This is a genomic window from Erythrobacter sp. 'gip.4 top 5' (assembly GCF_056495765.1).
This window is the reverse complement of record NZ_CP200270.1, coordinates 2,404,752-2,516,427: the sequence shown is the minus strand read 5'-3', so window position 1 is coordinate 2,516,427 and position 111,676 is coordinate 2,404,752. Positions and strand designations below refer to the sequence as shown.

The window sequence follows — 111,676 nt, the reverse complement described above, 5'->3', positions numbered from 1 at the left end:
TGATGCCAGCGGTGGAAGCGTGGGCTGGCGATGACCATGCGCAGGGGCCCATGATCCCAATCCAACGGCGAATGGACGTAAACCGCGTGTAGCGTCACTACCAGCGCACCAGCCCCGGCGGCGGCAGGCGGCAAACCCATCCAGCTGATCATCACAAGGGCGAACAGCTGCATCACCACGGTCTCCAGCACGTGGATGCGCCACAGGGTGAAGCCATTCACGTGGCTGTCGCTGTGGTGGATGGCGTGGATCGGCCAGCCCCAACGGCTGTGCAGCCAGCGATGCGACCAATAGAGCCAGAACTCGTTCGCAAGGAAGGCGACAAGGACCAGCAGCGGAAACGGCACGGCCTGCCAGGCCGACGGCGACAGGCGTGGCAGGCCAAGCGAGCCATAGGCCATGACAAAGCCTGCGCTGGCCAGCGCCAGCCCCGGCGTAAGCAGCAGGTTGCTGAACCAGAACAGCAGGCTGACCCGGCTGTTGGCCAGCGCATTGCCCGACACCAGCGCGCGATGCCCGCCGATGATTGCCACCAGCAGTGTAACAACCGCAATGGCGACGATCACCTTGACTGACCGCAGATCCCACAGGTGCATCAAAATGGCCGCAATATCCAAGCAACACCTCCGCTCGATTTCGAGATGTTGCTTAGGCCAGCGCTTCTCAACAAATCATTTACTGGCACCATGGCCAACGCTGGGCTGATGGTCATTGTGAGGTCAGTCGCGCCATTTGCCGATTGCAGCCTCAGCACATTGACAGTCGGCGGCCTGACCCGCGCATTATATCGCCGCGGCGCTGGCTTTGCCGTGATCGTGATCGACCGGGGCCCCGTCCCACACCGTCAGGTCATTGAATTAGCCGAAGGTCGATCGCCTTGACTGAAACGGCAGCGGCACCAAGTCCTGAGCTTTAGAACCAATGAGCCGCGCAACGGTGATCCGCTTGTTGCATGTGCGGCCACCTAACCGTCATTTCCGTCCTTGAGCAGGGCCGTGTGCGCTTCTGTCAAAGTCAGTCATTTAGCATACAGTGTAGGAACGACCGCAAAGTCCCAAACACACTCATCGTAGCTGATCGGCGGTTTACGGCCGTTGAGCGGGTACAATGCAGAGCCACGGTGCAAAACCTGTGCACTTGCCGGTAGAAAAGCCGCGCAAATCGGGCTGCCATATTGCACCCGGGATCCACTCGAATCATGGTTCCGGAATCAGGACCACAACGGGGTACCACGGCAAGGTACCACGGGGTTTTGACTCGAAGAGAAACTCGTTATTTTTCAGATATTTGGGTCTGAAGATATTGCTGGCTGGGGCGGAAGGATTCGAACCTTCGCATGCCGGTACCAAAAACCGGTGCCTTACCGCTTGGCTACGCCCCAACAGAAGCGCGCTGTATAGCGCCTGAAATGAGGATGTGAAGGGGGCGAAAACGCTTGCTGGCCCCCTTTTTCCACCCCGCGCTCACGCCGGAGGGCCAGCATGTAGCCGCTTGCCGTCAAAATCGGCTGCTGAGTGGCGCTCTTTCAATTGCGTGTCTTCGTCGCCCCAGACCTTGTTAACAATCCGTCCGCGCTGAACGGCCGGACGAGCCTGGATTTCGGAAACCCAGCGTGCGACGTTCTGATAGTCATCGATGCTCAGGAAGGTCTTGGCGTCATTGTAAATATTGCCTTCGGTAAAAGGCGCGAGCCAAGGGAAATTGGCAATGTCAGCCAGTGTGAAATCATCGCCAGCGAGAAACTGGCTTTCCGCCAGCCGCTTGTCCGCTACGTCAAAAATTCGTTTCGTTTCCATCGCGTAGCGGTTGATTGGGTATTCGTATTTCTCGGGTGCATAGGCGTAGAAGTGGCCAAAGCCGCCGCCGATGAACGGCCCGCTGGCGACCTGCCAGAACACCCAGCTCAACACCTCGGCGCGCGCGCCCGGATCGGTGGGGAGGAATATCCCGAACTTCTCTGCCAGATGGACAAGGATCGCCCCGCTTTCAAAGACGCGGAACGGCGTGGCTCCGCTGCGGTCAAGCAGGGCAGGGATTTTGGAATTGGGGTTCACGTCGACAAAACCGCTGGTGAACTGCTCGCCATCGCCGATATTGATCGTCCAGGCGTCATATTCTGCGCCGGTGTGGCCCGCTTCGTGCAATTCCTCCAACATGATGGTTGCCTTCACGCCATTGGGCGTGGCGAGCGAATAGAGCTGGAAGGGGTTCTGGCCAATCGGCAGTTCCTTGTCTTCCCGCGGGCCAGCAGAGGGGCGATTGATCGAGGCGAAGCGTCCGCCCGAGACGGTATCGGCGCTCCAGACAGCAGGCGGGGTGTAGGTGGCGTCGGGCATGATAGCAGCTCCTGTTGGGTATGCGCTGACACTTGGCGGGTCGCTTGCGGCGGCGCAAGAACAGTGCGCGCATCGACAGGCTTTGGTACCATAAACCAGGGCTTGGGAGCAGGGCCGTTGCGGCGATCCGCTAGGAACGGTTACAATAAGCCGCTACGGGTAAGAACCCAGTCCGTCGGAGCATACCACAAGCATCATGAGCGAGACATCGCATCCTTTCTTCGACATGCACGCCCACGGCTTTGTGCGCGTGGCCACCGCAACGCCGAATTGCCGCCCGGCCGATGTGCCCTACAACACCGCTGGCGTGCTGGCCGAGGCGAAGAAGGCCCATGACGCGAACGTCGATCTGGTGGTCTATCCCGAATTGACGTTGTCGTCCTATGCGATCGATGATCTGCTGCTTCAGCACGCGTTGATCGAGCGGGTGGAGGAGGCGCTGGCCGAAGTGGTTGCCGCGTCGGCCGAACTCGATCCGGTGCTGGTGGTTGGCGCTCCGCTTCGGCGGGCGGACAAGCTGTACAATTGTGCCGTGGTGATCGCGCGCGGGCAGATTTTGGGCGTGGTGCCCAAGAGCTTCCTGCCCAATTACCGCGAATTCTACGAGAAGCGTCATTTCGCGCATGGCCGCGGGTGCACCGATCTGTGGATCGGCGTGGCTGGCGAGGAAGTGCCCTTCGGCACCGATCTGGTCTTTGCCGCAGCAAACCTGCCGGGCTTCCGCTTCGGCGCGGAAATCTGTGAGGATTTCTGGGCGCCGGTCCCACCGGGAATGCAGGCTGCGATGGCGGGTGCGCTGATCCTGTGCAATCTTTCTGCCTCGCCGGTTACCATCGGCAGGGCGGATGACCGCCATCTGCACTGCCGTTCTCTGGCGAGCCGCGCTATCGCTTCCTATGTCTATTCTGCGAGCGGATATGGCGAAAGCACCACCGATCTGGCCTGGGACGGGCAGGGCGTGATCTACGAAATGGGCGATCTGCTGGCGCAGAGCGAACGGTTTGATCTGGTGGGCGAATTGTGCGTCGTCGATGTCGACACCGAGCGCCTGGCCGCTGAACGGATGCGCAACCAGACCTTTGCCGATGCCGCCGAATGGGCGGGCAACCCGGCGGACACCTATCGCCGGATCCTGTTCGATCACGCCTACGTGGAACGTGATATCGGATTGCGGCGCTCTGTGGCGCGCTTCCCCTTCGTGCCTGACCGGCCTGAAAAGCTCGATGAAGATTGCTACGAGGCGTTCAACATCCAGGTCGATGCGCTGATGCGGCGGATCGAGTCCACCGGCGCCAAATCCCTGATACTCGGCATTTCCGGTGGCCTCGACAGCACCCATGCACTGATCGTGGCGGCCAAGGCGTGTGACCGTCTGGGTCTGCCACGCACCACCATTCGCGGTTACACTATGCCCGGCTTCGGGACGTCGGAGGGCACCAAAAGCAACGCTCACCGCTTGATGGACGTGATGGAAATCACCGCAGACGAGATCGACATTCGCCCTGCGGCAAACAGGATGCTGGAGGATATCGGCCACGCCTTCGCTAATGGCGAGCCGGTGCATGACGTGACCTTCGAGAACGTGCAGGCGGGCCTGCGCACCGATTACCTGTTCCGCCTGGCCGGTCAGCATGGCGGGTTCGTGATCGGCACCGGCGATCTTTCGGAATTGGCGCTGGGCTGGTGCACCTATGGCGTGGGCGACCACATGAGCCATTACGGCGTCAATGCGGGCGTCCCCAAGACGCTGATCCAGTATTTGATCCGTTGGGTGATCCGTACCGGCCAGTTCACCGATGCCTGCGGCCACGTGCTGGAAGATGTGCTCGGCACCGAGATCAGCCCCGAACTGGTGCCGCCTGGCGCCGATGGCGCAATGCAATCGACCGAAAGCATGGTCGGGCCTTATGAGCTCAACGACTTCTTCCTGCATCACGTGATCCGCTTCGGCCAGCGCCCTTCGAAGGTCGCGTTTCTGGCTTGGCACGCCTGGAAGGATGGAGGCAGGGGAGTGTGGCCGTCGGGCTTCCCGGATGAAGGCCGCAACGCCTACGACCTTGCCACCATCGCGCGCTGGATGGACAAGTTCTGCGCGCGGTTCTTCGGCTTTTCGCAGTTCAAACGCTCGGCGCTGCCCAATGGGCCTAAGGTCTCCTCGGCTGGCGCGCTGTCTCCGCGCGGGGACTGGCGTGCGCCCTCCGATGCCGTGGCGACGGTGTGGCGCGAGGAGTTGCGCAACAACCTGCCGGGCGATGTCGTGGATGAGGTGTTCGGCAACGATTCGCGCTGATGCCCAAAAGCCTGCCTCTCTCGGCGCTGGGCATCATGCTGTTCTGCAATGTCGCCTGGGCGCTCAATGTCGTGGTCAGCAAGATCGCGGTGTCGACGCTGGGCCTGCCGCCTTTGTTCTACACCGTGCTGAGATCGGCAGTGGTGCTGGCGGTGCTGTTTCCGCTGTTGTTGCGCGCCCGGCCTGCGCGTCTGCCATTGGTGCTTTTGATCGGTTTTGCGGTTACCGGCGGTAGCTTCGGCCTGCAATTCATTCGCTTGCAGACCGCAACGCCGTCAGCGGTCGGCATTGTCAATCTGGCGGGCGCGCCGCTGACCGTGCTGTTTGCCGTCATCTTTCTGGGCGAGGAGGTGCGCTGGCGACGCAGGCTGGGGATGGCACTGGCGCTGGGCGGGGTGGGCCTTGCGATCGGCGCGCCATCGGAGGCCGGGGACCCGGTCGGGCTGGGATTCGCCTTTGCGGGCGTGTTGATGGGCGCCTTTGCGTCGGTTTTCGTCAAGCGGCTGGACGTGGGTGCCGTGGCCTTGCAGGCGTGGGCGGGGCTGGCATCGCTGGGCGTGATGCTGCCCGCGACGCTCGCATTGGAGACCGGGCAAATCGCCGCGGTCGAAGCCGCGCCGCTGGCGGTGGCGGGGTGCGTGCTGTTTGCAGGGCTGGTCGTCTCGGTCGGCGCGCATTCGGCCTATTTCCGGCTGTTTCAGGCGCATGATGCCAACCTGATCGTGCCGCTGACGCTGTTGACGCCGTTGCTTACCATCGCTTTTGGAACATGGCTGACGGGCGATACCATCGGCTGGTCGCTCATCATCGGCGGTGGCCTGGCGATCATCGGCGTTGCGATCATTGTGATCCGCCCAAGCCGCAACATCTTCAAACCGCTGCTGGTGCGGCCAAGGCTTTAGCGCCGCGTGTGTTTCACGTGGAACACCCCTCTAGCCGAAGCTAGAGGGGGTCTAAAGCCGTCAAGACAGTGTCTGGAACGTCAGGCCGCGATCTGATCGGCCTGCTGCTTGGCGGCAGCAATCTTCTCTTCTCCGCCCGCACCCATGATCCCGTCAGCCGCGACCATTTCGACATCGCTGATGCCGATAAAGCCGAGGAAGAAGGTCAGCCAGCGGGTCATGAAGTCATATTCGCTGCCGACCTGCGTACCGCCGCTGGCGATGGCGAGATAGGCCTTCTTGCCTTTCAGCAGGCCTTCGGGGCCGGTTTCAGTATAGCGGAAGGTGGTGCCCACACGGGCGACCAGATCGGCCCAGGCCTTCAGCGTGGCGGGGGCGGCGAAGTTGTAGACCGGTGCGGCAATGACGATGGTGTCGGAGGCCTGCAATTCGGCGATGAGGGTATCGGCGAAGGCGGCAAGCTCCGCCTGTTCGGGGCTGCGCTCGGCCACGGGCGTGCGTTCGGCGGCGAAGCTTTCTGCCGTCACATAGGGCACGTCATTGGCGGCCAGATCGCGGGTGGTGACACTGGCGCCCGGCTTGGCGGCGAGGCTATCGACAATCCGCTGACCCAGCCCACGCGAAACGGAATCGGCGTCCGAACGGATGCTGGCGGTGATGTAGAGAATGTTGCTCATGGGAAATGTCCTTTGATGAAATGGGGGGTGGAACCGGCCGGGAGGGGGAGGTGGGGGGCCGGCCGGCTCCGAGGGGGAAGGGTCAGGCGGCGTCAACCAACACCACTTCGCTGTCTTCCAGCGCGGTGATCGTCACGCTGGCGAGCTGCGTGATCGCCACGCCATCACGGGCCCCGGCTTCTACAGCTTCGACGCCTTCGACATCGCCGATCCGCACCTTTCCTGTGGCGGGGACGAGGTAGAGGTGACGGTCCGCGTCACGCGGCGTGTAGGTCACGCTCGTCCCCGCCTTGATCGTGGCGCCCAGCACGCGGGCATCGGCGCGGATTTGCAGCGCGTCATTGTCGTTGGCCACCCCGCTGGCGAGCGGTACGAAGGCACCGTCGCGGCTATCCTTGGGGAACTGGCGTGCGCCCCAGCTCGGCTCGCCGCCGCGTTGGTCCGGGATGATCCAGATCTGAAACAGCGTCGTGTCAGTGCCTTCGAGGTTATATTCCGAATGGCGCACACCGTTCCCGGCGCTCATCACCTGCACGTCACCCGCTTCGGTCCGGCCTTCGTTGCCTATCGAATCGCGGTGGGTGATCGCGCCGGTGCGGACGTAAGTGATGATTTCCATGTCGCTGTGCGGATGGGTGGGAAAGCCGGTGCCGGCTGCGATTTTGTCATCATTCCACACCCGCAGTGCACCCCAGTGAACGCGGGCGGGATCGTGGTAGTTGGCAAACGAAAAGTGGTGATGCGCGTCGAGCCAACCGTGGTTGGCGGCACCCAGCGTGTTGAAAGGTCGCAGTTCGATCATGGCGGTTCTCCTCGTATCGGAGTGGCCCAACGGCGGGCTCGCTCTGTTGGGATGGGAGATAGGCTAATGATGGAGTCACGAAAACTGCGATAAAACTTGCCAAGATGTTCGAATAATCCGAACATCACAGGCATGAAACTCGGCGAACCCAGTCTCGATCACCTGCGCACCTTCATCGCGGTGGCTGACCATGGCAGCTTTGGCGGGGCAGCCAAGGTGATGGGCCGTACGGTTTCGGCCATATCCTACGGCATCGCCCAGCTTGAAGCGCAGCTAGGCCTTTCGCTGTTCGACCGCGAAGGATCGCGCCGCCCGGTGCTGACCGCCAGCGGGGAAGGTCTGCTGGCTGAAGCGCGCAGCGTGGCTGACCGGGTAGACGCGCTGATGGCGAAATCCCGTTCGCTTCATGCAGGGCAGGAAGCGGCGCTGACACTGGTGGTCGATGTAATGGTGCCGGGCGATGTGACCGCTCATGTGCTGGGTGAGTTCCGGCGGATGTTTCCGACCTGCGCGCTCACCTTGCGGATCGAGGGACTGGGCGCTGTTGCGGCCTGCGTGATTGACGGCGGGGCGGATCTTGCGATCGGCGGTCCGGTGCTGGGCGATCATCCCGCGCTGGAACGCCAGGCAATCGGCGCGATCGATCTGATCCCGGTCGCGGCCCCCTCTCATCCGCTGGCACGATCGGGCATCGCGCCGGGGGAAAGCCGCCGGCACCTGCAACTAGTGCTCACCGACCGTTCGCCACTGACTGAGGGCCGCGAGTTTTCGGTGCTGTCCCCGCTGACCTGGCGGTTGGGCGATCTGGGCGCGAAGCATTCCTTGCTGAAAGAGGGGCTGGGCTGGGGCAACATGCCGCGCGCGATGGTGGCCGGTGATCTGGCGTCAGGCGCGCTGATAGAGCTGGATCTGCCGGAAAAGCCCGGCGCGCATTATGGCCTCAACGCCCTGTGGCGGCGCGACACGCGGCTGGGGCCTGCGGCAAGCTGGCTTGTCGATGCGTTTCGCGCAGGCTTGTCGCGGGGTTAGCGTGCGTCCGGCTCTGGCCCTCGCACGCCTTCCAGCAGTGCGGATTGGATCGGCGGTCCGTGCATCACGGAAATGTCGCCGGTGCTTTCCAGCACCACGGCGCGCACGGCGTTCAGATCGCTGACGTTGGCCCCTCTGAGTTTCGCCAAAACGTCTTCACGCGCAACCCGCGAACTTTGCATCGCGGCCTCGATGAATTGGCCATCGCGCATCAGCAAGAGCGGCGTATTTCCGAGCAGATCGCGCACCCGCTTGCTGGATTTTCGTAAGGTCGCCAATCCGGCCTGAACGCTCAGCAAAACGAGGATCGCGACAGCAATCTGGAAAAGCGCCGGCCAATCGGTCACCGTCGCGGCGCTGGCGAGCAACGAGCCGGTCGCAAGGGTGACGACAAAATCGAACGCGGTCATCTTGGAAAACGACCGAAGCCCGATGATCCGCACCAGCAGCACAATCCAGAACAAGGCGGCGATGGTCAGGCCGATCCCGCGTGCCAGGATCTCCCAATGCGTGGGCAGATCAAACATGATGGTTCACAGGTTCCTTATCGACATGGCCCGAACAGGATCGGCGCGTCACCGGCGGTCCATGGCGCGAACTTGGGCATGATCGCGGCGAAGATTTGCGCTTCAATATGGGTCGCCAGCCATCCCTGCAAGCGCGGCAGAGGCAATTGCGCAAACCAATCGGGCGCAATCGCGGCAAACTGGCGGACGAACGGAAACAGCGCAGCATCGGTCAGACTGCGTGTATTGCCACACAGATAGAGACTTTTGGTCAGCCGCGCCTCCAGCGGCAACAGCAGCGTCAGGGCAGCGGCGCGGTGATCAATGCCATCGGCCTCATACCGGCTCGGATATTTCGCGCGATCAAGAAGGTGTTTGAACGGCCCGTCATTGGCCGCAATCAGCGCTGTGTCATCGCCTGCAAGCCAGCCTTCGGGATCATTGCGCCCTAGCGCCCAGCGCATAATCTCGAGGCTCTGGTCGAGCACGCTGCCTGCCTCTGGCCCATCGCCGGTCACCAGCACCGGCACCGTCGCCTTGGGGCTGGCGGCGATCAGCGCAGGCGGCTTGGCGGTCAGCTTCACTTCGCGCAGTTCGACCGTAAGGCCCGCCACCCAAACGGCCATGCGCGCGCGCATCGCATAGGGGCAACGGCGAAAGGAATAGAAGATCGGCGGTGCGCTCACCCCTGTGTCACGGCCTCATCTGCGCACATCGCGCAGGCCTGGCCTTGGGGCACGGGGCGTCCGCAGGGACGGCAGCGGGTATGGGTGCCTTGTGCAAGGCCGTGGCCCAGACTGACGCGCGCGTCGAAGACGAAGCATTCGCCCTGCCACAGGCTTTGCTGTGCAGGCACGTCTTCCAGATATTTCAGAATGCCGCCCTTGAGATGGTAGACCTCATTGACACCTTCGCGGCGCAGAAGGCTGGTCGATTTCTCGCACCGGATGCCGCCGGTGCAGAACATGGCGACACGCTTTCTTCCGGCGAGCAGTTCCTCACGGTGGGTGCGGAACCAGGCAGGAAAATCGCTGAAACTTGTGGTGTGCGGATCGACTGCGCCCGCAAACGTGCCAATCGCCACTTCGAAATCATTGCGGGTGTCGATCAGCACCGTACCGGGATCAGCGATCAGCGCGTTCCAGTCATGCGGGTTGACATAGTGGCCTGCCGACAGCGCAGGGTCGATGTCCGGCTCACCCATGGTAACAATCTCGCGCTTCACCCGCACCTTGATCCGGCCAAAGGGCATGGCGGGCGCATCGGACAATTTCACGTCAAGGCCCGCGCAGCCGGGCAGAGCGCGGATCGTGTCCAGCACCGCTTCCAAGGCGTGCGGCGGGCCCGCAATCGTCCCGTTGATGCCTTCACGCGCCAGCAGCAGCGTGCCCTTCACGCCCGCAGCCTCGCACGCCGCCAGCAAGGGAGCACGCAAGGCGTCAGGATCGTCAAAAGCGGTAAACCGGTAGAGCGCCGCGACGCGGATCGGTTCAGGGATCAAACCTGCATCATCCAGCCATGCGTGTCGGCGATGTGGCCGTTTTGCACACCCACCAGCCGCTCGCGCATTCGGGCGGTGATCTGGCCGATGCCGCCCGCGCCGATGTGAAACTCGCCCTGCGGCGAGGCGACTGTGCCGACGGGCGTGACCACTGCCGCCGTGCCGCAAGCCATCGTTTCCAGCAGCGTGCCGTCTTCGGCTTCGGCACGCCACTGGTCGATGCTGTAAGGTTCTTCACGCACGGTGAGGCCTTCTTCGCGCAGCATCGCGATCAGACTGTCACGGGTGATGCCGGGCAGGATCGTGCCGGTCAGCGGCGGGGTGATGACGGTTCCGTCAGCGCGGACGAAGAACAGGTTCATGCCGCCCAGTTCCTCAACCCACTTGTGCTCGATTGCATCGAGGAACACCACCTGATCGCAGCCTTGTGCTGTCGCTTCGGCCTGAGGGACAAGGCTGGCGGCGTAATTGCCGCCGGTCTTGGCCGCGCCGGTTCCGCCGGGGGCAGCGCGGACATAGTCCTGGCTTACCCAGATCTTGACCGGGTTGACGCCCTTCTTGAAGTAATTGCCCGCCGCTGAAAGGATGACGATGAACTTGTATTGCCGCGCCGGTCGCACGCCGAGGAAGGCTTCGGACGCGAACATGAAGGGCCGGATATAAAGCGATCCGCCCGCGATGGGCGGAAGCCAGGCGGCATCGGCCCGCACAGCTTCGCGCACGGCGGCGATGAACAGGTCTTCCGGGATCGCGGGCATCGCCATGCGCCGGGCACTTTCATTGAAGCGCTGCGCATTGGCTTGCGGCCGGAACAGTGCCAAGCCGCCATCGGCTTGGGCATAGGCTTTCATGCCTTCGAAGATTTCCTGCGCGTAATGCAGCACACTTGCCGCCGGGTCGAGCGCGATCGGGCCGCGCGGGCCGATCGTGGGGGTCTGCCAGCCCCCGAGCGCCTCGTCATAGTCGATCACCACCATGTGATCGGTGAACACTGTCCCGAAGCCGGGATCGGCGATCCGGCTTTCACGAACATCATCGGGCGTGGGCGCAGGGTGGGGAAGGCGAGTGAACTGCATTCTGCGCGCCTAATCCTGCACGCGCCCGAGAGCAAGATGAGTGTTGCGGCGGGATCACCGGGCCTAAGGCCCGCAAGGGCGACCGCCCGCCTGCAGCGACGCGACCTTTGAGTTGCACCAGCGAGGATTATGCATCGCGGATGCGATGCGGAGCACACAAATGAAAAGGGCAGTCCCACCCTCAGGTTGAACTGCCCTTTGCATGGTCAGCGGCCGGAAGTGCCGCTCACGAAGCCTTACTTGGCAAGACGATTACCGAGTATGCTCCGTAGGGATCTTCACCGACCTCGCTACTGAACCATGAGACATCGGATCACCTCCTTTCAAGCTTGTGAGCAAGACCCGCCGCATCACCGGGGGCCGAGAGCCGCGTGCGTCGCTGGCCTCGAAAAACATTGTGAATCATGGGAGGGCGCAGGACAAGTCTTGAAAAAAACTTTTCCCACGTCATACTTTCTGCCCTTCCCAAGACGCGCGCAGATCGGACGCCTGAGCAATGCCTCGGGCGTTTTGCGTTTCGACGGCGGGTTGTGGACAGGCAGCGGACAAGCCTGTGCACGGGCCTGTGGATATTAATGTATAGAATCGGGTGAGATTCGTCATCGCGAGTTGAAGGCATGGCGATTGATGGGCCTGACCTTTTCGCCGCCGCGAGGTCTGAGCATGGATTGCCGCTTCGCCTTTGGCTCCACGCAATGATGATCAAGGGTCTTACCGACAATCCTCGATCACGCGGCTGACTTCGGCGTGTGTAGGAAGGTAAAGTGTACGCAAGCCTTCAGTCTCGACCGCGAAACGCCCCTTCGACAATGCCATTGCATCCAGCAATGGGTCACGCGGATCGATCCCGTAGACATAGACAGTCATTTGGCTGCTCACTTGTGCGCGGAAGGTGCGGGTGGCGGTCTCCGTCCTGATCGTAAGGGATGCAGACCCTTGCGGTGCTGCACCGAGACGCAGGAATTCGATTTGCGGCCCAGCGGTCGTTGACCGGCAGGACAGGATGAAATTGCCTGCGTCGAAATCGGCGCGGGATCCTCCGGCCGTCGCGGTGTAGCGCCATTCGCCCGCCGTCGCCGGGGCATCCATCCAGCTATCGAAGGCGGGAGCTTGTGGTACGGGTGCCGGCCGTGCGGCAATTGGGCGCTGAACGGGGGCGGACGCCGGAGTTGGTGCAGGTGCAGTGCTTGAAGGCACGCAGGCAGCGAGCATCAGCGATGTAGCGATGAGCGGGAGAGCAGCTTTCATCCCTCCATATTGCGCGCTAGTGCTTGCACTTGTCCATGCCTGACCAACCGTCCCGCCCCGCAAAAGCGCTCAAACGCCGTGTCGATCAGTTGCTGGTCGATCGCGGCCTTGCCGAAAGCCGTGCCCGCGCCCAGGCGCTGGTGATGGCGGGGCTGGTGTTCGTAGGCGAGACCAAGATCGACAAGCCCGGCCACCAGCTACCCGAAGACGCAAAGCTCGACGTGCGCGGGCGGGATCACCCGTGGGTCAGCCGGGGCGGGATCAAGCTCGCCCATGCGATCCAGCATTTCGGCCTCGATCCGGCGGGCGCGACTGCGATGGATATCGGATCGTCCACCGGCGGATTTACCGATGTGCTGCTGACCAACGGATCCGATCATGTCTTCGCTGTGGATAGCGGCACCAACCAGCTCGCGTGGCGCCTGCGCGAAGACCCGCGCGTCACCGTGCTCGAACAGACCAGTGCGCGCATCCTGACACCGGATCTGATCGACCGCCCGTGCAACTGGGTGGTGTGCGATGCGAGCTTCATCAGCCTCGCCAAAGTGCTCGACGTGCCGTTGCGGCTGGCGGCGCCAGCGTGCCAGCTGGTCGCGCTGATCAAGCCGCAATTCGAAGTCGGGCGTGAGGAGGTGGGCAAGGGCGGAGTGGTGCGCGATCCCGCGCTTCACACGCGGGTTTGCGAGGATGTGCGCGGCTGGATCGAAGGGCTGGGGTGGCAGGTGCAGGGCATCGCCACCAGTCCGATCACGGGGCCGCAAGGCAATGTTGAATTCCTGATCAGCGCACGGCGCGGCTGAGCCACTAAAATAGCTCTTAAACGAAAAGACCGGCAGCAACCCGAAGGTGCTGCCGGTCTGTTTCTTATCCGTGATCCGACGCGAAGTCGGAGCCCATAATCCCGAAGGATTACATGGCCGGAGTTTCGGTTGCAGCCGGGGTTTCGGCGGTCATGGCTTCGTCGGCCATCGGCGTTTCAGCAGCCATGGCATCTTCAGCCATCGGCGTTTCGACAGCCATCGGCTCTTCAGCGACGGCAGTGGTATCTGCTGCGGTTGCGGTTTCGTCAGCCGGCTGCGAGCAAGCGGCGGTGGCGAGGGCGAGAACGGCGACGAGTGCAAAGGTCTTCTTCATGGTCAATTTCCCTGTGGACCCTTGCGGGTCGGTAATGAGTGCAAGTGCGTTGATAAGTGATCCTGCCGCCAACGCACTTTTGAATGATGGCAGGCATAAGGCAGGCTATAGCAGCAAGTTTGGCAGACCCCAAAGCATTTCTGCCCGATTTTCACCACAATTCGTCATTTGGCCTCGGCAGAGGGGTGATCGCGCGTTCTGTAACCTCAAAACTTGAAACGTGTTTTCTGCCTATCGCCTCGCTGCTTGAGGCGTGTTTTCGCCCTATCGCTTCGCTGCTTGAGGCGTGTTTTCGCCCTATCGCTTCGCTGCTTGAGGCCGTAGGTTGTCGTGGTAGACGCGGGTCTGTTATCGCGCAGCGCCTGCGCGCCGAAGTCTGGAGAGACGATGAACATTCTTGCGTCCCCTGCCCAATTGCGAGCGAGCTTCATCCGCTGGGCGCTGTTCATGGTGCCATTGATTCTCTTGATCGGCTTTGCCGCAGGCCAGCTTGGCGGGCCGAACACGCCCTGGTTTGCTGGCTTGGTGAAGCCTGCCATCTATCCCCCGCCGGCTGTATTCGGGATCGTGTGGACGGCCTTGTTCGTGATGATTGGCCTGGCGCTGGCGCTTGTGGCAAGCGCGTGGGGCGCGCGCGGGCGCGGGTTGGCGCTGATCGCCTTTGTGGTTCACTTTATCGTCACGCAAAGCTGGACGGCGGTGTTTTTCGCGATGCAGGACATGACGGCGGCGCTGATGATTCTCGGCTTCGGTGTTGTGAGCCTGCTGATCGCACTGGCGCTGGTCTGGCGCGTGCGCCGCAACGCAGGCTTATTGCTGCTGCCCTATCTGGCGTGGCTGTGCTTTGCGAGCGCGCTCAATTACCAGTTCATCGCCGCCAACCCCGAAGGCGGCGACAAGGGTGCTGACGGCGCGGAAATCCGCGTCGATTTGTGACGCGACCGGACTGGACAAGCGCCGGGGGCATCTCCAAATAGCGTTCATGCAAAGCCAGAACCCGATCATCGCCGACCTCGTCAAACTCGCCAACAGCGCCGCCGGGACCATGGCCGGCATGAGCCGCGAAGCCCGCGAAAGCGCGCGTGAGCGGATGCGCGAAGCCTTTGGCGGGATCGATTTCGTCTCCAGAGAAGAATTCGAAACGGTCAAGGCGATGGCGCAAAAGGCCCGCGAACAGGCCGATGCGCTCGAAGCGCGTCTGGCCGCGCTGGAAGCCAAATCCACCACCCCGTAAGCCACCACCCCGTAAGATTGCAGGCGCGTAGGCGATGAACCTGCGCGCCACAGCCATACTGCTCGCATCGCGCCAGCAGGGCGAAACCGGCGCGCTGGCGCGGATGCTGACGGCTGAGCACGGTCTTGTCGCCGCCTATGTCGCAGGTGGGCGCGGGCGGCAGATGCGCGCGGTAATGGTGCCCGGCAATCGCATCGCAGTGGAACTTACCACGCGTTCTGGTGGCAGCCAGTTGCCATTCGCGCGATTGGAACTGGAACACTCGCGCGCGGCGCTGATGACCGAGCCATTGCCTGCCGCCGCAATCCAGTGGTCGTGTGGCCTTGCTGCCGCCGCCCTGCCTGAACGCCAGCCCTATCCCGCGCTCTATCAGGCGCTTGATGCCCTCCTGGGTGCGATTGCGGCCGCGCCGTCTGCCCGCGGGTGGGTAAGCGGGCTGATCGCCTATGAAACGCTGGTGCTGAGCGAGCTGGGTTATGGCGGCGCGCTGCCGCTGCCCGCGCCCGATCTAGCGGCGCAACTGGTTGTGCTTGATACGCTTGGTCGCCAGCTGTCGCACTACCTGCTTGCAGGGCATAACAGCAATGTTATGGGCGCGAGGCTTTTGCTGACCGAGCGGTTGGCGCGCATCGGCTAAGGGGACTATCGCGTGAAAATTGCAGTTCTGCCAGGCGACGGGATCGGCCCCGAGGTGACGGCCGAGGCGGTCGCCGTGCTGGAAATGCTGTACCTGCCGGGGTTGACGCTGTTCGAGGGCGATGTTGGCGGCATTGCCTACAAGCGCCACGGCGTTCCGCTGCCCGATGAGACATTGATTATGGCTCGCGCAGCCGATGCGATCCTGTTCGGCGCGGTGGGCGATCCGTCTTGCGATACGCTGGAGCGCCACCTGCGCCCGGAACAGGCGATCCTGGGCCTGCGCAAGCACCTTGGCCTGTTCGCCAACCTGCGCCCGGCGCGGGTGTTTGCGGGTCTTGAGCGCCTGTCGCCGCTGCGTGCCGATCTTGCCGCTGGCCTCGATATGCTGATCGTGCGCGAACTGACCGGCGATGTCTATTTCGGCGCCAAGGGGCAGCGCATCACGGATAGCGGCGAACGCGAGGGCTGGGACGCGATGTCCTATGCCGAACACGAGGTTCGTCGCATCGCCCATGTCGCCTTTCGCGCGGCCGCGGCTTCGGGCCTGCCGCTGACCAGCGTCGACAAGGCCAATGTGCTCGAAACCAGCCAGTTGTGGCGCGACGTGGTGGGGGAAGTCGCTGCCGAATACCCCGGCGTCGCGCTTGACCATATGTATGTCGATAACGCCGCGATGCAGGTGGTGAGCCACCCTGAACGCTTCGGCGTGGTGCTGACCGGCAATCTGTTCGGGGATATTCTTTCCGATCTGGCAAGCGCCGCTGTCGGCTCCATCGGCCTGCTACCCAGTGCCTCACTGGGCGAGCGAGAGACCGACCACGGCACCTTTGGCCTGTATGAGCCGATCCACGGCAGTGCGCCCGATATTGCCGGGCAGGGCAAGGCCAATCCGATGGCGACGATCCTGTCGGCGGCGATGATGCTGCGCCATTCCTTCGGGCGCGAGGCCGAGGCTGCGCGGATCGAGAACGCTGTATCCGCTACATTGGCAGACGGCATTCTGGGCGGCGATCTGGGCGGCAGCCACGGCACGGCGGCGATCGGCGAAGCGGTGCGGGCACGGCTCTGACAGCCATGCCGCTCGATCTTGCGATCATCCTGCCTACGCTCAACGAACGCGGCAATCTTGGTCCGCTGGTCGAACGGATTGATCGGGCCATGGCCGATGGCGTGCGCTGGGAAGTTATTATCGTTGATGATGACAGCCGCGACGGCACGGCGGACGAAGCGCGGGCGCTGGCGCTGATCGATCCGCGTGTGCGGGTGATTCAGCGCATTGGCCGGCGGGGCTTGGCCAGCGCTGCAATCGAAGGTTTCTGCGCAACGGCGGCGCCTTATGTGGCGGTCATGGACGCCGACCACCAGCACGATCCGGCTTTGCTGCCGGGGATGGTTGCCGCTCTGAAATCGGGCGGGGCCGACATCTGCGTCGCCAGCCGCTTTGCGCATGGGGCCAGCACGGCCGATTGGGCCGCGCCTGAACGCGAAAGGCTGTCCACATACGCCAATGCGCTGGCGCGGCGGATTACCGGGGTGGAACTTACCGATCCGATGAGCGGCTATTTCATGCTGTCCACTGCGACGGCGCGCGCACTGGTGCCCCGGCTTTCAGGCATCGGGTTCAAGATCCTGCTCGACCTGCTGGCGACGGCGCATACCCCGATGCGGGTCCAGGAGTTCCCGCTTAATTTCGCTGCGAGACGCGAAGGAGAAAGCAAGCTGGATCGCGCCATTCTGTTCGATTTCCTCGCCGGGCTGTATGACAAGACGCTGGGCAAAGTGATCCCGACCCGTTTCGCCCTGTTCGGCACCGTCGGCGCGCTGGGCGTGGTGGTGCACTTCGCGGTGCTTTCGGCGCTGCTGTTCGTCTTTGGCGAACGGTTCGCCATTGCCCAGACCGCCGCAGTGCTGGTGGCGATGAGTTTCAATTTCTGGCTCAACAACTGGCTGACCTACCGCGACAAACGCCTGAAGGGTGCAGGCGCTCTGCTGCGCGGCTGGCTGGGTTTTATTGCGACCTGTGCGATCGGCGCTTTCGCCAATGTCGCGATTGCAACCTTTCTGGAAGGGCGAGGGCTGTTCTGGGTGCTCGCCGCGCTGGCAGGTATCGTGGTCGGTTCGGTCTGGAATTACGCGCTGTCGAGCCGCTTTGTGTGGGGCAGATTTTAAAAGCCTAACGCCAGCCGGCGATCCAGGCCCAGGTCACGTAGCTGTCCACGCTCTTGAGCGGGAGGGCGGCGATGATCGGGAAAAACAACGCGAACACCGCCACTGATGCCGCAGGGATGCCCCATGCCAGCCACTTGCCCCATGGCAGGCGTCGCAAGTCGCTGCACGCCAGCGCCAGTGCGGCGAGCAGGAAGAAACTCGGCACGAAATAGTGGTAATAGAACTGCACGGGCTTGGGTGCGATCAGCCACAGGCCGAGGCTCACGCCGTAGCCGATAACCACGCCCAGCCGCGCCCAATCGCGCCGCCATGCGCCTGCGGCAAGGCACCACAGCAGCGCGGGCAGCCCCAGCCACATCGTCAGCGGATTTCCGATCAGCAGCACGCCGCGTTGCGCTCCGTCGATCGGTTCATACAGATACCAGATGCCGCGCAGGTTCAGCGCCCATTGCGGCCAGGTGCTCATGTAGCGGTGTGGGGTCATCAACTGGCTCTGAAGCGCGAAAATCTCCTGATGCAACCCGATCAGCCCCTTTTCCGCGAGCGGCGAGGGGTGGAGATATTCGGAGAGCCAGTAACCAGGCAGGAACGTAGCCGCATAGACCACCAGCGGGACGATCCCGAGCCACACGAACGCCTCAACCAGCGTGATCCCCGGCACCGGCGCGCCCCGGCGCGACAGAAACAAGCGGCGACGACCGGCCAGCGCGCGGGCGATGAAGAAGCTGATCCCCGGCACCATTGCCAACGGGATCGCATTCCATTTTGCGCCCAGCGCAGCGCCGATTGCAAGGCCGGTGAGCGCAAGCCTGCGCCGCCCCGTTTCAGGCTGGGCGCAGGCGCCGGTGAATTGCCACGCCGCGACCGAAAGCGCAGCGACCATCACGATATCGAGCATCGCGATTCGTGCATGGATGAACAGATGAAAGCCGGTGGCGAGCAGCACGGCAAAGGCCAGAGTCGCAAAGCGGTCCGCGCTGGCGTGCCACATTGCGCGCACAGCGGCAAAGAAGGCCACAACGCCGCATAGCCAGGGCATGATCCGCCAGCCCAGCGGATTATCACCGAAGACGCCGATGCCGATGGCAAACAGCGTCTTGGCCAGCAGCGGATGCTCGCGGTTGAGATAGGCGCCGTGTCCCTCGGTCACCAGCGCCAGCATTTCGCGCGCGGCGGGAAGGTAGTGGACCTCGTCGAAATAGGGGATTGAGGGGATCGCCAGTCGCCAACCGGTCAGCAGCGCAAAAATTCCGGTCAGGGCCGCAACCCACGCCAGCGGATCACGCGGACGCGGCGGCGGAAGGGACGCGGGGAGGGGGGACGCTTGCGCCTCGGCCATGGCGGCGCGCTTAGCAGCGCTTTGGCGCAGAGCAAGGCGGATTATGGCCTGCGGGAGTTCGATTGCCGCTCCAGCCAGAACAGCCGCGCACACATCGCCAGCAGGCCGATGCTGGCTGTGGTGCCGACAAACAGGCCCCACAGCGTCACATTCATGCCTTGGTAGCGTGCGCGCGGCGCGATCAGGAACAACGCGATCAGCGCACACATCAGCAGATCCCACCACACCTGCAGGCCGGTAAGATCCTGCGTGTGGTTGATGAAGAAGCCGATCACGCCTTCCTGCCCGATCTGCACGGCGGTGAACGCTCCGAACACGGCACACAAGATTGCAGCGGCGGCGGTGCTGCCCACCTCGCGCTTTGCGATCAGAATGGTAAGAAGGGCAATGCCGCCGCCAGCCAGCGCCGCAAGCCAGATCAGTTCAAAGGTGGTCATACGCATATCTCCTCGTCGATGTAGCGATTGCTACATAATGCATTAGGGGTATGTAGCGCCTGCTACAAGAGGAAAACGCCGCCCCCATGTCGCAACCGCCATTGTCCCGCGAAACCCTGTTGCCCAAACTCGCCGCGCATGTGCTCGAACACGGGCTGGGCGGGGCAAGTCTGCGTCCGCTCGCGAAGGCGGCAGGCACCAGCGACCGGATGCTGATCTATCATTTCGGCAACAAGGAAACGCTGATCACGCAGCTGCTCGGTCATATCGCCGCGATCTATTCCGGCGCGCTCGATGCGGCACTGGGCGGTGAACGGGCCAAGACGCGGCAGGAATGTGCCGAACGGATTCTCGCTGTGGGCAGCCAGCCGGCAATGCAGGCGTTTCTGGTGCTGTGGTGGGATATTGTCGCAGGTGCCGCCAGAGGCGTGCCGGGTTATCGCGCTGCGGCGCGGCAGATGATGACGCAGCAGATCGAATGGTTGGAACGGCAGATGCCGGAGGACGATCCGGACCCTGCGGGCGGCGCGCGTTACCTGATGACGGCAATCGAAGGCACCTTGATGCTTTCCGCTGTCGGCCATGAGAACACTGCCCGCGAAGGCCTGCTTGCGGGCGGACTGTTGCCGTCCTAGAGGCCGGGATATGAAGAAAACCACAGGCATGGACCGCGCCGCCACGGCCAATTGGCGCCCCGCAACCAAGGCGCTGCGCGGCGGCACCTGGCGCACCGAGCACGGAGAGACGAGTGAGGCTTTGTTCCTCACCTCGGGCTATACGTACGATGACGCGCAGACCGTTGCGGATCGCTTTGCCGGCACCGCCACCGGCATGACCTATTCGCGACTCCAGAACCCGACCGTCGCGATGCTGGAGGAACGCATCGCGCTGATGGAGGGGGCGGAAGGCTGCCGGGCGCAGGCAAGCGGAATGGCCGCGATGACGGCAGCGTTGCTGTGCCAACTGTCCGCAGGCGATCACGTGGTTGCCGCGCGCGCCGCCTTTGGCTCGTGCCGCTGGCTGACCGATACCCTGCTGCCCAAGTTCGGGATCGCCACTACGCTGGTCGACAGTGCGCAAAACGCCGAGTGGGAAGCCGCGATCCGGCCCAACACCAAGGTGTTCTTTTTCGAAAGCCCGGCCAATCCGACGCTCGATGTTGTCGATCTGGCGCATGTCTGTGGCCTCGCCCGTGCGCATGGAATCACCACGGTTGTCGATAACGCCTTCGCCTCGCCCGTGCTGCAGCGCCCGATGGAGTTTGGCGCGGATGTGGTCGCCTATTCCGCGACCAAGCTGATGGACGGGCAAGGCCGCGTGCTGGCGGGCGCGATCTGTGCGAGCCAGCAGTGGATTGACGAGGTATTGATGCCCTTCCAGCGCAACACCGGTCCGACGCTGTCAGCCTTCAATGCCTGGGTGGTCTTGAAGGGGCTGGAAACGCTCCCCTTGCGCGCCTTCAAGCAGTCTGAACAGGCGGTGGCGCTGGGCGAGTTCCTCGAACCGCGGATCACAGCGGCGGGCGGTCATCTGCGCCACCCCGGCCTGCCGAGCCATCCGCGCCACGATCTCGCCAAGGCGCAGATGGATGCGACGGGGCCGATCTTCGCGCTGGATGTAGGCAGCCGCGAACGCGCCTTCGCGCTTCTGGATGCGCTCAAGCTGGTCGATATCTCCAACAACATCGGTGATGCCCGCAGCTTGATGTGCCACCCCGCCTCCAGCACCCACGCCAACATGGGCGACGAAGCCCGCGCCGCGATGGGCGTGACCGAAGGCTTGCTGCGCATCAATGTGGGGCTGGAAGACATCGCTGATCTCACCGAAGATATGGACCAGGCGCTCAGCGCGGCGGGGATCTAGGAGTCAAAACAAATGGCCACCCGCATTGAACTCGTCTTCGATTTTGTCTCGCCCAATGCCTACCTGATCTGGTGGCCGCTGCGCGAGTTGGTGAACCGTTACGAAGCCGAGCTGGACGTGATCCCGGTGTTTCTGGGCGGAATGCACAAGCTGACCGGCAATGCCCCGCCGATGATCCGAGACGCCGAGGTGAAGGGCAAGAACGAATACGCCATGCTCGAGATGGACCGCTTCATCGCCCAGCATGATCTGGGCAAGTACCGCCTCCACCCGCAGTTCCCGTTCAATTCGATCACCTTGCAGCGGATGCTCTACGCCGCCGATCAGGATGGGCGCGGGGTGCAGTTCGTCGAAGGATTGCTGGGTCCGATCTGGGAAGAGGGGATCGACGTGACCGCGCCGCAAGCCGTGGGCGCAGCGATCACCGCCGCCGGGTTCGATGCGGCCGACCTGCTCGCCCGCGCACAGACGGACGCGGTAAAACAGGGTCTTGCCGCCAACACCGATGCCGTAGTGGCGCGCGGGGCGTTCGGTATTCCGACGATGTTTGTCGGGCCGAAGGGCGCGGGCGCAATGTTCTTCGGCAAGGAACGGCTCGGCCAGATCGAGGCGTTGCTGGCGCAGGGTTGAGGCCCCGCACCACGAAAAGCCGCATGGCAACGGGATACAGCGGGGATTACCTGCGTTGAGCCTCTTGTGACCCAGCGACAAATCGCTAGTTTGAGAGGCGACATGAAAGAATTTTTCCAGCACGCCGCCACCACCGATGGAGTGACCGTCCGCGTCGCCGTCAATTACCTGCCGGAACAGTCGCATCCGGAGGCGGGCAAGTGGTTCTGGGTCTATCACATCCGTATCGAGAACGCTTCGCATGAAGCCATGCGGCTGCTGACCCGGCACTGGCGCATCACCGACGGGCGCGGGATGGTGAACCATGTCGATGGCGAAGGCGTGGTGGGCGAGCAGCCCTTGCTCACCCCCGGCCAGAGCCACGATTACGTCTCGGGCTGCCCGCTGACGACACCGTTCGGTTCGATGGAAGGGTTTTACACCTTTGAACGCGCCGATGGCTCGCCTGCCGAAGTGCGCATCCCCTTCTTCCCGCTCGCCGCACCCGAAACGGCCGAGGGCCGCACGCCCCGCTAAGTCTTGCGGGACCGGGCAAGCGCGCTTAATCGCACGCCTGTGAAGCGCACCCACCTGCCCCTTAACGCCCTGCGCGTGTTCGATGCCGCCGCGCGGCACCTGTCGTTCACCCGCGCGGCTGACGAACTCGCCGTCACGCCTGCCGCGGTCGGCCAGCAGATCCGCGCGCTCGAAGATGTGCTCGGCGTCGTCCTGTTCCGCCGCACCTCCAAAGGCCTCGAGCTTACGCCCGAGGGCGCAGCGGGGCTTGATCCTTTGCGCGAAGGCTTCCTGCGGTTCGAGGAAAGCGTCGAGGCGATGCAGGCGGGCCAGGCGTCCGACCGCTACACCATCGCCGTCCCCCGCGAATTCTACGCCGAATGGCTCGCCCCCCGGCTGGCGACGTTCCAGGCGGGCACGCGCAAGGACTCAGGGGGGGTGCAATACATCCTCTCGCCCGACGAACACGCCGATTTCACCGAGGCGAACCTCGATCTTGCGATTCGGCTGGTCGACGGGCCGGGCGAGCTGCAGGGCGTGCAACTGGCGCCTGCAATGCGCGTCACCGTCGCCGCGCCGGACCACCGCGCCGATGACTCCGGGCCGTGGATTGACTGGCCGGGAATGCCGCTGGCCGATGGGATAAACCCCTGCATCAAGGCCGGCAGTCCAGGGCAAGCGCTCGCCTCCGCGCTGGCGGGGATGGGCCGCACGGTGTTGCCGCAAGCCCTGGCGGCCAGCGCGCTCGCACAAGGCCGCCTCATCGCGCTGACCGCGCCGGAGCCGGCCAACCGCGCCTACTGGCTGCTCGCCCCGGCCCCGCAATGGCGCAGCAAGAAGGTGCGCGCGCTGGTGCAGTACCTGACGGCGGCGTTGCCGACCTAGTCGGCCGCGTCGATCCTGATCCCGAACAATTCGGGCCGCTCCTCCGGCCAGCGCCCCTCGGCCCGCAGCGCATCGGCGCGGGCCTTGAACAGGGGGTCATCGAGGTCGATCCCCACCGCCGCCAGCCGCTCCTCCCACAGCCTGGCAAACCCCTTGTACCACTGCGCGACCATCCCATCGATGGCCCGCCGCTGCTGGGCCGCCGTGGCCGGATCGGCCGCTTTGCGCCGCTGTTCCTCGGCATAGGCGGCTGCCACCTTGCGATAGACCGGATGGTCCGGCCCGATGTCCTTTTGCTGATCATAGCGGTGGGGCAGACGGTTGCGCAGGAAGAACATCACCAACTGTTCATTATGCCGCCGCTCCGCCGCGACGACCTCGCCCGCGTGGAGGATCAGCCGCTCCTCGCCCTGAATCGCACGGGCGAGCGCAGAATCCTCCAGCCGCGCCACCCCCCGATCAATCGCCGCATCCCACGCCGCCCGGAACCCCTCGGCCCCCGGTCTCTGGCGCAGCTTGTAAAGCGACTCCATGCTCTTGCCGACATGCCGCGCAGCCTGCGTGACGATGCCGGTGGCGGCGAGCTGCGCGATAAAGGCGCGCTGCACATCGGGCGTGATCGAGTTGGACCGCGCCGCCACATGCGGCACGGGCATGAAATCGAGCAGCGGATCATCGGGCGCAGGCGGCGCCAGTTCGAACGCGACGGCGGAGGTCGCCTGCCGCGGGATCTTGCGCTTGTTGCGGACGATGGGGCGGTCGGCGGAGCGCGAGGCGCGCGCGGTGGGGGAGGGGCGCTTGGTCATGGCGCGGGGGGGGATTGCACAGGGGAGGGAAGTAGGAAAATCCAAAATCCCCTCCCGCTGGCGGGAGGGGTTGGGGTGGGCTCGGAGCCTCCAACCTGAGCGTGCGGCGCTGAACCGGCGCGCAGCCGCCGCAAGGCCGACCGGCCGCCGCGCCTTATGCGCGTAGCCAAGCAGCGCGGACGCGCTGCGCCCGGCGCCTGAGGGCGCCAACAAACAGACTCGGGAAGCCGAGAACGTCATCGTCCGCCCCCCCTTTTCGTCTCCCCGGGCTTGACCCGGGGCTAGGCTTGCTGCTGTTTCAATTGGCTACTTGTGGTAACCGGCCTGCACGTGAGGCGACGGGAGGGTTTTGAAGAGAAATGGCGAACCCGATAACTGTCTATCTGGATACGCAAGATTATTCACGGTTTGGCGATGTTGTTCGCGGTGTTGCTAATGAAGGCATGGTAAGTATATATCGGACACTTTTAGATTACAAACAATCGGGAAGAGTTATATTTCCATTTTCAATACCACTAATGAGTGAGCTTATTCAGTATAGAAAAGATACGAAAGATATATGTTTTGCCAAGGCTGAAGCGATCGAGGCGCTATGTGGGGAATATGCCTTGCCTTACCCAACACGATTGATGGCTATGGAGATTTCGACAGCACTTAGAGAGGTGATGGGCATTAAACTTAGCCAAGAGCCAGTATTTATTAATGTCAGTAGATATTGGTATCCGAATGTTGATGGTGTACTTATTGATTTTAAAAGAAAGATAATCGTCGAGATTGATGAGCAGTTTGGTGCCATGGTGCCCCAAACCTTCACTCAACGGCGAAAAATGAAAAGTGCCAGAAAGAAATTGAAGATAGCCAAAATCTTTAAACAAGGAGACTTTTCCGAGCTTGAAAGCCAAATGGGAATTCCTGAAAAATACCTTCGGTCTGCACTGATCCCACTCATCGAAAACAAAATTTCCTCACGAGAGGCTGCTCACCGCCTCTTTAAAGGTGTTGCTAAGCCCAAGACTTTCATTGATGTCTTTTTTGAACGATACACTGGCGATAGTTCAGCAATTCCAACTTGGATGTCGGGGATGGGGTGGCAGCTGAAAGAAAATATTGAAAACGCAATAGCCCCAGTGAAGCAGTTTCTTGGCCGGGAAGGGGCTGATAAAATGTTAGCAGAGGCTTTGAATATAGTTCATGATAGATATAAGACTTCAATCACAAAAATCGGATACGAAGATTTAGAAGAATTTGTTCCCAATTTCAAAATCAAAAATGAAGACGAGCTTCCGTATCAAGTTATTGAGCGGATAAAATCTGCGAATCTAATGGCTGCGGCCTTCGACTATTACATGAAACAGGTTCTAGGTCTAAAAGGTACACCATCTGAGTTTGAGCGGAGCGTGGCAGGGGATCTAGTCCACCTTCTTTATCTGCCACACGTGGATTTGTGGCGCGGAGATAGGAGGTTCTCGTCCGTTGTGGTTCAGGCTGCACCGGAATACAGAGGTTCAGTTGTTCATAAGCTTCTCGATTTGCCGAAGCGCATTGATGAGCGCCTTTTAGAGTCTTGTCGGTATGAGTGACGGACAAGAGGGCAGTTGCCTCGCGAGATTCTTTGTTTCGCCCCTCAAGCGCCGGGCGCATCGCGTCCGCGCTGCTTGGCTTACGCGCCAAAAGGCGCGGCGGCCTTGCAGGTGTGCTTCGCACGTCTGCGCCTTCGGCTTCGACTCCGGCCTTGCGGCGGCTGCGCCGCCGGTTTACCGCCACACGCGCCGTTGTTGGTTGCCGCTGGTGCCACACGCGAGGGTGTTGGATGCCTCGTCCCCTCCAACACCAACTCTTGACCCCCCACCCAATCCCGCCTAAGGGCGCGCATCTTCCGGGGTCATTCCCGGATTGAGCTGAACATTGGCGGCTCTGTCTCCCTCACGGGAGGCCGTCGTCAAAGTAACCCGGTGGCCGAAGGGCCGGATAGGCGGGTGGAGCGTTTCAGTCTCGTTCGTCGTCCCGGCATTGCTCGGGATTTCGCGGCCGCAGCATTGGTGCTGGTGGATCGCGGCTCCGGATCAGGTCCGGGGTGATAGGCTTGGCTTTTTCTCTCCTCCCACATTGTCCGGTTCCGGTGTCGCCCTCATCAGGTGAAGTGAGAACTAATGCCGACAATCAACCAGCTGGTCCGCAAGGGCCGCGTCCCGCAGAAGGCCAAGTCCAAGGTCCCTGCGATGGAGCAGAACCCGCAGAAGCGCGGCGTTTGCACCCGTGTTTACACGACGACTCCGAAGAAGCCGAACTCGGCGCTGCGCAAGGTGGCCAAGGTGCGCCTGACCAACCAGCGCGAAGTCATCAGCTACATCCCCGGTGAAGGCCACAACCTGCAGGAGCACTCCGTTGTGCTGATCCGCGGCGGGCGTGTGCGCGATCTTCCCGGTGTGCGTTACCACGTCCTGCGCGGCGTGCTCGACACACAGGGTGTGAAGGATCGCAAGAAGAGCCGCTCGAAGTACGGCGCCAAGCGTCCGAAGTGACCCGGGTGCCTGTGGTGCCGGGTCATCCTGAACTTGGTTCAGGATCCACGGTGCCTCGGGCGCAGGTCGATCCAGTTAAAGGGCTGAGCCCGCCGCCTGATGGATCCTGAAACGAGTTCAGGATGACGGAAGGCAGGGCAGGGGCCGCACTCCGAAGGAGTTTAAAAATATGTCACGTCGTCGTCGTCCCGAAAAGCGGGTCATCCTGCCCGATCCCCAGTATGGTGATCAGATCCTGTCGAAGTTCATGAACAACCTCATGTATGACGGCAAAAAAGCGGTTGCCGAAGGCATCGTTTACAGCGCGCTCTCCACGGTGGAAACGAAGGCCAAGGCCGATCCGATCCAGCTGTTTCATGATGCGCTGAACAATGTGAAGCCGCAGGTCGAAGTGCGCAGCCGCCGTGTGGGTGGTGCGACCTATCAGGTGCCTGTGGAGGTTCGCCCCGAGCGTGCCCAGGCGCTGGCCATTCGCTGGCTGATCACGGCCGCGCGCGGTCGTCCGGAAACCACGATGGCAGCGCGTCTGTCGGGTGAGTTGCTGGATGCGGCCAACAACCGTGGCAACGCGGTGAAGAAGCGCGAAGATACGCACCGGATGGCGGACGCCAACCGCGCCTTCTCGCACTACCGCTGGTAGGATTGCGATCAGCCGGAAGCGCCAAGTGATTTGGGGTCTTCCGGCTGTCACAATCATCACTATATGGAGCGTGCGACGGGTCTCTTGTTGGACCGGGCCGCTTCTCCAACTCCAAGGAATTCCTCATGGCACGCAGCCATCCGCTCGAACGCTATCGCAATATCGGCATCATGGCGCATATCGACGCCGGCAAGACCACCACGACCGAACGGATTTTGTTCTACACCGGCAAGTCGTACAAGATCGGCGAAGTGCATGATGGCGCTGCGACGATGGACTGGATGGAGCAGGAGCAGGAGCGCGGGATCACGATCACGTCCGCTGCGACAACCTGTTTCTGGAATGCCGAAGACGGCAAGGGTCCGGAACACCGAATCAACATCATCGACACCCCCGGCCACGTCGACTTCACGATCGAAGTTGAGCGTTCCTTGCGCGTGCTCGATGGCGCGGTCGCGTGCTTCGACGGCGTTGCGGGCGTGGAGCCGCAGTCCGAAACCGTATGGCGTCAGGCTGACAAGTACGGCGTGCCGCGCATGTGCTTCATCAACAAGCTTGATCGCACCGGCGCCAACTTCAAGTATTGCGTCCAGTCGATCATCGATCGTCTTGGTGCACGCCCGGCCGTTCTCTACATTCCGATCGGTCTCGAAGCTGATCTGAAGGGTCTGGTCGACCTCGTGCACAATCGTGCGATCATCTGGAAGGATGAATCGCTAGGGGCCGAGTTTGTCTATGAAGATATCCCGGCCGATCTGGCCGATGAAGCTGCGGTGTATCGCAGTGAGCTGATCGAACTTGCCGTCGAGCAAGACGACGAGGCGATGGAAGCCTACCTAGAAGGCAATGAGCCTGATGCGGCCACGCTGAAGGCGCTGATCCGCAAGGGCACGCTCAACCAGTCGTTCGTGCCTGTGTGCTGTGGCTCGGCGTTCAAGAACAAGGGCGTGCAGCCACTGCTCGATGCCGTGGTTGATTACCTGCCGTCGCCGCTCGACATTCCTGATGTTCAGGGCGTCAAGATGGACAGCGACGAAGTCGATAGCCGTCCTGCAACCGACGAAGCGCCGTTCAGTGCGCTGGCGTTCAAGGTGATGAACGATCCGTTCGTCGGAAGCCTGACCTTCATTCGCATTTATTCAGGCACTCTCGGCAAGGGCACTTACCTGAACTCGGTGAAGGATAAGAAGGAAAAGGTCGGTCGTATGCTCGAAATGCATGCGAACGAGCGCAAGGACGTGGATGAAGCGTTCGCAGGCGACATCATCGCGCTGGCTGGCATGAAGGAAACCACCACGGGTGACACCCTGTGCGCCAGCAACGCGCCGATCGTGCTAGAGCGGATGGAGTTCCCCGAGCCGGTGATCGAATTGTCGGTGGAGCCCAAGACCAAAGCTGACCAGGAAAAGATGGGCATCGCGCTCAATCGTCTGTCGGCTGAAGATCCGTCTTTCCGCGTTTCGACCGATCAGGAGAGTGGCCAGACCATCATCAAGGGCATGGGCGAACTGCACCTCGACATCATCGTCGATCGGATGCGCCGTGAATTCAAGGTCGAAGCCAATGTCGGTGCGCCGCAGGTGGCTTACCGAGAATATCTCGCTCGTGAAGTCGACGTCGATTACACGCACAAGAAGCAGTCGGGCGGCTCGGGCCAGTTCGGCCGCGTCAAGGTTACGGTCATCCCCGGTGAGCGCGGTCAAGGCGTGATCTTCGAAGACGTGATCAAGGGCGGCAACATCCCGCGCGAATACATCCCGGCGATCGAAAAGGGCTTCCGTGAACAGGCGGCCAGCGGTCACCTGGTCGGCTTCCCAATCATCGATTTCAGCATCAAGCTGACCGATGGTGCGTACCACGACGTCGACTCGAGCGCGATTGCGTTCGAAATCGCCGCGCGCGGTGCCATGCGTGAAGTCGCGCAGAAGGCCGGCATCAAGTTGCTTGAGCCGATCATGAAGGTGGAAGTCATTACCCCCGATGAATATCTGGGCGACGTGATCGGCGACTTGAACTCGCGGCGCGGGCAGATCCAGGGGACTGACACACGCGGCAATGCTCAGGCGGTTGATGCATTTGTGCCGCTCGCCAACATGTTCGGCTATGTCAACGAACTGCGCTCCTTCTCGCAAGGTCGCGCGAACTACTCGATGCAGTTCTCGCACTATGACGAGGTTCCGGCCAACGTCGCTGCCGAGGTCAAGGAGAAACTTGCCTAAGCTGCCTTAGCAGTCTAGGGGCGGCGCCTGATTCAGCGGGCGCTGCCGTTTTTCCCGCGAACACATCAATCATCCAAGAAGGTACATCAGAGAAATGGCTAAGGAAAAATTCCAGCGGAACAAGCCGCACTGCAACATCGGCACCATCGGTCACGTTGACCATGGCAAGACCACGCTGACTGCTGCAATCACCAAGGTGATGGCAGAAACATACGGCGGCGCAGCTGTCGACTTCGCCAACATCGACAAGGCCCCGGAAGAGCGTGAGCGCGGGATCACCATCTCGACCGCCCACGTCGAATACGAATCAGCTGCGCGTCACTACGCCCACGTCGACTGCCCGGGTCACGCTGACTACGTGAAGAACATGATCACCGGTGCCGCCCAAATGGACGGCGCGATTCTGGTCGTGAACGCCGCTGACGGCCCGATGCCCCAGACCCGTGAGCACATCCTGCTCGCCCGTCAGGTCGGCGTGCCCGCGCTGGTTGTTTACATGAACAAGGTCGATCAGGTTGATGACGAGGAAATCCTCGAACTGGTTGAACTCGAAGTGCGCGAACTGCTCTCGTCGTACGATTTCGATGGTGATAACATCCCCATCATCAAGGGTTCGGCACTTGCCGCTCTTGAAGGTCGCGATGACGCCATCGGCAAGGATTCGGTGATTGCACTGATCGAAGCTGTCGACAGCTTCATCCCACAGCCCGACCGTCCGGTCGACAAGCCGTTCCTGATGCCGATCGAAGACGTGTTCTCGATCTCGGGTCGTGGCACCGTGGTGACCGGCCGTATCGAAACCGGCATCGTCAACGTGGGCGAAGAAGTCGAAATTGTCGGCATCAAGGACACCCGCAAGACCACCGTCACCGGCGTGGAAATGTTCCGCAAGCTGCTCGATCGCGGTGAAGCTGGCGACAACGTCGGCGCCCTGATCCGCGGCGTTGCCCGTGAAGATGTCGAGCGCGGTCAGGTTCTCTGCAAGCCTGGTACGGTCAAGCCGCACACCGAGTTTGAAGCCGAAGTCTACGTGCTGTCGAAGGATGAAGGTGGCCGTCACACGCCGTTCTTCGCCAACTACCGCCCGCAGTTTTACTTCCGCACCACTGACGTGACCGGCGAAGTCGTTCTTCCCGAAGGCACCGAAATGGTGATGCCGGGTGACAATGTTTCGATCGGCGTGAAGCTGATCGCTCCGATCGCAATGGACGAAGGTCTGCGTTTCGCGATCCGCGAAGGCGGCCGCACCGTGGGTTCGGGCGTTGTTGCGAAGATCACCAAGTAAGAGTCTTCTTCCTTCGGGGAATTGACTGAACACTGAAAAGGCCCGGTTGCTCTGTTGAGTTGCCGGGCCTTTTTGGTTTAAGGCAGGAGGATAGGCAAAGTCAGCGCGGTCGTTTCACGGGCACGTAATTTCCTTGCTGACGCCTCTTGCCAGAATCCCTTGCGCTCCGTATAGGCTCGCATCCGCAGACGAGATTCGTCCCGTCTGCGATAAGTTTTCAATGAGGCCGCCCGCTCTCGGGAAACCGGAAATGAGTGGGGCCGGCCTTTGTTTTTTGGGAGAAGCCGGGTTGCCGGTGTCTCCTTGGCTCTTTCGCATCGGTAGTAGGACATGGAAGCTCAGAATATCCGTATTCGCCTCAAGGCGTTTGACCACCGCGTTCTCGACCAGGCAACTGGTGAGATCGCTGATACGGCCCGCCGCACTGGCGCGCTTATTCGCGGCCCCATTCCTTTGCCGACGCGAATTGAGAAGTTCACGGTGAACCGCGGTCCGCACGTTGACAAGAAGTCGCGTGAGCAGTTCGAAGTTCGTACCTACAAGCGGTTGCTCGATATCGTGCAGCCCAACGCCCAGACGGTCGATGCGCTGATGAAGCTCGATCTGGCTGCTGGCGTGAACGTCGAGATCAAGCTGGCTTAAGCCAGCCGAAATGCCCCTGCTTCGGCAGGGGCCTCTATCGTTGAGGCTGTAAGCGCCTCTTCTGACGATAGGGTGGATACCGCCGGATAGAATATCCGGGCTGCGTCCCCCGTCTCGCTCTTCCGGCCACCCGGCCAAAGAGAGCACTTAGCCCGGACGGGGCGATGCATGAAAATTTGGGCTGAACTGGGTTGCGACGCTTGTGTCGTGGCCTGCCATGCACCTTGCGGATGGTCCGCCGGGTGCCTCTGTTGAGGAGTAACTGACGATGCGCACCGGCGTGATCGCAAAGAAAGTCGGGATGACCCGCCTCTTCCAGGAGGATGGACGGCACGTGCCTGTGACCGTTCTGTCGCTGGAAGATTGCCAAGTGGTTTCCCACCGCACCACTGACCGTGACGGCTACTTCGCTGTCCAGCTCGGTGCAGGCGAAGCCAAGCAGAAGAACGTTGCCAAGCCGCAGCGTGAACATTTCGCCAAGGCCGATGTGGGCTTGAAGAAGCGCGTCGCGGAATTCCGCGTCGAAGATGCCGCTGGCCTTGTTGATGTCGGATCGACCATCAGCGCCGAGCATTTCATCGCTGGCCAGATGGTCGACATCACTGGCCATACGCAGGGCAAGGGCTTTGCCGGCGCCATGAAGCGCTGGGGCTTCGGCGGTATGCGCGCCACTCACGGCGTTTCGATCTCGCACCGTGCCCACGGTTCGACGGGTAACCGTCAGGATCCGGGCCGCGTGTTCAAGGGCAAGAAGATGGCCGGCCATATGGGCGATCGTCAGCGCACTCAGCAGAACCTCGAAATCGTTCGTACAGACGCCGAACGCGGGCTTCTCTTCGTCAAGGGATCGGTACCCGGTGCGAAGAATGGCTGGCTGCTCGTTCGCGACGCGGTGAAGCTGCCGCTTCCCGAAGGCGTGCCGTTCCCCGGTGCGGTGCTCGACAAGAAGGCTCTCAAGGCTGACGATGGCACCCCCTCGGTTGCAGAAACGGCTGCCGAAGATGTCGTGGTGACCGAAGGCGCTGAAAACGACGCTGCGGCCACTGAAGAAAACAAGGAAGGCTGAGCCATGAAGATTAAGGTTCAGAACATCGAGGGCAAGGCCTCGGGCGATATCGAACTTTCGGATGACGTGTTCGGCATTGAGCCGCGCGCTGACATCCTGCACCGGGTTGTAACCTGGCAGCTCGAAAATCGCCGTGGCACCGCCCGCCCGACGCGTGAGCGTTCGGACGTGGCCCGCACCGGCAAGAAGTTCGGCAAGCAGAAGGGTGGCGGTACAGCTCGCCACGGTGACCGCGCAGCCCCGATTTTCATCGGTGGCGGTAAGGCTCATGGTGCGCGCAAGCGTGACTTCGACCAATCGCTCAATAAGAAGATCCGTGCACTTGGCCTCAAAATGGCGCTTTCGAGCAAGGCCAAGGATGGGCTCGTCGTGGTTGACACGCTTGAGCTTGCCGAAATCAAGACCAAGACCCTCAAGGGCCAGCTCGCCAAGGGCGGTTTTTCGGGCAAGGTGCTGGTGATCGACGGCGAGCAGGTTGACGCAGGCTTCAAGAAGGCTGCCGGAAACCTTCCGGGCATCAACGTGATGCCGGCCATGGGCGCCAACGTGTATGACATCCTCAACCACGACACGCTGGTGCTGACCAAGGCCGCCGTGGAAAAGCTGGAGGCGCGTTTCAATGGCTAAAAAGCAAACCGTCGATGCGCGTCACTACGGCGTGATCATCGCACCGCACATCACCGAAAAGTCGACGCTGGCGTCGGAACACAACGCCGTGGTCTTCAAGGTTGCCGGCACCGCCACCAAGCCGCAGATCAAGGAAGCGATCGAGGCGATCTACGATAAGAAGGTCGTCGCCGTGAACACCCTGATCATGAAGGGTAAGGTCAAGCGTTGGAAGGGCAAGCCCTACACGCGCTGCGATGTGAAGAAGGCCATTGTCACCCTCGCTGAGGGTGAAATGATCGACATCACCAGCGGTATCTGAGGCCAAGGGACAGGATACGAACAATGGCACTCAAGAATTATAAGCCAACCAGTCCCGCGCGTCGCGGTTTGATCCTGGTTGACAAATCAGCTCTGTGGAAGGGCAAGCCAGTCAAGGCGCTTACCGAAGGTAAGCACAAGACCGGTGGCCGTAACAACAAGGGCCATGTCACCTCGCGTGGCATTGCCGGTGGTCACAAGCAGAAGTACCGCTTCATCGACTTTAAGCGTCGTAAGTGGGACATGCCGGCTACCGTCGAGCGTCTGGAATATGACCCGAACCGCACGGCCTTCATCGCCTTGGTGAAGTACGAAGATGGCGAGCAGACCTATATCATTGCACCCCAGCGTCTTGCTGTCGGTGATCAGGTTGTCGCTGGCGAAAAAGTCGACACCAAGCCGGGCAATGCGATGTTGCTGGGTCAGATGCCGGTCGGCACCATTTGCCACAATGTGGAAATGAAGCCGGGCAAGGGCGGTCAGATCGCGCGTTCGGCAGGCACTTATGTGCAGGTCGTGGGCCGTGATCGCGCAATGGTCATCGTGCGTCTGAACTCGGGCGAGCAACGTTACCTGCGAGCTGATTGCATGGGCACAGTGGGCGCCGTTTCGAACCCAGACAACGGCAACCAGAACTTTGCCAAGGCCGGTCGTAAGCGTTGGATGGGCGTTCGTCCGCTGACTCGCGGTGTTGCCAAGAACCCGGTCGATCACCCGCATGGTGGTGGTGAAGGTCGGACCTCGGGCGGTCGCCATCCGGTGACTCCATGGGGCAAGCCGACCAAGGGTGCCCGCACACGCAATAACAAGCAGACGGACAAATTGATCATCCGTTCGCGTCACGCGAAGAAGAAGAGGTAAAAGACGATGGCACGTTCCGTCTGGAAAGGTCCGTTTGTCGAGCTGAGCCTGTTGAAGAAGGCTGAGACCGCGCAGGAGGCGAGCAATACCAAGCCGATCAAAACTTGGTCGCGTCGCTCGACGATTCTGCCGCAGTTCGTTGGGCTGACCTTCAATGTTTATAATGGGCGCAAGTTCATTCCCGTTTCGGTTTCTGAGGAAATGGTCGGCCACAAGCTTGGTGAATTTGCGCCGACGCGCACCTTCCCCGGTCACGCTGCTGACAAGAAGGGCAAGCGCTGATGAGCAAGGCAAGGGCACCCCGCCGCGTGGGCGACAATGAGGCGCTGGCTGTCGGCACCACGATCCGTGGTTCTGCACAGAAGCTCAACCTCGTTGCAGCCCTGATCCGCGGCAAGAAGGTGGAGGATGCGTTGAACATTCTCACCTTCTCGAAGCGGGCGATGGCACGCGATGCGAGCAAGGTTCTCGCATCGGCGATCGCCAACGCTGAGAACAACCACAACCTCGACGTTGATGCTTTGATCGTGGCGGAAGCTTCGGTCGGCAAGTCGGTGACGATGAAGCGGTTTCATACCCGTGGACGCGGCAAGTCGACCCGGATCCTGAAGCCGTTCAGCCGGCTTCGGATTGTCGTTCGCGAAGCAGAAGAGGCGTAAGATGGGCCAGAAGAGCAATCCGATCGGTCTGCGCCTGCAGATCAACCGCACCTGGGACAGCCGCTGGTACGCCGAAGGGCGTGACTATGCGCAGCTGCTCAAAGAAGACGTGATGATCCGCAAGTACATCATGAAGAATCTGCCGCAGGCGGCAGTTTCCAAGGTGGTGATCGAGCGTCCGGCCAAGCTGTGCCGCGTTTCGATCTATGCGGCGCGTCCTGGCGTGATCATCGGCAAGAAGGGCGCAGACATTGAAAAGCTGCGCTCGAAGCTTGCGACGATGACGCCGAGCGACGTGAAGTTGAACATCGTTGAAATCCGTAAGCCGGAAATCGATGCTAAGCTTGTGGCGCAGGGCATTGCCGATCAGCTGGTGCGCCGCGTGGCGTTCCGCCGGGCGATGAAGCGCGCAATGCAGTCCGCTATTCGTTTGGGTGCAGAGGGCATCAAGATCACCTGCGGCGGACGTCTTGGCGGTGCGGAAATCGCACGCGTTGAGTCCTATCGCGAAGGTCGCGTGCCGGCTCACACGCTGCGTGCGAACATCGACTACGCCGATTGCGAGGCGCTGACCGCCTACGGGATCATCGGGATCAAGGTCTGGATCTTCAAGGGTGAGATCCTCGCCCATGATCCGACCGCACAGGACCGCCTGATGATGGAAGCGCAGACTTCCGGCGTCCGGCCGGCTCGCTAGAGGTAACAGACCATGTTGCAACCAAAAAAGCACAAGTTCCGCAAGCAGTTCAAGGGGCGGATCAAGGGTGAGGCCAAGGGTGGCACCACCTTGAACTTCGGTTCTTACGGCCTGAAGGCGCTGGAACCCGAGCGGATCACCGCGCGCCAGATCGAAGCGGCACGTCGTGCCATCACGCGGCACATCAAGCGTCAGGGTCGCCTGTGGATCCGCATCTTCCCCGATGTGCCCGTGACCAAGAAGCCTGCCGAAGTCCGTCAGGGTAAGGGCAAGGGTTCCGTGGAATACTGGGCTGCACGCGTGAAGCCGGGTAGGATCCTGTTTGAACTCGACGGCGTTGCAGGGCCCCTGGCCGCTGAGGCGTTCGAGCGTGCAGCCATGAAGCTGCCGATCAAGACCAAGGTTGTTGCCCGTATGGGTGACACCAGCCATCTGGGAGGCGAATAATGGCCGACTTTGCGGACCTTAGCACCAAGACCGATGATCAGCTGACCGCCGAGCTTACCGAGCTCAAGCGCGAACAGTACAATCTGCGGTTTCAGGCTGCGACCAACCAGCTCGAGGCTCCCTCGCGCATCCGTCAGGTGCGCCGGACCATCGCGCAGATCAAAACGCTGCAAAACGCGCGTGCGGCCAAAACCGCCGCCGCTAAAGCGTAAGGAGTAACACAATGCCCAAGCGCATCCTCGTCGGGACTGTGACCTCCGACAAGACAGACAAGACCGTGACCGTGTTGGTCGAACGCAAGGTGAAGCACCCGTTGTACGGGAAGATCATCCGGCGTTCGAAGAAGTATCATGCGCACGATGAGCAGAACGAATTCACCGTGGGTGATGTCGTGCGGATCGAAGAGACCCGTCCGATGTCCAAGACCAAGACCTGGATCGTCAAGGACCGGGTTGTGGCAGGTGGCGTTCAGGCGGTGGAAGCCGATCTGGACGTTGCAGCCGCGGGTAACTGAGCAACTGACGTAAACGGAACTCCCGGGCCCCGGTCGGATCGGGCGTCCCGGAAAGCCAATGAGAAGGAATCGGATCAATGATCCAGATGCAGTCCAATCTCGACGTCGCGGACAATAGCGGCGCAAAGCGCGTCCAGTGCATTAAAGTGCTGGGTGGCTCTAAGCGTCGTACCGCGGGCGTTGGCGATGTGATCGTCGTCTCCATCAAGGAGGCGCAGCCGCGCGCGAAGGTCAAGAAGGGCGATGTCCATCGCGCTGTGATCGTCCGCACCCGCAAGGACGTTCGCCGTCCCGACGGGACCGTGATCCGGTTCGACAGCAATGCTGCCGTGCTGGTCAACAAGAACGAGGAGCCGATTGGCACCCGTATCTTTGGCCCGGTGGTCCGCGAGCTGCGTTCGCGTGGTTTCATGAAGATCATCTCGCTCGCTCCGGAGGTGCTGTAATGGCGTCGGCAAGAATCAAGAAGGGTGACAGCGTTGTCGTGCTGTCGGGCAAGGACAAGGGGCGCACCGGTACGGTCGCTCAGGTCATGCCCAAGGACGGCAAGGTTGTTGTCGAAGGCGTGAATATCGCCGTCCGTCACCGCAAGCCCAGCCAGGCCAACCCGCAAGGTGGTATCGACCGGTTCCCGGCTCCGATGCATATCTCGAAGGTTGCCCTTGCTGATCCCAAGTCCGGCAAGGCCACGCGCGTCCGTTTCGAAATGAAGGACGGCAAGAAAGTGCGTGTCGCCGTGAAGAGTGGGGAGACCATCGATGGCTGATTACACCGCCCGGATGAAGGCCAAGTATGACGAGGAAATCGTGAAAGCGATGACCGAGAAGTTTGGCTACAAGAACCGTCTCGAAGTTCCCAAGATCGAGAAGATCACGCTCAACATGGGCGTTGGCGAAGCGAGCCAGGACAAGAAAAAGGTCCAGACCGCCGCTGAGGAAATGGCGCTGATTGCTGGTCAGAAGCCGGTCATCACGATCGCCAAGAAGTCGATCGCGCAGTTCAAGCTGCGTGAAGGCATGCCGATCGGTTGCAAGGTTACCTTGCGCCGTGAACGCATGTACGAGTTCCTTGATCGTCTGGTGACTGTTGCGATGCCACGCATCCGTGACTTTCGCGGCCTGAACGCCAAGTCGTTTGATGGCCGTGGCAATTACGCGATGGGGCTGAAGGAACAGATCGTGTTCCCCGAAATCAGCTACGACAAGATCGACAAGGTGCGTGGGATGGACATCATCGTCACCACCAGCGCGAAGTCCGACGAAGAGGCGCGTGAACTGTTGCGTCTGTTCGGCTTCCCCTTCCAGGGTGAAGCCCCGAGCGCAAACAAGACCGAGCAGAAAGAAGCGGCGTGAGCCGCTTCCCCCTAGAGACACGAGGCAAGAGAGCTTAAGTCCATGGCGAAACTGAGTTCCATTAATAAGAATGAGCGTCGCAAGAAGCTCGTCAAGCAGTACGCTGCGAAGTACGAGAAGCTGAAGGCGATTGCAGCCGATGAATCGCTCGATGAGACGGAACGTCTCGTTGCGCGCCTCAAGATGGCAGAGCTTCCGCGCAACGCGAACCCGACCCGGGTCCGCAATCGTTGCGCCACCACCGGCCGCCCGCGCGGCTATTACCGCAAGTTCGGCATTAACCGTATCGAACTGCGCCAGCTTGGTAACAGCGGGATGATTCCCGGCCTGACCAAGTCGAGCTGGTGAGGACTGAACAATGGCATTGACCGATCCCTTGGGTGACATGCTCACCCGTATCCGCAACGGCCAGCGCGCCAAGAAGGACTCCGTGCTCACGCCCGCGAGCAATCTTCGTGCAAGCGTGCTCGAAGTGCTCCAGCGTGAAGGCTACATTCGTGGCTACACTGAGGACAATTCGGGCAAGCACCCGGCACTGCGGATCGAACTGAAGTATTTCGAAGGCGAACCTGCGATCAAGCATGTGGCTCGTGTTTCGAAGCCTGGCCGCCGCGTCTATTCGGGTTCCAAGGAACTTCCGACGATCCGCAACGGCCTTGGCATCACCATCGTCTCGACGCCGCGTGGCGTGCTTTCGGATGCCGAAGCGCGGAACCACAACGTCGGTGGCGAAGTGCTGGCGGAGGTGTTCTGATGAGCCGCATCGGCAAAAAGCCGGTGGCCATCCCCGGCGGGGTGACTGCCACCATTGATAATGGTCTTCTGACTGTCAAGGGGCCCAAGGGCACTCTCGATCTTGGCCTCTCGGATCTCATTGACTACAAGGTTGAAGAGGGCGAGATTTCGGTCAAGCCGGCCAACGACAGCCGCCAGGCGCGGGCCTTCTGGGGCATGCAGCGCACTTTGGTCTCGAACCTCGTTGAAGGCGTCACCGACGGCTTCACCAAGATTCTTGTCATCAAGGGCGTCGGATACCGTGCCAACGCACAAGGCCGCAATCTGAAGTTGCAGCTTGGCTATAGCCACGATGTCGATCTTCCGGTTCCCGAGGGTCTTGAAGTCAAGACTCCGGATCAGACCACGATCGAGATCTCCGGTACGGACAAGCAGTCGGTTGGTCAGTTTGCTGCTGAAATCCGTCGCTGGCGCAAGCCCGAGCCGTACAAGGGTAAGGGGATCGCCTATCGCGGCGAATATATCTTCCGCAAGGAAGGGAAGAAGAGATAAGATGGCAAAGCTTTCCCTTTTTGAACGGCGCCGTCAGCGGGTTCGCACAGCACTGCGTGCGCGGGCCGGTGGCAAGCCTCGTCTGTCGGTGCACCGCACTGGCCGTCACATCTACGCGCAGATCATCGACGACGCTGCCGGCCGCACGGTCGCCGCGGCGTCGACCTTGGGCGTGAAGACCAGCGGTGCCAATGTCGATGCTGCTGCTGAGGTCGGCAAGTTGATTGCTGATGCTGCCAAGAAAGCGGGCGTGACCACGGTTGTGTTCGATCGTGGCGGTTTCCTGTTCCATGGCCGCGTCAAGGCGCTGGCCGATGCCGCCCGCGAAGGCGGGCTGGAGTTCTGATGATGGCTGACGAAAACACCGAAAACAAGGTTGAGGTGCCCGCGGTGGCAACCACCCCCTCGGAAGCGGCTGAGAACCAGTCGCCCGCGCAGGCTGATGATGGCAACGCCCGTCGTGGCCGTGGCCGTGGCGGCAATAGCGGTGGCGGCGGCGACCGTGGTCGTGGTCGCGGTGGTCGTGACAATAATCGCGGTGGCCGGCAGGAAGAAGATGATGGCATCATCGAAAAGCTGGTCCACATCAACCGCGTGTCCAAGACGGTCAAGGGTGGTAAGCGCTTTGGCTTTGCAGCGCTGGTCGTAGTTGGCGATGGTCAGGGTCGTGTTGGCTTTGGCCATGGCAAGGCACGCGAAGTGCCTGAAGCCATCACCAAGGCGACCGCCGCTGCACGCAAGAAGATGATCCGCGTCTCGCTCAAGGAAGGACGCACGCTGCACCATGACGGCAATGGCCGCTTTGGCGCTGGCAAGGTTACGCTTCGTACGGCGCCTCCGGGTACCGGTATCATCGCCGGTGGTCCGATGCGTGCCGTCTTCGAGAGCCTCGGCGTTGCCGATGTGGTGACCAAGTCGGTCGGCACGTCCAACCCGTACAACATGATCCGTGCGACCTTTGACGCTTTGTCTGAGCAGACTTCACCGAAGTCGGTTGCTCAGCGTCGCGGCAAAAAGGTTGCCGACCTTCTTGGTCGTGGCGGATCGAACGCAGCCGAGGCGGAAGCCGACGCTGCTGCGATCGTGGAGTAACCGATCATGGCTACCATCAAGATCAAGCAGGTCGGTTCACCGATCCGTCGTCCCGAAAGCCAGCGCAAGATCCTTATCGGTCTTGGGTTGAACAAGATGCACAAGGTTGTAGAGCGCCAAGACACCCCAGAGGTGCGTGGCGCGATTGCCAAGATCCCGCATCTGGTGCAGGTCGTCGACTAATCAATCCAGGCAAGGCCCCGCATCGTCGGGGCCTTCCTTTCTGTCAGCGCGACAAAAGCGAAAGCGAGTGCACACTATGAAACTGAATGACATCCGCGATAATGCGGGCGCCCGTAAGGTCCGCACCCGGGTCGGCCGTGGTATCGGCTCGGGCAAGGGCAAGACTTCGGGCCGCGGCCAAAAGGGTCAGAAGGCCCGTTCCGGTGTTGCGATCAAGGGCTTTGAAGGCGGCCAGATGCCGTTGCACATGCGTCTGCCAAAGCGCGGCTTCAACAATCCGTTTGCCAAGGATTATGCCGAAGTAAACATTGGCATGATCCAGAAGTTCATCGATGCTGAAAAGCTCGACGGCAATGCTACCATTACCGAAGATGTACTTCGGGCCGCTGGTCTGGTTCGTGATGGCAAGGACGGCGTTCGTCTGCTGGGCAAGGGCGTGATCACGTCCAAGGTGACATTCGCCGTGACCGGCGCCACCAAGGGCGCGATTGCCGCGGTCGAAGCTGCCGGCGGCAAGGTTGAGGTTGCGCCTGCACCGACGCCTGAGCACGAAAAGAAGCTTGCGCGCCGTGATGCCAACAAGGCCGCACGCGCGAAGTAATCGACAAAAGGTGAGGCGCGGGGGTTCGACAAGAGCCTCCGCGCTCCCTATTTACGCTCTCGTGCGCCGGGCGGCTCTTGTTATGCAGGGCCAGCTGTTGCAGCAAAGGCGCGCATTGGAAGGTTCGGGATGGCCGATGTTCGGCCAAGGGCTTCGGATCAAGAGCTAGGACTGACAAAACAACATGGCTTCACGCGCCGACAATATCGCGGGCAATTTGAACCTTGGCAATTTTGCCAAGGCGACCGAGCTCAAGCAGCGGATTTGGTTCACGATCGGTGCGCTGGTTGTCTTCCGCTTTCTGAGCTTTGTGCCGTTGCCCGGTGTGAACCCCCTTATCCTGAGCGAATTGTATGAGCAGACGCGGGGCGGAATCCTCGATCTGTTCAACGCCTTTTCGGGCGGTAGCCTTGAACGGATGAGCCTCATCGCGCTTGGCGTGATGCCCTATATCACGGCCTCGATTGTGGTGCAGATGGCGTCCGCTCTTCATCCGACGCTTTCTGCGCTGAAAAAGGAAGGCGCAAGTGGTCGGCAGAAGCTCAACCAGTACACCCGCTACGGCACTGTGCTTTTGTGCATGATACAGGGCTATGCGATTGCTGTGGGGCTCGAAAGCTTTGCCGCGCAAAGTGGCCTTGCTGCTGTGGTAAATCCTGGTCCGATGTTCCGCATTGTTGCGGTGATCAACCTGGTCGGCGGAACCATGTTCCTGCTGTGGCTTGGCGAGCAGATTACCAGTCGCGGTATCGGCAATGGCATTTCGCTGATCATCATGGCCGGCATTGTCGCGCAGTTTCCCAGTTTCGCGTCCAACCTGTTTGAAGGTGGGCGCACTGGCTCGATCAATCCGGGTGTTATCATCGCTTTTCTGGTGATGGTCGCGGTTCTGATCTTGCTGATCTCTTTCATGGAGCGCGCCCAGCGCCGTTTGACCATTCAATATCCCAAGCGCGCCACGCAGCGCGGGATGATGCAGGCGGAACGGTCCTATTTGCCGCTTAAGATCAACACCGCGGGCGTGATCCCTCCGATCTTCGCCAGCTCGTTGCTGTTGCTCCCCTTGACGATCACCCAGTTTGCTGGAACGTCGGTTCAGACAGACAGCCAGTTCTATTCGGTCTTGCAGGCCATGAACCAGTACCTTGCCCATGGTCAGCCGCTCTATATGGCGCTTTATGCCATCGGGATCATTTTCTTCTGCTTCTTCTACACCGCGGTCGTGTTCAATCCTGAAGAGACGGCCGACAATCTGAAGAAAAATGGCGGGTCAATTCCCGGCATTCGTCCGGGCAAGCGGACGGCGGATTACCTCGAATATGTGCTGACGCGCATCACGGTGGTTGGCGCGCTCTACCTCACGGTGGTCTGCGTGGTGCCGGAATACATGATTGCGCAGACTGGCATTCCGCTGTTCCTTGGTGGAACGAGCCTGCTGATTGTCGTAAACGTGACGGTCGATACGATCAGTCAGATCCAGTCGCATCTGCTCGCGCTTCAGTATGGCGATCTCATCAAGAAGGCGAAGCTCAAAGGGCGGACGCGCTGAATTTCGACAATAGTCGGCTTGACGCAAGTGTCTGCTTGGTTGAACCCACTAGCCTTAACAAATCCGCCGGGCGAAGACCCGTAGCGATATGGGGGACGGTTCGTGAACATCATTCTTCTTGGCCCGCCAGGTGCGGGCAAGGGAACGCAAAGCGCAACGCTGGTGGAACGGCGCGGGATGCGTCAGCTGTCTACGGGCGATATGCTCCGCGCTGCGGTCAAGGCGGGCACGCCTGTGGGTCTGCGCGCGAAGGAAGTAATGGAACGCGGTGAGCTTGTATCGGATGCGATCGTTTCCGATTTGATCGATGCAGAGCTTGCCGAAATGGCGCCGGAGACAGGCGCGATCTTCGATGGGTATCCGCGCACGGCCGCGCAGGCCGATGCGCTCGACGCCATCCTGGCGCGCAACGGACGGGTGCTTGATCATGTCATTGAGCTCGAGGTCAACGAAGACGCGCTGGTCGAGCGGATCACAGGGCGTTTTTCCTGTGGCAATTGCGGTGCGTTGTATCACGATACGGCCAATCCGCCCAAGCAACCGAACGTGTGCGACGCCTGCGGTAGTACCGAATTCAAGCGCCGGCCTGACGACAATGAAGAGACGGTCCGGATGCGGATGCAGGAATATCGGGCAAAGACTGCGCCGATCCTTCCTGGCTATGATGCGCGTGGAATTGTGACCCGGATCGATGGCATGGCAGCGATCGATACGGTTGCCGGCCAGATCGACGCAATTCTCGAAAGCTGAGGCGCGCTTGATTAATCTCATGCCGCCACGGGTTCCGGTCTTGCATGGTGGTCGTGGCAAGGTTGGCACGATCAAGCGTACTTCACCCATGAAGGCAATCGCCGCTTTGTTCGGAGCGCTTTCGATCAGCACACCGGCGGTCGCTGAGGTGGCTCGGGCTACGGATAACAGCTTTGTCTCGCGCCATGAGATTGTGGTTGAAGCCACCCCCAAGCAAGTCTGGCTCGCGTTGATCTCTCCGTCAGGATGGTGGCGGGCCGAGCATACGTGGTCGGGTGAGGCAAAGAACCTCTCTCTCGTCCCACAAGCCGGCGGATGCTTTTGCGAAACGATTCCTGAAGTGGATGAACCGGGCCGATTTACGCTCGAAGGCAGTGTCGAGCATATGCGCGTGGTGCAAGCCTATCCCGAACAAGCGCTTCGAATGGTCGGCGGCCTCGGCCCACTTCAAAGCGAACCGGTCATGGGCGTGTTGACGATTGTGCTCACCAAAGTCGACGCAGGCACGCGGATCGTGTGGGAATATAATGTGGGCGGCGCCATGCGGTATGAAGTGCCGGCCATATCCAAGGCGGTTGATGGCGTGATGAGCCAGCAGATCGCCGCATTGGCCAAGCCCTTGATCGTGGTGCCAGCATCAAAGTCTGTGGTCGCGCCATCTGCAACGCCCGGTACGGGTGCATCAGCGCCAGATCAGGCCAACCCATCATCTGTGCCTGCGCCGAAGGTGTCGCCCTCTGCATCGCCGAAAACAGAGGCGAAACCGGCGCTCAAAACCCCTTCGATCGAGGATACCTTCAGTGGTTTCTCTGACAAGCCGCCGGGCTCAATCTGATGATACGGCGTTGGTGACGCATTGCATGGTGGCAGAAGCCAACAGCGCGAGGCTGAACTACATGGACTTGACGCTGCGTCAACGCTGGCGGTTGACGCCCCACGCGAATCATTCTAAGCGCGCGGTTCATTCGACATGTTCGAAGAAAGTTCGGCAGGTCACGCCGCTGCGCGTGCCGACCGGACTTTTTGGTGTTTGTGATCCCATCATCGTGTGGGGGACCATATCACCCGACATGAAAATGATTTGAGCGTTGAGATAGGGGCGGGCGGTAATCGTCTGTTATCCCTGTGGAGCATGGAGAAATAAGTGGCTCGTATTGCCGGGGTAAATATCCCCACCAACAAGCGCGTGATTATCGCGCTGACCTATATTCACGGTATTGGTCGTACCACCGCCGTCCAGATCGCTGACAAGCTGGGCATTGCGCATTCTTCGCGTGTGCAGGACCTTTCCGACGAGGAAGTTCTGCGGATCCGCGAAACCATCGATGCCGATTTCACCGTGGAAGGCGATCTTCGTCGCGGCACTGCGATGAACATCAAGCGTCTGATGGATCTGCGCGCCTATCGCGGCTTGCGTCACCGTTCGGGCCTTCCGGTCCGCGGCCAGCGCACGCACACCAATGCCCGTACCCGCAAGGGCAAGGCGAAGCCCATCGCGGGCAAGAAGAAGTAAGCAGGCGCAGGGTCTCCCCCTGGCAGGCTTTTTCCTTCTGACGATCTAGAGGACTATTAACGATGGCACGCGAACCAGGCCGTATTCGGCGCCGTGACAAGAAGAATATCAGCAGCGGTGTTGCGCACATCAACGCCAGCTTCAACAACACCATGATCACCATCACCGACGCGCAGGGCAATTCGATCAGCTGGTCCAGCGCCGGCACGATGGGCTTCAAGGGGAGCCGCAAATCGACTCCCTACGCAGCTCAGGTTGCTGCCGATGATGCGGGCAAGAAGGCGGCCGAACACGGCGTCCGGACGCTCGAAGTCGAAGTGAAGGGCCCGGGCTCGGGTCGCGAAAGCGCGCTTCGCGGTCTTGCGGCTGTGGGTTTCAACATCACTTCAATCCGTGATGTTACGCCGATCCCGCACAACGGCGTCCGTCCGTCAAAGCGTCGTCGCGTCTGATTCGCCGGGATGGCGGGGGCGCAAAGCGCTACCGCCACCCGATCGGGTCGGGCGCCGTGTCTTATGCGATGCTGATCCGGCCCACCCAAGTTTGAACCGCCTACCAGGCGCATTAGGGGAAATCCATGTCCGTCAACACCAAGAACTGGCAGGAACTCAAGAAACCCAACACCCTCGAAATCAAGGACGGCGGCGATCGTCAGCGCAAGGTAACGTTTGTTGCCGAGCCGCTTGAGCGTGGTTTCGGCCTGACGCTCGGCAATGCGCTGCGCCGGGTCCTGTTGTCGAGCCTTCAGGGCGCGGCGATCACCTCGATCAAGATCGAAAACGTGCTTCATGAATTTTCGAGCCTTGCTGGCGTGCGCGAAGACGTCACTGACATTGTCCTCAACGTCAAGCAGATCGCGTTGCGCATGGAAGGCGAAGGCCCCAAGCGTTTGCAGCTTTCGGCCACCGGGCCGGGCGCCGTCAAGGCCGGTGACATTGCCGTTACCGGCGATATCGAGATCATGAACAAGGATCTCGTGATCTGCCAGCTCGACGAAGGTGCGACGCTCAACATGGAGCTGACCGCTGATACGGGCAAGGGCTATGCGCCGGCCGTGCAGAACCGTCCGGCCGATGCGCCGATCGGTCTGATCCCGGTCGATTCGCTCTACTCTCCGGTCCGGCAGGTCAGCTATAAGGTCGAGAACGCCCGCGTTGGGCAGGAACTCGATTACGACAAGCTTTCGCTGACGGTTGAAACCGACGGCACCGTCACCCCCGAAGACGCCGTGGCTTATGCCGCACGCATCCTTCAGGACCAGCTGACGCTGTTTGTCCACTTTGAAGACAGTATTCCGCAGCCTGTTGGCCAGATGATCGGCCATGCGGTGCAGCCGGAAGAAAGCGACGCCAACCAGCTTAACCGTTACCTCCTCAAGAAGGTTGACGAGCTGGAACTGTCGGTGCGTTCGGCCAACTGCCTCAAGAACGACAACATCATCTATATCGGTGATCTGGTTCAGAAGACCGAAGCCGAGATGCTGCGCACGCCGAACTTCGGCCGCAAGTCGCTCAACGAGATCAAGGAAGTGCTCTCCAGCATGGGCCTGCGCCTCGGCATGGACATTCCGGGCTGGCCGCCTGAGAATATCGAAGAAATGGCCAAGAAGCTCGAACAAGAACTGCTGGGCTAATTCGCTTGGCCCCCGTGGAAGCGGGGGCCTGGCTATCGGGCGAAGGTGGCGGCCTGCAACGGCCACCGGCACTGGGCTACCTCACACGGGCCCTTTACGAACGGAGTAATGAATATGCGTCACGGTATTTCGGGCCGCAAGCTTGGCCGCAAGACCGGTCATCGCAACGCCCTGTTCCGCAACATGGCGGCTGCGTTGATCAAGCACGAGCAGATCAAGACCACCTTGCCCAAGGCCAAGGAACTGCGTCCCTACATCGAAAAGCTGATTACGCTGGCAAAGCGCGGCGGGCTTTCGAACCGTCGTCTCGCCATGAGCCGTTTGGGTGACGAAGCGCAGCTGAAGAAGCTGTTTGAAGTTCTGGCTGAGCGTTACTCGGACCGCGAAGGTGGCTACACCCGTGTGCTGCGTGCTGGCGTGCGCGCCGGTGACGCGGTGCAGATGGCCATTATCGAATTCGTCGACCGTGACGAAGACGCGCGCGGCCAGGACAGCGGCCCGGTGCAGTCGGAAGAAGATTACGAAGACGCGTAAGGCGTTTTCCGATCACACGACCAAGGGCCGCGCGGAGCAATCCGGCGGCCCTTTTCTTTTGGGCGCTTTCCTTTTGGAAGAGGGCGGGTAGGCTGCGCGGCATGATCCGCACCGCTTTCGCAGCAGCGACGCTGCTTCTCGCCGTTCCTGTTGCAGCGCAAAGCCAGCAGGAACATCTTGATGCTCGCTATGATCGCGCTTTGGCGGCGGGTTACAAGGCGTTGATGTTGTGTAGCGCGATCGCTCATGCGGAGGCCAACGGTGCCAGCCGAACACCTGAGAGCGTGGGCGTCTGGGAGCTTGCCGGCATTCAGCCGCCGCTTGATGCGATCATAGGTTCGGTCGACCATGAAATCCTGCGTCATGACAATGGCACGGTCGATCGGGTCAACGTCATCTGGGACGCGGCGAGCGAACCGCGTTCTGCCCTTCATCTCGATGAGGAACGCGGTTGCGCGCTCAATCCCATCGGCGGGCCATCGTCGTTTTATGGGCGCCCGGCCAACCCGCCTGCCAACCGCCGTATGAACATGCCCGGCATCCGCATGGCTCCTGCGGCGCTTCAAGGCGCTTTCGGCTCGGCAATGTCAGGTCGATACGGTGAAGGGAGCCGCACCACGGCCGTTGTGATCCAGAAGACAGGCAAGGTCGTTGGTGAGGCGTATGTCGATGGCTTCGGCCCGGCGACGCCGCAGCGAACCTGGTCGGTTGCCAAGAGCATTGCCGCAACCTTGGTGGGCGCGGCTGTGCACCGGGGCGAGATCGACACCGGTGCGTCGGCAGGCCTCGGCTATAGCGAAGGCGATCCGCGCCGGGCGATCACGGTCGATCATCTGCTGCGCATGACATCGGGACGCTATTCCGACACCCCCGGCAACCGAACCGATCCGCTTTATTGGGGCGGAGCGAGTGTCAGGGAGGTTGCGCTGGATTGGCCGATGCTCGACAAGCCCGGAACAACCTATCGCTATGCCAATAATGACACGCTGGCTGCTATCGCTGCGATTGCGGGGACCTTCGAGGCTCATCCCCCTGCGGCGTTCTTTGCCGACGCGGGAATGACCCATACTGTTGCCGAGATCGATTGGCGCGGCAGCTATATCCTGTCGAGTCAGGTCTGGACCACCGCGCGGGATCTGGCCCGGTTCGGCCAGCTTTATCTCAACGATGGTAATTTGCCCGATGGCACCCGCATCCTCCCAGAAGGCTGGGTGCAATATGTTTCGTCGCCCAGTGGCCCGCAGCCTGAAGGACCGTTTGGCTATGGCGCAGGGTTCTGGTTGATGAACAGGTCCGAGGGCGTACCGCCCGACACCATCGCCGCCTTCGGCAATCGCGGCCAGTATGTCGTGATCGTCCCATCCAAGCAGGTAGTGATCGTGCGGCGGGGGGAGGATCCGGTGGGTTCCCGCTTCGATATCGCAGCGTTTACGCGTGATGTTCTGGCAGCACTTCTGCCGGAGTGAGCTGATAGCGCACGACGCAAAGGATGGCTTTTTGCCCGATTCCGTTCATCCTAATGGTATTTTGAATTAACAAATCCTGTCAAAGCGATTCAGCTTCGTCACACCCCGAATCGTGCAAAAGATCCTTGCCACCACCCGCAATCAAGCGCGCGGTGCCAGACGAGGATAGATCTGATGACCACCATGACCAACCGGCTGGCCTCCGGCAAATCGGCCCGGCTTGTTCTGGGCGCGGTCGCGGCGACGGCGCTGACGGCTGCTTCTATGACCCCGGCCCACGCACAGGGGCGTGATCGCGACCGCGACGGTATTGGTGCCGGCGAGATCATCGCAGGCGCTGTCGTAATCGGCGGTATCGCTGCGCTGGCTGGTGCGTTTGATGGCAACCGCAATGATCGCCGGTATGCCTACAATGATCGCAATTTTCGCGGTGATCGGTTTGATCGTGGCGGCTTTGCTGTCAATCCGCGCACGGCGGTGGACCGCTGCGTTCGCGCAGCCGAAAATCAGGCGCGGCGTTTTGGCGGCTACCGCTATGCTGACGTGATCGACATCCGCGATGTTGACCGGACCCGCAATGGGTACCGCGTCAAGGGCCGGATTGATGTTGGCGGAGGTTGGAACACCCGCAATGATCGCGGCAACTTCACCTGCCGCCTCGATGGTCGCGGTGCACCGCGGATCGACTTTAGCGGTGTGCGCGGATTGCGCTGACCCGATAACGATGTGGCCCTCATTCTTCATGGCACCGCACGCGTCGCCGCCCCGCCTCCTTTTGAAAGAGCGCGGGGCGGCTTTGCCTGGTCGGCGCGGTTCAGCATGGCGCAAGACTGCCTCGGTTAATCTTGCAACCATCAGGGCGATTGGTGGCCGCTCATTCAACAACAGGAGAGAGCAGACATGGCTCTGAAATTCCGCATTCTGGCTATGGCCGGTGCGCTTGCCGGCACCACCATGCTTGCCGCCCCCGCGGCGGCGGCACCCATTTCGCTGCAACCATCGCTTGCGCTGGAACCCGTGTCAGCCTTCGATTTCAGCCGTTATAATCCCGGCAGCGAAACCGCCGATTGGCGCAGGTGTCGCTGGAATTGCGGATTTGGCGGCTTTCGCGGATATCGGCGCAACCGGGTTGGCGCGGGCGACGTGTTGATCGGTGCTGCAATCCTTGGCGGCGTGGCGGCCATCGTCAATTCGAAAAATCGCCGCGTGCGTGACCGTGATGTTGTGATTATTGATCGCGACGTGCGCGACCGCGAATGGCGCAATGATCGTCCCCGTTACGATGATCGCCGCTATGATGATCGCCGTTATGATGACAGGCGCGTGGACCGGCCGGGCACCGCCACGCGCGGCACCGGCGCATCGGGCCTCGATAATGCCGTCAGCCAGTGCCTTGATCGGATCGAGCGTGATGTGCGCGTCGACACGGTCGAGAATGTTGAGCGCACGGGCGCCGGCTGGCTGGTCAGCGGTGTGCTGTTCAATGGCTCGTCGTTCCAGTGCCGCATTGGCAACAATGGGACCATCGATGGGATTGATTACGGAAGCGGCCTTGGTGATATCGGCTATTCGTCAGCGCCTTTGCGCAGCTCCGGATCACCCGATGATGCCCAGTGGGATGACCAGCGTTACACCAGCGCGCGCGCCGCTGTGGGCGGAACGGTGCGCCCTGACATTGCAGTGCAGGAGGCTTCGGTCCCGACCGGCGCGCGTTCGGTCCGAGCCACGACCTCGGCCGTGAATGCAGCCACTCCTGCAAACACGGCGGCGATGCCGGCCTATCCCGGCGGACCGCTTCCGGGTGAAGTCATCCCCGATACCATCGATGACGCGATCTAAGGCATAAGGCGGGGAGGGGGCCTAGGCTCCCTCCTTGTCACCATAGCTCGGCAGGCCCCATTCCCAGCGGATCGCGGCTGATCGCAGGGCAAAGCCGCACACGAAGCCTAGTGCCCAGGCCCATTGGTTACTGATCCCCAGCATTTGTGCGACCGACATTCCCGCGACGGTCAGCACAGCTGTCAGCGCGGCGGGTGTGACGTAGAGTTCGGGACTCATGATGATCGACGGGCGGCCCGCGACCACATCGCGGATGATGCCGCCCACACAGCCTGTAATAACGCCCATCAGCGCCGCCGGGATCGGCGGAATGCCATAGGCGAGCGCTTTGGCGCTGCCGATCGCGGCATAGGCCGCCAGGCCTGCGCCATCGGCATAGGCCATGCTTTTGCCGTCCCACCACCGGACCGGTGTGAACCAGGCGATGAGCGCGGTGGCAAGGCACACCGCGGCGACCGAAGGATCGTCGATCCAGAACACCGGGGCACGTATCAGAAGATCGCGCACGGTGCCTCCGCCAACGCCCGTCACCAGCGCAAAGAACGCCATGGTGACAAAGGTCTGCTTGAGCCGCGCCGCCAGCACCGCGCCGGACAGGGCAAACAGCGCAATCCCGGCCAGATCGAGCCAGTCGAGGATCGGGGTGAGGACAGTCGGTGTCATGGCGCCTGCCGGATCGTATTGCGCGCACGGCGCCGCCGGAACATCAGCACGCATCCCATCATTGCACCTGTGAGTGACACGGCGGCGAATATAATCAGAATCGGGTGGCTGGTATCCTCACGCTCGGACAGATCCATGATGTGCAGACCCCATGCCAGATCAAAAGCGCGCCACCAGCGCGTGCGTACGGCTTCGATTGCGCCGGTATCCCGGCCGACATAGACATTGGTGCCATCGGCCAGCGCGACCTGCCACACGGCAAGCGGGCGGCGAAAATCGAGGGGGCTGCGGTCGGCCGGGAACAGCGTGACGCGCGCCACCGCATCGCCGCCGATGATGTCTTGCGCCACCAACGCGCGCGCAGCGGCGGCATCGAGCGGGGCGAGGCTCGCGCCGCTCGCGAAATCAACCCGCCGGACACTGCCATCGAGCGCTGTCAGGATAGCGACTGCACGGCCGCCTTGCATCTGCACCCGCATTTCGGAAAGCTGCGCATCGGGGCGAGCCAGATCGCTACCGGGAAGCACCAGCGCAGGTGCCGGGCGGTTTTGCCGGAGATGCTCCCCGCGCACTTCGTCGATCGGGCGCGCAACCATCAACAGGCCGGTTACCAGCCACATCACGATCGGCACACCGACCAGCCAGCCGAGCCAGATATGCCACTTGGCAAGGGAGCACATCGTGATCGTCGTCATGCCTCGCCCATGACCAAGGCCGCCTAGCGGTGCAAGATATTCCCGATGGCTTCGGCGGCTGCGATGCAATCCAGATCGCTCCAGCGCGGACCGATGACCTGCATACCGCAGGGAAGTTCGCTGCCAAGATACGTGCCGCTGCCGATCGGCAGAACGGTTGCAGGCAGGTTCGGGAAAGTCGCAAGGCCGGCCCAGGCCAGCGCATTGCCGCCCGGCTCCGCCCTGCCGTTGATCATCAGGGTGCCACGGAACACCGCCTGGTCGCTGTGCGGAACCGCCAGCACCGGCGCGGGCGGGGCAATGATGAAATCATAGGTCTGGAACACGATCTGCCACTGGTCGATGCACGCGGCCTGCGCGTCGAGCAGGTCGAACCAGTCAGCCGCGCTCGCCTGCTTGCCGTCCGGCGCAGGGGCGCCGCGCGCCATCACCACGTTCATCATCTTGAGGTATTGGCGATGATAGTGCGCTTGATTGGGCAGCAGATCGCTTGTCCGGTCAATCCGCACGCCGGCGCGCGCCAGTGTCTCGATTGCGGCTTCGGTGGGTTCCATGACGCTGGCATCGACTGGAGCGCCCGGAAGCGCGGTGATCGCCAGCAGGCGGTACTCGCGCAAGGGCTTTGGGCGACGGCGCAGCGCAACCTCGGCGCTCACTTCGGTCAGCACGGCAAGGTCGGGCGCGTTGCGCGCCAAGGGGCCTGCGATCGAGAGCGGACTGTCATGCGCAGCGATGAAGCCCGGCTCGCGCGACTCTGCCGGGAAATCATGGCCATGCTTGGGTACGAGGCCCCAGGTTGTCTTGTGGCCCCATATCCCGCAGAAATGGGCCGGAACACGCACCGATCCGCCAATGTCGGTGCCATATTCGCCCGGAACGATACCGCTCGCCACAGCGGCGGCACTTCCGCCGGACGAGCCGCCGGGGGAACGGGTGGTGTCATGCGGGTTCGACGTGCGGCCATAGACCGGGTTGAAGCTCTGCCAATCGGTGAGATCGACCGGCACGTTGGTCTTGCCGATGATGACCGCGCCCGCCGCCTTGAGCCTTCGCACCAGCGCCGCATCGTGCGGGGCGCATTGATCCTTGAAGCGTGCATGGCCGAAGGTCGTCGGCAGGCCCGCGACATCGAAGCTTTCCTTGATCGTCATCGGCACGCCGAACAGGGGCTGGTTCAACGGCCGAGGCGCCTTGTCCATCGCCTTGGCGGTTTCGCAGGCGCGCTCAAAGTCAGGGACGGCGAGCGCGTCAATCTCGCCATCGAGCCGCCCTGCGCGCGTAATAGCCGCATCGACCGCTTCGGTCACACTGAGCTTGCGCGTGCGGATCCGTAATGCGGTTTCCAGCACCCCGGCTTTGTCGGTCAGTTTCGGAAAAGTCATTCGTGCGCCCCCCTTTTTATTTGCCACAAGCCTTATCGACTTGCGGGGCACGGCAAAAGCCCAGCGGACAAGTTAGCTGTTCAATTCAGGCGGCGCAGTTTCGCGTTGATCTGCGCGGTGACATCTACCGGCAGGTAAAGGCCTTGCCCATGCGCGGTGATCGTCCCGGTTTCCACCTGATCTATGGTGATGCTGTAATCTGTGAGCTTGCCCTTGCGCGCCGCCAATGCGCGGTCGATCTTGGCCCGCAGATCCGCAAAATCATCTTCAAAGTTTTGCGCCAGCGCTTCAGTGATTACGCCTTGAAACTCAGGCGAATTGGCAAGCGCGAACAGAAAATCTTCGCCCACGATGTCCGTATCCCCGGCGATTGCGATGTCCACAAGCCGCAGGGCGCGTGAACCCGGCGCGTTGACGGGGCGGGCGGTCAGCCAGATCGTGCCTTTGGCTGCCTGCACCAAGGACAAGTCCGAGGTAGCGGCAAACTCGCCGCCGATCGCGATGCGCCCCTCGCCGGTGCCATAGACGGTGATGTTGGCAAAGCGCGCGGTGACCTTGCCATAATCCTCGATTGCAAAGGGGCGCTGCGATCGCTTCGACAAAGCCTTGGCGATGACGGGTTCGAGAACGGCGTAATTGGCAACCACCGGGATATGCAGGATCGAACGGTTCTGTTGCTGATCGCGCCGCGCCAGCGGCGGCAGCGGACCGGCTTTGACGACATCGGGTTCGATCCCGACGAAGCTTTCAAACAGTGCATCCAGCCCGAGCCGCAGCGTCAGCGTTCGGCCTTTCACCGCATAGCCGCCGAACCGGAATTGCTGCGGCGTGAGGCGACCCCACACAGCGGGATCTTCGCGGTTGAGCGAGAACACATCATGCGCGTCGCGCCAGCCATCCTCGGCGGTGGCCTTCACCGGCAGACGGGCAAGTTCGCGCGCGACAATGCGCTCCACATCGCGCTTGACCGGGCGGAGCTCACGGTCGGCTTGGCTGGTGAAGGTGATGCGCTGGCCAAGGAAATCGACGCCCGGCTCGCGGGTCCAGCGGTAATCGAGGCTGGTGTCGCTAGCGAGCCGCCAGTCCCGCGTCAGATCGAGCCGCAGCCCCAATGTCACCTCGGCAGAGCCGGTGCCGGTCTGGCCCTTGAACACCCCCGCCACATCGCGCGCCGCCAGCGTACCGGAGACGGGCAAGGTCACCGTCAACGCTTGCCCACTGCCGCTCAGCCGGATCTTGCCGCGTGTAACCCTGCCGGTGATACGGCACTCGATTTTTGGCGACTTGATCTTGAACAGCGCCAGATCAACGTCCTGAGATGCGACGCATTCGCTCCCAGGCCGGTCGATCGTCCACAATTCATCCGGCAATTCGCGTTCGAGCGCGCGTTCAAGCTGCGCCAGATCAACCTGCAGATCGACGGCGATGTTCGAAGGCTGCTTGGGAAAGACGATGGGGTCGGTGCCACGCGGAGGTGCCGTGCTGGCCATCTCGGCCGTATCACCACACCCCGCCAGCACTAAAGCCAACACTGGGGCGAGCATGAAGGCAAAACCCTGAAACAGCCTTGCCCTCATTTCGCCTACGTTCCTCCCGCGCTTACATGTGGATCGGTTTGCCCGTCACCGCCGTGGCTGCCTCCTTGAAGGCTTCAGCATAGGTCGGGTGGGCGTGCGAAGTCAGCGCAATATCCTCAGACGTGCCGCCAAATTCCATAGCCTGCACCGCCTGCGCAATCATATCGCCAGCGCCAGTACAAATCATCCACACACCAAGCACACGATCGGTTTCGGCATCGGCAATGACTTTCACGAAGCCATCGGTTTCGCGGTTGGCCTTGGCACGGCTGTTGGCGGTCATCGGGAACTTGCCCGATTTGATTGCGATCCCGCGTTCCTTGGCCTGTTCCTCGGTGATGCCGACGCCGGCGATTTCGGGCGCGGTGTAGACGACATTGGGGATGACATCGCGGTTCACAATGCCGGTGTGCCCGGCGATGTTTTCCGCCACGGCGTGCCCTTCGTCCATCGCCTTGTGGGCGAGCATCGGCCCGTCAACGACGTCGCCGATGGCCCAGATGCCCGGCACATCCGTGCGGAAATCCTTATCGATTGCGATCTGGCCGCGATTATTGACGGCAAGACCGGCCTTGTCGAGATGAAGGCCTTCGGTGTTGGGACGCCGGCCAATCGATACCAGCACATGGCTCGCCTCGATGGTCTGTGCATCGCCGCCCGACGCCTTTTCGATGGTGAGCGTCACCGTGTTACCTTCGTTCTTGGCACTGGTCACCTTGTGGCCCAGCAACAGGTTCATGCCCTGCTTCTTGAAGACCTTGCCCGCTTCCTTGCGCACATCGCCATCCATACCGGCCAGCAATTGATCGAGATATTCGACCACGGTGACCTTGGCCCCCAAGCGGCGCCAAACTGAGCCAAGTTCGAGGCCGATGACCCCGCCACCGATCACCACAAGATGTTCGGGCACCTGGTCAAGGTCGAGCGCGCCGGTGCTGTCAACGATGCGCTTGGCTGCGTTGTCAACTGTAACGCCGGGCAGCGGAGTGACGCTGGATCCGGTGGCGATGACGATATCCTTGGCCGTGATTGTCTCACCTGCGACAGTAACGGTGTGTGCGTCTTCAAAAGCAGCATGGCCTTTGAGCCAGGTGACCTTGTTCTTCTTGAACAGGAATTCGATTCCGCCGGTCAGTTCGCCCACGGCTTTGGTCTTTTCCTGCATCATCCGGCCCAGATCGAGCGTCGGGGTGGCCGTAATGCCCCAAGTAGCGAAATGGCCGCTCGCCGCTTCGTCAAACAGTTCCGATCCGTGCAGCAGCGCCTTGGACGGAATGCACCCGACATTGAGGCAGGTGCCGCCGAGCGTGGCGCGGCTTTCGACGCAAGCGGTCTTCAGCCCCAGCTGCGCCGCGCGGATTGCCGCGACATAGCCGCCGGGGCCGGCACCGATAATGAGAACGTCGTAATCGTAGGAATGGTCAGCCATTAGTTTGCTCCGGCGCGGTTTGGGGCGCAGCTTCAGGTGAGGTTTCGGCAAGACAACCCTGAATGATTGACTCGATCCGGGTCTGGTCAATGTCAGCAATGCTTGCCGCGCCGCCTTCGAGCAGCTTGTCAGACGTGCATTCGCACACAGGACGCACGAGGTTTGCGGCGACGCCGATATTTTCTGCGACCTGCTGGCATTGATCCGCCGCTGCCTGACGAACCTGATCGTCAAGTTGGCTCATTGCGGCGTCGCATGAGACGAGGGCCAGTGCAGCGGCCAGCAGGGTAAGGTGTTTTAGCATCACGGGTCTATGTGGTTCCGATAACTCACAAATCAATCAGCATCCGGGTGGGATCCTCGATCGCGTCCTTGATGATCTTGAGCGCGGTCACCGCCTCGCGCCCGTCGATCAAACGGTGATCGTAGGACAGGGCCAGATACATCATCGGACGGATCACAATCTCGCCATTGCGCACCACGGCACGATCTTCGATCCGGTGGAGGCCCAGCACCGCGGACTGCGGCGGATTGATGATCGGAGTCGACATCAGCGAACCGAACACGCCGCCGTTGGAGATCGTGAACGTGCCGCCGCTCATGTCGTCCATCGTCAGCGTGCCAGCTTTGGCGCGCGCGCCGAAATCGGCGATGTCCTGTTCGATCCGGGCAAAGCCCTTCTGGTCGGCATCGCGGATGACGGGGACGACAAGGCCGTTGGGCGCGCTGACCGCGACCGAGATATCGACGTAATCGTGATAGATGATCTCATCGCCTTCGATATAGGCGTTGACGCTCGGCACGTCCTTCAGCGCAAGGCAGGCAGCCTTGGCGAAAAAGCCCATGAAGCCCAGGCGAATGTCGTGCTTCTTGGCAAACAGGTCCTTGTACCTGTCGCGCGCTTCCATGACCGCGCTCATGTCGCAATCGTTGAACGTGGTGAGCAGCGCTGCGTTGTCCTGCGCAGCCTTCAACCGCTTGGCGATGGTCTGACGCATCCGGGTCATCTTGACCCGTTCCTCGCCGCGCGCGCCGCCGGTGGTGGCCGGAGCCGTAGCGGCGGGCGCAGGGGTGGGCGCAGGTGCAGGAGCAGGCGTGCTGCCTGACTTTTTCGCCTCAGCCGCGGCCAGCACGTCCTCCTTGGTCAGGCGGCCAACCTTGCCCGTCCCCTTTATAGTCGAAGGATCGACGCCGTGTTCCAGCACCGCGCGGCGCACCGCCGGCGACATCGTCATCGCGGCGCCTTGCTGTTCGTCCGAAGTTGCAGGAGCAGGGGTGTCGGCCTTGGCAGCAATGGCAGGTGCCACGGTTGCAGCCGATGCGCCTTCTTCGATCAGCGCGATCACCGCGCCGACTTCGACTGTATCGCCCACCGCCACACGGTGTTCGCTCATGACGCCTGCGACCGGTGAGGGCACATCAACCGCGACCTTGTCGGTTTCAAGGCTGCAAATCGGCTCGTCCGCGGCGACCGCTTCGCCCGGTTGCTTGAGCCATTCGGCAATGGTGCCTTCGGTGACGGATTCGCCAAGGGCGGGGATTGTGATTTCGGTGGCCATCTTGATGGGTTCCTGAACCTTGATTCTAACGGGTGTGAAAGGCGCGCATCAAAGCCCGAGCGCGGCAGCGATCAGCGCTTCCTGCTCGGCCTTGTGGCGGCTGGCGAGGCCGGTTGCGGGTGATGCGGAAGCGTTGCGGCCCGCGTAAGTGGGACGCTTGCCCGTGTGGCCTGCGGCGGTGAGCGAATCCTCGATCCGTTCATTCACGAAGAACCACGAACCATTATTGCGCGGTTCTTCCTGACACCAGACGACGTCCTTGAGGCCGGTCATGCGCTTGAGCCGCGCCGCCAGCGGATCGCCGGGGAAGGGGAACAACTGCTCGATCCGCACGATCGAGACATCGTCAATCCCCGCCGCATCGCGCGCTTCGATCAGGTCATAGGCGACCTTGCCCGAACACAGCACCAGACGGCGCACCTTCTCATCGGCGATCTCAGCCGTGTCGGACAGGATCCGGCGGAACTGGCGGTTCCCTTGGAACGCCTCCCGGCTGCTCTTGGCCATCGGGTGACGCAGCAGCGACTTCGGGCTCATGATGATTAGCGGCTTGCGGAAAGACCGCAGCATCTGGCGGCGCAATACGTGGAAATAGTTCGCCGGAGTGGTGATGTTGCACACGCACATGTTGTCATCGGCACACAGCTGCAGAAACCGCTCCAGCCGCGCGGAGGAGTGTTCCGGGCCTTGCCCTTCATAGCCGTGCGGCAGCAGCAGCACGAGGCCATTGGCGCGCAGCCACTTGGATTCGCCCGACGCGATGAACTGGTCGATCATGATCTGCGCGCCGTTGGCAAAGTCGCCAAACTGGCCTTCCCACAGCACCAGGCTGCGCGGATCGGCCATCGCAAACCCGTATTCAAAGCCCAGCACGCCATATTCCGAAAGAATGGAATCGTGCACTTCAAACTTGCCGTGCGGCAACGTGTTCAAGGGCACATATTTCCGCTCGGATTTCTGATCGACCCACACCGCGTGGCGCTGGCTGAAGGTGCCGCGGCCTGAATCCTGACCCGAAAGGCGAACGGAATAGCCTTCCATCACCAGGCTGCCGAAGGCGAGCGCTTCTGCCGTAGCCCAATCGAAGCCTTCGCCGCTGCCGAACATTTCGCGCTTGGCAGACAGCACCCGCTCCAGCGTCTTGTGCACATCGAGATCGGCCGGCACTTCGGTGAGCACACGGCCGAGCGAATCCAGTGTCTTGGGCTCAATCGCGGTTTCGACGCTGCGGCGTGCGGTTTCCGGATCGGCCGGCTTGTTGAGGCCGCTCCAGCGCCCGCCGAACCAGTCGGCTTCGTTGGCCTTGTAGTTCTTGCCCGCTTCAAACTCGTCTTCGAGCAGGGCGACAAATTCGCTCACCATCCAGTCGCGGGTGCCCGGTTCCACCACGCCCTCGCGCGCCAGACGCGCTTCATAGGCAACGCTGACCTTGGGGTGGGCGCGGATCTTGTCATACATCAGCGGCTGGGTGAACTTGGGCTCGTCGCCTTCGTTGTGGCCGAACCGGCGATAGCACCACATGTCGATCACGACATCGCGGTGGAAGGTCTGGCGATATTCCACCGCCAGCTTGCACGCAAAGGTCACCGCTTCGGGATCGTCGCCGTTAACGTGCAGGATCGGCGCCATCACGCCCTTGGCCACGTCCGACGGATAGGGCGAAGACCGCGCAAACTTCGGGCTGGTGGTAAAGCCGATCTGGTTGTTGATGATGAAGTGGATGCAGCCGCCGGTGTCGTACCCCGGCACGCCCGAAAGCGAGAGGCTTTCCCACACCACCCCTTGGCCTGCAAAGGCCGCATCGCCGTGGATCAGCACGGGCAGCACCTGCGCCTTTGTACCGAGATCGTCGCGGATGGCCTGTTGCGCGCGCGCCTTGCCCAGGACCACGGGGTTCACCGCTTCGAGGTGGCTGGGATTGGGCACAAGGCTCATGTGCACCGAAATTCCGTCAAACTCCCGGTCGGTCGAGGTGCCAAGGTGATACTTCACATCGCCGGAGCCTGCGACATCATCGGGATTGGCGCTGCCGCCTGAAAATTCGTGAAAGATTACGCGATAAGGCTTGGCCATCACGTTGGCGAGCACGTTCAACCGCCCGCGGTGGGCCATGCCGTAGATGATCTCGCGCACGCCTGCGCTGCCGCCATGCTTGATCACGGCTTCCAGCGCCGGGATCATCGATTCCCCGCCATCAAGGCCAAAGCGTTTGGTGCCGACATATTTTTTGGCGAGGAACTCTTCGTATTGCTCACCGCGCAGCACCGCGGCGAGAATCGCCTTCTTGCCTTCGGGGGTGAACTGGATCGTCTCACCCGGACTTTCGAACTTTTCCTGCAGGAACCGGCGCTCCCCGGTATCCGCGATGTGCATGTATTCGAGGCCCACCTTGCCGCAATACACTTCGCGCAGGCGCTGTTGGAGCTTGCCCACGGTGGTCCATTCCATGCCCAGCACGCCGCCGACATACACGTCCTCGTTCTCCTTGCCCGCAAGGCCATGCCAGGCAAGCGAGAGGTCTTCGGGGCCTTCGCGGTTGTTGAGGCCCAGCGGATCAAGGTCCGCCGCCATGTGCCCGCGCACCCGGTAAAGCCGCACCAGCGTCATCGCCGCGATGGACAGCGCCGCGGCCTTTTCAATCGCCTTGGGATCGGCGGGTTTCCCTGCGTCCTTTGCCGCCTGCTTGACCGCGAGTTTCATCTCGGTCGGGTCCATCGCGGACGTAAGGTCGGACGCGCTGTCAGCCAGCGTGTCGAGCCAGCCGCGCCGCTCCCACGAAGGGCCGGGCTGCGGGCCTTCCTGATCGGAGAAGGCGGGGATGAAGTTCTGCGGTTCGTTGCCCATCATGGGACTCCCGGGGAGGAGGAAGGATGGCCCCCCACGTATCATACGCAAGGGGCCCGTAGTCTGAACGGCGGCTAGGCCATCTCTTTCAGCATCGCGGCGAGCGTGGTGCCAAGCTCGCTGGGCGAGGGCGAGACGCGAATGCCCGCATCTTCCATCGCCGCGATCTTGTCTTCCGCGCCGCCCTGACCGCCAGAGACGATGGCGCCCGCGTGGCCCATGCGGCGGCCCGGAGGGGCGGTGAGACCGGCGATGAAGCCGACCATCGGCTTGGCACGGCCCTTGGCAGCTTCAGCCTTGATGAAGGCAGCGGCTTCTTCTTCGGCGCTGCCGCCAATTTCGCCGATCATGATGATGGATTCGGTTTCCGGATCGTCAAGGAACAGGTCGAGCACGTCGATGAAGTTGGTGCCGTTGACCGGATCGCCGCCAATGCCGACCGCCGTGGTCTGGCCGAGGCCCGCCATGGTGGTCTGGTGCACGGCTTCATAGGTGAGCGTGCCCGAACGCGAAACGATGCCGACAGAGCCCTTCTTGAAGATGTTGGCGGGCATGATGCCGATCTTGCATTCGTTCGGGGTCAGCACGCCGGGGCAATTGGGGCCGATCAACCGCGACTTGGAACCGGCAAGCGCACGCTTGGCGCGCACCATGTCGAGCACCGGAATGCCTTCGGTGATGCAGATGATGAGTTCCATCTCGGCATCAATCGCTTCGCAGATCGCGTCGGCGGCGAACGGCGGCGGCACGTAGATGCAGCTTGCGGTCGCGCCGGTCGCGGCCTTGGCTTCGCGCACAGTGTTGAACTGCGGCAGGCCGATATGGGTGGTGCCGCCCTTGCCCGGCGTCACACCGCCAACCATCTGCGTGCCGTAATCGAGCGCGGCCTGGGTGTGGAAGGTGCCGGTGTTGCCGGTCATCCCCTGAGTGATGACCTTGGTGTCTTTGTTTATGAGGATGCTCATTGGTTATCCAATTCCTTGAATTGCTTCGAAATCTCTCGCCAAGCCCCTTGCGATTCAGGCCTTAGTTCTTGTCCGGGAAAATGAATTTCGCCGTCGCCTTCATCGCCGCTGACATCATAGAAACCGACGCCGGTCTGCACGGCGAGGCTGCGAACCACTGGGTAAGCTTCTTCTGCCTGCGTCCACCGGAATGCGACATAAATGACGTGATTTCCGATGCTGTAATCAGTCAGTCGATCTTCGACCCCCGGCTTCATCAATTCGTCGTCTGTAACAGCGCCGGGGCCGTTCATGTTCGGATAGAGTTTTCTGATTTCCTCATACCAAGCGGCAAGCGCCGGTGTCGTGATAGCCGGATCGTCATAGCTATGATTTTCCGACCATTCGGCCTGTTCACGATACCACTCCACAAAGGCCGGTCGCTCTTGAGGAGCAACCGCAGGATCGAAAACCATCAGGTCGTAGCTCACAGGCTAAGCCTCCTTACGCCAGCGAGCTATCCAGCGCCTTGCACGCTTCGAGCAGTTCCTTGACCGCATCGACGCTGACGCCGAGGTTTTTCTTTTCCTCGTCGGTCAGCGAAATCTCGATTACGTCCTCCGCGCCGCCCGCGCCGATCACCACCGGCACGCCGACATACAGCCCGTCGACACCATACTTGCCGTTGACCTCAACCGCGCAAGGCAGGATGCGCTTCTGATCGTAGAGATAGGCTTCGGCCATCGAAATGGCGCTGGTGGCAGGCGCATAGAAGGCCGAGCCGGTCTTGAGCAGCGCGACGATCTCGCCGCCGCCGCTGCGCGTGCGCTGGACGATTTCGCCCAGTCGGTCTTCCGAAATGCCCTTGATCTTGGCCATGTCCGCAACCGGAATGCCGTTGATCGTCGAGTAGCTCAGCACCGGCACCATCGTATCGCCGTGCCCGCCGAGCACGAAAGCGTTCACGTCCTTCACCGAAACGCCAAATTCCCACGCGAGGAAGGTGGCGAAGCGCGAGGAGTCCAGCACGCCCGCCATGCCGACGACCTTGTGCGCAGGCAGGCCCGAAAATTCGCGTAAGGCCCATACCATCGCATCGAGCGGGTTGGTGATGCAGATCACGAAAGCGTCAGGCGCGTTGTCGCGGATGCCTTCGCCAACGGCCTTCATCACCTTGAGGTTGATGCCGAGCAGATCGTCACGGCTCATGCCGGGCTTGCGCGCGACCCCGGCGGTGACGATCACCACGTCAGCGCCTGCAATGTCGGCATAATCGGTCGATCCGGTGATGTTGGCATCGAAACCTTCGACCGGGCCGCACTGCGACAGGTCGAGCGCCTTGCCCTGTGGCACGCCTTCGGCCACGTCGAACAGCACGATGTCACCAAGACCCTTGATTGCAGCCAGATGTGCGAGCGTGCCGCCGATATTGCCGGCGCCGATGAGGGCGATTTTCTTGCGGGCCATGTGGTAGACGTCCTTCCCTAAATCATCGGGACGACAAAAAACCCGCGCACAGGCTAACGCCTTCGCCAGCACCAACCCCCGTCCCAAGCGGCATGGCACCCGTTACATGAGGCGCGGTAGGCCGCTGGAAAACCGATTGCAACCGCCAAAAGGCAGGGCTGGGCGACTATCTTTGCAAATAGTTCGCAGTTGCATTAATGCCTTCGGGCTGTCGCCTCAGGGAAACCCCTTGTCGCAAGGCGCCGTCGGGTCAGGCCGGGGCTGTGCCGGATGCGGCTCGGGCGGCGAGGCGCCGGTCGAACATCCGGATGATCGCCCGCCAATGATCCAGCGCCTGCGCATCGCCGCGCTCCGCCGCCTCAGCCGCCGCGCCCAGCGCAGCTTCGGCAGAGGCCAGACCGTGCACGGCAAAATGCCGCAGCGCGGCTGTCAAAACCGGGTCGATCATGGCCGGAGGAGTGGCGCGGTTGCCCATCAAGTGACCGTTATCATTGCTGGCCCGTGCCAGTGCCGGGGCGATCAACCCGCGTCCCGCAGCGCGCCAGCCGAGCCGGCGAACAGGATGATTGGTGGAGGCAAAGCGGACGGACATGAAGCGTGGCATTCCTGTAGCTGGCACCGCGAGATCAGCCTTGCGGTGTGTTCGCAGCGCCTAGCCGTCGTGCCGCTAAGGCTTGGTGTGATAACAGGGTTTCGAACGCCTTAACCGTACACTTGCGGCGGTACTGGCGCCTTGTCCCTAGTCTTCGGCAGCCGTTACCGTGGCAGGCGTCTTCGGTTGCGCCTTCCATTGGCCGGACCGGGCATATTCAGCCTTGACCGCGCCGGTGCCCGCATAGGCTTCGTTCGGTGCTGACGGGGCGATGGTGGGTGCAGTAGCAGGGCCACTGGCGGCGCGCGAAGCTTGCTTGGCAACGGGGACGGGATCGAGATTGTAGGCGATCACCGGGCGGCTTGCTGCTGCATCCATGGCTGTCGCCGTGCCGAAATCAGGCGTGCTCATGCGTCCACTCACTACAGGCTCAAAGCCGGTATAGGTGGCGGCAAAGGCGGCGGCCTGGCCACCCGCGCCGCGGTTGCGATAGAACCGGTGCGCGCCGATGGTGCCGATATGGTCGAGCGTGCCCGCCCAATACGGATTGACCCACAGCGTGTGGTAGTGCGTGGCAAGGCCGACGGGGGCATAGACCCGGCCGCTCAACGCCTCGGCCGCGATCCGCTGCGCGCTGCCCCAGCTGATCCCCGAAGGGCGCCGCGCCAGACTGCCGTCGCACGTGAAGGTGAACTGGCATCCGGTTGATCGCGCCGAGCCCTGATAGACAACGCCGCACACGCTGGCAGGCCAGCCGGGGTGCGCCACGCGATTGAGCACCACCTGCGCCACGGCGCGCTGGCCCGCTTCGCTTTCGCTGGCGGCTTCGTACCAGATCGCCTGCGCCAGGCAGTCGCTTGCGCGGGCGTGGGTGATCCCTCCGCCGGGCGTGAAGAACGGCCGGGCCGCCGCGCCAGCATCGATCAAGGCGCCCAGCTCCCGCCCGCTTTCAGCGCCTTGGCCCAGCGGATTGTCGGTGGGCAGAGCAACCAGCGAAGTGCCCGCAGGATCGGCCATGTAGAAATAGGCCGAGCCGGGAAAGCTCATGCCGGGCCGCTCGAACGACAGGGCGGCCGCAGCGGCCTTGCGGGTGGCCAGAGCGGCGGTGCTTTCGACCGCGTCGCCAGGCAGGGTCGTCAAGCCGCCGGGCGCGGCCATCGCGGGAACGGTAATCGCGGCAACCAACACGGCGAGCCGTTTGCGCCCGGTTTTGCTCAGCAAAGTCCAGCGGCGCGGGATAGAAGCCACCAAGGGCGAGAGGATGCGCTGCGGGATGATCATCAAGCATCCGCACTAGGGCCGAGCGCTTGCCAGAGCGAGGGTGGCGCTGACCTGCGTCCCGTTTCCGGACAAGTGCGCGCAAAGGCCCTAACCCGTTGCGTGGCCGCGCCCGCCGCCCTATCGCCGCGCCCGGACATGGCGCGCAATCGCAACAGTTTGAACGGGAAGGGCACCTTGCGGCTGACAATGCTGGCGGGCGCGTGTCTGCTCGCAGCCTGCGCGCCCGGTGGCCCCCGCGCAGAGACGCAGGAGAGCGCGTCAAGCCGCGCCCCCACCATTGTCAGCCTCAATCCCTGCCTCGATGCGATCCTCGTCGATATCGCAGGCCCCGATCAGGTGCTGGCGCTGTCGCATTACAGCCGCGATCCGTCGGGCAGTTCGATCCCGGCAGGCGTGGCGGCCCGATATGGCGTTACCGGCGGCACGGCAGAAGAGGTCATCGCGCTGCGGCCTGACCTTGTGCTCGCCTCGATCTACCTGCCGCAGCCGACCCGCACCGCGCTTGAACGCGCAGGCCTTTCCGTGGCGACCTTTGGCAGCCCCACCACCATCGCCGCCAGCGCCGCGCAGGTGCGAGACGTTGCGGCGCTGGCGGGCAAGGCAGGCGCGGGCGACGCGCTCGCTGCCCTGATCACCGCCCCTCCGCCGGAGCCGCCGGGCGCCCCGATCAGCGCGTTGCTATGGCAACCGGGTGAAATCGTCGCAGGCGAGCAGACCCTGATTGCCGAATTGCTGCGTCAGGAGGGCTTTGCCAGCCACGCTGCGGCACGCGGGATGCAGCAGGCGGACCTGGTGACGCTCGAACGCGTGCTGGCCGATCCGCCCGCAGTGTTGCTGGTGGCAGGCGATGCACCCGGTCAGCGCCACCCGCTGCTGGCGCGGGCATCGCAGACAATTCAGGTTGCCGCTTTCGACCCCGCGCTGCTCTATTGCGGCGGGCCGACCATCCCCAAGGCGCGCGCCCGCCTCAAAGCGATCCGGGCCGAAGCGGAGCGTCGCCTTTGACCCGCGCCAACCTGGTCTTCGCCGCATTGCTCGCGCTGCTGCTGCCGCTGTCCTTGCTGGCGGGGCGCGTGTGGATTGCACCCTGGGCGGACGGCGTTGCCAATAGCGCGCTGATCCTGGGCGAGTTGCGCCTGCCCCGAGCCATGCTGGCGATCACCATTGGCGCAGGGCTGGGCGCAGCGGGGGCGGCGATGCAAGGATACTTGCGCAATCCGCTGGCCGATCCCGGCCTGTTCGGCATCGCCCCGATGGCGGCGCTGGGCGCGGTGGCGAGCTTCTGGTTCGGCGCCAGCATTCCTGCGGCCTTCGCTGGCTGGAGCCTGCCGGTCATGGCCCTTGCGGGCGCAGGGCTGGGCATGGCGCTGCTCGCGCTGATTGCCGGGCGCACCTCGAGCGATGGCGCAGGCGGCGCAGGCGGCGGCATTGCGCTGTTCACGCTGGCGGGCCTGATGCTGGCGAGCCTAGCGGGCGCGTTGACCGCGCTGGCGATTACGCTTGCGCCCAATCCCTTTGCGCTGTCCGAGATCGTGTTGTGGCTCAATGGCGCGTTGACCGACCGGTCCTGGCGCGAAGTCGCGCTCGCCGCGCCGCTGACGGCCGCCGGTATCGCAGTGCTGGCGCTGGCAGCGCGCAGCCTCGATGCGCTGACGCTGGGCGAGGCGGCGGCACGATCGATGGGCGTGGAGCCACGCCGGCTGCTTGCCCTGCTGGTGGTGGGCATCGGGCTGACAGTGGGTGCCGGCGTGGCGGTGGCGGGGATTATCGGCTTTGTTGGTTTGGTGGTGCCGCATCTGGTGCGCCCGCTAACCAATCGCCTGCCGTCGAGCCTGATTGTGCCAAGCGCGCTGGCGGGCGCGTGTCTGGTGCTGGCGGCGGACAGCATTGTGCGGATCTTGCCACTGGTAACGGAGCTGCGACTGGGCATCGCGCTTTCGCTGATCGGTGCGCCGTTCTTCGGATGGTTGCTGCTGCGGATGCGGCAGGGTCGGCCCTAGATGCTGGCGGCGCACAATCTCGCCCTGATGCGTGGCAGGCGCACAGTGATCGCGGGCCTTTCCGCGACGCTTGAACCCGGACGCATCACCGCCATCGTCGGCCCCAACGGCGCGGGCAAATCGTCGCTGCTGCTGGGATTGGCCGGATTGCTGACGCCAACGTCGGGCCGTGTCACGTGCGAAGGCGACGACCTGGCCCACCTCCCTTCGCGCAATCGGGCGCAGACTATCGGCTACCTGCCGCAAGCGCCCGACATTGCGTGGGACGTTGCGACCGAAGCGCTGGTGGCGCTGGGCCGTCTGCCGTGGCGGGACCGTGGGGCTGTTGCCGTGGAAGCGGCGATGCAGGCGCTTGACCTTGAACCCTTGCGCCATCGCCCTGTCAGCCAGCTTTCCGGCGGGGAGCGGGCGCGGGTGCTGCTGGCCCGGGTGCTGGCCGGAGAGCCGCGCTGGATTCTGGCCGACGAACCGCTCGCCGCGCTCGATCTGGCGCATCAGATCAGCCTGACCGCGCATCTCAAGGCCTGTGCTGCGCAAGGTCAGGGGGTGGTGGTGGTGGTGCATGATCTTGCGATTGCGATGAACCATGCCGACCGGGTGCTGGTGCTGAAGGACGGGTGCCTGATCGCTGATGGCCCGCCTAACGCCGCGCTGGATCCCAAGATCATCGCACAAGGCTGGGGTGTCAACGCCCAATGGATCGGGGCTAGCGGCGCGATGGCCTTGGTGGCCAAAGCGGAACCGGAACAGGCGTGACAGGATTTCGGGTAATTCTGTCAGCCATGTTCCGGCCCCTGATCGGGACTTTGCGAAAAGCCAGGTTGCGACCCTGGATGGACCCGGATGGGAACCGCAAAGAACGGCGCCACTGTGGCGATAACCGGCGATCTGGCGACTTGAGATTTTCTGTAGCCTTCATTAAGCTTCTGAAAAGCAAAGGTAGAAATCGTTTGGTTTGGCCTGTTTTGCTGGTTTTGTTGAGATCAGAACTCACGTTGATAGGTGCCGCAATGCTGTGCAGATCCATTCTATCGGCGTGCAAACATGCCGCGCCGGCGGACGCATAGACCGCACAGCGCGGTGGCGGATGTCGTTGTTGTGCTGCTGCCGGTGCGCATCTTTTGGGATGCTGCCGCAGACAGGAAACCGAACGGCGGCCCGCCCGTTGCACCTTGGCCAAGCATCACCATTTCGACAGCGTTGCGGACAACGCCGCCGCGCCGCCCTTGACCCACCCGAACATTTCCGGAACAGATCACGCCCATGAGCCTTACGACCATTTCGGTGCGCGGAGCACGCGAACACAACCTCAAGGGTATCGACATTGATCTGCCGCGTGATGCGCTGATCGTGGTGACGGGCCTGTCCGGCAGCGGCAAATCCAGCCTCGCGTTCGACACAATCTATGCCGAGGGGCAGCGGCGCTATGTCGAGTCCTTAAGCGCCTATGCGCGCCAGTTTCTCGAAATGATGCAGAAGCCCGATGTCGAACATATCGACGGCCTGTCGCCCGCCATCAGCATCGAGCAGAAAACTACCAGCCGTAACCCGCGTTCCACCGTGGCCACGGTCACCGAGATCTACGATTATATGCGCTTGCTGTGGGCGCGGGTGGGCACGCCCTATTCGCCTGCCACCGGCCTGCCGATCAGCGCGCAGACGGTGAGCCAGATGGTCGACCGGGTGATGGAATTGCATGAAGGCACACGGCTGTTCCTGCTCGCCCCGGTGGTGCGCGGGCGCAAGGGCGAATACCGCAAGGAACTGGCCGAATGGCAGCGCGCTGGATACGCCCGCGTGCGCATCGACGGCGAAATCTACGCCATCGAAGACGCGCCCGCGCTCGACAAGAAGTTCAAGCATGACATCGAAGTCGTGGTCGACCGGATCGCGGTGAAAGAGGGCATCGAGACGCGGCTGGCGGACTCCTTTGAACAGGCGCTGAAGCTGGCCGAGGGGCTGGCCTTTGTCGATCTGGCCGACGGCGTGGTGCCGGGGCGTGAAGACGAGGCGCAGGCCGGAAAGGCGATGAAAGGCGCAGGCCTCGCCGCCAACCGCATCGTCTTTTCCGAAAAATTCGCCTGCCCGGTCAGCGGCTTCACGATCGAGGACATCGAACCGCGTCTGTTCTCCTTCAACGCCCCGCAAGGCGCCTGCGCCGCGTGTGACGGGCTGGGCGAGAAGATGCTGTTTGACCCGCAGATGGTCGTCCCCAACGAAGCGCTGACCCTCAAACAGGGCGCGGTCGTGCCTTGGGCCAAGTCCAATCCGCCATCGCCCTATTACATGCAGGTGCTTGCCAGCCTCGCCAAGGCCTATGGGTTCAATCTCACCACCCCTTGGAAGGATCTGGAGCCCGACCAGAAGCTCATTATCCTGCACGGCACGGGCGGGATGCCGGTGCCGCTGACCTTCAAGGATGGCCGCCGCGAATACACCGTCAACAAGGCGTTCGAAGGCGTCATCGGCAATTTGAACCGCCGCCTGCTGCAAACCGAAAGCGCATGGATGCGCGAGGAGTTGGCCAAGTACCAGACCGCGCAGGCGTGCGAGACCTGCGGCGGCAAGCGGCTGAATGAAAAGGCCCTGTCGGTCAAGATCGCCATGACCGACATCGCCACCCCCGTCGCCATGAGCGTGTCGGATGCCAAGGCGTGGTTCCTGGCATTGGACGCGCAGTTGACCCCGCAGCAATCGCAGATTGCCAAGGCGATCCTCAAGGAAATCAACGAGCGGCTGGGCTTCCTCGACAATGTCGGGCTCGACTACCTCAACCTTGACCGCACCTCCGGCACCTTGTCAGGCGGCGAAAGCCAGCGCATCCGGCTGGCCTCGCAGATCGGCTCGGGCCTCTCGGGCGTGCTCTATGTGCTCGACGAACCCAGCATCGGCTTGCACCAGCGCGACAATGACCGCCTGCTCGAAACCCTCAAACGCCTGCGCGATCTCGGCAACACCGTCATCGTGGTCGAGCATGACGAGGACGCGATCCGCACCGCCGACTACATCGTCGACCTCGGGCCGGGCGCAGGGGTGCACGGCGGCGAGATCGTCGCGCAAGGCACGCTCAAGCAGATCCTCAAGGCCAAGGGCAGCCTCACCGCCGATTACCTCACCGGCCGCCGCAAGATCGACGTGCCGGCCAAGCGCCGCAAGGGCAATGGCAAGCACATCGTGGTCAAGAACGCGCGCGCCAACAACCTCAAGGGCGTCACCGCCAAGATCCCGCTTGGCACCTTCACCTGCATCACCGGCGTCTCCGGTTCGGGCAAATCCTCGCTCACCATCGACACGCTGCAGGCCGGCGCCGCGCGGGCATTGAACGGTGCGCGGGTGATCGCGGGCGCGCATGACGCCATCACGGGCCTTGAACACTGCGACAAGGTGATCGAGATCGACCAGTCCCCCATCGGCCGCACCCCGCGCTCCAACCCTGCCACCTACACCGGCGCCTTCACCCAGATTCGCGACTGGTTCGCCGGCCTGCCCGAAAGCCTCGCGCGCGGGTACAAGCCGGGGCGCTTCTCCTTCAACGTCAAGGGCGGCCGCTGCGAGAAGTGCCAGGGCGATGGCCTCATCAAGATCGAAATGCACTTCCTCCCCGATGTCTACGTCACCTGCGAGGAATGCCACGGCAAACGCTACAACCGCGAAACGCTCGAAGTGAAGTTCAAAGGCCACTCGATCGCCGACGTGCTCGACCTGACCATTGAAGACGCCGAGGAGTTCTTCAAGGCCGTCCCCCCGATCCGCGAGAAGATGCGGATGTTGAACGAGGTGGGGCTGGGCTACGTGAAAGTCGGCCAGCAGGCGACGACGCTGTCGGGCGGCGAGGCGCAGCGGGTGAAACTCGCCAAGGAATTGGCCCGCCGCAGCACCGGCCAGACGCTGTATATCCTCGACGAGCCGACCACCGGCCTGCATTTCGAGGATGTGCGCAAACTGCTCGAAGTGCTGCACCGGCTGGTGGAGGGCGGCAATTCGGTCGTCGTGATCGAGCACAACCTTGATGTGATCAAGACCGCGGACTGGATTATTGACCTAGGGCCCGAGGGCGGTGTGCGCGGCGGGGAGATTGTGGCTGAGGGTGTGCCGGAGAAGGTGGTGAAGGAGCCTCGGTCGTTTACGGGGCAGTATCTGGCGCCGTTGTTGGTGCGGTGAGCCTGCACGGCGCGGGGAGGGGAACCATCCCTAGGATGATGGAGGTGTAGGTAACGCCTTTCCGAAACTCCCGTTAGCCATTTGCTAGGTAAGGGGCTGGCGGAAGAGCGGCTAGGCTGCCGAAACCAGAGTGGAATCGTTTGGCTTAGTCGCGCGGCCTTCCAACTGGAAATTTACACTGCCTTCAGTCCTCATCGTGTTTAGCAAATCCTTTGTGTGCGTTAGGCGCATAGGCCAAGTCTCCATGACGACCGTCGATATGTGTTGGAAGTTTTTGTGTCCTCTCGATAGCACGTCAAGAACTGTGGCCCGCGCTAGGCGCTTCACACCTTCAGAACCGATCCCGTGAGCAGCTTGCAGCATGGCGCTATCTTCTTCTTGCGAGAACAATCCCACTTGGCGGCTATCGGCATTGCTGATTGCCGTGCGAGTTTGGAATTCAGCAAGTTCGACTTTGCCATGTACGTCACGAAAGACTTCGACGCCTTTGCGCGAGTGTGTGCCTAGCACTAGCCTCATCTTGATGCGGTCCTGACGCGGTTTCAGAATTGGCATATGCGGCAAATAGGCTGCCGCTCCGACATGTTTGATCTTGCGCTTCAGCAGGAAAAGTACACGCTCTTCGTTGCTCAATTGATCTGAAAGAGCATCGAAATCGGTTCTCCAATCGGGATCGGCAAGGAAGCGACCGAACGATGCTGCCACTTGATCCCAGCCAGCGTGCCTCGTGATGTGCTCCGACATAAAGTTAATCAGAAATTCGCCGTTCATCGCCTTTAGAAATTCGAAGACTGGCTCCGACCGGATATTCCAGCCGGTAGGATCGATGAAGGTGAAAGTGAACCCATCGTGGCAGGCCCTTGCGATACCATCTAGGTTGTCCTCGAAGGAGCCCTCGAAAACGTGAATTTCAAATCTGCTGTTCTTTTCAGCATAGTCGCGCAGTCGTGCCACGGCATTGCGGCGACGCTCACAAAAGCAAAAGCGTATTTTTAGGCCGCCTATGCCGCGCCGCCCAAGATCTGCGCGTACGGCTTCAAGTGTCCGCAGTGCTTGGTCGAATGACGCATCGGAAAGATTCTCGTCTGAAACCTTCCATGGGCCAGCGAAGGCATCGACAAAGTTAAAAGTGGGAGAGCGGCCCTGAAGCGTTTTGTACGCCGCGGCTTGCAGATACTGCGTCAAAAACTCGTGCTTGATAAACGATTGCTCTCGACCCTCGTACTGTTCGATCTGAACCGCCAAAATTCAACCCTTACGCTTGAAGTGAAGTCATAATTTCTTCCGGCACGATCTGCCAAGGGAATCCGTTCCATTCCTCTCCGTCAAGCAAGCGGCCGCCTGACTTCGGACGCGGCCCACCCCACTGCTTGAAGAAAAAAGCAACGCTATCGCGTTCGCAAAGTTGTCGTATCTCCGTCGCCCACGCCCCCTCCATTGGCCGCGAGCCGGGACCACTCTCGCCGCCGACAATCGCCCAAGCTATTCCTGCTAGGTCAATGTCTCCGACTGGTCCAAGCAGCGGCTCGAATGAGATAAAGCGCGCGTCTGAATTGATCTCCTTGAGATGATCAATGCGAGAGGCGCGTTCCGCATCTTCTACAGATACACCGAGCCAGATATGGCTCGGCACGGGGCCGCCATGGTAACGTTTTTTGACATAGTCGCGCATAAGCGAACTGCGTTTCGTCAGAACTTGGAACACATGCCAGTTCGCCTGCTCCATCGCGTCAAAAACACGGTCGATATGCGATCGGTTAACCGCCTTGTGAAACAGGTCACTCATCGAGTTGACGAAAATCATTCGAGGCTTTTTCCACGCAGCAGGTTGCCCTAAGCGGGAAGGCCAAAGCCGCAAGTCGAACCCTTGCTCGTAAGGGTGACCGGAAATGCCTCTCCAACGCTCCGCGAAGCGTTCTGCATAACAGTTATCGCAGCCCGGGCCGATCTTAGTGCAACCCGTAACTGGGTTCCATGTCGCGTCTGTCCATTCAATGTCTGACTGCTGTGCCACAATGCCTCCAACCTGATCTGTAATCGAAATCAAATTGCAATGGAATCCGTCGCTTCGTTCAGTTCGATAGTGTTGCCTAATTGGTTCACCCCCTTTCCTACACCCCCAAGCCCCCGCTAGCCTCCCGCGCAGGCATCAGCCGCGCCTCTGTCCGCCGCGCTGCGTCATGCGCGCCCGCTCTCCCGGCATAGGCCGCAAGCACGGGCGCGTCCGGCACAGCCAGCGGGGAGGGCGGGGCGGTGCCACTCCGTCCCTCGGCACTTTATGGAAAGCCCGCGCGCTATGGCCTTTACCCCTCCGCCCCATCCCAACACCCGCCCGCGCATGGGCGCCGCGCCGCCGCGTGATCCCGATGATCGCGCGTTCCTCGCCGCGTGGCAGGCGCACGTCGATGCTGGCCGGATCGGGAATAATCCGAAAACCTCCGAAGAGGCCCGCGCCGCCATGCTCGCAAACGAGCGGGTCTTGCGCGGGCCGTAACCGGCGGCGGTCCCCGGCGGTGCAGGCGTGATGATGCTTGAGGCGCTTGCCCCTCCACCACCTTTGGTGGTCCCCCTCCCCGTGCCGGGGAGGATTTGGCGTTTTCCTACCGCCCCTTCGCGCTGATATCGCCTGCCGCCTTGTCCCTTTGCCAAGGAGCTGCGCGCCATGTCTGCCTTTGCCTCAGAACCCGCTGCCACCGCTTTGACCGATCCGACGCCGGGCGCCGATCGCGGCGATCTGCCCCGCGAAACGCTGGCGGCTTTCGTCCAGACGCTGGCGCAGTGGGGCAATGTTCGGGCGGCGGCGCAGGTTGTGGGGGTCAGCCGCGCGCATCTGTACCGGATGCGGCGTGCCTCGCCCGAGTTTCGCACGCTGTGGGATGCGGCTTTGCTGCTGGCGCGGCCGCAGGTGGAGGAGGTGCTGGCGGACCGCGCGCTCAACGGGATCACCGAGGCGGTGTTCTATCATGGCGAGGAGGTTGCCACCCGCACCCGGTTCGATACGCGGCTGTTGCTGGCGCATCTGGCGCGGCTCGATAAGCTGGCGACGGCCTACGGTGTCAGCGCGGCGGCGGCGGACTTCGATCGCAAGCTGGAGGCGCTGCGCCATCCGCCTGCGCTGATTGATTATGATGATGCGGATTTCGGCGAGGATTACGACGATCTGGATGACGAGGAGGATGACGACGACGACGAGGATTACGACGACGAGGATGATGACTATGGCGATGACGATGACGACATTGCGCAAGATGGCACAGACGCCAACGCCGCCGCCGGGATGCGGGCTGACAATGCGCAGGCGGAGCAGGAGGCGGACACTGTCGACTGGCACGCTTATGTCACGCAAACGACACGCGGGCCGAATGCGTGAGGTGCACTGACCATCGCGGATTTTCCGCATCAGGACAGTGTCCCATGTGTCTCCAACAGGCGCGGGCCTGAACGGCCCCGCGCTTGGCCCCGCGCTTGGCCCAGTACTTGAACCAGTGCCTTCGGATCAGCTGGCGATCAGCGCCAGTTCCACCGTGGCATGGCCCCGCGCCACCATGCCGAGTTCGTCCGCGGCAGCGCGGCTCACGTCGATCAGGCGCCCACGGGTGAAGGGCCCGCGATCATTCACGCGCACCACGACACTGCGGCCATTGGCCGGGTTGGTGACGCGCAGCCGCGTGCCGAACGGCAGGCTGCGGTGGGCGGCGGTCATGTCGGAATTGTCGAAGCGTTCGCCGCTCGCCGTGCGACGACCGTTGAAATTGGCGGCGTAATAGGACGCGCTGCCGCTGCCCAGCACGGTTTCAGGCGGTGTGGCGGCGTCAGGCACCGTGACGTCCGAGACCGGGGGGAGGGGGGCCATTTCGATGAATGCGGTGCTGGTCGCAGGCGCGATCCCGGCGGCGCCCGCATCGGTGGTGGCGGCCGAGGACGCGGCGACCGGCGCGAGGCCAAGCAGACCGGCGATGGCCAGGCCCTGGATGCCACGCTTGAACGCGTTGTGGGCGTTGCGGCGCATGATGGGTGTTCGGATCGTCATGGCCGGGCGGATAGGGCGATGGCGTGGGCGATGGCAAACCAGGTTAGGATTTCACCGGCGCCACGCATCCACCCGGGAACCAGTCGCCTCAAAAATGCGACGAACCGTTGGAACATGAAGGCCGCCAACCCGCTTTACGACCCGCGCAGCGAGTCACGACTCGGATTTCGCGAGACGCGCTAAGGCCGCCGATCATTGCCCGAGGTGGCAAGGGCCGGCACGTCAGGCATCGCGGTCGCGCCGGGCGAGCAGGCGCAGGCGCAAGCCGTTCAGCTTAATGAAGCCTTCGGCGTCCTTCTGGTCATAGGCCCCGGCGTCATCCTCGAACGTGACGTGCGCCTCGGAATAGAGCGAGTGGGGTGACTTGCGTCCGACGACGCTGGCTAGGCCCTTGTAGAGCTTGAGCCGGACCGTGCCGGTGACCTTGTCCTGGCTGTGATCGATCGCGGCTTGCAGCATTTCGCGCTCGGGCGAGAACCAGAAGCCGTTGTAGATCAGCTCGGCATAGCGCGGCATCAGCTCGTCCTTGAGATGCGCTGCGCCGCGATCCAGCGTAATCTGCTCGATCCCGCGATGGGCGCGGGCGTAGATCTCGCCACCAGGGGTCTCGTACATGCCGCGCGACTTCATGCCGACAAAGCGGTTCTCGACGAGATCAAGCCGCCCGATGCCGTGCTTGCGGCCCAGCGCATTGAGCGCGGTCAGCAAAGTGGCGGGCGACATGGCCTCGCCGTTCAGTGCCGTCCCATCGCCGCGCTCGAAATCGACCGTGATGTACTCCGGCACGTCCGGCGCGTCTTCGGGATTGACGGTGCGCGAATAGACGTAGTCGGGCGTTTCTTCCCAGGGATCTTCCAGGACCTTGCCTTCGGACGAGGTGTGCAGGAGGTTCGCATCAGTCGAGAACGGGCTATCGCCGCGCTTGTCTTTCGGCACCTCAATCTGATGCTGTTCGGCCCAGGCGATCAATGCGGTGCGGCTGGTCAGCTCCCATTCGCGCCAGGGTGCGATGACCTTGATGTCCGGATCAAGCGCGTAGGCCGAAAGTTCGAAGCGCACCTGATCATTGCCCTTGCCGGTTGCGCCGTGGGCGATAAAATCTGCGCCGGTCAGGTGCGCGATTTCGACCAGCCGTTTGGAAATCAGCGGCCGCGCGATGCTGGTGCCGAGCAGATAATCGCCTTCATAGCGGGCATTGGCGCGCATCATCGGGAACACGAAATCGCGCACGAATTCCTCGCGCACATCCTCGATGAAAATGTGGTCGTCAGGGATCCCCATCGCCCGCGCCTTCGCCCGCGCCGGTTCAATTTCTTCGCCTTGACCCAGATCGGCGGTGAAGGTGACGACCTCCAGCCCGCGCTCGACGCTCAGCCATTTGGCGATCACGCTGGTATCGAGACCGCCCGAATAGGCGAGGACGACTTTCTGGGGCTGAGCCATGACGGTTTTCCTTGGGGTGTGAATTGCGCGCGGGCCACTAACAGCGCGCGCCGTCGGGGGCAATCGCGCTTTCGGCGCTGGGGATTGCAGGGTTGGCAGCAATCGTCCTTTTAAAATTTGCTGATAAACACATGGCTCGCGGGCGGTAAGCGATCTTTCGGGAGTCTGAATGCTGAGAATGTGGGGCAAGGCGCGTGAGCTGGCGGAGATGACCCCGCCTGAACGCAATCGCTGGGTCGATTTTCTGCGGGCAGTCTCAATCATGGCGGTGGTGATCGGCCACTGGATGATGGCAGGTCTTTACGTTGATCCGGCGGGCGAACTGCGCCGCGGCGACCTGCTGATGGTGGCAGACTGGACTCATTGGCTGACCTGGGGCTTTCAGGTGATGCCGGTGTTCTTCCTTGTCGGCGGATATTCGAACAGCGTCAGTTGGGCCGCGACCACCGACAAATTTCCGCAGACGCAGGACGGCGTGTATCGCGATTGGCTGGCCAGCCGGGTGCAGCGCCTGATCACACCGACCTTTCCGGTGCTGTTGCTATGGGCGGCACTCGCAGTGGTGATGACGCAGGTTGGCCTACCGCGCGAACAGATCCGCATGGCGACCGAGGCAGCGCTCATCCCGGTGTGGTTTTTGGCGGTCTACCTGCTTGTGACGGCGTTCACGCCGATTGCTTACCGGGCGTGGCAACGCTGGGGCTGGGTGAGCTTTGCAGTGTTCATCCCGCTGGCGATGGTGACCGATTGGCTGACCTTCAGCGCGGGCGTTCCCTGGGTGAACTTCAGCAATTTCCTGTGGGTGTTCCTTGGGATACACCAGCTGGGGTTTGCCTGGCGCGGGGGGCGGTTTGTCAAACCCTTGTTCGCCGCGGTCTGGTTCGCGGTTTCGCTGGCGATCCTTGTCGCGATCACGGTTTATGGCTTCTATCCGGTTGCGATGGTGTCCGCACCGGGCGGCTTTTCCAATTCTCTGCCGCCGACATTGGCGCTGTTCGCGCTCGGCGCGGCGCAGGTGGGTCTGGTGCTGGCGCTGGAACCGGCCGGACGGCGCATGCTCGACCATATCGGCATCTGGACGGCGACCGTACTAATGAACGGCATGATCATGACCGTGTTCCTGTGGCACCTTACCGCCTTTGTGCTGGTGATGACGGTGGCATGGCTCGGCTTTGGTGGGATCGGCCTTGATCAGGTGCCCGGCACCGGCGGATGGTGGGCGACGCGGCCGCTATGGATCGCGATCTATGTCGTCGCGCTGTTGCCGCTGATCGCGCTGTTCGCCCGGCATGAGCGCAGCTTTGGCCCGATCCGTGGTGGTCGTACCGTGCCGCGTCTGCGCGCCGTGCTTGGCGTAGTGGCGATCTGCGCAGGGCTGGGGGCAACCGCAGGGCTGACCATCGCCAGTCCTGACAGCGTTTCGGGCATCCGCTGGTGGATTATCGCCCTGCCATTGTTTGGGGCGGCGCTGATGGGATTTGGCCCAGTGTACCGTCCGCGCAATCGCCCCGCCGCGCACGAAATCGCCTAGGCGGTTTCGGTCAACAGGTAATCCCGCGTGATCGGTAAGGCGTGGCGGCTGCGCACGTACTGAATCTGGTAATTGCCCATGCCCCCGTTTTCAAACACCGTGGCGGCGCCGGCGAGATAGAACGTCCACATCCGGAAGAACCGTTCATCATGCAGCGCGACGATCGCATCGCGGTGGGCCAGGCAGTTATCGTACCATGCACGGATGGTCTTGGCGTAGTGCAGGCGCAGCGTTTCGATATCGGCAGCGATGAGGCGCACTTTCTCCGACGCTGCCAAGGTTTCTGAAAGGGCAGGGATGTAGCCGCCGGGGAAGATGTATTTGCGGGTGAAGGCGTCCGTCGTGCCTGGCCCGCCAAAGCGCCCGATGGTGTGGAGCAGCATGACCCCGTCATCGTCCAGCATGGTCGCGCAGGCTTGGAAGAACGTATCGAACTGGGCGCGGCCGACATGCTCGAACATGCCGACCGACACAATCCGGTCGAAGCGCCGCCCGCTTGCAGCGGTGTCGCGGTAATCTTCGAGCAGGATCGTTACCCTGTCCGCGACTCCGGCAGCGCGCACGCGTTCGCGGGCGAGGGTGGCCTGTTCTTCCGACAAGGTGATGCCGGTGACGTTCACGTCATGCGCGCGCGCCAGATGGATCGCCATCCCGCCCCAGCCGCAGCCGATGTCGAGGACCTCTTGTCCGGGGACGAGCGCCAGCTTTTTTGCAATATGCTTCAGCTTTGCGCCCTGCGCTTCGGCCAGGGTCATGTTGCCCTGCAGCCAGTAGGCGCAGGAATACTGCCAGTGTTCGGGATCGAGCATCAGCGCATAAAGATCATTGCCGATGTCATAATGATGCGCGACGTTTCGCTTCGATCCCACGCGGTTGTTGATCTGTTCGGCAGCGAAGTTCGCACGGTTGAGCCACGTTTTCAACGCGGTCGGAGAGCGGATATCGCCGCCTTTGTCCCAGGCGTTGTTGGCACGCAGCAGGCTGACCAGGCCCATCACGTCGCCCTCTTCGATCAGCAACCGCCCATCAATAAAGGCTTCCGCCGCGCCCAGTCGCGGATCCATCAAAACGTCACGCGGGACGCGGGCATCGGTGACGCGTAACACGATCTCGGGAAAACCGGAGGCTGAGGCACCGTAAGTGCTGACGCTGCCATCGGCAAAAACGATGCCAAGGCGGCCTTTCGTGACCGCGCGGGACAAAAACCTGTCGAGGAGAAGCTTGCTCATAGTGCACCGTTCGTGGTCCTGTTGGACAGAGTTACCGCAAACCACGGTATTCGCAATATCGCGATGGTATGGAGCGGGATTGGAGTCATGGCAGAAGCTAAGACCATGGTGACCGGCGCCAGTGCCCAGGCCTTCATCGTCAAGGTCGAACCCGCTGCCAAGCGTGCCGACGAGTTACTGATGAAGGACGTCATCGCTGCTGTTTGGTAGACAATGCTGCGGCTTTATCCTGAAGACTAGATGCCCGCATACCACTGATAGCCCGCGACATCCTCCCAGAACCCGCCCTTGCCCTGGCCGATCTGGTCGAAGCTGGCGACCGCTTCGATCGCCTTGACGTATTTGGCCTGTTTGTAGCCCAATTGCCGTTCGATCCGCATTCTGAGCGGAGCGCCGTTCTTTTCGGGTAGGGGTTCGCCGTTGAGGCTGTGGGCGATGATGGTCTGTGGGTGATAGGCATCGACCATATCGATGCTTTCGTAATAATCGCGTCCGTACAGCACGTCGGCGCAGCGAAAGACGAGGAAGTTTGCGCTGTCCCTTACCTTGGCTGCATCGAGCAGCGCGGCCAGTTGCGGCCCCTGCCATTCACCGATCGCGCTCCATCCCTCCACGCAATCATGCCGCGTGATCTGGGTGCGCTGCGGCAAGGCGCGCAAGTCAGCGAGTGTGAGGCGCATGGGGTTGTCCACCAGACCGCGGACCTCCAGCAGCCAATCAGGAAATCCTTTGGCGAGTTGGTCCTGATAGAAGGGGTCTTCGACCGTGACCGAGCCATTGCCCCGAAAGGTGGGCGAGCGTTCGGCGCGGGAATATTCAGGCGCCAAGCCTTGTTTGCCCGCCAGCGCGCGGTGCACGGCGCGGTGGCCGTCTTGCGCGGCTTTGAACAGGCTGTTGGCTGTCTCGCTCTCATTGATCTTGGAACAGCCTGCAACACCGATGGCCGCGATCCCGGCGAGCAGCGAACGGCGTGGCAGATCAACCATGAGCGGACGCTCTCTTTTCAGGGGTCAATGCGTCGGGTGAGGGCGCGGTTACCGCGTCAACGCGCTTGCCGCCGATGAACATTGCGATGATCAGCCGCCAGTTAATCAGCGCCAGCACGATATGGATCACAAAAAAGCCGAAGATCGCCCACGACGCGATGAAGTGGAGCGAGCGCGCGCTCTGGCGTCCGCCCAGCACGTCCAGCAACCACGGCGCAGCTGCCTGAAAGCCCGGGCTGATCGCAAGGCCGGTGAACAGCATCAGCGGTAGCAGGACGCCGAACATCATGCCGTAGAGCATCCGCTGTACGGGGTTGTAGCGATTTGCCCCTGCGCTCCCCGAGCGGGACTTGAGCGACGCGATCACACCGCTCGGCGTCCAGTCACGCGGGCTTGTGGTGAGATCGCGGCGGAAATGGCCGTTGACCAGCATCGCGACCCAGATGAACAGCAATCCCACCGCAAATGGCCAGGCTGCGGTGATATGCCATTCGCGCGCCAGGGCGAGGCTGTAATATTGCGGGATCGTCGCCCAGCCGGGGAACCGGATGACGGACAGCCAAGCATCCTTGGGGTCAAAGCCGTAATCGCCCCAGTACAAATAGCGGTGGGCGTTGGAGATATTGAGCCCGGACATGAACAGCACAATGATCGCCGCGGCATTGACCCAGTGCCATAGGCGGGTCGAAAAGGCGTGTCGTTTCATGCGCTTGCCTCTTGCGCTGATGGTTGCGTCTGTTCGCGAGCAAGCCAGATCACGTCACGCGGCTGGTCCAGCAGATGCTGCCCGCTGTCAATGAACAGGCTTTGCCCGCTGGCAAGCGCCCCGCTGGCGAGGAACAGCGCCGCATTGGCGATTTCGTCAGCGCCGGTTTTGCGCCCGAGCAGGTTCAGGCGATGCGAGATCTCTGTCTCCTCCTCGCGCTGGTCATGGCTCGCCAGCACGGCTCCCGGCGCAAGGCCATAGACTCGGACGCCGGATCCGCTGTGTCCCTTCGCCAGCATCCCGATGGTGGACGCCAGTGCGTGTTTTGACATGGTGTAGCTGAAGAAATCGGGGTTTGTGTTTTCGATTTTCATGTCGGTGACATGGATAACGCAGCGCGCTGCGGCGCTTGTTGCATGAGCGATAAAGCCTTGAGCAAGCCGAGCCGGGGCGAGGGCGTTGATCTGCATCGCCTGCCTGTTCGTCGCTGGATCCAGTTCGGCTACACCATCGTAGTTAAACACCGATGCCGAATTCACCAGGCAGCGCCAATCGGGCAGCCGCGCCGCAAGCTGCGTGATCGCGGCGAAGGCTGCGTCGTCATCAGTAAGGTCGAATGCGATCGTTTCGGCAGACGGGAGCGTGGCCGCAAGTGCCTCAGCGGCGGTGCCGGAGGTGCGATAATGGATCGCCACGTGCCAACCGGCGTCCGCAAAACGCCGGACAATCGCCGCGCCGATGCGGGTGGCCCCGCCAGTCACGAGAACTGCGGGAAGGGTCATGCGAAAACAAATGTGATCGAGATCATTGGTACGAGTTAACAGGGCCGGGCCCGGGCTTCAATCGACGAACGGTCACGGCTCGTACTTCGTTTTCACCCCGACAAATCAGAACGCCGCTGACAGCATGGTCAGCGGCGTTCGGTATCAGCGTAAATTGCGATTAGCGGCAGCGCGCCTCACCGCGGTCGATTTCGCGGCCCAAAAGACCCCCGGCAAGACCGCCGAGAACGGTACCGACAGTGCGGTCACCACGGGTGTCCACCATGCGGCCGAGCAAGGCACCGCCGACGGCGCCGATCACGAGGCCAGTGGTTCCGTTGTCACGCTTGCAGTAATAGCGGCCATCATTGCCGCGCCACACGCGGTCGTTGCGCGAAAGGCGGCGATCTTCTCTGTAGTCACGGCCGCGCTTGCGATCACGGTCGCGGTAATGACGACGATCGCGGCGGTCATCCCAGCGGTCGCGGTCATAATCAGTAACCGCGGTGACGGGCGACGCGCCGTTATGGAAGCCGGTGAACATGGTAGTGGTCGAAGCCGGAGTAATCGGCAATTCAGCCGCCTGCACGGGAGCGGTGAAGATAGCCATCGATCCAGCGGCGGCGAGGAGGGCGAGGTTTCTCATATCGTTTGTCCTTGTGGCGGCTCCCCGATGGAGCGACCCTCTTTTCGTTCAGATTAGTCGAACGCAGGATGAATAACTCGATCAGGAAACTGCCAGTTTTGTTCATTTTTACCGTGTCCGCGATGAACCGTGGCTCACTTGCGCTTGGCCGCAGCCTTGGCGCGCAATTTCGGGCTGAGCGGGGCGAGGTCCGCCAAGGCCGCCAGCTCATCCCGTGTTCCCTTGCCAGCCACAAGGGCTTGAAAGACGCGGGCGACGCTCCAATCCTCAGCGCCGATTGCCACGCGCTCCAGCGAATCGCCTGCTGTCACATCGCCGCTTTCGATCACGCGAAAATACCACCCACAACGTCCTGTGCTGACGATCCGGGCGACCATGCCCTTCTGACCAAAGCGATGCTCGATCTTCCAGCACGGCTGACGCGGTTGGCTGATCTCGATCAGCGCCCCCGTGGTCGGGGGGCCGAGCCGGAAGCGATCGCCAATATGAACCATGTCTTCGGTGAGGCCTGCCACGGTAAGGTTCGATCCGAATCCGCCGGGTTCATCCAAGGCAGGATGGTCACCGATCTGATCGCGCCACCAGTCATGATGATCGCGCGGATAGAGGTGCAGCGCCATTTCCGGGCCGCCATGCACGCTGCGGTCGGCCTGCTCGTCGGGCGCAAGACCATCCTTTAAGACCTGTACCACGCCTTCACGCGGGCGTTTGGAAATGGCGCTGAGTTCCGCGCCGTTGAAGGGGCGGGCGGTGCCGGTGCAGATGGCTTCGACAATGTGTCTCATGGCTTTTTCACCGTCAGATCGATCCAGTCACGTTGGGTGCCGTCGCTCGCCTTGCCATTGTAGATTTCCTGCGCTTCAACCACAAAGCCCGCCCTTTCATAAGCCGCGATCAGCCATCCGGGCGGTGGGAAATTGTGCAGTCAACCCAGTAGATCGCGGCCCTCGGCGTTGCCCAGCTTGAAACTGGCGAAGTGCCATCCGCCGGGCAACAGTGCGCGATGAATACGGGCGATGACATCGGGCAGGGCGGCGCGGGGGCAGTGGAGCAGGCTGGCGTGCGCCCAAATGCCTGCGTATTCGGCCACGGCGTCCAGTTCGTGGAAAGCCATGACCCGCGCGCCCAAGCCGAACGCCTGATTGGCGCGCATGACGAGCGCGGGGACAGCATCGGTTGCATCGACGACGAAGCCGCGCGAGCGGACATGTGCTGCATCTCGCCCGCCGCCGCTGCCAAGTTCCAGCACGCTTGCGCCGGGCGGCAAGCGATCAAGAAAGGCGTCTAGCTGGTAGCTGTGGGCTTCGCCCGAATGAAACACCCAATGCGGCGCGCGGGCCTGATAGAATGCAATCGTGTCCGGATCGGTGCTCACGCGTCTTGCTGCGCCGCCTCACGATCACGCTGGGCACGGGACTTCTTTTCAGCCGCGGTTTTCAGCTGCCCGCACGCTGCATCGATATCGCGCCCACGTGGGGTGCGGACCGGCGCGGAGAAGCCGCCTTGGAACACGATTGCGGAAAAGGAACGGATGCGATCCGGCGCCGAACATTCATAGCCCGCACCGGGCCACGGATTGAACGGGATCAAATTGACCTTGGCCGGCAAGTTGAACTGGCGCAGCAGACGCACAAGCTCGCGCGCGTCATCGTCACTGTCGTTCTTGTCCTTGATCATCACATATTCAAACGTGATGCGCCGCGCGTTCCCGGCACCTGGGTAATCGGCGCAGGCCTGCAGCAGCTCTTCGATGCCGTACTTCTTGTTCAGCGGAACAAGCTCGTCGCGCACCTCTTTGCGCACGCCATGCAGAGACACGGCCAGGTTCACACCGATTTCCTCGCCGCAGCGCGCCATCATCGGCACCACGCCGCTGGTCGACAGCGTGATGCGGCGTTTCGACAGAGCAAGGCCATCGCCGTCCATCACCAGCTTCAACGCATCACGCACATGGTCGAAATTGTACAGCGGCTCGCCCATGCCCATCATCACGATATTGGTCAGCAGGCGGCCGTCGGCCGTGTAGTGGCCGGCCTCATCGTCTTCGTCGATCATATCGGCATCGCTGATCATCGTGCCGCGCGGCCATTCGCCCAGCGCGTCGCGGGCTAGCATCACCTGCCCGACGATTTCGCCGGGTGTTAAATTGCGGACCAGCTTCATGGTGCCTGTGTGGCAAAAGGTGCAGTTTAGCGTGCAGCCCACCTGTGACGACACGCACAAGGTGCCGCGCGTTTCATCAGGGATGAACACCATCTCGAAATCGTGACCATCTGACGTACGCAGCAGCCATTTGCGGGTGCCATCGACTGAATGCTGGGCTTCGACCACATCGGGGCGACCGATCACGAAGCGCTGCGCCAGCCACGGGCGCATGGATTTGGCGATATCGGTCATCGCATCGAAATCGGTGACACCGCGGTGATACAGCCAGTGAAACACCTGCTTGGCGCGCAGCTTGGCGGCTTTGTTATCAAGACCCGCCTCGGCAAACAGCTCGCCAATGCGCGGGCGGGGCAGGCCGATGAGGTCTATACGCCCGTCGGTCCGCGGCGTGATGTCACGCGACGCGGGGACCGGATCAGCGAGGCCCGGGATCGTCATGAGTGCGGTGTCTGCCATCGAGACTGCGCTATAGTCGCGAATACGCGGTTTGACCAGTCAGCGCCTTTGAACGCAGCCGATGGTGGCGGCATCGACCGCGGTGGCGGCTCCGGACAGGGCATAGCGGTCGGTAAACGTACCGCCCGTGGCGTTCCGTGCCGAAACGCTCATGCGGGAAGCCGATCGCAGCGCAGCGATGATCGCGGCATCGGCACGCCCATCCTTTGCCCAAGCATTGCGGCCTTTTGTGACCAGATCGAAGCGCTTGGCCCCCACCGTCAGCCGCGCGTTTGCCGCTTCTGCCACGTCGCGTGACAGGACGATATGCACCGCGCCGCGAACCTTGCGGGCCGGCCAGTGCGAAACTGTGGCATAGGCCAGCGCGGGCGACTTTCCGCGTGCTTTTGCAATCGCATAGCACCGCAGCGGTGCGGTATCCTTGAACGCCGCCCAGCTTTCATAGACGCCCAGGCTTTCGCGCGCGGCCAGCGGCGCGGCGATCAGCAGCGTTGCGCACAGGCCCAACCTAAGCATAATCAATGGCCAGCACTTCCCATTCGCGTGTGCCTGAAGGCAAGGTGACGGTGCGCAAATCACCCACCTGGGCCCCGCGAAGCGCGCGGGCGAGGGGGGAATGCCAGCCGATCCGGCCTTCGCTCGCCTCCTGCTCGTCATCGCCGACTAACTGGATCGTCTGGCGGTTATCCTCCTCGTCTGCGATTTCGACCTGCGCACCGAAGAAAATGCGGTTCTGGTCGATCTGCGCGGCGGGGTCGACCACGCGGAGCGCTTTCATTCTTTTGATGAGGTGCGCCAATTCGCGGTCGATCTCGCGCATTTTCTTGCGGCCGTAGATATAGTCCCCGTTTTCCGACCGGTCACCATTGCCCGCCGCCCAACTGACGATCTCGACAATCGCTGGACGTTCGATCTCGAGCAGATGATCATAACGCGCCTTCAGGGCGGCCATGCCCGCTGGCGTGATCGGCGGCCCCTGCGGTTTCATCGCGCAAAGTTCTTAGCGCAAAAAGGCGTCGACCGGACGCGGCAAGCCGGCCTGATCGGGGTACATGTGCGAATAGGTCACCGCATTACCGATGACGCGCATGATGTAATAGCGTGTCTCGAAGTTGGCGGGGATTTTCTCAACCCAGGTGACCCAATCGATAGCGCCCGTGCGCGGATCACCATTGAGGCGCAGCCATTGGTTCACCCGTCCCGGCCCGGCATTGTAGGCGCCCACTGCGAGCGGATAAGCTCCGCCGTAATAGCTCATCATTCGTGCGAAATAGGCGTCACCCAGCTGGATGTTATAGGTTGGCGATCCGATCAGGTCGGCGGACAGATATTGCACGCCCAGCTTGCCTGCCTGTTCGCGCGCGGTGCCCGGCATCAGCTGCATCATCCCGCGCGCGCCAGCGTGAGACACTCGTGTCCGGTCAAATTCACTTTCCTGACGGCCGATCGCGTGGACCATCACCCAGTCATTGACTATCGAAGGCGTGGGTACGACCGGGAAGCCGATGCGTTCGAGGCCCGACAATCCGTTCTCACCCGCTTTCATGCCTAGCACCACGGCCATTTCGTCCAGCCCGACTTGGTTGGCAAGCATGGCGGCCATCAACATTTCGGTTGGCGTATCGGCCTCATCACCCAAGGCTTCAAAGAAGCGGCGTTCGGTGCGCCAGTCACGGCGGCTGACGGCAAGGGCGCGGATGGCTCTGACCAGGGGCCGCGCTTCGAACTCCGCGCGGACAGCCGCGTCCATCGCAGGCTGCGGCAGGCCAGCAAAACCGGGCATTGTGCGGCCCAGCGCCGACAGCGCCAACTGGCCATAATAGTAATCGGGCCAGCGTGCTGCCATTTCGAAGTAGCGCGTCGCCTCGGCCTGATTGCCCGCCTGCCGTGCGGCCCGGCCAGCCCAGAAATAGCCTTTGGACTTGGTTAGCGGTGTGCGTGCAGCATCGCCATAACGCTGGAACAGCGGCGCGGCGGCCATGCCATCACCCATTTCCCAAAGCGCCTTGGTTCCTCCGAGCCACATCAGATCGGTGTAGCGGTCGCGCAAGGTGAAGCTGGTGAGCGAAACGTCGGTTCCCGGCGCGAACAGATCGTCGGTACGGGCCGCAATCCGCGCCGCATCGCGCGCGCCCGCGCTCTTGGCTAGCCCGAGCAACTCTCCGACAAAAGCTTCAGCGTCGAGCGCAGGGCGGATGAAGGCGGAGCGGCTGGCGAAAACCTGCGCGGCTTCGCCTGTCTGGCCGTTCGCGCGCAGATGCTTGACCAGATTGAACACATAGCCGGGATCGGCTTGCGCGGTCGCAGGGACGGCGAGACCGGAGAATTCGGGCCGAGCGCCACGCAGCAGCGACAGCCGGGCCATCGCCATCGGACGATCAATTTCGGTTAGATTGATAAGCTGGCGGGAGGCCGCATCGGCCTTGCCCTGCCACAGCAGCGCATCCATCCGAACGGCATGATCATCCGGCGTGAACTGCGCGCCATAAAGGCCGGCAATGTATAGCTCGATCGGATCGCTCATCTGCCCGCCACGCCAAGCCTTGCGCGCTTCGGTAAGCGCTTCAGGTCGCTGGACTGCGGCGAGCGCCAGCGCATAGCGCGCGCGCGCCGGATTGGTCAGCGGGGGATTTGCGTCGAAATAACCCAGCAGATCGGCCTGCGGCGGCGCTTCGTTTTCTAGCGCGGCTTCGGCCCGCAGACGCAGGATTTCGATACGCGGAAAGCTGGGGTAGGCCATCACGAAGCCGGCGTAGTCGGCAAAGCTTTGCGTGCGGCTGGCTTGCAGAACCTCCCAACGGCCAATGGCGGCGTCGATCGAGCCGGGTTGGCGGGCGACAAGACTGTTGCTGGCGGAAAAATCCTGAGCGACTGCCGGCAGGGGCAAGAGCCCTGCCGCGATCAAACCGAATGCAGCACAAATCCGTGACGGGTACAAAGAATAGCGGACCATGCTGGACATAGTGCCAATCGGCTCCTTATCAGGCGGTGAACGAAGAGGGCGAGCGTGCTCGCTTATGTAGTATTATTTAACGATGAAGGCAGGACGAAGGCAATGTTCAGCGGTTCGATACCCGCTCTGGTGACTCCTTTCCGGGCCGGGACGTTTGACGAAGCGGCTTTCCGGCGACTGGTCGATTGGCAGATCGATAACGGCAGCGCCGCGCTGGTGCCGTGCGGGACCACGGGCGAGGCTTCGACATTGTCCAATGCCGAGCATCACCGCGTGATCGAGGTTTGCATAGAGCAGGCCGCAGGGCGCGTGCCGGTGATCGCGGGCTGCGGGTCGAATGACACCCGCAACGCCGCGTTGCACATGAACTTCGCCAAGAAGGCCGGCGCTGCGGCGGGGCTGTGTGTTGCGCCCTATTACAATCGCCCCAGCCAGCGCGGGCTAATCGCGCATTTCAGTTACCTTGCGGAAAACTGCGACCTGCCGATCGTGCTTTACAATGTTCCTGCACGCACGGTGACCGATATTCTTGACGACACAGTGGTGGAACTGGTCCGCCAGTTTCCTGACCGGATTATCGCCATCAAAGATGCCAGCGGCGATTTGTCGCGGGTGGCGGATCACCGCATGGGCATCGGCCGCGAGTTTTGCCAGCTTTCGGGCAATGACGAATTGTGGCTGCCTCATGCGGCTGCAGGGGGACGCGGGTGCATTTCTGTAACGGCCAATGTTGCGCCCAAGCTGTGCGCCGAATTCCACGAGGCGATTGCGGCCAACGAGCTGAAGAAGGCGCGCGAACTGAACGACCGCCTGTTTCCGCTGCACTATGCGATGTTCTCCGATGCGTCGCCTGCACCCGTGAAATACGCGTTGAGCCGGGTGCATGAGTGGATTGAGCCAGAAGTGCGGCTGCCCCTCGTCGAATGCGCGGACGAAGCGCGCCGCGCGGTGGACGAGGCGCTGGTGTCGGCTGGCGTGCTACCCGCCTAGACCACCTCGTCCTCGTCAAGCAGGCGCTCGGCAAAGCCTTCGGGCTCGCTCGCTAGAATTGCCTCGGTGATGCTTTCGATCTGCGCGCCGACCCGTTCAGGGTGGGGGATCTCAGCGATATGGAACAGAGCGTCGCCCTGATGCACCACCGGCAGGGTGGCGTGCCCGATGATGATGCCATCGACCGGACTGACCATTTCCTGCGCGTCCTCTCCGAACAGTCCCGACACGCAGGCGAGCAGATCGCCCTTGCGCACCGGCGCACCGGATTCGCGTACGGCCTGCATCACGCCGCCACGCGGGGACCGGACCCAGACCGAACGGTTGGCCCGCGCCGGGATGCCCACGTTCGCCAGACCGTCATCAGCCTCAATCATGCCGATATGACCCAGAACACGGGCCACCCCTGCCACGCCGGTCTCAATCGAAAGGCGGTCAAAGCGCAGCGCTTCACCCGCTTCGAGCAGTAGCATTTCGACGCCGGTCTGATGGGCCAGATCGCGTAAGCTGCCCTCTCTCAAAGGGCTTTCGATGATGACCGGCGCGCCGAAGGCCATCGCCAACTCGGTCAGCCGTTTGTTGCCGGATGCGATACGGATCTGGGGCAGGTTGTACCGGTGTATCGCGGCGGAGTGGATGTCGATTCCTAACTGGCAGCGGCCCACCACTTCGCGGTAGAATATATTGGCGATCTGCCCGGCGAGCGAGCCGCCGGAACTCCCCGGGAAACTGCGGTTGAGATCGCGGCGGTCGGGCAGATAGCGCGACCTGTTGAGAAAGCCGAAGATGTTGGCAACCGGCACCAGCATCACCGTGCCGCTCAGGCTTTCAGGGCGCAACATCTGCGCCAGCCTTTGGATGATGGCCGTGCCGATGATCTCATCGCCGTGGATCGCGGCGCTTACGAACACCGCGGGGCCGAGCTTGGCACCGTGGAGCACCCGCACCGCGAGCGACGATGCCATGCCGGTCGCCATCGTTGTGATTTGGAACGTTACGTCCTGCGCTGTGCCGGGCGCAATGCTGACCCCGGCAATGTCAAATGATGCGGCTGTTTCCATAATCCTAGCGCTTTTCCCCAATGCCCTTGCGGGGCGCTACCCTGCGCGCGGGCAAAGCGCAAAGGCTCGGCTTTCTTTCCCCCTCGCTTTTTGCCGCGCCCCCCCCTACATCGCGCGTCCCATGGCACGCCCCAAACCCGTCACCTTCGACAAGCTCAAGATCGTCGCCGAAAACCGCCGTGCGCGGTTCGATTATTATATCGAAGACAAGTTTGAAGCCGGCCTTGCGTTGCAGGGCACCGAGGTAAAAGCGCTGCGCGCAGGTGAAGCCAGCATCGCGGAAAGCTACGCCGAGGTGAAGGACGGGCAGGTCTGGCTGATTAACGCCAACATTCCTGAATACAGCCACGGCAACCGCCTGAACCACGAACCGCGCCGCCCGCGAAAGTTGCTGCTGCACGAGCGCGAGATCGAGAAGTTCGTTGGCGCCGTTGAGCGCAAGGGCATGACGCTCGTGCCGCTGATGGTCTATTTCAACAGCACCGGGCGGGCGAAGGTGGAACTCGCGCTCGCCAAGGGCAAACAGAACCATGACAAGCGCGCCACCACCAAGGACCGTGACTGGAAACGCGACAAGGCACGGTTGATGCGCGATCGCGGCTAGGGCGGTTCTTCAAAAAAACTTCGGGGGGGCTGATTCACCTACTGGTCAGTCTTGCTGTGTTACCCATATGCCGACTGTGATGATGGTTGACTTGATCTTCTTTGCGCACACCGCCCCTGACCGTTTAGGCGTGTGGGAATGAGCGTGCCACCGTCTGATAAGCCCACGGTCGGCGCCCGATCCAAAACCTGGGCGATGGACATTATCCGCAAGAACACACCGACGCGCGAAAAAATGGCCGCGAATAAGTTTTTGGCTCCTATCGCACACCGCTTTCTTTCACCTGAATTGTGGCGTTTCACCCGCCGGTCTGTGCCGCGGGGGGTGGCGTTGGGGCTGTTTGCCGCCTTCATTATTCCTGTGGGCCAGGTTTTCCTTGCGGCCTTTTTGGCTTTGCCGTCACGCGCCAACGTCCCATTGGCCGCGCTCGTCACGTTTGTGACCAACCCCTTCACTTTGCCATTCTGGCTGGTCGCAGCCAACAAGGTCGGCAATTTTACGCTGCGTCTGGATGTGGCGGGCCCCGCGCTCGCCAATGCCAAGGCGCAGGCGGGCGCGTGGGATATGTTCGTTGATTTCTTTCAGATGGCGGGCGCCACTGCTTTTGGCTTTCTGGTGCTTGCCGTGGTCGCTCCATCGATCGGTTATCTGGTGGCAGGATGGGTGTGGCGCGCTGTAGTGTCCCGCAAGCGCGCCAGACGGTTGAAAGCGATGGAAGGGCGGCTCGACCAGCGGCTCGGCTCGCAGTAGGAAGCATCTTGCTCAGCGGTCCGCCGCGATGCCCTCATTCCACAGGAGCCTGACCGCTTGTCCCGCCGCATCGGCACAGATTCGAACGTCCCCGTGGGCTCCGACAGCGTCGGCGCGCGGGTTGACGTGCCCCAAGCCAAGCTGATCCTGATCCTCGGCGCTGCGCTGATTGCCAGCGCCTTTGTGCTGTTTCTTGCGAGCGGTAGCGCGATCGTTGCCTTGGCTTTCACCCTTGCATCGGCAGTTCTGCTGGGCGGCGTATTTCTGATGGACCGGATGCGCAGTACTCCGGCCAGCGAAGGCGTGAGCGCGCCCGACTGGAGCGTCACTGTCACAGCCATCGAGCGTGCAGGGGAGGCCATTGCGATCACCGACCGCGCCAATCGGATGGTTTGCGCCAACCCATTCTTTCTTGAAAGCTTCGGCGCCAATGCGGCGCCGCCGGCGCTCCCGCTGGAGCGCGATGCGTTGGAGGCGGTCACGCTGCTGGCGCGCAATGCCTGGCGCGATGGATCGGCGGCGCTCGACATGATCGAGGCATCGGACGACACCCAATGGCAAATCGCTGTAACACGCGCGGGCCGGGGTGATGATCATCTGATTTGGCGGCTCAAGCCGATTGCCCGGACACGCAGTGACAGCCTCGGCTCGCTCGATCTGGCAGGCATGTTCGGCAAAATGCTGAGCCGGGCAGGCATCGAAACCGCGATCACCACATCCGACGGCGTCATCCGCGCTGTCAGCGCCGGTTTCGCTGAACGGGCAGCGGGCGATGAACGTGCAACGCTGATCGGACAGGATTTCGTCGGCTTTTTGCGATCTGACGAGCGCGACCGGATCTTCTTTGCCCGCGAGGGACGTGGTGGCACGCCCCAGACATTGGTGGATATCCCGCTGGTCGACCCCGAGGAGCGCGTCACAGCAGCAGGGCCGGACGAAGCGACATCTTTGATGCTGCTGATCGACAGCGGCGTGGGCATCGGCTCGGGCTGGGACGGGGCGTCTCATGCGGGCGTGGCGCAGCTGGACGCATTGCTTGCGCAATTGCCGCTGGGCCTTGCGATGACGGACCGCGACGGGCGGTTCCTGTTCGGTAACGAAGCCTTCCTGCGCTCCGTGGCCCGCGAAGGGCGGGGATTGCCGCAATTCCCGACCGACCTTGTTGTGCGCGAGGACAAGGCGGCATTGTCGGACGCGGTGCGCCGACATGGGCGCGGGCCGTCGACCAGTGGCGATGTGACCGTGCGTCTGGTGGGCAGTCCTGAAGAGCCCGTGTCGCTCGGGCTGGCGGGAGTGCGCGGTCTGGGCGAAGCGGCGGTGCTGCTCAGTCTTGCCGATACCTCTCAGGAAAACCAGCTGCGCCGTCAGGTGGCGCAAGCCACCAAGATGCAGGCCGTGGGCCAGCTGGCGGGCGGGGTCGCGCATGATTTCAACAATGTCCTGACCGCGATCATCGGTACCTGCGATCTGATGCTGCTGCGCCACATCCCCGGTGACAGCGACTATGACGATATTCAGCAGATCCGCGCCAATTCCAACCGGGCCGCTGCGCTGACGCGGCAATTGCTGGCATTCTCGCGCCAGCAGACCCTACGACCAGAAATTATTCAGTTGCCTGATGTGGTCAGCGAGGTCAGCCCGCTGATCAAGCGACTGCTTGGTGAGAAAATCACGTACTACGTTCAGCATGACCGCAATCTGGGCCCGGTGCGCGCTGATCCGCAGCAGCTGGAACAGGTGATCATGAACCTGGCCGTCAACGCCCGCGACGCGATCCAGGGGAACGGCGGAGCCGCCCGCGGCAACGGGCAAGGGCGGATTTCGCTCTACACCCGCACGCTTCAGGCCAAGCAGGTGATCCAGCTCGGCTCCGAGGTGCTACCAGCTGCGGACTACACCGTACTGATCGTGCAGGACACCGGCGGCGGCATTCCGCCTCATGTGCTGCCCAAGCTGTTCGAGCCGTTTTTCACCACCAAAGAGCAGGGCAAGGGGACGGGGCTTGGCCTGTCGACTGCCTACGGGATCGTCAAGCAATCGGGCGGCTTCATCTTCGCTGACAATATCGCCGACAAGGCGGGCCAACCCACAGGCGCGCGGTTCACGGTCTATTTCCCCGTCCACCGCGGCGAAGCGCCAAAGAAGCGTGCGCCCGCGCCGCTGGTCTCCTCGGACTGGTCGGCAGGGGGCAAGGTGTTGTTGGTGGAAGATGAGGACATGGTGCGCGCTGTCGCGGAACGCGCGCTGGCCCGGGCGGGATATGAGGTGACGGCTTGCGCCAATGGCGAGGAAGGTCTTGCCGCGATCACCGAAGGCACCGCACGTTTCGATATTGTCGTGTCAGACGTCGTGATGCCAGGAATGGATGGCCCCGCAATGGTTCGCGCAATCCGCGCGCGCCTGCCCGATATGCCGGTGCTGTTCATGTCCGGCTATGCCGAGGAACAACTGCGCCGTGACATCGATATTCCCGACATGCATTTTATCGCCAAACCCTTCAGCGTGGCCTCGATTGGTGACAAGGTCGGTGCGGTGCTGCGCGAGGCGAAGTCCGTGCAGGCGGCCAGCGCTTAAGCCCCAACGCGGCGCGACACTTTGCCCGGACAAAGTGTTCATTCACCTTGGATAAACTGCGAAGATCGTTCACCCTGTTGATCGGAGACGTGAGGGGACGGGATGATGAAACGGACAATCATCGCTGCGTGCGGTGCAACAGGAGCGGCGCTATGGGCGGCCAGCCTTGCTGCGCAGACCGCGGATGACAGCGCTCGTGCCGAATCGGCGCAAGGGCAGGTCGCGGTCACGATTTACAACAATAACCTCGCACTGGTGCAGGACGTGCGCCAGCTTGCCATCGCCCAAGGGCGAACCCGCGTCGAATTCCCCGATGTCTCGGCCCAGATTCAGCCTCAAACGCTCAGCTTCGCCGCCGCTGACACCACGATTGTTGAACAGAACTTCGATTACGACCTGCTTACGCCATCAAAGCTGATGGAAAAGGCGGTCGGGCAAAGCGTCACACTGCTGCGCACCAACCCTGCTACCGGCGCCGAGACGCGCGAACGTGCCACGGTGCTTTCGGTCGCAGGAGGCACCGTGCTCAAGATAGGGGAGCGGATCGAGGTGCTGCGCGATGACGGCCTGCCGGTGCGCGTAATCTTTGACCGCGTGCCGCCGAACCTGCGCGCCCGGCCCACGCTTTCCGTCAATCTCGAGAGCACACGCGCCGGCACGCGGCCTGTGGCACTGCGTTATCTCACCAACGGGCTTGGCTGGAGCGCCGATTATGTTGCACTCTACAACGAGGTCGGCGGCACCATCGACATGCAAGGCTGGGTGACGCTGACCAACAACACCGGCACCACCTTCCACCAGGCCGATACCGTGCTGGTTGCGGGCCAGCCCGGTAATGCCAACACGCAGAATTACGGTCGGCGTTCAGCGGCTGATCGCGGCATGATCCGCGCTGGAACTGAAGCGTCATCGCGCGAGCGACTTGGCGATTTCTACCTCTACCCCATCGCTGCGCGCACCACGATCGCCAACGCCCAGACCAAGCAGGTGAGCTTCCTTGATGTGCAGTCTGTGCCTGCGCGCAAGATTTATGGTCTGGCGGTGGGATGGCAGCAGAATGACGAGCAGCCCGTCAACGTGCAAAGCCGCATCGCTTTTTCAACATCGCGCGATCAGGGTCTGGGCGATGCGCTCCCGGCCGGCACGGTGCGATTCTATCAGCGCGACAAGGAGGGCACACCGCAATTTATCGGGGAAAAGGGTATAGGCCACACCCCGATGGGCAGCCAACTATCACTGGTGACAGGCGATGCCTTCGACATCACGGTCCAGTCCGAAATCGAAAAGCGCGAAACGATTACGAGTGCAGAGTGGGAGAGGAGTGCGCGCTATCGCATCGTCGAAAATGGCGAGGTCGTGCAGGATGTAACCGTTGAGCGCCCCAAGACCTATTATCGCACCACCATGCGCTACACCCTCACCAACGCCAAAAATGCGCCGGTTGATGTCGAACTGGTGCAGACTGGTCTTAGCCGTAGCTGGTGGGCGGATGATTATCGCATCACAGCCGAGGATATTCCGGGCGAGCAGTTGAACGCCGACCGGCGCAAATATGTCGTTCCGGTCCCTGCCGAGGGTAAGCGGGTGATCCGCGTGACGTTCGAAACCCGTTACTGAGGCCGCTGGGGTGCGGCGGCCCGCAATCTGGATGCTGGGCGCGGCGTTGCTGGCTGCGCCGCTCGCAGCGCCGTTCGCTCCGGCGTCATGGGCGCGCGAGGTGATCGACGCGGCGCCGCCCTCCGACCTCGCCGTGACGATTTACCGCGACCCCGATCGCAACGTCGACGCGCCGCTTCAGCGTGAATATCCTCGCGGCCTCGCCATGATCAGCGAAACCCGTCGCGTAATATTGCCCAAGGGCGAATCGACGATCCGGTTTGAAGGCGTGGCGGAAGGCATGATTGGCATTTCCGCCATCGTCACCGGGCTTCCTGGCGGCACGATCGAGAAGAACCGCAACGCACAGCTCCTGTCGCCCGCCGCGCTGGTCGACGGGACGCTCGGCAACCGCGTGACGATTTCGCGGACGAACCCGGCAACTGGCGCGCAGACCAGCGAACAGGCCGTGGTGCGCACGCGCGCCGACGGCGGGCTTGTGTTCCAGACCGGGGAGGGCTTCGAGGCGGTACGGTGCTCGGGCCTGCCCGAAACTCTGACTTTTGACCGTGTGCCCGCTGGGCTTTCCGCTAGCCCGGTGTTCTCGGTCGATACGCGTTCGGACGAGGACGGCACCTTTGATGTGACACTGACCTACCTCGCCTGGGGCTTTGACTGGCAGGCCAATTACGTCGCAACCCTCAAGGATACACCACCGGAGCAGGGGCAGGGTGATGAGTTTGATCTTGGATTGCTGAGCTGGCTTACCCTCGTCAACGATAACGGCCAAAGCTTCGATAATGCCCGGTTGCAGATTATCGCAGGCAGGCTGAATGTCGAAAGCGATTACGAAAGCCTCGCCGATCCGCCGGTGGCCAAGGGGCTGTATCTGACCTGCTATCCGCTCGGCAGCACCTCCAGGGGCGCGTTCCCGCCGCCTCCACCGCCGCCCCCTCCTGCCGCTCCGCAGATGATGGCGATGGACGCCCAAGCGATTGTGGTGACCGGCGCGCGGGTTCAGGCCCAACGGCTGGAAGCCCCCGCCGCGGTTATCACCGCCGACGAGGAAGATTTGGGCGATCTCAAGCTGTTTCGTGTGCCGGGACGGGTCAATGTGTCGGCCAAGGGGATGAAGCAGGTCGCCTTCCTCAACCAGGACGTGGTGAAGGCGCGATATCTCTACGAGGCCGGGTGCGATCCTGATGTCTGGATCGACGACGACGATGAGGAACCGCAAGCTGCCAGCCTGCTACTGGTGACGAAGAACGCGGAGGCCAAGGGCCTTGGCATGGCGTTGCCGCAAGGCGCTATGACGTTGTATGAACCAATGTCCGAGCAGGCGCGGCGCGGACCGCGGCTGGCCGCGCAGACGAGCTTGCGCGACTATGCGCGTGGGCAGGATATCGAGCTGAATCTGGCCGCGAGCGCGCAGGTTTTTGTCCGCTGTGGTCGCACGGCACAAGAGGCGGTCGAGCATGACGAACGCAAGTGGACGAAAATGCGCGCGGTCCTGACCAACGCCAATCCGCATCCGATTACCTTGCGGCTGCAACTGGGCTGGGCGGGGTCTTACGACATCCGGTTTCCGGGCAAGAAAGTGGTGGTCAAGAATGGCTATCAGACCGTGGAGCTTACTCTACCTTCCAATACTGACAGGCGCATTGACTGGAAGCTGAGCGATCGTTCCGATTGATACACAGACGCGCTGTAGGAAAAATTTCGTTCCCTACTTGTTCCATGAGAACAAATCCGATACAAGCCGATCCAAGGGCCTGATTGTCGATACTTCGCAATCGCCCATAGGCAAGTGAAGGAGCGCATGCGATGGCTACGCAATTGAAGCTGGTGGAAGAGGACAAGAAAGCCGTGGACCGTCAGAAGGCGCTTGAAGCCGCGCTCGCTCAGATCGACCGTGCGTTTGGCAAGGGTTCGGCAATGAAGCTGGGCTCGAAGGAAACGATGCAGGTCGAATCGATTTCGACCGGATCACTGGGACTGGATATTGCGCTCGGGATCGGCGGCTTGCCGCGTGGCCGGGTGATCGAGATTTACGGCCCGGAAAGCTCGGGCAAGACTACGCTGGCGTTGCATGTTATTGCCGAAGCGCAAAAGAACGGTGGAACGGCCGCATTCGTGGATGCGGAACACGCGCTGGATCCGGTCTATGCCAAGGCACTGGGTGTGGATATTGACGAGTTGATCGTCTCGCAGCCCGATACGGGTGAACAGGCGCTCGAAATCGTCGATACGCTGGTGCGTTCCAATGCGATTGACGTGCTGGTGGTCGATTCGGTTGCAGCGCTGGTGCCGCGTGCGGAAATCGAAGGCGAGATGGGCGATTCGCACGTCGGCTTGCAGGCGCGATTGATGTCGCAAAGTCTGCGCAAGCTGACCGGCTCGATCAGTCGTTCGCGTTGCATGGTGATCTTCATCAATCAGCTGCGCATGAAGATCGGCGTGATGTACGGAAACCCCGAAACCACCACCGGCGGCAACGCGCTGAAGTTCTACGCTTCTGTTCGCCTCGACATTCGCCGCACCGGACAGATCAAGGACCGTGACGAGATCACAGGTAACGCAACGCGTGTGAAGGTGGTCAAGAACAAGGTCGCGCCGCCGTTCAAGCAGGTCGAATTCGATATCATGTACGGCGAAGGCATCTCCAAGATCGGCGAGATCATCGATCTTGGTGTGAAGGCCGGAGTAGTGGAGAAATCGGGCAGCTGGTTCTCCTACGATTCGATCCGGATCGGCCAAGGCCGCGAAAATGCCAAGAATTTCCTCAAGGAGAACAAGGAGGTTTGTGACCGGTTGGAAGCTGCGATTCGCAGCCGCACCGACAAGGTTGCCGAGGAAATGATGTCAGGGCCGGACGCGGACTCGGACGACTGATCCTCAAGCGGGCATACGTCCGGATGCGTGTCCCGCGCCCCGGCTGTATCAACAACGCCCGAACACCCGGAACGCCGGCTTGCGCTCTTCCCCAAGGCGCAGGCCGGCGTTTCGTGTTTGTCAGTCGTGATGCAGGACCGGTCCTGAACCTTCTTGCTGGCGTGTTGATCGCGCCAAGCCCGTCTTAGGACTCCCTACGCCACTGTCAGCCGAGGCGTCCTCCTGTGACACGCCTGCAACGATCATGGCGCGCTTGCATGCGCGCTCCATTGCCTAAATCCCCTGCTTTGCCTAACTGCACGCCATGACCTCGACGAACGATATCCGCCGCTCCTTCCTCGACTATTTCAGCAAGGCTGGCCACGCCGCCACGCCATCGGCGCCGCTTGTGCCATACAACGATCCGACACTGATGTTCGTCAATGCCGGGATGGTGCCGTTCAAGAACGTGTTCACCGGATTGGAAGCACCGGCCTCCCCGCGCGCCGCATCTTCCCAGAAATGTGTCCGTGCAGGCGGGAAGCACAATGATCTCGACAATGTCGGCTATACCGCGCGCCACCATACATTCTTTGAAATGCTGGGGAATTTTTCCTTCGGCGACTATTTCAAGGAGCAAGCGATCGAACATGCATGGACCCTGCTGACCCGCGAATGGGGACTACCCAAAGACAAACTGATTGTTACGGTTTATCACACCGACGACGAGGCCCACGGCTTGTGGAGACGCATCGCCGGTCTGTCAGACGACCGCATCATCCGCATCGCGACTTCCGATAATTTCTGGTCGATGGGCGACACCGGGCCATGCGGCCCGTGTTCGGAAATCTTCTACGATCACGGCGACCATATCTTCGGAGGCCCTCCCGGTAGCCCTGATGAGGACGGCGACCGTTTCGTCGAGATCTGGAATCTCGTTTTCATGCAGTATGACCAGCAGGCCGATGGCACCCGCCGCGATCTGCCCAAGCCGTCGATTGACACCGGTATGGGGATTGAACGCGTTGCTGCGGTGCTTCAGGGCGTTCACGACAATTATGATACCGATACATTCAAGGCGCTGATTTCGGCTTCCGAATCGCTGACCGGCGTTGCGGCTCAAGGCGAACAATCGGCCAGCCACCGCGTCATCGCCGATCACTTGCGCTCAACCAGCTTCTTAATGGCCGATGGGGTGTTGCCGTCAAACGAAGGTCGCGGCTATGTCCTGCGCCGGATCATGCGCCGTGCCATGCGCCACGCGCATCTGCTGGGCGCTGCCGAGCCGCTGATGCATCGGCTTGTGCCTGCGCTGGTTACCGAGATGGGTCAGGCTTACCCCGAGCTCGTGCGCGGGCAGGCACTGATCTCAGAAGTTTTGGAGCGCGAGGAAACCCAGTTCCGCCGTACGCTCGACAAGGGATTGAAACTGCTTGACGAAGCCACGGGCGAGATCGCCGAAGGCGGGGAACTTGATGGGGAGGTTGCTTTCCGCCTCTATGACACGTTCGGCTTTCCCTATGACCTTACCGAAGATGCTTTACGCGCCCGCGGTATTGGCGTCGATAAGGACGGGTTCGACACCGCGATGGCACGCCAGAAGGCTGCGGCGCGCGCGGCCTGGAAGGGATCGGGCGATGCCGCTTCTGGTGAAGTCTGGTTTGACATTGCCGAGCGTGAAGGCGCGAGCGAATTCACCGGCTATGCCGCCACCAGCGGCGAGGGCCGTGTGGTTGCCATCGTCAAGGGCGGTTCCGAAGTGCAAGAGGCTGCGGCCGGCGATGAGGTCGTTGTCCTCACGAACCAGACGCCGTTCTACGGAGAAAGCGGCGGCCAGACCGGTGATGCCGGACTCATGGCCAGCGTTGGTGGCTTGCGCGCGACCGTCACCGACACGTCCAAGCCGTTAGGGCGGTTACACGCGCACAGCGTTGCAATCGCGGCGGGCAGCGTTGTTGTCGGCGATACGGTCGAAATGAAAGTTGATGTGGAACGCCGCGACCGGATCCGCGCAAATCATTCGGCCACGCATTTGTTGCACGCCGCGCTGCGCCATCGTCTGGGCGGTCACGTCACGCAGAAAGGCAGCTTGGTTGCCGAGGAGCGACTGCGATTCGACTTCTCGCATCCGGTCGCCCTGACGCCAAACGACATCGCCGCGATCGAGGTTGAGGTGAACGCCGAAATCCGCGCCAATGAAAGCGTTAGCACCCGGCTCATGACCCCCGATGATGCGGTCGCTGCCGGGGCACTGGCCTTGTTTAACGAGAAATACGGCGATGAAGTGCGCGTGCTCGCCATGGGCCGCCCCGGCAAGGAAGGCCGCAATTACTCAGTCGAGCTGTGCGGCGGAACCCACGTGAACGCGACGGGCGATATCGGCGTATTCCGGATCGTTGTGGAAAGCGCGGTGTCCTCGGGCGTACGACGGATTGAGGCGCTGACCGGCGAAGGGGCGCGCCAGTGGCTCGTCGCGCGGGAAGATGCGCTGAAAGCGGCGGCAAGCGTTATTAGAGCGATGCCGGAAGATGTGCCTGCGCGTCTTGCAGCGCTCCTTGATGAGCGCAAGCGGCTTGAAAAGGAGCTGGCCGAAGCCAAGAAGGCGTTGGCTTTAGGTGGCGGCGCTAATTCCGCGGGCGCTCCTGTGGCTGACGAGACTGTCGGCGGCACTGCTTTCAGCGGCCAGGTGATTGATGGTCTCGACCCCAAGGAACTGCGTCCGTTGCTTGATGCGGCCAAGCAGCGGATGGGTTCGGGCGTGGCAGTGATCATTGCCGTGAATGATGGCAAGGCGAGCATTGCTGCTGCTGTTACGGACGATTTGACATCGCGGTTCAGCGCGGTCGATCTGGTGCGCGCCGGCGTTGACGCGTTGGGCGGCAAGGGCGGCGGCGGACGGCCCGATATGGCGCAAGGTGGAGGACCTGACGGCACCAAGGCCGCCGATGCGCTAGCGACCGTAAAGGCGATATTGGCAACCGAAACCGCCGCTTGATCGGCATTGGTGATGTGCCGCGCATACTGCGTGTGCGCCCGCAATGCTGAGAGGCGGTGCTTCTTTACGTTTGTGCTGCGGCCTTGTTTGCCGTGATACCAAGTTCGCCTGATTGGGCGCAGTAAGCGGGGTCTGGGCGGACAACGCCGCTGCTAATCAGCTGCCGGGATAAATGCTTTTTCGTTTGTGGTGCTGGTGCGCAATTTCGGCTTTGCGCTGAGGCCGCCATCGCGCTCTAGCTGGTCGCGGAATTCGTCGCGCTTGGCATGGATCGAAGCGATCACCGGCCCCATCGCAACGCCGATATCCACCAACACGGCTTCCGACAGCTGGAGTGAGCTTTCGAGCGTTTCGGGCACGGCATGGCTCGCACCGGCACGGTACATTGCTGCAGCATGATCGGTATCGCGTGCGCGGGCGACGATCAGAAGATCAGGAAAGGAATCGCGCAATTTGGTCACCAGACGCTGAGCGAGCACAGGTTCGTCCATTGTCAGCACCACCGCCGAGGCATTTTCCGCGCCGAGCCGTGTCAGTGTGCCTTTGCGCGCCGCATCACCAAAGATCGCGCGGTAGCCATCGCGTTTCGCCTGCTCGATCAGATCAGGGTTTGAATCGATCATCACATAGGCTTGGCCATGGGTCTTCAGCATGTCGGCGATCAAACGCCCCACACGGCCACCGCCAACGATTATGGTGCGCGGTGTGTCGGTTTCGTCGATCGTGATATCTTCCAGGACGCCATCGACCCGGCGCGCCAGCACTCGGCCAAGTTTGGCCAACACGGGAGTAACAGTCAGGCCGATTGCGGTAACGGTTTGCCAGAAGCGCGCAGTTTCAAGGTCGACGACCAGCGCGCTGGTGGCAGCGGCAAGCACGATCAACGTGGTTTCGGATGGTGAGGCCATCAGCACGCCCGTTTCCGCAGCCGTGCTGCGCCGGGCGCCCATCAAGCGCAACAAAATTCCTGTTATCAGCGCCTTGAATACCAGCACGCCCACAACCGCGAGTGTGATCGGCCCGATCTGGGCGCCAATCTCAATGAGATTGATGCTCATCCCCACAGTGATCAGGAACACGCCGAGGGCAAGGCCCTTGAAGGGTTCCATGATAAGCTCGACTTCGGTGTGATATTCGGTTTCGGCAATCAGCAGTCCGGCGATCAGCGCACCGACGATGGGCGAGAGGCCGACCAATGCAGTGGCAAGGCTTGCGCTGATCACCACCAACAGTGACGCGGCGAGGAACAGTTCAGGGCTTTTGGTGCGCGCAGCCTGCGCGAACAGGTAGGGGAGAGCAAAGCGACCCGCGATTAACAGCACAGCTATCACTAAGCCGCCCTGCCACAAGGTTTCCACCATGCCCGTCCAGCCATCATCCGCCGCATTGGGCGCGAGCGCGCCCAGGATGAAGATGATCGGAACGATCATGATATCTTCGAATAACAGCATCGAAAGCGCTGCACGGCCCACCGGCGTGCGCGTGCCGGAAATCGGCAGCACGATTGCTGTTGACGAGAAAGCGAGCGCAAAGCCGAGTGCCAGTGCGCCGGTCCATTCCATGCTCCCGGCCATGCTGAGAAAAGTCGCAAGCGAACCGCCGATGATCAGCAGTTCCAGTGCGCCAAGGCCGAACACCAACCTGCGCATCTGCCACAGCCGGTTGAACGACAGTTCAAGCCCGATGGCGAACAACAAAAGCACAATGCCGAAATCAGCAAATGGCGTGAGCCTGTCGGGATCGCTGATTGTTATGTAATAAAGCCAGGGTATGCGCTCGACCAACGAACCCAAGCCATACGGGCCGACGAGCACACCGATCAGAATGAAGCCGATAATCGGCGTGATGCGGAAGCGTGCGAAAACAGGAATCACGATCCCAGCCGCGCCAAGGATTACCAAGGCGTCGGACAGAAACGGAGAGAAGGTTAGTTCGCCAGCCACGTCAATCGACTAGCGCGTGGAAGTCACGCTGTCACCCACCGCCTGCGCCATGCGGTCCGATCGGTTTGGTTTGGCCAGTCACATGGTTTTCGCCCAGCGGATCCTTAATGTTGCCGACGCGCTTGTCCCATTCGATCCGGTACAGGTCGAACCGGCGATCGGCGAGGTTCTGCACTGTACCTTCAGCGCGGGCCCAACTGAGGTCGGCAAGGTTCACGTCGCTGATTGTGAGTGTTTCGACATTCTCGGAAGCTTCTGCGGCGATCCCGTCGCGTGCGAAGGGAAAATCGCAGGGCGTCAGGATGCAGGATTGGGCGTATTGAATGTCCATATTGGCAACATTGGGTAGGTTGCCCACATTGCCGCTCATCACCACGAAGCACTGGTTTTCGATCGCGCGGGCTTGCGAACAGTAACGCACGCGCATGTAACCTTGGCGGCTGTCCGTGCAGAACGGCACGAAGATGATCCGTGCGCCTTCATCTACCAAGCGGCGGGCGAGTTCGGGGAATTCACTATCGTAGCAGATCAGCACGCCAATCGGGCCACAGTCCGTGGGGATCGCGTCGATCGAATCGCCACCCTTCACGTTCCACCAATAGGCCTCGTTAGGGGTAGGGTGGATCTTCTCTTGCGCGTGGATAGAACCGTCGCGAAGGCAAACATAGGCCACATTATGGATGTCGCCATCGGCCATGCGCGTTGGGTGTGAGCCTCCGATGATGTTGATGTTGAAAGACAAAGCCAGTTCGGACAGGCGCTGGCGGATGCGCGGGGTGTAATCGCTGAGCGCCTCGATTGCCTCCGACGGGGAAAGCTCGCGGTCTTCTGCTGAGAGCAGCATCAGCGTGAACATTTCCGGAAAGACGATGAAGTCCGATTCGTAATCGGCAGCCACATCGACGAAATATTCGATCTGCTTCATGAATTCATCAAAGCCCGACACGGCGCGCGATTGCAGCTGGCATGTCGCGATCCTTACGCTTTCCACACCGCGCGGCAGGCGGTGTTTGGGCGGGGCATCGCTGTCAACGTATGGATTGCGCCAGACCATGCGTACCGCGTTGCCGCGGCTCGCCTTGTCTTCTGGAAGATATTTGGCAAGAATACCGGCAGGCTCGAACCCGTTAGCCAGCTGAAAGCGCAGCACGGGATCGTGGATCTTGCTGTCGATCACCTGTGCAAGATATTCTTCAGGCGTATCGGCGCGATTTGTCTTGCGCCGCTTTGCGCGGGCATAGCCCGGCATTCGACCGCCAAATACGATTCCGGTCAGGTCGAGTCGTTCCGCCAACTCACGCCGTTCATCGTAAAGTCGCCGTCCCAGCCGAGTGCCGCGCACCTGAGGATCGACGCACATTTCGTAGCCATAAAGCCAATCGCCGGTCGGGTCATGGCGACTGCCAAAACCGTTGCCGGTAACCTCTTCCCACGTATGATTGGTCAGCGCGACACGTTCATCGAGCCGCATGGAAGCGCAATACCCCACCACTTCGCCGTCCAGTTTGGCGACGAAGCAGCCTTCGGGGTAATTGTTGATCTGCCCGCGTATTTCGCCCTGCGTGTAAGCTGGCAGATCATCATAGGCGCGGCGAACGAGCTCTCCGATGGCGCGTACGTCTTTAAGCTTGGCCTGACGGATTTCGAGCCGCGGTGTTGATCTGCTTGCCATGATCCGGGCTCGCCAGGCCTCAGGCCTGGTTCGCCATCTCCTTTTCCAGATTCTGTGCGACGGTTTCGAAGAATTGTTCGGTGGTCTGCCATGCTTGACCGGGGCCGATCAGCAACGCCAAGTCCTTGGTCATGTGCCCATTTTCCACCGTCTGCACACAAACGCGTTCGAGCGTTTCGGCAAATTTCACCACTTCGGGGGTGCCATCGAACTTGCCACGATACATCAACCCGCGCGTCCATGCGAAGATCGAGGCGATCGGATTGGTCGATGTCGCCTTGCCCTGCTGGTGCTGGCGATAATGGCGGGTCACGGTGCCGTGCGCCGCTTCGGCCTCGACGGTCTTGCCATCGGGACTGAGCAAAACGGATGTCATCAGGCCGAGTGATCCGAAACCCTGAGCGACCGTGTCGGACTGCACATCGCCATCGTAGTTCTTGCAGGCCCAAACAAACTTGCCCGACCACTTGAGGGCCGATGCAACCATGTCGTCGATCAGGCGGTGTTCGTAAACGATGCGGGCCGCCTTGAACTGCTCGGCAAAGCCTTCGTTATCGAACACCTCCTGGAACAGATCCTTGAAGCGCCCGTCATAGGCCTTGAGAATGGTGTTTTTGGTCGAAAGGTACACTGGCCAGCCAAGATTAAGGCCGTAATTGAAGCTGGCGCGGGCGAAATCGCGAATGGAATCATCAAGATTGTACATCGCCATCGCCACGCCGGCGCTGGGGAAATCGAACACGTTGAGATCGATTTTCGTGCCATCATCGCCATCGAACACCAGACGAAGTTTGCCCGGACCGGGAATAAGCGTGTCGGTCGCCTTGTATTGATCGCCGAAGGCATGGCGGCCGACCACGATGGGGTCAGTCCAGCCCGGCACCAGCCGCGGCACGTTGTCGATCACGATCGGCTCACGAAACACCACACCACCCAGAATATTACGGATCGTCCCATTGGGCGATTTCCACATTTTCTTCAGGCCGAACTCCTCGACCCGCTGTTCATCAGGCGTGATCGTCGCGCACTTCACCCCAACGCCGTACTGCTTGATTGCGTTGGCGCTATCGACCGTTACCTGATCGTCGGTCGCATCGCGGTTTTCGATCGAAAGGTCGTAATATTTCAGATCGATATCGAGATAGGGCAGGATCAACCTTTCGCGGATCCATTGCCAGATGATGCGGGTCATCTCGTCGCCGTCGAGTTCGACGACGGGATTGGCGACTTTAATTTTGTTCATGGCTGGTGCCCTATCCTTCTTGCCCCGTCTGCGCGGGACTGAATGTGATCGACAGGAAGCTGAGTAAGATCCCGCCGGGGCTTTAGCAGAGGAGGGCGGCCTTGCAAGGGCGGCCACCCGCGAAGGAAACGTCGTAGTCGACGGCGATGGGGCAGGGCACAAAAAAGCCCGCCGAAAGGGCGGGCCAATTGCCTGATGATCCGTTGGTGGGCGTGGCAAGGATTGAACTTGCGACCCCTACGATGTCAACATAGTGCTCTACCACTGAGCTACACGCCCGCACCATCGGATCAGCCCCACAACAGGGCGGAGGCGGCGTCTAACGCAACCTCGATAAGGGCGCAAGCGATTCGAAAAATCTAGCGCCGAACAACGTCTGCTTCTTCAAAGATCCGCTCCACTTCCAACACGAGATCGCGCAGATGGAAGGGCTTGGATAGGACTTTTGCGGCCGGCTGCTCGCGGCTTGCGCGAAGGGACACCGCTGCAAACCCGGTGATAAACATCACCTTGGTGCGCGGCGAGATTTCCGCACATTTTTGCGCAAGTTCGATCCCGTCCATCTCGGGCATAACGATGTCTGACAACAACAGGTCGTAATCGCCGGTTTCCAGCAGGGGCACTGCATCAGTGCCGCGATCCACGGCGCTGACGAAATAGCCAGCATTGGTTAGCGCCCGTTCGAGATAGGCGCGCATGGCGTCCTCGTCTTCGGCGAGCAAGATGCGGGGGGGCGGTATCGCTGTCATGATGGGCGCACTAACAGAGTCGGCTTAAGAAATCTTTGTAACTGAGGCCAATTGCGCCCGGAGCGGTGCGAATTGCAACGGGCTTGCGATTTTCAGCCTTTGACAGGCCTGTGCAAACTCTTCAGCAAGCATAGCGGAATGTCTTTGCTTTCTCGTCCTTCCCGCGCTGCTTCAGCCGTGGTCCGCGCTCGTGTTAGCGGAGGGTCCGTTCCGGGCTTGGGCGAGGCGCCTGCCTTCACCCTGACGACGCCACCGCGCATGAGCCTGCCCGTGCTGGTCGCGGTACCTCATGCCGGACGATCCTATCCAGCGTCCATTATTGCGCGAATGCGTGATCCTGCGCTGGCGCAATTGCGGTTGGAAGATCGTCATGTTGATCGTCTCGGCGTCGCGCTCGCACGGGAAACCGGAGCGGCGCTGCTGATCGCGCATGCGCCGCGGGCCATGCTGGATCTCAACCGTGCCGAAGACGATGTGGACTGGGATATGGTTGAAGGTGGTCGCCCCTTTGGTAGTCCAACCCCCGGAGCCGTTGAACACAACAATGCGCGGGCGCGCAGCGGTTTGGGATTGGTGCCGCGCCGCCTGCCAGGGTCAGGTGACATCTGGTGCGGACGGCTCGCACCGGCTGACCTGGCCGCCCGGATTGCGGGCATTCACCACGCTTATCATGCGGCGCTGACGGAGGCCTTGACGCAGATTCGTGATGCGTGGGGCGCAGCGTTGTTGATTGACCTTCATTCAATGCCGCCCCTTCGTCCTGCGGAAGGCGAATCGCGCGCACCGGTGTTTGTTCTGGGCGATCGCTTCGGTGCATCATGTCACAGCAGCCTGACGAGCCGGGCGCTTACTCACCTGGAGCGGCGCGACATTTCAGCTGCGCAGAACAGGCCCTATGCCGGCGGCTATGTGCTTGACCGTCACGGCAAGCCGCAGTCAGGTTTGCACGCGATGCAGGTTGAGGTGTGCCGCACGGCCTATCTTGATCGCCACCTGTCGGAGCCCGGACCGGGTCTACCAGGCGTGGCGGCGACTCTCACAGCGCTTGTGCGCGAATTAGGTGCAGAAACAGCATTGCTGGGTGGGCAGGGCGGTTTGCGGCAAGCCGCAGAATAGCTGCGCTGATCCCACGAACAGAAAACGGGCAGGCTGTCCAAAACCAGCCTGCCCATCCTGCGTCATCGGATATCGACCGAAACCATTACCGCCGCGGCTGTTCTCGTAAGTTCTGCACAGGCGCCGCAGCGCCTTCATTGGCCATCGGCACCTTGCCTTGGGCGTGCTGACGTTCAAACAGCGTGCGCATCAGATTGAGCGAAAACAGGTGCGCATAAATCAGCATCAGCATGCCGTTCTTAGCCAGGTTTTCAAGCGTTTCAGGCGCCAATTCGCGCACCTTGGCTTCATCGACCATGCGGAAACCGCGATAGATAAAGGGCTTGTCAGGCATGTCGTTGCGCGTGATCGCTATCTCGCCGTCCATCAGGATGTCGAGCTTGGCGAGTTCTTCCATGAACAACTTCGTGCGTTGGCCAGCCTCTTCAAAGCGACGACAAAATTCCAGCACGCCTTGCGTGTATTCGGTGGGCTGGCCAGCATCGTCAAACAGCGCGAGCCCTTCATCCGTCTTGCCGACCAGGCCGGAAGAAGGATCAAAGCACAGCGACATATCTTCGCTGCCTTGCTGCAGCTTGGCGAGCAGGAAGGGGTAGCGGCGCGCGTAAGCGGGCAGATACACCACCTGATTGATCTTCATATCATCGCCAACGTAGGTGTTTACGCCTTCATTGAGGCCAAACAGCGCGATCGGCAGTGGATTTTCGCCGGACGTAAAAACGATCGGGAAATCGCGCTGCGCATCGACGAATTCGTCCGAAGTCAGCGGGATCGCATGGGTCGAGGCCAGATAAGCGGCGCTATCAAGCGTGCCTGCCTTCCAGTCCGCATGGTCGCGGCTGTTAAGCGGCAGAAGGTCATTGTAGAACAACGGAAGTTGCGGTTGCGGCGCGCTGGCCATGACGTCGTCTCCGAAAAACGGTGGTGAATGATCCCCTCAGCGGAAAAATCCTCCCTCCGCCGGAGGGGCGGGCCTTAAGGCTTTGCCATCGCGCACGCAAGCCGTGCCGCTTAGAGTGTAGGGGGGGCTTGAAGGAGTTTCCCCGGGTTGAGCAGATTTTGCGGATCAAGCGCTGCTTTGATCCGTTTCATCAAGGCCAGTGCCACCGGATCATGCAGGCGCGCAAGTTCGTCGACCTTCATCTGACCGATGCCGTGTTCCGCGCTGATCGAGCCTCCCCATTGCGTGACAAGATCATAAACCCGCGCGCTCACCGCCTTGCCTTCTGCCTCTTCCCACACCCCTGGGACGGCCCCTGCGGGCGCAAGGACGTGAAAATGCACATTGCCGTCGCCAAGATGCCCGAAAGCGACTGCGCGGGTGCCGGGGAAGGCCTCTTCGAGCACTGGTGCGGCAGCCAAGATGAATTCCGGCATCTTACCGACCGGTACCGAGATATCGTGCTGCATCGCCGGACCCAGTGACCGTTCAGCTGCCGAAATGCCGTCGCGCAAGGCCCATAATGCTGCAGCCTGCGTGTCGTTGGCGGCAATTGCGGCATCAGCAATCAGGCCCTGTTCTAGCGCCGCCGCGAGGCCGGTTTCCAGCATATCGCGCAAGGCTGCGTCGTCGCTGACGGGCGAAACGCATTCTATCAGCGCGTTCCACGAATGCCGCCCAGCCAGCGGCCCGCGCGCCGTTGGCTGATGTGCGAGGAGGGATTCGAGACAGTGGGCCGGCACAACTTCGAAACCCTCAAGCGCTTCGCCCATGGCGCGTTCCATTTGATGCAGCAGCGTGCGCGCCTCGACGATACCGGTAAGGCCCACCCACGCCGTCACGCGTCCGATCGGCGCGGGCAACAGACGCAGGCAGGCCGCCGTGACTATCCCCAATGTGCCTTCGGATCCAATCAGCACCTGCTTGAGGTCAAATCCGCGATTATCTTTTTTCAGCGGTATCATCAGGTCAAGGACTTCGCCGGTGGCCAGCACCGCTTCAAGACCAAGCACCTGCGCGCGCATGGTGCCGTGGCGCAAGACCTGTGTGCCGCCGGCATTAGTAGCGATTAATCCGCCGATGGTGGCTGATCCCTTGCCGCCCAGCGTCAGGGCAAAGCGCATTTGCGCCAATTCGGCGGCATCGTGCAGCGATTGCAAGATCACGCCTGCCTCGCAGATGGCCTGTCCGCTCGCAGGGTCAATGTTGCGAATGCGGTCCATGCGCCGCAACGAGAGCAGAAGCGCCGTGCCGCTTGTATCCGGCGTCGCGCCGCCTGCCATGCCGCTGTTGCCGCCCTGTGGAACGATCGGAATGCCATGCGCTGCGCACAAAGTGACCAGCGCTGCGACCTCGTCGGTGGAAGCCGGAGAGGCGAGCGCCAGCGCTCGGCCTGTGTAGCGCCCCCGCCAATCGGTCAGCCAAGCCTCCATCCGCTCTGGATCGGTGGTTAGCCCGCGGTCTCCAAGCAAAGCACGAGCGTTGTTGAGAAAGGCCTCGGCTGAAGCGCTGCTGCGAAAAGGGTGAGCGGGATGATTCATTGTTGCGCGTATGCCACAGTCTACAATCTAATTGCCACCCTTTTGGTGGTCGCCGCGCCGACAGTTAAGGCACGGTTCAATCGGCGATGCTAGGCCCATGGCGCCTTTGCTGCGACATGTGGCTGGGCGCGCGCCTGCCCGGCTTGCACGCATTCAGGAGAGACCCGACCGCACATGCAAAGCCTGTTCGTTTTTACTGCGCCGTTGTCGCTGTTGCTGCCCTTGGCGGCGCAAGCAACCGACGCGCCAGTCGAACAGGGGCGGTCCGCCGCTTCAGCCCTGCAATGTGAGGCGCGGGCCGCAGTACAGCGGCGCATTAACTCGGTCGCTATCAATCCGCTCTCGGCACTGCGCCAGACATCAGTGGTCCGGCAGATCCGGATCGAGCAGCGGGTGGTGGTGCGGATAGCGCCGCAGTCGTCCATCACACGCCGCAACCTTCTTGCCGATCTACCGACGCCCGCTGTCCCGCAGCGTTTCGAAGAACGTGGGAAGGAAAATTGCGTAGCGCTTGATGGAATTGCTAGCGTTCAAACCGGCAGTGGGAACCGCCTTGTCTTGTTTCTGCGCGATCAGCGAATGCTTTCGGTCAACCTCGAAAAATCCTGCCGTGCCCGCGATTTTTATTCCGGCTTTTATGTCGAGAAAAACAAGGATGGGCGCTTGTGTGTCGAACGTGACAAGCTGCAGTCGCGGACTGGTGCGCGCTGCGAGGTCGGCACGATGCGCGAACTGGTGGAAGTGGGTGACTAACAGTTGACGCGCGTGAGCGCGTTTCCTTGACTTTTGCGGCGATTTGCACAAAAGGCCGGGGCCTGATGCGATGTTGAATGCGCACAGAACAGTAATCTTGGCAGCAACCCTGCCCGTAACTCTCGGACATAACACACCGCATGACTTTTGCCGATCTCGGCCTTTCGCCCGAATTGCTCAAAGCCGTCGAAGACGCGGGCTATACCACGCCCACCGCGATTCAGGCGCAGGCTATCCCGACCGTTCTGATGATGCGCGATCTCATTGGTATCGCGCAAACGGGCACCGGCAAGACCGCCAGCTTCGTGCTCCCCATGATCGACGTAATGGCTTCAGGTCGGCGCCGTGCGCTGATGCCGCGATCCTTAATCCTTGAGCCTACGCGTGAACTTGCGGCGCAGGTGGCCGAAAACTTCGAGAAGTATGGCAAGAACCACGATCTGAAAATGGCGCTGCTGATTGGCGGCGTGCAGATGGGAGATCAGCTCAAGGCTTTGTCAG

119 protein-coding genes and 2 tRNA genes (2 of these 121 only partly in view) are annotated in these 111,676 nt (G+C 61.8%); 71 read left to right on the top strand and 50 right to left on the bottom strand.

The genetic code is table 11. The features are described from left to right. Nucleotides 1–617, bottom strand: the 5' portion of a protein-coding gene (locus tag ACRANW_RS12225) for a sterol desaturase family protein (protein WP_479432050.1). 253 nt of this gene lie to the left of the window's left edge; 617 of the gene's 870 nt are visible here — the first part of the coding sequence; it begins with the start codon at nt 615–617; its stop codon lies beyond the left edge, outside the window. A gap of 69 nt (nt 618–686) precedes the next feature. Between ACRANW_RS12225 and ACRANW_RS12220 the strand changes: the two genes are divergently transcribed. Then, nucleotides 687–881 (top strand): hypothetical protein, encoded by a 195-nt coding sequence (locus ACRANW_RS12220; RefSeq protein ID WP_479432049.1) that lies wholly within the window; start codon nt 687–689, stop codon nt 879–881. Nucleotides 882–1,306: 425 nt separating this feature from the next. Here ACRANW_RS12220 and ACRANW_RS12215 read toward each other — a convergent pair. Together ACRANW_RS12215 and yghU are read right to left on the bottom strand one after the other, a co-directional pair. Beyond that, nucleotides 1,307–1,381 (bottom strand) — tRNA-Gln (locus ACRANW_RS12215). An 82-nt stretch (nt 1,382–1,463) separates the two neighbouring features. Beyond that, nucleotides 1,464–2,336, bottom strand: coding sequence for a glutathione-dependent disulfide-bond oxidoreductase (gene yghU / locus ACRANW_RS12210; RefSeq protein ID WP_479432048.1), 873 nt, complete (start codon nt 2,334–2,336; stop codon nt 1,464–1,466). Between the two features lie 196 nt (nt 2,337–2,532). On the opposite strand from yghU, the gene ACRANW_RS12205 reads away from it, so the two are divergent. Together ACRANW_RS12205 and ACRANW_RS12200 are read left to right on the top strand one after the other, a co-directional pair. Next, the gene (locus ACRANW_RS12205) at nt 2,533–4,626 is read left to right on the top strand and encodes an NAD(+) synthase (RefSeq protein WP_479432047.1); all 2,094 of its coding nucleotides are present in this window, start codon (nt 2,533–2,535) and stop codon (nt 4,624–4,626) included. Then, nucleotides 4,626–5,528: a DMT family transporter gene (locus ACRANW_RS12200; protein ID WP_479432046.1), complete on the top strand. Its 903-nt coding sequence runs from the start codon at nt 4,626–4,628 to the stop codon at nt 5,526–5,528. Before ACRANW_RS12205 ends, ACRANW_RS12200 begins: the two co-directional genes overlap by 1 nt. Before the next feature lie 80 nt (nt 5,529–5,608). Here the strand turns inward: ACRANW_RS12200 and ACRANW_RS12195 are convergent, their stop codons facing one another. Further along, a complete protein-coding gene (locus ACRANW_RS12195) occupies nt 5,609–6,205 on the bottom strand; it encodes an FMN-dependent NADH-azoreductase (RefSeq protein ID WP_479432045.1) in 597 nt (198 codons plus the stop codon). A gap of 82 nt (nt 6,206–6,287) precedes the next feature. Further along, nucleotides 6,288–7,007: a pirin family protein gene (locus ACRANW_RS12190; protein ID WP_479432044.1), complete on the bottom strand. Its 720-nt coding sequence runs from the start codon at nt 7,005–7,007 to the stop codon at nt 6,288–6,290. Between the two features lie 132 nt (nt 7,008–7,139). Here ACRANW_RS12190 and ACRANW_RS12185 point away from each other — a divergent pair, with 132 nt between their 5' ends. Next, the gene (locus tag ACRANW_RS12185) at nt 7,140–8,036 is read left to right on the top strand and encodes a LysR family transcriptional regulator (protein WP_479432043.1); all 897 of its coding nucleotides are present in this window, start codon (nt 7,140–7,142) and stop codon (nt 8,034–8,036) included. Here ACRANW_RS12185 and ACRANW_RS12180 read toward each other — a convergent pair. From ACRANW_RS12180 to ACRANW_RS12160, 5 genes are all read right to left on the bottom strand, one after another. Further along, nucleotides 8,033–8,563, bottom strand: coding sequence for a DUF421 domain-containing protein (locus ACRANW_RS12180; RefSeq protein WP_479432042.1), 531 nt, complete (start codon nt 8,561–8,563; stop codon nt 8,033–8,035). The genes ACRANW_RS12185 and ACRANW_RS12180 overlap by 4 nt on opposite strands. A 17-nt stretch (nt 8,564–8,580) precedes the next feature. After that, nucleotides 8,581–9,228: a glutathione S-transferase gene (locus tag ACRANW_RS12175; protein ID WP_479432041.1), complete on the bottom strand. Its 648-nt coding sequence runs from the start codon at nt 9,226–9,228 to the stop codon at nt 8,581–8,583. Continuing rightward, on the bottom strand, nt 9,225–10,040 hold the full coding sequence (gene trhO, locus ACRANW_RS12170; RefSeq protein ID WP_479433940.1) for an oxygen-dependent tRNA uridine(34) hydroxylase TrhO: 816 nt from the start codon (nt 10,038–10,040) through the stop codon (nt 9,225–9,227). The genes ACRANW_RS12175 and trhO overlap by 4 nt, the downstream gene beginning before the upstream one ends. Then, complete coding sequence (locus ACRANW_RS12165) at nt 10,040–11,119, bottom strand: branched-chain amino acid aminotransferase (RefSeq protein ID WP_479432040.1); 1,080 nt, start codon at nt 11,117–11,119, stop codon at nt 10,040–10,042. The genes trhO and ACRANW_RS12165 overlap by 1 nt, the downstream gene beginning before the upstream one ends. Before the next feature lie 711 nt (nt 11,120–11,830). Beyond that, a complete protein-coding gene (locus tag ACRANW_RS12160; protein ID WP_479432039.1) occupies nt 11,831–12,367 on the bottom strand; it encodes a hypothetical protein in 537 nt (178 codons plus the stop codon). 35 nt (nt 12,368–12,402) lie between these two features. Here ACRANW_RS12160 and ACRANW_RS12155 point away from each other — a divergent pair, with 35 nt between their 5' ends. After that, nucleotides 12,403–13,167, top strand: a complete 765-nt coding sequence (locus ACRANW_RS12155) for a TlyA family RNA methyltransferase (protein WP_479432038.1) — start codon at nt 12,403–12,405, stop codon at nt 13,165–13,167. 109 nt (nt 13,168–13,276) lie between these two features. On the opposite strand, the gene ACRANW_RS12150 is transcribed toward ACRANW_RS12155, so the two are convergent. Next, nucleotides 13,277–13,501 (bottom strand): hypothetical protein, encoded by a 225-nt coding sequence (locus ACRANW_RS12150; protein ID WP_479432037.1) that lies wholly within the window; start codon nt 13,499–13,501, stop codon nt 13,277–13,279. A 387-nt stretch (nt 13,502–13,888) separates the two neighbouring features. Between ACRANW_RS12150 and ACRANW_RS12145 the strand changes: the two genes are divergently transcribed. The 5 genes from ACRANW_RS12145 to ACRANW_RS12125 are packed head-to-tail and all read left to right on the top strand — an operon-like array spanning nt 13,889 to nt 17,543. Further along, on the top strand, nt 13,889–14,437 hold the full coding sequence (locus ACRANW_RS12145) for a TspO/MBR family protein (RefSeq protein ID WP_479432036.1): 549 nt from the start codon (nt 13,889–13,891) through the stop codon (nt 14,435–14,437). Between the two features lie 46 nt (nt 14,438–14,483). Continuing rightward, complete coding sequence (locus tag ACRANW_RS12140) at nt 14,484–14,735, top strand: accessory factor UbiK family protein (RefSeq protein WP_479432035.1); 252 nt, start codon at nt 14,484–14,486, stop codon at nt 14,733–14,735. A gap of 34 nt (nt 14,736–14,769) precedes the next feature. Then, nucleotides 14,770–15,372, top strand: a complete 603-nt coding sequence (recO, locus tag ACRANW_RS12135; RefSeq protein ID WP_479432034.1) for a DNA repair protein RecO — start codon at nt 14,770–14,772, stop codon at nt 15,370–15,372. A 12-nt stretch (nt 15,373–15,384) separates the two neighbouring features. Then, a complete protein-coding gene (gene leuB, locus ACRANW_RS12130; RefSeq protein WP_479432033.1) occupies nt 15,385–16,443 on the top strand; it encodes a 3-isopropylmalate dehydrogenase in 1,059 nt (352 codons plus the stop codon). A gap of 5 nt (nt 16,444–16,448) precedes the next feature. Then, entirely contained in the window at nt 16,449–17,543 is a 1,095-nt protein-coding gene (locus ACRANW_RS12125; protein WP_479432032.1) for a glycosyltransferase, read from the top strand. 4 nt (nt 17,544–17,547) lie between these two features. Here ACRANW_RS12125 and ACRANW_RS12120 read toward each other — a convergent pair whose 3' ends face one another. Continuing rightward, the gene (locus ACRANW_RS12120; protein ID WP_479432031.1) at nt 17,548–18,882 is read right to left on the bottom strand and encodes a phospholipid carrier-dependent glycosyltransferase; all 1,335 of its coding nucleotides are present in this window, start codon (nt 18,880–18,882) and stop codon (nt 17,548–17,550) included. Between the two features lie 41 nt (nt 18,883–18,923). Next, complete coding sequence (locus ACRANW_RS12115; protein WP_479432030.1) at nt 18,924–19,319, bottom strand: hypothetical protein; 396 nt, start codon at nt 19,317–19,319, stop codon at nt 18,924–18,926. Between the two features lie 86 nt (nt 19,320–19,405). Between ACRANW_RS12115 and ACRANW_RS12110 the strand changes: the two genes are divergently transcribed. The 5 genes from ACRANW_RS12110 (at nt 19,406) to ACRANW_RS12090 (ending at nt 23,192) form a co-directional block, all read left to right on the top strand. Then, nucleotides 19,406–19,954 carry a TetR/AcrR family transcriptional regulator gene (locus tag ACRANW_RS12110; RefSeq protein WP_479432029.1) on the top strand — a complete coding sequence of 183 codons (549 nt, stop codon included), beginning with the start codon at nt 19,406–19,408 and terminating at the stop codon, nt 19,952–19,954. Between the two features lie 10 nt (nt 19,955–19,964). Next, complete coding sequence (locus tag ACRANW_RS12105) at nt 19,965–21,182, top strand: trans-sulfuration enzyme family protein (RefSeq protein WP_479432028.1); 1,218 nt, start codon at nt 19,965–19,967, stop codon at nt 21,180–21,182. Nucleotides 21,183–21,194: 12 nt separating this feature from the next. Beyond that, on the top strand, nt 21,195–21,812 hold the full coding sequence (locus tag ACRANW_RS12100; RefSeq protein WP_479432027.1) for a DsbA family protein: 618 nt from the start codon (nt 21,195–21,197) through the stop codon (nt 21,810–21,812). Between the two features lie 102 nt (nt 21,813–21,914). Then, the gene (gene apaG, locus ACRANW_RS12095) at nt 21,915–22,328 is read left to right on the top strand and encodes a Co2+/Mg2+ efflux protein ApaG (protein WP_479432026.1); all 414 of its coding nucleotides are present in this window, start codon (nt 21,915–21,917) and stop codon (nt 22,326–22,328) included. 39 nt (nt 22,329–22,367) lie between these two features. After that, a complete protein-coding gene (locus tag ACRANW_RS12090; protein WP_479433939.1) occupies nt 22,368–23,192 on the top strand; it encodes a LysR family transcriptional regulator in 825 nt (274 codons plus the stop codon). Here the strand turns inward: ACRANW_RS12090 and ACRANW_RS12085 are convergent. Continuing rightward, nucleotides 23,189–23,998 carry a hypothetical protein gene (locus ACRANW_RS12085; RefSeq protein WP_479432025.1) on the bottom strand — a complete coding sequence of 270 codons (810 nt, stop codon included), beginning with the start codon at nt 23,996–23,998 and terminating at the stop codon, nt 23,189–23,191. The two genes, ACRANW_RS12090 and ACRANW_RS12085, sit on opposite strands and share 4 nt — an antisense overlap. Nucleotides 23,999–24,357: 359 nt before the next feature. Here ACRANW_RS12085 and ACRANW_RS12080 point away from each other — a divergent pair, with 359 nt between their 5' ends. From ACRANW_RS12080 to ACRANW_RS11900, 37 genes are all read left to right on the top strand, one after another. Beyond that, a complete protein-coding gene (locus ACRANW_RS12080; RefSeq protein ID WP_479432024.1) occupies nt 24,358–25,578 on the top strand; it encodes a hypothetical protein in 1,221 nt (406 codons plus the stop codon). Between the two features lie 570 nt (nt 25,579–26,148). After that, nucleotides 26,149–26,520, top strand: a complete 372-nt coding sequence (gene rpsL, locus ACRANW_RS12075) for a 30S ribosomal protein S12 (RefSeq protein ID WP_324827010.1) — start codon at nt 26,149–26,151, stop codon at nt 26,518–26,520. A gap of 169 nt (nt 26,521–26,689) precedes the next feature. Beyond that, complete coding sequence (rpsG, locus tag ACRANW_RS12070) at nt 26,690–27,160, top strand: 30S ribosomal protein S7 (RefSeq protein WP_479432023.1); 471 nt, start codon at nt 26,690–26,692, stop codon at nt 27,158–27,160. Nucleotides 27,161–27,285: 125 nt separating this feature from the next. Further along, nucleotides 27,286–29,379, top strand: coding sequence for an elongation factor G (gene fusA, locus ACRANW_RS12065; protein WP_479432022.1), 2,094 nt, complete (start codon nt 27,286–27,288; stop codon nt 29,377–29,379). A gap of 94 nt (nt 29,380–29,473) precedes the next feature. Further along, nucleotides 29,474–30,664: an elongation factor Tu gene (gene tuf, locus ACRANW_RS12060; RefSeq protein ID WP_479432021.1), complete on the top strand. Its 1,191-nt coding sequence runs from the start codon at nt 29,474–29,476 to the stop codon at nt 30,662–30,664. Between the two features lie 330 nt (nt 30,665–30,994). Continuing rightward, nucleotides 30,995–31,306, top strand: a complete 312-nt coding sequence (gene rpsJ / locus ACRANW_RS12055) for a 30S ribosomal protein S10 (protein WP_017665146.1) — start codon at nt 30,995–30,997, stop codon at nt 31,304–31,306. A 268-nt stretch (nt 31,307–31,574) separates the two neighbouring features. After that, entirely contained in the window at nt 31,575–32,372 is a 798-nt protein-coding gene (gene rplC / locus ACRANW_RS12050) for a 50S ribosomal protein L3 (RefSeq protein ID WP_479432020.1), read from the top strand. A gap of 3 nt (nt 32,373–32,375) precedes the next feature. Next, on the top strand, nt 32,376–32,999 hold the full coding sequence (rplD, locus tag ACRANW_RS12045; RefSeq protein WP_479432019.1) for a 50S ribosomal protein L4: 624 nt from the start codon (nt 32,376–32,378) through the stop codon (nt 32,997–32,999). After that, nucleotides 32,992–33,300, top strand: a complete 309-nt coding sequence (locus ACRANW_RS12040) for a 50S ribosomal protein L23 (RefSeq protein WP_479432018.1) — start codon at nt 32,992–32,994, stop codon at nt 33,298–33,300. The genes rplD and ACRANW_RS12040 overlap by 8 nt, the downstream gene beginning before the upstream one ends. 23 nt (nt 33,301–33,323) lie before the next feature. Next, on the top strand, nt 33,324–34,160 hold the full coding sequence (gene rplB, locus ACRANW_RS12035) for a 50S ribosomal protein L2 (protein WP_479432017.1): 837 nt from the start codon (nt 33,324–33,326) through the stop codon (nt 34,158–34,160). Between the two features lie 6 nt (nt 34,161–34,166). Then, nucleotides 34,167–34,442, top strand: coding sequence for a 30S ribosomal protein S19 (gene rpsS / locus ACRANW_RS12030; RefSeq protein ID WP_479432016.1), 276 nt, complete (start codon nt 34,167–34,169; stop codon nt 34,440–34,442). Next, complete coding sequence (gene rplV, locus ACRANW_RS12025) at nt 34,442–34,819, top strand: 50S ribosomal protein L22 (protein ID WP_479432015.1); 378 nt, start codon at nt 34,442–34,444, stop codon at nt 34,817–34,819. Before rpsS ends, rplV begins: the two co-directional genes overlap by 1 nt. Before the next feature lies 1 nt (nt 34,820). After that, nucleotides 34,821–35,516, top strand: a complete 696-nt coding sequence (rpsC, locus tag ACRANW_RS12020) for a 30S ribosomal protein S3 (protein ID WP_479432014.1) — start codon at nt 34,821–34,823, stop codon at nt 35,514–35,516. A 12-nt stretch (nt 35,517–35,528) separates the two neighbouring features. Beyond that, a complete protein-coding gene (rplP, locus tag ACRANW_RS12015) occupies nt 35,529–35,963 on the top strand; it encodes a 50S ribosomal protein L16 (RefSeq protein WP_479432013.1) in 435 nt (144 codons plus the stop codon). Beyond that, on the top strand, nt 35,963–36,175 hold the full coding sequence (rpmC, locus tag ACRANW_RS12010) for a 50S ribosomal protein L29 (protein ID WP_479432012.1): 213 nt from the start codon (nt 35,963–35,965) through the stop codon (nt 36,173–36,175). Before rplP ends, rpmC begins: the two co-directional genes overlap by 1 nt. Before the next feature lie 11 nt (nt 36,176–36,186). Continuing rightward, nucleotides 36,187–36,477, top strand: a complete 291-nt coding sequence (rpsQ, locus tag ACRANW_RS12005; protein WP_479432011.1) for a 30S ribosomal protein S17 — start codon at nt 36,187–36,189, stop codon at nt 36,475–36,477. 77 nt (nt 36,478–36,554) lie between these two features. Then, entirely contained in the window at nt 36,555–36,923 is a 369-nt protein-coding gene (gene rplN / locus ACRANW_RS12000) for a 50S ribosomal protein L14 (protein ID WP_054118166.1), read from the top strand. After that, nucleotides 36,923–37,243, top strand: coding sequence for a 50S ribosomal protein L24 (gene rplX, locus ACRANW_RS11995; protein WP_479432010.1), 321 nt, complete (start codon nt 36,923–36,925; stop codon nt 37,241–37,243). Before rplN ends, rplX begins: the two co-directional genes overlap by 1 nt. Then, nucleotides 37,236–37,829, top strand: a complete 594-nt coding sequence (gene rplE, locus ACRANW_RS11990; RefSeq protein WP_479432009.1) for a 50S ribosomal protein L5 — start codon at nt 37,236–37,238, stop codon at nt 37,827–37,829. Before rplX ends, rplE begins: the two co-directional genes overlap by 8 nt. Nucleotides 37,830–37,871: 42 nt before the next feature. Then, nucleotides 37,872–38,177, top strand: coding sequence for a 30S ribosomal protein S14 (gene rpsN, locus ACRANW_RS11985; protein WP_069310542.1), 306 nt, complete (start codon nt 37,872–37,874; stop codon nt 38,175–38,177). Between the two features lie 10 nt (nt 38,178–38,187). Continuing rightward, nucleotides 38,188–38,583: a 30S ribosomal protein S8 gene (rpsH, locus tag ACRANW_RS11980; RefSeq protein ID WP_479432008.1), complete on the top strand. Its 396-nt coding sequence runs from the start codon at nt 38,188–38,190 to the stop codon at nt 38,581–38,583. Beyond that, entirely contained in the window at nt 38,583–39,116 is a 534-nt protein-coding gene (rplF, locus tag ACRANW_RS11975) for a 50S ribosomal protein L6 (protein WP_479432007.1), read from the top strand. Before rpsH ends, rplF begins: the two co-directional genes overlap by 1 nt. Before the next feature lies 1 nt (nt 39,117). After that, on the top strand, nt 39,118–39,462 hold the full coding sequence (gene rplR / locus ACRANW_RS11970; RefSeq protein WP_479432006.1) for a 50S ribosomal protein L18: 345 nt from the start codon (nt 39,118–39,120) through the stop codon (nt 39,460–39,462). A 2-nt stretch (nt 39,463–39,464) separates the two neighbouring features. Beyond that, nucleotides 39,465–40,208: a 30S ribosomal protein S5 gene (gene rpsE / locus ACRANW_RS11965; protein ID WP_479433938.1), complete on the top strand. Its 744-nt coding sequence runs from the start codon at nt 39,465–39,467 to the stop codon at nt 40,206–40,208. A 6-nt stretch (nt 40,209–40,214) separates the two neighbouring features. Beyond that, complete coding sequence (rpmD, locus tag ACRANW_RS11960; protein WP_479432005.1) at nt 40,215–40,391, top strand: 50S ribosomal protein L30; 177 nt, start codon at nt 40,215–40,217, stop codon at nt 40,389–40,391. 76 nt (nt 40,392–40,467) lie between these two features. Continuing rightward, the gene (gene rplO, locus ACRANW_RS11955; protein WP_479432004.1) at nt 40,468–40,992 is read left to right on the top strand and encodes a 50S ribosomal protein L15; all 525 of its coding nucleotides are present in this window, start codon (nt 40,468–40,470) and stop codon (nt 40,990–40,992) included. A 184-nt stretch (nt 40,993–41,176) separates the two neighbouring features. Continuing rightward, a complete protein-coding gene (gene secY, locus ACRANW_RS11950; RefSeq protein WP_479432003.1) occupies nt 41,177–42,541 on the top strand; it encodes a preprotein translocase subunit SecY in 1,365 nt (454 codons plus the stop codon). Nucleotides 42,542–42,643: 102 nt separating this feature from the next. Continuing rightward, nucleotides 42,644–43,291 (top strand): adenylate kinase, encoded by a 648-nt coding sequence (locus tag ACRANW_RS11945; RefSeq protein WP_479432002.1) that lies wholly within the window; start codon nt 42,644–42,646, stop codon nt 43,289–43,291. A gap of 88 nt (nt 43,292–43,379) precedes the next feature. Then, complete coding sequence (locus ACRANW_RS11940) at nt 43,380–44,126, top strand: SRPBCC family protein (protein ID WP_479432001.1); 747 nt, start codon at nt 43,380–43,382, stop codon at nt 44,124–44,126. A gap of 25 nt (nt 44,127–44,151) precedes the next feature. Continuing rightward, nucleotides 44,152–44,376: a hypothetical protein gene (locus ACRANW_RS11935; protein ID WP_479432000.1), complete on the top strand. Its 225-nt coding sequence runs from the start codon at nt 44,152–44,154 to the stop codon at nt 44,374–44,376. Nucleotides 44,377–44,435: 59 nt separating this feature from the next. Beyond that, complete coding sequence (gene rpsM / locus ACRANW_RS11930) at nt 44,436–44,804, top strand: 30S ribosomal protein S13 (protein ID WP_479431999.1); 369 nt, start codon at nt 44,436–44,438, stop codon at nt 44,802–44,804. A gap of 62 nt (nt 44,805–44,866) precedes the next feature. Beyond that, nucleotides 44,867–45,256 (top strand): 30S ribosomal protein S11, encoded by a 390-nt coding sequence (rpsK, locus tag ACRANW_RS11925; RefSeq protein ID WP_479431998.1) that lies wholly within the window; start codon nt 44,867–44,869, stop codon nt 45,254–45,256. Between the two features lie 125 nt (nt 45,257–45,381). Continuing rightward, complete coding sequence (locus tag ACRANW_RS11920) at nt 45,382–46,437, top strand: DNA-directed RNA polymerase subunit alpha (protein WP_479431997.1); 1,056 nt, start codon at nt 45,382–45,384, stop codon at nt 46,435–46,437. Nucleotides 46,438–46,551: 114 nt separating this feature from the next. Next, nucleotides 46,552–46,971 carry a 50S ribosomal protein L17 gene (rplQ, locus tag ACRANW_RS11915; protein WP_479431996.1) on the top strand — a complete coding sequence of 140 codons (420 nt, stop codon included), beginning with the start codon at nt 46,552–46,554 and terminating at the stop codon, nt 46,969–46,971. 101 nt (nt 46,972–47,072) lie between these two features. After that, nucleotides 47,073–48,437: a serine hydrolase domain-containing protein gene (locus tag ACRANW_RS11910; protein ID WP_479431995.1), complete on the top strand. Its 1,365-nt coding sequence runs from the start codon at nt 47,073–47,075 to the stop codon at nt 48,435–48,437. Between the two features lie 174 nt (nt 48,438–48,611). Continuing rightward, the gene (locus ACRANW_RS11905) at nt 48,612–49,151 is read left to right on the top strand and encodes a hypothetical protein (RefSeq protein ID WP_479431994.1); all 540 of its coding nucleotides are present in this window, start codon (nt 48,612–48,614) and stop codon (nt 49,149–49,151) included. A 186-nt stretch (nt 49,152–49,337) separates the two neighbouring features. Beyond that, nucleotides 49,338–50,276, top strand: a complete 939-nt coding sequence (locus ACRANW_RS11900) for a hypothetical protein (RefSeq protein ID WP_479431993.1) — start codon at nt 49,338–49,340, stop codon at nt 50,274–50,276. 21 nt (nt 50,277–50,297) lie between these two features. Here ACRANW_RS11900 and ACRANW_RS11895 read toward each other — a convergent pair whose 3' ends face one another. From ACRANW_RS11895 to ACRANW_RS11835, 13 genes are all read right to left on the bottom strand, one after another. Then, nucleotides 50,298–50,939, bottom strand: a complete 642-nt coding sequence (locus ACRANW_RS11895; RefSeq protein WP_479431992.1) for a trimeric intracellular cation channel family protein — start codon at nt 50,937–50,939, stop codon at nt 50,298–50,300. Then, complete coding sequence (locus tag ACRANW_RS11890; protein WP_479431991.1) at nt 50,936–51,634, bottom strand: PepSY domain-containing protein; 699 nt, start codon at nt 51,632–51,634, stop codon at nt 50,936–50,938. The genes ACRANW_RS11895 and ACRANW_RS11890 overlap by 4 nt, the downstream gene beginning before the upstream one ends. Nucleotides 51,635–51,657: 23 nt before the next feature. Next, the gene (locus ACRANW_RS11885) at nt 51,658–53,016 is read right to left on the bottom strand and encodes an amidase family protein (protein WP_479431990.1); all 1,359 of its coding nucleotides are present in this window, start codon (nt 53,014–53,016) and stop codon (nt 51,658–51,660) included. 80 nt (nt 53,017–53,096) lie between these two features. Next, a complete protein-coding gene (locus tag ACRANW_RS11880; protein ID WP_479431989.1) occupies nt 53,097–54,593 on the bottom strand; it encodes a DUF4403 family protein in 1,497 nt (498 codons plus the stop codon). A 22-nt stretch (nt 54,594–54,615) separates the two neighbouring features. Next, nucleotides 54,616–56,022, bottom strand: a complete 1,407-nt coding sequence (gene lpdA, locus ACRANW_RS11875) for a dihydrolipoyl dehydrogenase (protein ID WP_479431988.1) — start codon at nt 56,020–56,022, stop codon at nt 54,616–54,618. Further along, complete coding sequence (locus tag ACRANW_RS11870) at nt 56,015–56,326, bottom strand: hypothetical protein (RefSeq protein ID WP_479431987.1); 312 nt, start codon at nt 56,324–56,326, stop codon at nt 56,015–56,017. The genes lpdA and ACRANW_RS11870 overlap by 8 nt, the downstream gene beginning before the upstream one ends. 25 nt (nt 56,327–56,351) lie before the next feature. Then, nucleotides 56,352–57,581 (bottom strand): 2-oxoglutarate dehydrogenase complex dihydrolipoyllysine-residue succinyltransferase, encoded by a 1,230-nt coding sequence (gene odhB / locus ACRANW_RS11865; protein WP_479431986.1) that lies wholly within the window; start codon nt 57,579–57,581, stop codon nt 56,352–56,354. Between the two features lie 48 nt (nt 57,582–57,629). Next, a complete protein-coding gene (locus tag ACRANW_RS11860; RefSeq protein ID WP_479433937.1) occupies nt 57,630–60,425 on the bottom strand; it encodes a 2-oxoglutarate dehydrogenase E1 component in 2,796 nt (931 codons plus the stop codon). 74 nt (nt 60,426–60,499) lie between these two features. Continuing rightward, a complete protein-coding gene (gene sucD / locus ACRANW_RS11855) occupies nt 60,500–61,390 on the bottom strand; it encodes a succinate--CoA ligase subunit alpha (protein ID WP_479431985.1) in 891 nt (296 codons plus the stop codon). Next, entirely contained in the window at nt 61,387–61,860 is a 474-nt protein-coding gene (locus ACRANW_RS11850; RefSeq protein ID WP_479431984.1) for a hypothetical protein, read from the bottom strand. The genes sucD and ACRANW_RS11850 overlap by 4 nt, the downstream gene beginning before the upstream one ends. A gap of 13 nt (nt 61,861–61,873) precedes the next feature. Next, nucleotides 61,874–62,836, bottom strand: a complete 963-nt coding sequence (gene mdh, locus ACRANW_RS11845; protein WP_479431983.1) for a malate dehydrogenase — start codon at nt 62,834–62,836, stop codon at nt 61,874–61,876. 250 nt (nt 62,837–63,086) lie between these two features. Next, the gene (locus tag ACRANW_RS11840; protein ID WP_479431982.1) at nt 63,087–63,428 is read right to left on the bottom strand and encodes a hypothetical protein; all 342 of its coding nucleotides are present in this window, start codon (nt 63,426–63,428) and stop codon (nt 63,087–63,089) included. A 147-nt stretch (nt 63,429–63,575) separates the two neighbouring features. Next, nucleotides 63,576–64,709, bottom strand: a complete 1,134-nt coding sequence (locus ACRANW_RS11835) for a cell wall hydrolase (protein ID WP_479431981.1) — start codon at nt 64,707–64,709, stop codon at nt 63,576–63,578. 99 nt (nt 64,710–64,808) lie between these two features. Here ACRANW_RS11835 and ACRANW_RS11830 point away from each other — a divergent pair, with 99 nt between their 5' ends. From ACRANW_RS11830 to uvrA, 4 genes are all read left to right on the top strand, one after another. After that, nucleotides 64,809–65,714, top strand: coding sequence for an ABC transporter substrate-binding protein (locus ACRANW_RS11830; RefSeq protein WP_479431980.1), 906 nt, complete (start codon nt 64,809–64,811; stop codon nt 65,712–65,714). Beyond that, complete coding sequence (locus ACRANW_RS11825; RefSeq protein WP_479431979.1) at nt 65,711–66,709, top strand: FecCD family ABC transporter permease; 999 nt, start codon at nt 65,711–65,713, stop codon at nt 66,707–66,709. Before ACRANW_RS11830 ends, ACRANW_RS11825 begins: the two co-directional genes overlap by 4 nt. Then, nucleotides 66,710–67,465 (top strand): ABC transporter ATP-binding protein, encoded by a 756-nt coding sequence (locus ACRANW_RS11820; RefSeq protein ID WP_479431978.1) that lies wholly within the window; start codon nt 66,710–66,712, stop codon nt 67,463–67,465. Nucleotides 67,466–67,972: 507 nt separating this feature from the next. Beyond that, nucleotides 67,973–70,870, top strand: a complete 2,898-nt coding sequence (gene uvrA / locus ACRANW_RS11815; protein ID WP_479431977.1) for an excinuclease ABC subunit UvrA — start codon at nt 67,973–67,975, stop codon at nt 70,868–70,870. 111 nt (nt 70,871–70,981) lie between these two features. Here the strand turns inward: uvrA and tcmP are convergent, their stop codons facing one another. Next, complete coding sequence (tcmP, locus tag ACRANW_RS11810) at nt 70,982–72,115, bottom strand: three-Cys-motif partner protein TcmP (protein WP_479431976.1); 1,134 nt, start codon at nt 72,113–72,115, stop codon at nt 70,982–70,984. A gap of 10 nt (nt 72,116–72,125) precedes the next feature. Continuing rightward, entirely contained in the window at nt 72,126–72,884 is a 759-nt protein-coding gene (locus tag ACRANW_RS11805) for a DUF5131 family protein (RefSeq protein WP_479433936.1), read from the bottom strand. Between the two features lie 282 nt (nt 72,885–73,166). On the opposite strand from ACRANW_RS11805, the gene ACRANW_RS11800 reads away from it, so the two are divergent. Then, a complete protein-coding gene (locus tag ACRANW_RS11800; RefSeq protein WP_479431975.1) occupies nt 73,167–73,364 on the top strand; it encodes a hypothetical protein in 198 nt (65 codons plus the stop codon). Between the two features lie 168 nt (nt 73,365–73,532). Beyond that, nucleotides 73,533–74,240, top strand: a complete 708-nt coding sequence (locus ACRANW_RS11795) for a hypothetical protein (protein WP_479431974.1) — start codon at nt 73,533–73,535, stop codon at nt 74,238–74,240. A gap of 126 nt (nt 74,241–74,366) precedes the next feature. Here ACRANW_RS11795 and ACRANW_RS11790 read toward each other — a convergent pair whose 3' ends face one another. Further along, on the bottom strand, nt 74,367–74,900 hold the full coding sequence (locus tag ACRANW_RS11790) for a septal ring lytic transglycosylase RlpA family protein (protein ID WP_479431973.1): 534 nt from the start codon (nt 74,898–74,900) through the stop codon (nt 74,367–74,369). 222 nt (nt 74,901–75,122) lie between these two features. After that, entirely contained in the window at nt 75,123–76,343 is a 1,221-nt protein-coding gene (locus ACRANW_RS11785; RefSeq protein ID WP_479431972.1) for an argininosuccinate synthase, read from the bottom strand. A 169-nt stretch (nt 76,344–76,512) separates the two neighbouring features. On the opposite strand from ACRANW_RS11785, the gene ACRANW_RS11780 reads away from it, so the two are divergent. Beyond that, nucleotides 76,513–77,874 carry an acyltransferase family protein gene (locus tag ACRANW_RS11780; protein WP_479431971.1) on the top strand — a complete coding sequence of 454 codons (1,362 nt, stop codon included), beginning with the start codon at nt 76,513–76,515 and terminating at the stop codon, nt 77,872–77,874. On the opposite strand, the gene ACRANW_RS11775 is transcribed toward ACRANW_RS11780, so the two are convergent. After that, nucleotides 77,871–79,103, bottom strand: a complete 1,233-nt coding sequence (locus tag ACRANW_RS11775; protein WP_479431970.1) for a class I SAM-dependent methyltransferase — start codon at nt 79,101–79,103, stop codon at nt 77,871–77,873. The genes ACRANW_RS11780 and ACRANW_RS11775 overlap by 4 nt on opposite strands. A 21-nt stretch (nt 79,104–79,124) precedes the next feature. On the opposite strand from ACRANW_RS11775, the gene ACRANW_RS11770 reads away from it, so the two are divergent. Further along, nucleotides 79,125–79,313, top strand: a complete 189-nt coding sequence (locus ACRANW_RS11770) for a hypothetical protein (RefSeq protein WP_479431969.1) — start codon at nt 79,125–79,127, stop codon at nt 79,311–79,313. A gap of 26 nt (nt 79,314–79,339) precedes the next feature. Here ACRANW_RS11770 and ACRANW_RS11765 read toward each other — a convergent pair whose 3' ends face one another. The 10 genes from ACRANW_RS11765 to ACRANW_RS11720 form a co-directional block, all read right to left on the bottom strand. Beyond that, a complete protein-coding gene (locus ACRANW_RS11765; protein WP_479431968.1) occupies nt 79,340–80,089 on the bottom strand; it encodes a molybdopterin-dependent oxidoreductase in 750 nt (249 codons plus the stop codon). Beyond that, nucleotides 80,082–80,795 carry a cytochrome b/b6 domain-containing protein gene (locus ACRANW_RS11760; protein WP_479431967.1) on the bottom strand — a complete coding sequence of 238 codons (714 nt, stop codon included), beginning with the start codon at nt 80,793–80,795 and terminating at the stop codon, nt 80,082–80,084. Before ACRANW_RS11760 ends, ACRANW_RS11765 begins: the two co-directional genes overlap by 8 nt. Beyond that, nucleotides 80,792–81,577 (bottom strand): SDR family oxidoreductase, encoded by a 786-nt coding sequence (locus ACRANW_RS11755; protein WP_479431966.1) that lies wholly within the window; start codon nt 81,575–81,577, stop codon nt 80,792–80,794. Before ACRANW_RS11755 ends, ACRANW_RS11760 begins: the two co-directional genes overlap by 4 nt. Before the next feature lie 160 nt (nt 81,578–81,737). Then, nucleotides 81,738–82,202 carry a glycine zipper 2TM domain-containing protein gene (locus ACRANW_RS11750; RefSeq protein ID WP_479431965.1) on the bottom strand — a complete coding sequence of 155 codons (465 nt, stop codon included), beginning with the start codon at nt 82,200–82,202 and terminating at the stop codon, nt 81,738–81,740. A 134-nt stretch (nt 82,203–82,336) separates the two neighbouring features. After that, nucleotides 82,337–82,987 carry an MOSC domain-containing protein gene (locus tag ACRANW_RS11745; RefSeq protein WP_479431964.1) on the bottom strand — a complete coding sequence of 217 codons (651 nt, stop codon included), beginning with the start codon at nt 82,985–82,987 and terminating at the stop codon, nt 82,337–82,339. Nucleotides 82,988–83,127: 140 nt separating this feature from the next. Continuing rightward, nucleotides 83,128–83,577, bottom strand: coding sequence for a class I SAM-dependent methyltransferase (locus tag ACRANW_RS11740; protein ID WP_479431963.1), 450 nt, complete (start codon nt 83,575–83,577; stop codon nt 83,128–83,130). Then, nucleotides 83,574–84,824, bottom strand: a complete 1,251-nt coding sequence (gene rlmN, locus ACRANW_RS11735) for a dual-specificity RNA methyltransferase RlmN (protein ID WP_479431962.1) — start codon at nt 84,822–84,824, stop codon at nt 83,574–83,576. Before rlmN ends, ACRANW_RS11740 begins: the two co-directional genes overlap by 4 nt. A gap of 39 nt (nt 84,825–84,863) precedes the next feature. Beyond that, nucleotides 84,864–85,340 carry an invasion associated locus B family protein gene (locus ACRANW_RS11730; protein ID WP_479433935.1) on the bottom strand — a complete coding sequence of 159 codons (477 nt, stop codon included), beginning with the start codon at nt 85,338–85,340 and terminating at the stop codon, nt 84,864–84,866. Then, nucleotides 85,333–85,812 (bottom strand): transcription elongation factor GreB, encoded by a 480-nt coding sequence (gene greB / locus ACRANW_RS11725; RefSeq protein WP_479431961.1) that lies wholly within the window; start codon nt 85,810–85,812, stop codon nt 85,333–85,335. The genes ACRANW_RS11730 and greB overlap by 8 nt, the downstream gene beginning before the upstream one ends. A gap of 12 nt (nt 85,813–85,824) precedes the next feature. After that, nucleotides 85,825–87,786 carry a lytic transglycosylase domain-containing protein gene (locus ACRANW_RS11720; RefSeq protein ID WP_479431960.1) on the bottom strand — a complete coding sequence of 654 codons (1,962 nt, stop codon included), beginning with the start codon at nt 87,784–87,786 and terminating at the stop codon, nt 85,825–85,827. 93 nt (nt 87,787–87,879) lie between these two features. Between ACRANW_RS11720 and dapA the strand changes: the two genes are divergently transcribed. Continuing rightward, entirely contained in the window at nt 87,880–88,767 is an 888-nt protein-coding gene (gene dapA, locus ACRANW_RS11715) for a 4-hydroxy-tetrahydrodipicolinate synthase (RefSeq protein WP_479431959.1), read from the top strand. Here dapA and ACRANW_RS11710 read toward each other — a convergent pair. Continuing rightward, on the bottom strand, nt 88,764–89,828 hold the full coding sequence (locus tag ACRANW_RS11710) for a succinylglutamate desuccinylase/aspartoacylase family protein (protein WP_479431958.1): 1,065 nt from the start codon (nt 89,826–89,828) through the stop codon (nt 88,764–88,766). The two genes, dapA and ACRANW_RS11710, sit on opposite strands and share 4 nt — an antisense overlap. 121 nt (nt 89,829–89,949) lie before the next feature. Between ACRANW_RS11710 and smpB the strand changes: the two genes are divergently transcribed. From smpB to alaS, 7 genes are all read left to right on the top strand, one after another. Continuing rightward, on the top strand, nt 89,950–90,432 hold the full coding sequence (gene smpB, locus ACRANW_RS11705; protein ID WP_479431957.1) for an SsrA-binding protein SmpB: 483 nt from the start codon (nt 89,950–89,952) through the stop codon (nt 90,430–90,432). A gap of 195 nt (nt 90,433–90,627) precedes the next feature. Then, entirely contained in the window at nt 90,628–91,182 is a 555-nt protein-coding gene (locus ACRANW_RS11700) for a DUF2062 domain-containing protein (protein ID WP_479433934.1), read from the top strand. Nucleotides 91,183–91,308: 126 nt separating this feature from the next. After that, nucleotides 91,309–93,756: a response regulator gene (locus tag ACRANW_RS11695; RefSeq protein ID WP_479433933.1), complete on the top strand. Its 2,448-nt coding sequence runs from the start codon at nt 91,309–91,311 to the stop codon at nt 93,754–93,756. 102 nt (nt 93,757–93,858) lie between these two features. After that, nucleotides 93,859–95,373: a DUF4139 domain-containing protein gene (locus ACRANW_RS11690; RefSeq protein ID WP_479431956.1), complete on the top strand. Its 1,515-nt coding sequence runs from the start codon at nt 93,859–93,861 to the stop codon at nt 95,371–95,373. A gap of 10 nt (nt 95,374–95,383) precedes the next feature. Continuing rightward, nucleotides 95,384–97,045 carry a DUF4139 domain-containing protein gene (locus ACRANW_RS11685; RefSeq protein ID WP_479431955.1) on the top strand — a complete coding sequence of 554 codons (1,662 nt, stop codon included), beginning with the start codon at nt 95,384–95,386 and terminating at the stop codon, nt 97,043–97,045. 131 nt (nt 97,046–97,176) lie between these two features. Next, nucleotides 97,177–98,244: a recombinase RecA gene (gene recA / locus ACRANW_RS11680; RefSeq protein ID WP_479431954.1), complete on the top strand. Its 1,068-nt coding sequence runs from the start codon at nt 97,177–97,179 to the stop codon at nt 98,242–98,244. Between the two features lie 304 nt (nt 98,245–98,548). Then, nucleotides 98,549–101,218, top strand: coding sequence for an alanine--tRNA ligase (gene alaS / locus ACRANW_RS11675; RefSeq protein WP_479431953.1), 2,670 nt, complete (start codon nt 98,549–98,551; stop codon nt 101,216–101,218). A 152-nt stretch (nt 101,219–101,370) separates the two neighbouring features. On the opposite strand, the gene ACRANW_RS11670 is transcribed toward alaS, so the two are convergent. From ACRANW_RS11670 to cpdR, 5 genes are all read right to left on the bottom strand, one after another. Next, the gene (locus tag ACRANW_RS11670; RefSeq protein WP_479431952.1) at nt 101,371–103,161 is read right to left on the bottom strand and encodes a cation:proton antiporter domain-containing protein; all 1,791 of its coding nucleotides are present in this window, start codon (nt 103,159–103,161) and stop codon (nt 101,371–101,373) included. A 31-nt stretch (nt 103,162–103,192) separates the two neighbouring features. Next, nucleotides 103,193–104,833, bottom strand: coding sequence for a GNAT family N-acetyltransferase (locus ACRANW_RS11665; protein WP_479431951.1), 1,641 nt, complete (start codon nt 104,831–104,833; stop codon nt 103,193–103,195). 19 nt (nt 104,834–104,852) lie between these two features. Continuing rightward, entirely contained in the window at nt 104,853–106,076 is a 1,224-nt protein-coding gene (locus tag ACRANW_RS11660) for an NADP-dependent isocitrate dehydrogenase (RefSeq protein WP_479431950.1), read from the bottom strand. Between the two features lie 204 nt (nt 106,077–106,280). Then, nucleotides 106,281–106,355: transfer RNA gene (locus ACRANW_RS11655), tRNA-Val, on the bottom strand. A gap of 80 nt (nt 106,356–106,435) precedes the next feature. After that, nucleotides 106,436–106,825, bottom strand: a complete 390-nt coding sequence (cpdR, locus tag ACRANW_RS11650; protein ID WP_479431949.1) for a cell cycle two-component system response regulator CpdR — start codon at nt 106,823–106,825, stop codon at nt 106,436–106,438. Nucleotides 106,826–106,963: 138 nt separating this feature from the next. Here cpdR and ACRANW_RS11645 point away from each other — a divergent pair, with 138 nt between their 5' ends. Continuing rightward, nucleotides 106,964–107,941 (top strand): N-formylglutamate amidohydrolase, encoded by a 978-nt coding sequence (locus ACRANW_RS11645; protein WP_479431948.1) that lies wholly within the window; start codon nt 106,964–106,966, stop codon nt 107,939–107,941. 85 nt (nt 107,942–108,026) lie between these two features. Here the strand turns inward: ACRANW_RS11645 and ACRANW_RS11640 are convergent, their stop codons facing one another. Together ACRANW_RS11640 and ACRANW_RS11635 are read right to left on the bottom strand one after the other, a co-directional pair. Next, nucleotides 108,027–108,842, bottom strand: a complete 816-nt coding sequence (locus ACRANW_RS11640; protein ID WP_479431947.1) for a SapC family protein — start codon at nt 108,840–108,842, stop codon at nt 108,027–108,029. A gap of 110 nt (nt 108,843–108,952) precedes the next feature. Then, the gene (locus ACRANW_RS11635; RefSeq protein WP_479431946.1) at nt 108,953–110,422 is read right to left on the bottom strand and encodes an FAD-binding oxidoreductase; all 1,470 of its coding nucleotides are present in this window, start codon (nt 110,420–110,422) and stop codon (nt 108,953–108,955) included. Nucleotides 110,423–110,596: 174 nt separating this feature from the next. On the opposite strand from ACRANW_RS11635, the gene ACRANW_RS11630 reads away from it, so the two are divergent. Together ACRANW_RS11630 and ACRANW_RS11625 are read left to right on the top strand one after the other, a co-directional pair. Then, nucleotides 110,597–111,175 carry a hypothetical protein gene (locus tag ACRANW_RS11630; RefSeq protein ID WP_479431945.1) on the top strand — a complete coding sequence of 193 codons (579 nt, stop codon included), beginning with the start codon at nt 110,597–110,599 and terminating at the stop codon, nt 111,173–111,175. A gap of 140 nt (nt 111,176–111,315) precedes the next feature. Continuing rightward, on the top strand, nt 111,316–111,676 hold the 5' portion of the coding sequence (locus ACRANW_RS11625) for a DEAD/DEAH box helicase (protein ID WP_479431944.1). It continues 1,109 nt past the right edge of the window; the window shows 361 of its 1,470 coding nt (coding positions 1–361); its start codon is at nt 111,316–111,318; its stop codon lies off the right edge, out of view.

Coding starts and splice junctions, on each gene's coding strand:
- ACRANW_RS11800 (WP_479431975.1), top strand. CDS start 73,167: ATGGCCTTTACCCCTCCGCCCCATCCCAACACCCGCCCGCGCATGGGC.
- ACRANW_RS12100 (WP_479432027.1), top strand. CDS start 21,195: ATGGCCACCCGCATTGAACTCGTCTTCGATTTTGTCTCGCCCAATGCC.
- ACRANW_RS11690 (WP_479431956.1), top strand. CDS start 93,859: ATGATGAAACGGACAATCATCGCTGCGTGCGGTGCAACAGGAGCGGCG.
- ACRANW_RS11820 (WP_479431978.1), top strand. CDS start 66,710: ATGCTGGCGGCGCACAATCTCGCCCTGATGCGTGGCAGGCGCACAGTG.
- ACRANW_RS11730 (WP_479433935.1), bottom strand. CDS start 85,340: ATGCTTAGGTTGGGCCTGTGCGCAACGCTGCTGATCGCCGCGCCGCTG.
- ACRANW_RS11750 (WP_479431965.1), bottom strand. CDS start 82,202: ATGAGAAACCTCGCCCTCCTCGCCGCCGCTGGATCGATGGCTATCTTC.
- ACRANW_RS11745 (WP_479431964.1), bottom strand. CDS start 82,987: ATGAGACACATTGTCGAAGCCATCTGCACCGGCACCGCCCGCCCCTTC.
- rplO (WP_479432004.1), top strand. CDS start 40,468: ATGAAACTGAATGACATCCGCGATAATGCGGGCGCCCGTAAGGTCCGC.
- ACRANW_RS12220 (WP_479432049.1), top strand. CDS start 687: ATGGCCAACGCTGGGCTGATGGTCATTGTGAGGTCAGTCGCGCCATTT.
- ACRANW_RS11900 (WP_479431993.1), top strand. CDS start 49,338: ATGGCTCTGAAATTCCGCATTCTGGCTATGGCCGGTGCGCTTGCCGGC.
- ACRANW_RS11840 (WP_479431982.1), bottom strand. CDS start 63,428: ATGTCCGTCCGCTTTGCCTCCACCAATCATCCTGTTCGCCGGCTCGGC.
- ACRANW_RS11765 (WP_479431968.1), bottom strand. CDS start 80,089: ATGGTTGATCTGCCACGCCGTTCGCTGCTCGCCGGGATCGCGGCCATC.
- cpdR (WP_479431949.1), bottom strand. CDS start 106,825: ATGACAGCGATACCGCCCCCCCGCATCTTGCTCGCCGAAGACGAGGAC.
- rplP (WP_479432013.1), top strand. CDS start 35,529: ATGTTGCAACCAAAAAAGCACAAGTTCCGCAAGCAGTTCAAGGGGCGG.
- rplQ (WP_479431996.1), top strand. CDS start 46,552: ATGCGTCACGGTATTTCGGGCCGCAAGCTTGGCCGCAAGACCGGTCAT.
- fusA (WP_479432022.1), top strand. CDS start 27,286: ATGGCACGCAGCCATCCGCTCGAACGCTATCGCAATATCGGCATCATG.
- ACRANW_RS11775 (WP_479431970.1), bottom strand. CDS start 79,103: ATGAGCAAGCTTCTCCTCGACAGGTTTTTGTCCCGCGCGGTCACGAAA.
- ACRANW_RS11905 (WP_479431994.1), top strand. CDS start 48,612: ATGACCACCATGACCAACCGGCTGGCCTCCGGCAAATCGGCCCGGCTT.
- mdh (WP_479431983.1), bottom strand. CDS start 62,836: ATGGCCCGCAAGAAAATCGCCCTCATCGGCGCCGGCAATATCGGCGGC.
- recA (WP_479431954.1), top strand. CDS start 97,177: ATGGCTACGCAATTGAAGCTGGTGGAAGAGGACAAGAAAGCCGTGGAC.
- ACRANW_RS12040 (WP_479432018.1), top strand. CDS start 32,992: ATGGCTAAAAAGCAAACCGTCGATGCGCGTCACTACGGCGTGATCATC.
- rpsJ (WP_017665146.1), top strand. CDS start 30,995: ATGGAAGCTCAGAATATCCGTATTCGCCTCAAGGCGTTTGACCACCGC.
- rpsE (WP_479433938.1), top strand. CDS start 39,465: ATGGCTGACGAAAACACCGAAAACAAGGTTGAGGTGCCCGCGGTGGCA.
- ACRANW_RS11880 (WP_479431989.1), bottom strand. CDS start 54,593: ATGAGGGCAAGGCTGTTTCAGGGTTTTGCCTTCATGCTCGCCCCAGTG.
- smpB (WP_479431957.1), top strand. CDS start 89,950: ATGGCACGCCCCAAACCCGTCACCTTCGACAAGCTCAAGATCGTCGCC.
- tuf (WP_479432021.1), top strand. CDS start 29,474: ATGGCTAAGGAAAAATTCCAGCGGAACAAGCCGCACTGCAACATCGGC.
- rpsK (WP_479431998.1), top strand. CDS start 44,867: ATGGCACGCGAACCAGGCCGTATTCGGCGCCGTGACAAGAAGAATATC.
- ACRANW_RS11785 (WP_479431972.1), bottom strand. CDS start 76,343: ATGGCTCAGCCCCAGAAAGTCGTCCTCGCCTATTCGGGCGGTCTCGAT.
- ACRANW_RS11870 (WP_479431987.1), bottom strand. CDS start 56,326: ATGCTAAAACACCTTACCCTGCTGGCCGCTGCACTGGCCCTCGTCTCA.
- rpsQ (WP_479432011.1), top strand. CDS start 36,187: ATGCCCAAGCGCATCCTCGTCGGGACTGTGACCTCCGACAAGACAGAC.
- lpdA (WP_479431988.1), bottom strand. CDS start 56,022: ATGGCTGACCATTCCTACGATTACGACGTTCTCATTATCGGTGCCGGC.
- ACRANW_RS11920 (WP_479431997.1), top strand. CDS start 45,382: ATGTCCGTCAACACCAAGAACTGGCAGGAACTCAAGAAACCCAACACC.
- ACRANW_RS12205 (WP_479432047.1), top strand. CDS start 2,533: ATGAGCGAGACATCGCATCCTTTCTTCGACATGCACGCCCACGGCTTT.
- rplX (WP_479432010.1), top strand. CDS start 36,923: ATGGCGTCGGCAAGAATCAAGAAGGGTGACAGCGTTGTCGTGCTGTCG.
- ACRANW_RS12150 (WP_479432037.1), bottom strand. CDS start 13,501: ATGAAGAAGACCTTTGCACTCGTCGCCGTTCTCGCCCTCGCCACCGCC.
- rplD (WP_479432019.1), top strand. CDS start 32,376: ATGAAGATTAAGGTTCAGAACATCGAGGGCAAGGCCTCGGGCGATATC.
- ACRANW_RS11645 (WP_479431948.1), top strand. CDS start 106,964: ATGTCTTTGCTTTCTCGTCCTTCCCGCGCTGCTTCAGCCGTGGTCCGC.
- ACRANW_RS11755 (WP_479431966.1), bottom strand. CDS start 81,577: ATGACCCTTCCCGCAGTTCTCGTGACTGGCGGGGCCACCCGCATCGGC.
- dapA (WP_479431959.1), top strand. CDS start 87,880: ATGTTCAGCGGTTCGATACCCGCTCTGGTGACTCCTTTCCGGGCCGGG.
- rpsN (WP_069310542.1), top strand. CDS start 37,872: ATGGCGAAACTGAGTTCCATTAATAAGAATGAGCGTCGCAAGAAGCTC.
- apaG (WP_479432026.1), top strand. CDS start 21,915: ATGAAAGAATTTTTCCAGCACGCCGCCACCACCGATGGAGTGACCGTC.
- rplF (WP_479432007.1), top strand. CDS start 38,583: ATGAGCCGCATCGGCAAAAAGCCGGTGGCCATCCCCGGCGGGGTGACT.
- ACRANW_RS11890 (WP_479431991.1), bottom strand. CDS start 51,634: ATGACGACGATCACGATGTGCTCCCTTGCCAAGTGGCATATCTGGCTC.
- rlmN (WP_479431962.1), bottom strand. CDS start 84,824: ATGGCAGACACCGCACTCATGACGATCCCGGGCCTCGCTGATCCGGTC.
- ACRANW_RS12160 (WP_479432039.1), bottom strand. CDS start 12,367: ATGAAAGCTGCTCTCCCGCTCATCGCTACATCGCTGATGCTCGCTGCC.
- recO (WP_479432034.1), top strand. CDS start 14,770: ATGAACCTGCGCGCCACAGCCATACTGCTCGCATCGCGCCAGCAGGGC.
- sucD (WP_479431985.1), bottom strand. CDS start 61,390: ATGAGCATCCTCATAAACAAAGACACCAAGGTCATCACTCAGGGGATG.
- ACRANW_RS12180 (WP_479432042.1), bottom strand. CDS start 8,563: ATGTTTGATCTGCCCACGCATTGGGAGATCCTGGCACGCGGGATCGGC.
- ACRANW_RS11710 (WP_479431958.1), bottom strand. CDS start 89,828: ATGGAAACAGCCGCATCATTTGACATTGCCGGGGTCAGCATTGCGCCC.
- ACRANW_RS11885 (WP_479431990.1), bottom strand. CDS start 53,016: ATGACTTTTCCGAAACTGACCGACAAAGCCGGGGTGCTGGAAACCGCA.
- ACRANW_RS11835 (WP_479431981.1), bottom strand. CDS start 64,709: ATGATCATCCCGCAGCGCATCCTCTCGCCCTTGGTGGCTTCTATCCCG.
- ACRANW_RS12080 (WP_479432024.1), top strand. CDS start 24,358: ATGGCGAACCCGATAACTGTCTATCTGGATACGCAAGATTATTCACGG.
- rplE (WP_479432009.1), top strand. CDS start 37,236: ATGGCTGATTACACCGCCCGGATGAAGGCCAAGTATGACGAGGAAATC.
- ACRANW_RS12110 (WP_479432029.1), top strand. CDS start 19,406: ATGTCGCAACCGCCATTGTCCCGCGAAACCCTGTTGCCCAAACTCGCC.
- ACRANW_RS12120 (WP_479432031.1), bottom strand. CDS start 18,882: ATGGCCGAGGCGCAAGCGTCCCCCCTCCCCGCGTCCCTTCCGCCGCCG.
- ACRANW_RS12085 (WP_479432025.1), bottom strand. CDS start 23,998: ATGACCAAGCGCCCCTCCCCCACCGCGCGCGCCTCGCGCTCCGCCGAC.
- ACRANW_RS11630 (WP_479431945.1), top strand. CDS start 110,597: ATGCAAAGCCTGTTCGTTTTTACTGCGCCGTTGTCGCTGTTGCTGCCC.
- ACRANW_RS11640 (WP_479431947.1), bottom strand. CDS start 108,842: ATGGCCAGCGCGCCGCAACCGCAACTTCCGTTGTTCTACAATGACCTT.
- secY (WP_479432003.1), top strand. CDS start 41,177: ATGGCTTCACGCGCCGACAATATCGCGGGCAATTTGAACCTTGGCAAT.
- rplB (WP_479432017.1), top strand. CDS start 33,324: ATGGCACTCAAGAATTATAAGCCAACCAGTCCCGCGCGTCGCGGTTTG.
- ACRANW_RS12105 (WP_479432028.1), top strand. CDS start 19,965: ATGAAGAAAACCACAGGCATGGACCGCGCCGCCACGGCCAATTGGCGC.
- ACRANW_RS11720 (WP_479431960.1), bottom strand. CDS start 87,786: ATGTCCAGCATGGTCCGCTATTCTTTGTACCCGTCACGGATTTGTGCT.
- ACRANW_RS11780 (WP_479431971.1), top strand. CDS start 76,513: ATGCTGAGAATGTGGGGCAAGGCGCGTGAGCTGGCGGAGATGACCCCG.
- ACRANW_RS11665 (WP_479431951.1), bottom strand. CDS start 104,833: ATGGCAAGCAGATCAACACCGCGGCTCGAAATCCGTCAGGCCAAGCTT.
- rplR (WP_479432006.1), top strand. CDS start 39,118: ATGGCAAAGCTTTCCCTTTTTGAACGGCGCCGTCAGCGGGTTCGCACA.
- ACRANW_RS11795 (WP_479431974.1), top strand. CDS start 73,533: ATGTCTGCCTTTGCCTCAGAACCCGCTGCCACCGCTTTGACCGATCCG.
- rpsH (WP_479432008.1), top strand. CDS start 38,188: ATGGCATTGACCGATCCCTTGGGTGACATGCTCACCCGTATCCGCAAC.
- rpmC (WP_479432012.1), top strand. CDS start 35,963: ATGGCCGACTTTGCGGACCTTAGCACCAAGACCGATGATCAGCTGACC.
- ACRANW_RS11790 (WP_479431973.1), bottom strand. CDS start 74,900: ATGACGATCCGAACACCCATCATGCGCCGCAACGCCCACAACGCGTTC.
- ACRANW_RS12155 (WP_479432038.1), top strand. CDS start 12,403: ATGCCTGACCAACCGTCCCGCCCCGCAAAAGCGCTCAAACGCCGTGTC.
- rpsS (WP_479432016.1), top strand. CDS start 34,167: ATGGCACGTTCCGTCTGGAAAGGTCCGTTTGTCGAGCTGAGCCTGTTG.
- ACRANW_RS12200 (WP_479432046.1), top strand. CDS start 4,626: ATGCCCAAAAGCCTGCCTCTCTCGGCGCTGGGCATCATGCTGTTCTGC.
- ACRANW_RS12195 (WP_479432045.1), bottom strand. CDS start 6,205: ATGAGCAACATTCTCTACATCACCGCCAGCATCCGTTCGGACGCCGAT.
- ACRANW_RS11895 (WP_479431992.1), bottom strand. CDS start 50,939: ATGACACCGACTGTCCTCACCCCGATCCTCGACTGGCTCGATCTGGCC.
- alaS (WP_479431953.1), top strand. CDS start 98,549: ATGACCTCGACGAACGATATCCGCCGCTCCTTCCTCGACTATTTCAGC.
- rpmD (WP_479432005.1), top strand. CDS start 40,215: ATGGCTACCATCAAGATCAAGCAGGTCGGTTCACCGATCCGTCGTCCC.
- uvrA (WP_479431977.1), top strand. CDS start 67,973: ATGAGCCTTACGACCATTTCGGTGCGCGGAGCACGCGAACACAACCTC.
- ACRANW_RS11860 (WP_479433937.1), bottom strand. CDS start 60,425: ATGGGCAACGAACCGCAGAACTTCATCCCCGCCTTCTCCGATCAGGAA.
- rplN (WP_054118166.1), top strand. CDS start 36,555: ATGATCCAGATGCAGTCCAATCTCGACGTCGCGGACAATAGCGGCGCA.
- rplV (WP_479432015.1), top strand. CDS start 34,442: ATGAGCAAGGCAAGGGCACCCCGCCGCGTGGGCGACAATGAGGCGCTG.
- ACRANW_RS12165 (WP_479432040.1), bottom strand. CDS start 11,119: ATGCAGTTCACTCGCCTTCCCCACCCTGCGCCCACGCCCGATGATGTT.
- ACRANW_RS12115 (WP_479432030.1), bottom strand. CDS start 19,319: ATGACCACCTTTGAACTGATCTGGCTTGCGGCGCTGGCTGGCGGCGGC.
- ACRANW_RS12190 (WP_479432044.1), bottom strand. CDS start 7,007: ATGATCGAACTGCGACCTTTCAACACGCTGGGTGCCGCCAACCACGGT.
- ACRANW_RS12125 (WP_479432032.1), top strand. CDS start 16,449: ATGCCGCTCGATCTTGCGATCATCCTGCCTACGCTCAACGAACGCGGC.
- ACRANW_RS11935 (WP_479432000.1), top strand. CDS start 44,152: ATGGTGGCAGAAGCCAACAGCGCGAGGCTGAACTACATGGACTTGACG.
- ACRANW_RS11940 (WP_479432001.1), top strand. CDS start 43,380: ATGAAGGCAATCGCCGCTTTGTTCGGAGCGCTTTCGATCAGCACACCG.
- ACRANW_RS11635 (WP_479431946.1), bottom strand. CDS start 110,422: ATGAATCATCCCGCTCACCCTTTTCGCAGCAGCGCTTCAGCCGAGGCC.
- ACRANW_RS11760 (WP_479431967.1), bottom strand. CDS start 80,795: ATGAAACGACACGCCTTTTCGACCCGCCTATGGCACTGGGTCAATGCC.
- odhB (WP_479431986.1), bottom strand. CDS start 57,581: ATGGCCACCGAAATCACAATCCCCGCCCTTGGCGAATCCGTCACCGAA.
- yghU (WP_479432048.1), bottom strand. CDS start 2,336: ATGCCCGACGCCACCTACACCCCGCCTGCTGTCTGGAGCGCCGATACC.
- ACRANW_RS12185 (WP_479432043.1), top strand. CDS start 7,140: ATGAAACTCGGCGAACCCAGTCTCGATCACCTGCGCACCTTCATCGCG.
- ACRANW_RS11910 (WP_479431995.1), top strand. CDS start 47,073: ATGATCCGCACCGCTTTCGCAGCAGCGACGCTGCTTCTCGCCGTTCCT.
- ACRANW_RS12140 (WP_479432035.1), top strand. CDS start 14,484: ATGCAAAGCCAGAACCCGATCATCGCCGACCTCGTCAAACTCGCCAAC.
- greB (WP_479431961.1), bottom strand. CDS start 85,812: ATGAAACCGCAGGGGCCGCCGATCACGCCAGCGGGCATGGCCGCCCTG.
- rpsL (WP_324827010.1), top strand. CDS start 26,149: ATGCCGACAATCAACCAGCTGGTCCGCAAGGGCCGCGTCCCGCAGAAG.
- ACRANW_RS11660 (WP_479431950.1), bottom strand. CDS start 106,076: ATGAACAAAATTAAAGTCGCCAATCCCGTCGTCGAACTCGACGGCGAC.
- rpsC (WP_479432014.1), top strand. CDS start 34,821: ATGGGCCAGAAGAGCAATCCGATCGGTCTGCGCCTGCAGATCAACCGC.
- rplC (WP_479432020.1), top strand. CDS start 31,575: ATGCGCACCGGCGTGATCGCAAAGAAAGTCGGGATGACCCGCCTCTTC.
- rpsG (WP_479432023.1), top strand. CDS start 26,690: ATGTCACGTCGTCGTCGTCCCGAAAAGCGGGTCATCCTGCCCGATCCC.
- ACRANW_RS12145 (WP_479432036.1), top strand. CDS start 13,889: ATGAACATTCTTGCGTCCCCTGCCCAATTGCGAGCGAGCTTCATCCGC.
- ACRANW_RS11700 (WP_479433934.1), top strand. CDS start 90,628: ATGGACATTATCCGCAAGAACACACCGACGCGCGAAAAAATGGCCGCG.